Consider the following 113,540-nt stretch of genomic DNA (forward strand, 5'->3'; position numbering starts at 1 on the left):
CAGCGCCGTTACCCGTTGCCCAAGGTCCGTCTGCTCATCCAATCCCTCAAGGACGGCCTCGCCACGCGTCCCGAATATCGCCATTGATGCAACTGAGTCGCGACCGCGCCGCGCGTCCGACTGTGTGGATCAGGCGGAACCCGGCTTAACCCACCACGTCGAAATTCTGAGGCCGGTGCCTCCGGCGCTTTGCTTGAGCGAGCCGGCGATTCAATCAGGAGGACAACATGCAGATTCTGGTGAACAGCAATCACAGCGTCGATGTAACCAGCGCCCTCGAGGAGCACGTAAAGGCCGCGGTCGAGAGTGAGCTGGAGCGTTTCGATGATCAGCTGACCCGAGTCGAAGTTCATCTCAACGACGAGAACAGCGGAAAGAGCGGCCCCCAGGACAAGCGCTGCCAGATGGAAGCGCGGGTCAAGGGGCACGACCCCATCTCGACGAGCCACAAGGCCGACTCGCTGGCCTTAGCCATCGACGGCGCTGCCGAGAAACTCAACCACGCTCTTGCTCATGCGCTGGACAAGAAGCTCAATCACCACTGACAACCGCCCGACGTGACCTGCCACCGCAGGCCGACGCCGTCCATGAGGGACCCATCAACTTCAAATCAACTAGAGAGGCCGTTCATGAACAGATTGCTCGATCGTGAAACCTTGTCCCAGCTACTGGCTAAGCGCGACGCCCCCTGCCTTTCGCTGTACCAACCCACCCACCGCAGCTTCCCAGAGCGCCAGCAAGACCCCATCCGCTTCAAGCATCTTGTCCGACAGCTGGAGGAATCCCTCAAGCAGCAAGGCCGGGCAGACCAAGCCAAAAGTCTGCTAAAACCCTTTCATGACTTAATCGATGATCCTGATTTCTGGAACGCCAACCGCGACGGCCTCGCGGTGTTTGCTGCAAAGGACTATTTCGAGGTATTTCGCCTCCAACGCAGTGTGCCGGAACTTGCGGTAGCCAATGATCGGATGCATCTCAAGCCGCTGTTGCGCATCGCCCAGTCCGCCGATCGTTATCAGATCCTGGCAGTCACACTGGACTCGGTACGACTCTTCGAAGGTAACCGTGACAGCCTCGATGAAGTCTCGCTCGGTGAGGGGGTGCCGAAAAACGTGGAGGAGGCGCTGGGACGTGAACTGACCGAGAAAGGCCAGACCGGCTTTCCACAGGGTTTTGGTCGCGCCAGTGAGCGAGGCGACCCTATGCAAGTCGAGAGTGGCGGCGCTGGGCGCCAGGACGAGATCGACCGGGACCGGGATAGGTTCTTCCGCGAAGTGGATCGCGCCATTCTTGAGCATCACAGCCGCAAATCGAAACTCCCCCTTATTCTGGCGGCACTACCGGAGCACCAGTTTCATTTCCGCAAGCAAAGCCACAACGAGTTTCTGTTCGCTGAAGGCATAGAAAGTGATGTGTCATTGCTGAGCCCCGATGACCTTCGACAGAAGAGCTGGATAGTCATGCAGCCGCGCTACATCAAGCGCCTCGAAGGTTTTATCAACCAGTACGGAGAGTCCCACGGTCAGGGCCTGGCTACCGATCAGCTAGAGCAGATCGGCCAGGCCACTCTGGAAGGCCGTGTCGCAACACTGCTAGTAGAAGCTGAGCGCCAGATTCCCGGTGTAGCCGACAAGCAGCAGGGCAAAGCGATACCTGTGGAAGACGACACGGCCACAACCCCCGACCTGCTTGATGAACTGACCATATGGACGCTGGAACAAGGCGGTGAAGTGATCTCCGTGCCTACCGAGCGCATGCCCACCGAAAGCGGTGCGGCAGCCATCTACCGCTACTAGATCGCTACACTGGACCGGCGATGCAGGGCCGAAGGTTCTGCATCGCCTCTTCGTCGATCAAGACTGCCAGCGCTGCTGCAGCCACGTCAGATCTTCAGGGCGGGTGATTTTCAGATTATCGGCCCGACCCTCGATCAGCCGCGGGTGATGACCCGCCCACTCCAGCGCAGACGCTTCGTCCGTGACAGCCACCCCACTGGTAAGCGCGTCCATCAATGCTGCGCGTAGTGAACCGAGCCGAAACATCTGAGGGGTGAAAGCCTGCCAGATAACGCTCCTATCGACTGTCTCCTGCACTCGCCCATCAGCCCCGGCGCGTTTGAGCGTGTCACGGGCCGGAACCGCGAGCAGTCCGCCAACGGGATCATCCGCCAGGGTGGCCAACAAACGATTCAGGTCATCGAGCGCCAGATTGGGCCGTGCGGCATCGTGCACGAGCACCCAGTCCTCTTCATTGGCACCCAGGCCAGAGAGCACCTGGAGCCCGGCAAGCACCGAGTCGGCACGCTCACTACCTCCAGTGGCACGACAAATACGCGGATCAGCAGCACATTGCAGTTCAGGCCAGTATGGATCTTGCTCCGCCAGGGACACGACCAGACCTTGAAGCTGCGGATGGTCAAGAAAACGATCGAGGGTATGTTCAAGGATGGTTTGGCCGCCAAGCTCAAGGTACTGCTTTGGCCGGTCAGCGCGCATGCGGCTGCCGACACCGGCCGCAGGAATCACCACCCAGAACGGTGGAAGCCGGAGCGCGCTCATTCAGTGAGCTGAAAGAGAGTTTCGCCCTCTTTGACCATTCCCAGCTCGTGGCGCGCTCGCTCCTCCACAGTCTCCATGCCTTGCTTGAGCTCCATCACTTCGGCTTCGAGTATGCGATTTCGCTCGAGCAAACGTCTGTTTTCACCCTGTTGCTCGGCGATCTGTTTGTTCAGCCCACTGACCTGAGCGAGGCTTCCCTCGCCCACCCAGAGACGATACTGAAGACCACCCAGGAGCAGGATCAGGACGATGAACAACCAGTAAGGACTGCGCATGGAAGGCATGGAACGAATTCGGTTGGTTTCAGGTAGCGTAATGTATGCAGCGGTCAGCGACATGGGCTGGCTTTCCTTTGCTGGCGAGCGCATCGCCTTTCTCTGGGTCGACCTTAACAGCGCTGACCGTTATCCACAAAAAAGGGCGACTAACGCCGCCCCTTTTCTAGCATGCCCTGGCTTATCGCGCGATAGCCGGGTCAGCCACGGAACTCGGCACGGCCCTTGTAAGGGGCTTTTCCGCCGAGTTGCTCTTCGATCCGCAGCAACTGATTGTACTTGGATACGCGATCGGAGCGGCACAGCGAGCCAGTCTTGATCTGACCTGCAGCCGTACCAACAGCCAGGTCGGCAATAGTGTGGTCTTCGGTTTCACCGGAGCGATGCGAGATCACGGCGGTGTAGCCTGCGGCCTTGGCCATCTGAATGGCTTCCAGGGTTTCGGTCAGGGAGCCGATCTGGTTGAACTTGATAAGGATCGAGTTACCGATACCTTTCTCGATACCTTCCTTGAGGATCTTGGTGTTGGTCACGAAAAGGTCGTCGCCAACCAGCTGGACCTTGCTACCGATCTTGTCAGTCAGCACCTTCCAGCCATCCCAATCGGACTCGTCCATGCCGTCTTCGATGGAAATGATTGGGTAGCGCTCCGACAGGCCTGCCAGGTAGTCGGCAAAACCTGCAGCATCGAAAACTTTGCCTTCGCCAGCCAGATCGTACTTGCCGTTCTCGAAGAACTCGCTGGACGCGCAATCAAGCGCCAGGGTGACGTCGTCTCCCAGCTTGTAGCCGGCATTGGCAACAGCTTCGGCAATGGCGGCCAGTGCATCTTCGTTAGATGCCAGATTCGGGGCAAAGCCACCCTCGTCGCCGACCGAGGTACTCAGGCCACGGGCCTTCAATACGGCCTTGAGGTGATGGAAGATTTCAGCGCCCATGCGCAGTGCATCTGCGAATGTCTTGGCACCCACCGGCTGAACCATGAATTCCTGAATGTCGACGTTGTTATCGGCATGCTCACCGCCGTTGATGATGTTCATCATCGGCACCGGCATGGAGTACTGGCCAGGCGTGCCATTGAGATTGGCGATATGGGCGTAAAGCGGCAGGTCCTGATCTTGAGCTGCGGCTTTTGCGGCTGCCAAGGACACTGCGAGGATTGCGTTCGCACCGAGCGAAGCCTTGTTCTCGGTACCGTCCAGATCGATCATCGCGCGGTCCAGCGCCTTTTGATCCAGCGGGTCCTTGCCCATCAGCAGATCACGGATAGGGCCGTTGATGTTGCTGACGGCTTTCAGCACACCCTTGCCCATGTAACGGCTCTTGTCGCCATCGCGCAGCTCAAGTGCCTCTCGGGAACCGGTGGACGCACCAGACGGCGCGCAAGCGCTGCCGATGATGCCGTTATCGAGGATAACGTCTGCTTCCACTGTCGGGTTGCCACGGGAGTCGAGAACCTCACGCCCTTTGATGTCGACGATCTTTGCCATTTTTATTAACACTCCGTAGATAGCTTCAAGGCTTCAAGCAGTTTCGATTGGCGAAAAATTCTTGATCAGATCATCCAGCTGCTTGAGCTGGGTGAGGAAAGGTTCCAGCTTGTCCAGACGCAGGGCGCAAGGGCCGTCGCACTTGGCGTTGTCGGGATCGGGATGGGCTTCGAGGAACAGCCCAGCAAGGCCTTGACTGAGGCCAGCCTTGGCCAGATCGGTAACTTGAGCGCGACGTCCGCCTGCCGAATCGGAGCGGCCGCCAGGCATCTGAAGCGCATGGGTGACATCGAAGATCACCGGGTACTGCATACGCTTCATGATGTCGAAGCCGAGCATGTCGACAACGAGATTGTTGTAGCCAAAGGACGAACCACGCTCGCAAAGGATCAGCTGGTCGTTGCCGGCTTCTTCGCACTTGGCGAGGATGTGCTTCATTTCCTGCGGCGCGAGAAACTGCGCCTTTTTGATATTGATCACTGCACCGGTCTTCGCCATCGCAACCACCAGATCGGTCTGGCGGGACAGGAATGCGGGCAGCTGGATGATGTCGCAGACCTCCGCCACCCGCTGAGCCTGATGCGGTTCGTGCACGTCGGTGATTACAGGTACGCCAAAGGCGTTCTTCACGTCCTCGAAGATGCGCATTCCCTCCTCCAGGCCTGGGCCTCGGAAGGAATTGATCGAGGAGCGATTGGCCTTGTCGAAACTGGCCTTGAAGATATAAGGGATGCCGAGCTTCTCGGTCACCTTCACATAGGTTTCGCAGATCTGAAGAGCAAGATCGCGGGATTCGAGGACGTTCATACCACCGAATAGCACGAATGGCTTGTCGTTCCCTATCTCGATTTTACCGACGCGGATAGTCTTCTGGCTCATGCCTTGGTCGCCTTGTGATCGAGCGCGGCCTTGACGAAACCGCTGAACAGCGGATGGCCGTCGCGCGGCGTGGAGGTGAATTCCGGGTGAAACTGGCAAGCCACGAACCATGGATGATCCGGCGCCTCGACCACCTCAACCAATGCACCATCACCGGAGCGCCCGGTAATCTTCAGACCGGCAGCCTGCAATTGCGGCAACAGGTTGTTGTTGACTTCATAACGATGCCGATGACGCTCGACGATGCGCTCCTTGCCATAGCAGGCAAACACATTGGATCCGGCCTCAAGCCCGCATTCCTGTGCGCCAAGGCGCATCGTTCCGCCAAGGTCCGACGCATCGGTGCGGGTTTCCACCGTACCCGTGGCGTCTTCCCATTCTGTGATCAAGCCGACAACAGGATGGGTCGAATCCTTGTCGAATTCGGTGGAGTTGGCGTCAGACCAGCCAAGCACATCACGGGCAAACTCGATCACCGCGACCTGCATGCCGAGGCATATGCCAAGGTAAGGAATCTTGTTTTCGCGCGCATATTTTACGGTGGCAATCTTGCCTTCAACGCCACGCAGACCGAAACCACCCGGGACCAGAATCGCATCCATGCCTTCCAGCAGGCTGGTGCCCTGGTTTTCGATGTCTTCGGAGTCGATATAGCGAAGGTTCACTTTGGTACGGCTCTGGATGCCAGCGTGGCTCATTGCCTCGATCAGAGATTTGTAAGCGTCCAGAAGTTCCATGTACTTGCCGACCATGGCAATGGTGACCTCTTTTTCGGGATTCAGCTTGGCATCGACAACGCGATCCCATTCCGAAAGATCGGCACCGCCACACTCCAGACCAAATCGTTCGACGACGAAGTCATCCAGGCCCTGCGCATGAAGCACACCAGGAATCTTGTAGATGGTATCGACGTCTTCGAGGCTGATGACCGCGCGCTCTTCAACGTTGGTAAACAACGCAATCTTGCGGCGTGAGGAGACATCGATCGGGTGGTCTGAGCGGCATACCAGCACGTCTGGTTGCAGACCGATGGAGCGCAGCTCTTTGACAGAGTGCTGGGTGGGCTTGGTCTTTGTTTCTCCGGCCGTGGCGATGTAAGGCACCAGTGTCAGATGCATGAGCATCGCGCGCTTGGCCCCTACCTCGACGCGCAATTGGCGGATCGCCTCGAGGAACGGCTGCGACTCGATATCGCCAACGGTTCCGCCGACCTCAACCAGTGCCACATCAGCATCGCCGGCACCCTTGATGATGCGGCGCTTGATCTCATCAGTGATATGGGGGATGACCTGGATGGTTGCACCCAGGTAGTCACCACGGCGCTCACGACGTAGCACATCTTCATAGACACGGCCGGTGGTGAAGTTATTGCTCTTGGTCATCGTCGTGCGGATGAACCGCTCGTAATGACCCAGATCCAGATCCGTCTCGGCGCCGTCATGGGTGACGAACACTTCACCGTGCTGGAACGGGCTCATAGTGCCCGGATCAACGTTGATATAAGGGTCCAGCTTGAGCATCGTGACCTTCAGGCCCCGCGCCTCCAGGATGGCCGCCAATGAAGCCGAGGCGATGCCTTTCCCCAATGAAGAAACAACACCACCCGTGACGAAGATGTAGCGCGTCATGAAAAACCCTAGAAGTCTGCGTTAAGCGGCTAGCGCCGCCGGGGAAAAGCGAAGGTGCCACTGCGCCGATGGCGGCAATAGCGAAACTGCCACGGTTTTCGAAGAAAGCCGCAGAAGCTGTATTGGGACGGGAGCGTAGTCTACTCGAAAGACCCCATCAGCTCAAACCTGGCATCTGCAGGCGGCGTCCATATGAGTGACAGGCCCTGGACATCGAACTGGGGGAAATTAGCCAACGCAATGAGTTCATCGTTACGGTAGAGCAATGGCAGACGCGAGCGGACGAAGCCTGGTAGTGTGGTTTCGTTGAGCAGTCTCTTGAGATCCCGGTGCCCGCGCCCGGGCAGCGCTAACGTCTCGCCGCCCTTGCGATAACGCACCTGCAGCCCGGTTTCACCGCTATGGCCTTGAAGTTGCACTCGGCCGTTGGACGGCAACGGCAGATCGTCACCCGGGCGCACCCACGCAACCGCTTCGCCAGGACCGTTGAGCCACGGTCCGGAAAGCCACCAGATCCGTTCATCGCCTCGATGCAACTCGCCGCAAGCCAAGCGCCAGACTGGCGAGGCATCGGATGAGGCGTCACGCAGCGCATTCCAACCAGCCCAATGATCGGTGTCAGGAAGCGACGTGAAGGAGGCGATCCAGTGGCGCAACGCGTTTCGCTGGCGAGCCGGGCTGAGTGCCTTCAATGATCGCAGCGACAAACTTGGCACCGGAAGCCAATCGTAGCGGTCTATACGCCTCGCCTCACGTAAATCAAGCTCGGCCAGCTCGGTCAGCAACTGCTGCGCCTCATCCAGATGGGAGGCGGCCCGAGCCATACTGCGCGAGGCTTCAGGCCAACGCTCTTGCACGATCGGCATGACGCGGTGACGTATAAAGTTGCGCGAGTGATCCGTGCACTGGTTGCTGGGATCGTCTATCCATCGAAGCCCGTGCTCCACGGCGTAGCTGTTGAGCTCATCACGACAGACACTCAGCAGCGGCCGAACCAGCCAACCATCACCGAGCGTACGGACAGTCGGCATGCCAGCGAGTCCGCGCACGCCGGCGCCGCGTAATAATCGGAACAGCAGCGTCTCGGCCCGATCGTCCTGGTGCTGAGCAGTGAGCAATACCTCATCTGGATTGAGCGTTTCGCTGAAGGCTTTATAACGAGCCTCCCGAGCCTTGCTTTCTACGCTCGAACCGGGCCGGACCTCCACATTCAACACTTGAAGCCCTACACCGAGTTCATTGCAGACCACGCGGCAATGCTCTGGCCAAGCGTCCGCCACCGACTGCAAGCCATGATGAATATGTATGGCGCTGACGGGAGGCAGATTGTTGTTAAGTGATCCCAACCTCACCAGTAGATGAAGCAGCACGGTGGAATCAAGCCCGCCGGAAAACGCCACACGCCAACGCGGCGCGGTGCTCCAAGGCTTCAGCACATCAAGAAGGCGGGATTCAAGAGACATCGGATAGCAGCTCAGGTAAGGCTGGCACCAGAATAAACCGGAACGTAACGATCCAAGGCGAGGACATCGCACGACGGCGCATACAAAAAACGGCGGGAAAGCCCGCCGTTCTATTTGAAAGCTCTCACGACATCAGGCGATGCCGTAGCTCATCAGCCGCTCATAGCGACGCGTCAGCAATGCCTCGGTATCCAGGCCTTTGAGCATCTCTAGCTGAGAGGTCAACTCGTCACGCATGGAGGCAGCCGTTACCGCAGGATTGCGGTGGGCGCCGCCGAGCGGCTCGGATATCACCTTGTCGACGATCCCCAGGTCCTTCAAGCGCTCGGCGGTAACGCCCATCGCCTCGGCGGCTTCCGGCGCCTTGTCAGCGGTACGCCAGAGGATCGAGGCGCAGCCTTCCGGAGAAATGACCGCGTAAGTGGAGTACTGAAGCATGTTCAGCTGATCGCAGACGCCAATAGCCAGCGCGCCGCCCGAACCTCCTTCACCAATCACCGTGGCGATGATCGGAGTCTTGAGACGTGCCATGACGCGCAAGTTCCAAGCGATCGCTTCGCTCTGATTGCGCTCTTCGGCGTCGATACCCGGATAAGCGCCTGGAGTGTCGATAAAGGTGAGAATCGGCATCTTGAAGCGTTCGGCCATTTCCATCAGCCGGCAGGCTTTGCGATAGCCCTCCGGGCGCGGCATGCCGAAGTTGCGACGAACCTTTTCGCGGACTTCACGCCCTTTCTGATGACCGATGATCATGACCGGCTCTCCATTCAGGCGAGCCGTGCCACCAACGATCGCAGCGTCATCCGAGAAATGGCGATCGCCATGCAACTCTTCGAACTCTGTGAATAGATGGCTGATGTAGTCAAGCGTATAGGGGCGTTGCGGGTGGCGGGCCAGTCGGGCGATCTGCCAGCTGGTGAGGTTGCCGAAGATGCTCTCGGTGAGCGATTCGCTCTTGTCCTGCAGGCGAGCGATTTCATCACCAATGTTCAACGAGTTGTCGTTACCAACCAGGCGCAATTCTTCGATCTTGGCTTGAAGGTCGGCAATCGGCTGTTCGAAATCGAGAAAATTCGGGTTCATAGGCATCCGTCATGCGTCGACGGCCAGGCGGCCGGGAGGCTGTTCCGTTTTTTGCGCCCTACCTTACGGGACGGACGCATTCAGGTCGAACAAAAAATGTTCGCAATCTTGACCCGATCCAGGATCGGGCCGGGTGTCGGGTGATCGCAAAGCTGCGAGCCACAATGAGCGCACACTTTGCGGCCTCCCTCTATCGGTATTGCAGAAAGACGTTGTCGCGTCCGAACTGGTCACGCAATGCCTGAATCAAGTTATCGGCAGGGTCTATCCGCCAGCTTTCGCCGAATTGAAGAAGCGCTCGCGCATCGCTGCCTGTGTACTCCAGCGTGATCGGACAGGCACCCCGATGGCGCCCGCACACATCGGCAAGCCAGCGCACCGTGTCACCCTTCAACGCATCGCTCGCGACTTTGACCCGCAGGCTTTCTGCCAACCCGGTGCGCGCTTCTTCCAGGCTCATCACTCGTTTGGCACGCAGGCGCAGGCCCCCAGAGAAGTCGTCATTGCTAACCTCCCCTTCGACCACGACCAATGCGTCCGTCTGCAGCAGCGCTTGCGCACTGTTGAAGGCCTCGGCGAATAGCGAAGCCTCTATGCGTCCTGAGCGGTCATCCAGGGTGATGAATCCCATCTTGTCGCCTTTCTTGTTCTTCATCACCCGCAAATTGACGATCAGGCCGGCGATGGTCTGTTCGCCTCGCGCAGGTCGCAAATCGATGATGCGCTGACGAGCGAAGCGGCGTACTTCACCTTCATACTCGTCGATCGGGTGGCCTGTCAGGTATAGCCCAAGCGTGTCCTTCTCACCCTTGAGGCGCTCCTTCAAGGACAACTCGCGAGCCTTGCGATGATTGGCGTATACGTCCGCTTCCGGCTCGGCAAATAGCCCACCAAACAAGTCCATATGGCCACTATCGAGGCTTCGAGCAGTCTGCTCGGCCGCCTGGATGGCTTCTTCCATGGCGGACAGTAGCACCGCACGGTTGCGATCGATATTGGCCTGATAGGTCTTGGGCTCATCGGAAAAATAAGGACCAAGACGATCAAGCGCGCCCCCGCGGATCAACGCCTCCAGGGTGCGCTTGTTGATCCGTTTGAGGTCTACACGGCTGCAGAAGTCGAAGAGATCGGCAAACGGCCCGCCCTCGCTGCGGCATTCACAAATTGCCTCGACAGGGCCTTCGCCAACGCCCTTGATCGCACCAAGACCGTAGATGATGCGACCGTCATCACTCACCGTGAACTTGAATTCGGAATTATTCACGTCCGGCGCATCGATGCGCAGCTTCATACTGCGGCATTCTTCGATGAGCGTGACCACCTTATCGGTGTTGTGCATATCTGCCGACAGCACGGCCGCCATGAAGGGCGATGGGTAATGCGCCTTGAGCCATGCTGTCTGGTACGAAACCAGGCCGTAGGCAGCCGAGTGCGACTTGTTGAAACCGTAACCGGCGAATTTTTCCACAAGGTCGAAGATGTTACCGGCAAGATCGGCGTCGATACCGTTATTGGCACAACCTTCGATGAAACCGCCACGCTGCTTGGCCATTTCCTCAGGTTTCTTCTTACCCATGGCTCGGCGCAGCATGTCCGCCTGTCCTAGGGTATATCCCCCCATGACCTGCGCGATCTGCATCACCTGCTCCTGATACAGGATGATGCCGTAGGTTGGCGCCAGCACAGGCTTCAGGCCGTCGTACTGATAATCCGAGTGCGGGTAGGAGATTTCCGCACGGCCGTGCTTACGGTTGATGAAGTCATCCACCATCCCTGACTGCAGCGGACCAGGACGGAACAGCGCAACCAAGGCGATCAGGTCTTCCAGACAGTCCGGCTTGAGCTTTTTGATCAGCTCCTTCATGCCGCGTGATTCAAGCTGGAACACGGCTGTTGTTTCAGCTTTCTGTAGCAATGAGAACGTGGGTTTGTCGTCCAGTGGGATGAAGTCGATATTAAGCGGATCCAGGCCCTTCTTAGCCTGCTCGCGGTTGATCGTCTCCATGGCCCACTTGATGATTGTCAACGTACGCAGGCCCAGGAAGTCGAACTTCACCAGGCCCGCGGACTCGACGTCGTCCTTGTCGAACTGCGTGACCAGGCTGCCGCCCTCGTCATCGCAGGCGATGGGTGCGAAATCGGTGAGCTTGGTCGGGGCGATTACCACGCCTCCGGCGTGCTTGCCCGTGCCTCGGGTGATGCCCTCGAGTTTGAGCGCCATCTCCCAGATTTCCCGAGCGTCTTCATCGACAGCCAGAAAGTCCCGAAGCGGCTCTTCCATTTCGTACGCTTTTTCAAGCGTCATGCCGACTTCGAATGGGATCATCTTCGACAGCCGATCGGCAAGCCCATAGGATTTGCCTTGGACGCGCGCCACGTCCCGCACCACAGCCTTGGCAGCCATAGTGCCAAAGGTGATGATCTGGCTGACTGCGTTGCGCCCGTACTTCTCCGCTACGTAATCGATGACCCGATCACGGCCGTCCATGCAGAAGTCGACATCAAAGTCGGGCATCGATACCCGTTCCGGGTTCAGAAACCGCTCGAAGAGCAGGTCGTAGGCCAACGGATCGAGGTCGGTGATTTTCTGAACGTAGGCAACCAGTGAACCCGCACCCGATCCCCGCCCAGGCCCTACCGGTACGCCGTTGTTTTTCGCCCACTGGATGAAATCCATGACGATGAGGAAGTAACCGGGAAATCCCATCTGAATGATGATATCGAGCTCGAAATTCAGCCGATCAATATAGACCTGCTTCTTCGCCTCATAATCAGGTGTGTCCTTCGGCAGCAACACTTCTAGACGCTCATCGAGCCCGTCGAACGAGACCTTGCGGAAGTACTCGTCCATCGTCATGCCGTCCGGTACAGGGAAGTCCGGCAGGAAATAGGTGCCGAGCTGCACCTCGATGTTGCAACGTTTCGCGATCTCGACGCTGTTTTCCAGGGCCTCCGGCAGATCGCTGAACAGCTCCCACATCTCCTCCGGGGTCTTCAGGTACTGCTGGTCGGAGTAGTTGCGGGGACGCCGGGAATCATCGAGGGTTCGACTTTCGCCAATGCAGACCCTTGTCTCGTGGGCTTCGAAGTCTTCCTGCCTGAGGAAGCGCACATCATTGGTGGCCACCAGCGGTACGCTGCAACGCTGCGCCAGTGCCACAGCGGCATGGAGGTGCTCCTCATCGTTGACGCGATTGGTGCGCTGCACTTCGAGGTAAAAGCGATCGGGGAAAACTGCCTGCCATTCGGCCAACAAGGCATCAGCAAGCGCCTCCTCGGCGTCGAGCAACGCATGGCCGATCTCGCCTTCCTTGGCCCCGGAGAGTGCGATCAAACCCTCGGCCGCCGCCTTGACCCAATCACGTTCGATGATGATCTGGTCGTTGCGCTGCCCCTCGGTCCAGCCACGCGATACCAGCTCAGTAAGGTTGCGATAGCCTTTCGCGTTCATCGCCAGCAGCGTCAGTCGGCTAAGCGGACCGTCCTCTTCGCCCCCAGCCAGCCAGATATCTGCACCGCAGATCGGCTTGATCCCTGCACCTTGGGCAGCCTTGTAGAACTTCACCAGCGAGCACATGTTGCTTTGGTCAGTGACTGCCACCGCTGGCATTCCTGCCCCTGTAACGGCCTTGACCAGCGGCTTTACGCGCACCAACCCATCGACCAGTGAGTATTCGGTGTGCAGGCGGAGGTGGACGAAGGAAACGGGCATGAATGAACCTTGGACTGGCGAAACGACAAGCGCGGAATTGTACCGTAAAGGCGCCGCGGATTAAGGCCGCAATGGGAAGGATGGATCAGCGGAACAAGAGCGCCTAACGGGCCACTACTCCGGCCGAATCGTGAAAAGCGCGCCGTTCCATGACGTACTGAAAAGAGTCACACCAACAGACTATCGACCACAGCGCTCACCTGAGTACCTTGCACTTGTTCTTCCAGAGCGAATCGCTCGAGCAAGTTGCGCACAGGTGCGAAAGACCGGCGATGAATGATGGTCGGCCCAAGCCGCTGCAGAGCATCCAGGTGAACCGGGGTCGGGTAGCCCTTATGACTGGCAAGACCATACCCGGGATAGCAGAGATCCAGCGCGCACATTTCGCGGTCACGACTGACTTTTGCCAGGATGGACGCCGCCGCGATCGCAGGCACTTGGCCGTCACCCTGTATGACCGGTGCACTTGGCACCGACAGTTGAGGACAGCGGTTGCCATCGATCAGCGCCAGTCGAGGCGTCACGCTCAACCCCTCCACAGCGCGCTTCATCGCCAGCATCGTCGCGTGGAGGATGTTCAACTGATCGATCTCGTTCACCTCGGCACGAGCGATGCACCACGCCAGAGATTTCTCGCAGATCTCATCGAACAGCGCTTCACGCCTTGCTGCGGTCAGCTTTTTTGAATCATTGAGCCCATCGATAGGCCGACGGGGATCAAGGATTACCGCAGCCGTAACCACCGGCCCACAAAGCGGACCTCGGCCGACCTCGTCGACACCTGCCACCAGGTCTTCGACCAGATTGAAATCCAGCCCAATCTGCATCAGCTCGCCTCTACCAATTCAAGCACCGCCTGGGCAGCCTGACTCGACGCGTCACAGCGTAACGTGCGGTGTATGGCGTCGAAGCCCTCGGTCTGGATATCGCCATTATCAAGCAGGGGCGACAGCAGCTGCGCCATCGCCTCTGGTGTTGCGGCATCCTGCAGAAGCTCCGGCACCAGCAGGCGCTGGGCAAGCAGGTTTGGTAAAGCCACATAAGGGCTCTTCACAAGGCGTTTGAGAATACGGAATGTCAGGGGTGCAACGCTGTAGGCAACGACCATTGGCCGCTTGTACAAGAGCGCCTCCAGGGTCGCGGTTCCGGAAGCGATCAGCACTGCGTTGCAAGCGGCGAGCGCTTCGTGGGAATGGCCATCAAGCAGAGTCAGCGGCAAGTCACGGCCTACCAGCAGGTGCTCCAGTTGAGCACGGCGCTCTGGACTGGCACAGGGAACCACGAACCGGATGCCGGGACGCATGGCTCGCAGCCGGTCGGCAGCGCTGAGAAAGAGCTCGCCAAGCCGACCCACCTCGCCGCCCCGACTACCTGGCATGAGCGCCACTATCAACCCATCCTGCGGCAGATTCAGCGCCGCCCTAGCGGCAGACCGATCTGCCTCGAGGGGAATCGTATCGGCCAGCGGATGTCCCACGAAACGCACCGCCACCTGATGCGCGTCGTAGAACTTCGCTTCGAACGGAAACAGAGTCAACATCAGGTCGCAGGCGTCTCGGATCTTCAATACCCGCTTCTGACGCCACGCCCAGACCGAGGGACTGACGTAGTGGACCGTCTTGATCCCGCGGCGACGCAGCTTCAGCGCAAGGTCTAGGTTGAAGTCAGGGGCGTCTATGCCGATGAAGACGTCCGGGCGGGCCTCTAGAAAGGTTTCCAGCAATCGCTTGCGTCGCGCCAGCAGTTCAGGCAGTCGTCCAAGCACTTCGACCAGCCCCATCACCGCGAGGCGTTCGAGCGGAAAATAGGATTTAAGACCCTGAGCCTCCATGCGCGTCCCGCCAACCCCAATAAATCGCACGTCCGGGTGATGCGCTCTCAGCGCCTGCATGAGACCCGCGCCGAGGATGTCGCCGGAGGCTTCTCCGGCCACCAGCGCAACTGTCAGCGGCCTGGACATGTCAGCGGGTTATGCCGCGGTTGGAGGCCTGTATCGAATCCCTGAACAGCGCCACTTCGGGAAACTGCCGAGCATCCTCATCAAGCGCAGCAAGCGCGGCCTCGACCGTCATACCTTTGCGGTAAACGATCTTGTATGCATTACGCAGTGCAAGAATGGCTTCAGGGCTGAAGCCGCGACGTCGCATGCCTTCGAAGTTCATGCTGCGTGCCTCGGCTGGGTTGCCAAAGACGGTAACGAACGCCGGGACGTCTTTGCCGATAGCAGTCCCCATGCCTGAAAAACTGTACGCACCAATATGGCAATACTGATGGACCAAGGTAAAGCCGGAGAGAATTGCCCAGTCCCCAACATGCACATGCCCAGCCAGCGCAGTGTTATTGACCAGGATGCAGTGGTTGGCGATCACACTGTCATGACCAATATGTGCGTAGGCCATGATCAGATTATGGTCACCGATCGTGGTTTCACTTCGATCCTGCACCGTGCCGCGATGAATGGTCACACCCTCACGAATGACGTTGTGATCACCGATTACCAGCCGAGTAGGCTCGCCCTTGTACTTCATGTCGGGCGTATCTTCACCGACTGAGGAAAATTGAAAGATACGATTATGTCGACCTATGCGGGTCGGCCCCTTGATGACCACATGTGATGCGACCACCGTCCCCTCGCCTATCTCGACCTCCGGACCGATTATCGACCAGGGGCCGACCTGCACGTCATCTGCCAGTCGGGCCGCTGGATCGACGATGGCGCGAGGGTCGATCAAACTCATATCTTCTGTTCCGCACAAATAATCTCAGCCGAACATACCGCCTTGCCGTCGACGCTGGCACGACAGTCGAACTTCCAGATCCCGCGTTTAGCACTGATGAACGATGCCTCTAATGCCAGTTGGTCGCCTGGCACGACTGGCTGACGAAAGCGCAACTTGTCCGAGCCGACGAAATAGTAGAGCGTTCCATCAGCAGGCTTAGCGCCCATCATCTTGAAACCCAGCAACCCGGCGGCCTGCGCCATAGCTTCGATGATCAATACGCCAGGCATGATGGGGTGCTGAGGAAAATGACCGTTGAAGAACGGCTCATTGATAGTGACGTTCTTGTAAGCACGAACACGCTTGGCTTCCGTATCCAGCTCCACCACTCGATCAACCAGCAGAAACGGGTATCGGTGGGGAAGGTATTCGCGAATCTCGTTGATATCCATCATGAAGAAAAAGCCCGTAGGAAGTATGGGAGCCAGCTCGGCTATGAAACCGAGCAACCCGATGGCGAAGCCTCTGGGAGAGAACGATCAGACTGCTGGTTCAGCCATCAGAAGATGCATCCCCGCTCGGGGTCACGGAAGCCAGGCGTTTTTCCACTTGTTGCAGGCGACGAGCCATGTCGTCGAGATGCCGAATCCGGGCGGCACTTTTGCGCCATTCAGCAGCCGGCTGCATAGCTGTGCCAGACGAATAGCTGCCCGGCTCGGTAATCGATCGAGTAACCATGGTCATGCCAGTAATGAATACGTTATCGCAAACCTCGATATGGCCAACGAGCCCGACACCGCCAGCAATCATGCAGTTACGCCCGATTTTCGTGCTGCCGGAAACGCCAGCACAACCCGCCATGGCGGTGTTATCACCGATCTGAACGTTGTGCGCGATCATGATCTGGTTATCCAGCTTCACGCCGTTTCCGATCACGGTATCCGATATGGCCCCACGGTCGATTGTCGTGTTGGCACCGATTTCGACATCGTTGCCGATCCGCACCCCACCAAGCTGAGCGATTTTTTCCCAGCTACCACGCTCGTTGGCAAAGCCGAAACCTTCTCCACCAATGACGGCACCAGGCTGGATGACAACCCTCTCGCCAATGGTCACGTCATGACAGAGAGTAACTCGAGCCGCTAGACGCCCACCCGCACCAATGCGCGACCTTGCCCCAACAACCGAGTGGGAACCGATCTCGACGTCTGGACCAATCCAAGCGTTAGCCTCGATCACCACCAGAGCCCCTACGCGAGCACTGGGATCGACGTGCGCACTCGAATCAACGACTGCACTCGGATGCACGCCGACTGCTGCCAGAGGGCGCCGCTCGAACAGGTGCGAAAGACGTGCGTAAGCAAGATAGGGATTGGCCACGATGAGGGCTACGCCCTCATAACCCTCGGCATCCTTCGCCGTAAGCAACACTGCCCCTGCCTGTGTGTCAGCAAGGAACCTTCGATACTGGGCATTGGCCAGAAAGCTCAAATGTTCGGGACCGGCGTCCTGCAACGTCGCCAACCCGGTCACCCGCAGCGTCGGATCGCCGCGCAGCTCCGCATCCAATTGCTCGGCCAAGTCGCCGAGCATATAGACAACACTACTCATCAACGCTGCTGATTCATGCGCTCGATGACTTGGCGGGTGATGTCAAATTGCGGCTTGACATCGACCACCGCACCGCGCTCGAGCACCAGATCGAAGTTGCCCTTCTTGATGACGTCTTCAACCGACTTGTCCAACTTGGGCTTGAGCTGCTTGAGCATGTCGCGGTCGGCAGCTGCCTTGGATTCGTTAAGTTCCTTGGACAGAAACTGGAAGTCACGGGCCTTCTGCTTGAATTCCAACTCCAAACGCTCGCGCTCTGCCTGCTGCATCTTGTCGCCGTCCTTACCCAAGCGATCCTGGATGCGTTTAGCATCGCTTTCCAAGCCCTTTAGCTTCTCGAGCTGGGGTCCGAACTTTTTCTCGGCATCGACTGAGTAGCGCTTGGCTGCATCTGATTCGAGCAACGCCATCTGGTAATTCATAACCGCAATCTTCATTTCAGCGAATGCGGGGGTTGCCGCCAAGGTAACGGCAACAACAAGCAATTGAGTCAACTTACGCACTGTATTTACCACTCTTCATGTAGACACTGGAGCGTCGCTCCAGATGATTAAAAGGTTTGCCCAAGCGAGAACTGGAAGACCTGTGTATCTGCGTCGTCCGGCTTCATGACCGGCATGGCCAGACTGAAGCTTAGCGGGCCCATGGCTGTGATCCACGTCAGGCCGACACCAACGGAACTGGCCATGTCGCCAATATCGATATCGCTGCACTTGGCTGACCCGGACGGACAATTCGTATCGTAGACGTTACCGACGTCCCAGAACACTGACGTGCGCAGCGAGCGCTGATCTTTGACGAACGGCATCGGAAAGAGAACTTCAACGCCACCTTGAATTAATACGTTACCGCCAAATGGGAGCGCATCTCGATCTGGATCGGTGCAAAGTTCTCCTTCGCATTGGCCAGGAGGCAGCGGATTTCCGTTTCTATAGGCAGTGCTAGGAGTGCTGCGCGGGCCAAGACTGCTGTCCTCGAAGCCGCGGACCGAGTTGAAGCCACCCGCGTAGTAATGCTCATAGAACGGCAGGCGAGAGGTCGATCCGTATGCATCGCCATAACCCAACTGTGTATGCAGGCGCATGGTGTAGGTCTTGGTGACCGGCAAGAACAACTGGGCGTTGTAATCGAGTTTGTAGAAGGAGAGGTCGCTACCTGGAATGGTGGTTTCAAAGGAGAGGCTCTGAGAATGGCCACGCGTCGCAAGCACACCACGGTTCAACGTGGACTCGGACCAGCCTACGGATGCCTTGAAGTTGAGGTAGCTGTCACCTTCTTGTTCGATAAAGTCGAAAATCTCGTCGACTGTATAACGGCCACTATCGATGGTGTCCTGCTGTGCGGACAAACCGAACGACAGACGCGACGTTTCACTGATCGGATAACCAATATTGACACCACCGCCAAGACTGTCGACCGAGTAGCTAGAGACGTCGTAGTCCAGCTCATCGTAATCGGTGGTCCGATAGAAAGCGTTGTATCCAAGGCTGACGCCGTCTTCAGTCCAGTAGGGATCCACGAAGCCGAAGTTATAGCGCGACTGGTATTCGCTACGCGTCAATCCCAGACTGACACGATTGCCCGTGCCCAGGAAGTTGTTCTGGCTGATCGAACCGCCGAGAATCAGACCGGCATTCTGAGCGAAGCCTATGCTCGCCATGATCGAACCGGACGGCTGTTCCTCGACGCTGTAGTTCACATCGATCTGGTCGTCGGTGCCAGGAACCTGAGGGGTCTCAACGTTCACTTCCTTGAAGAAACCCAGACGCTCCAGACGAGTTTTGGATTGGTCGATCAGATAGGTCGAGGCCCAGCCGCCTTCCATCTGCCGCATCTCGCGACGTAACACTTCGTCTTCGGTCTTAGTATTGCCTCGGAAGTTGACGCGATTGACGTAGGCTCGCTTGCCCGGATCGACCACGAAGGTGATCGCGACGGTGTTGTCCTCGTCATTCGTTTCAGGCACGCCGTTGACGTTTGCGAACGTGTAGCCCTCGTTACCCAACCGGCGCGTGATCAACTCTGAAGTAGTGGTCATCACCTTACGCGAAAAGACCTGCCCTTCCTTAGCCAGCAGAAGTGACTGGAGCTCTTCCTGAGGCACCTTGAGATCGCCGCTCAACTTGACGTCACTAACCGTATATCGATCGCCTTCGGCAATGTTGACCGTAACGTAGACGTCCTTCTTGTCAGGCGTGATGGATACCTGAGTTGAGGTGATATCCATGTTGATGTAACCGCGATCCAAGTAATAGGAACGCAGACGCTCCAAGTCACCGGAAAGCTTTTCCCGCGCGTATTTGTCATCGTTGCGGAAGAATGAAAGCCAGTTGCTAGTTTTGAGTTCGAAAAGATCGGTAAGGTCTTCGTCAGGAAATACCGAATTTCCGACCACATTTATATGCTTGATCGCAGCGACTGAGCCTTCATTGATATCGATCTTCAACGCAACGCGATTTCGCGGCTGTGGAACGACTTTAGTTTCGATAGTCGCAGAATAACGTCCCTGCGCAACATATTGACGCTGCAGCTCGTTACGAACACCTTCAAGAGTCGCCCGCTGAAAGATCTCGCCCTCAGCCAAGCCTGACTGCTGCAGACCGGAGAGCAAATCCTCGGTCTTGATTGCCTTGTTGCCATCGATCTCAACACCGGAAATCGAAGGACGCTCGACCACGTTGATCACCAGCACGTCACCTTCGCGGCCCAGCTGGATATCTTCGAAGAACCCTGTACGGAATAGTGCGCGGGTGGCGTCTACCAGACGAGTATCGTCTGCCGCCTGACCAACGTTCAGCGGCAAGGCGCCGAATACGCTGCCAGCTGAAACGCGTTGCAGACCGTTGACTCGTATATCGGAGATGGTGAAGGACTCAGCGTGAACTTCGGCAATCATCAGTGCGGAGATAACCGCAGGTAGCAGCAGACGTTTCATGAAGTCCTTTCTTTTCAAACCTGATAATTGAACCTGCGCTTGGCGCAGCGACATCAAGGTATATGGCGATTAAAGGCGGCCAAGGTCGTTGACCAACGCAAGCAGCATCACCCCAACAACCAGGCTGATACCGATCTGTACTCCCCACCCCTGGACCCTGTCCGACAGGGGACGTCCACGGACCCACTCGACCATATAGAAGAGCAGATGCCCACCATCCAGGACCGGGATAGGCAATAGATTGAGTACTCCAAGGCTAATGCTCAGGTAGGCGAGGAAGTTAAGGAAATCGCCCACGCCGGACTGTGCAGAAGCGCCCGCCACTTTAGCAATGGTTATCGGGCCGCTCAAGTTTTTTACCGAGAGCTCGCCGAAGAGCATTTTCTTCAACGAATCGAGCGTCAACACGCTCATTGTCCATGTACGACTCAGCCCCTGACCTATTGCCTCGACAGGTCCGAAGCTGACATTACGAAGCATTTCCTGAGGCCACTCTCCCCCAGCGATGCCCGCCCCAAGATAGCCCCTTCGCTCGTCACCTTCACCACGTTGGGCCAGGTTCATAGGCAGCTCGATCATCAGCCCGCCCCGCTCTACCTGCAGAACAACTGATTTTCCGCCCAGCGGCCTGACGCGATCAATAACCTCCTGCCATTCGCCAAGTGGCTGGCCATCAAGGCTGACAAGCCGATCACCAAGACGCACCCCGGCGGCCTGAGCGGGCCCATCCGGATCTAATTGCGCGACGATAGGAGCGATCACCGGGCGCCATGGGCGAATACCTAGCGAACCTATGGGATCAGGCTCTTCAGCGCCTTTGAGCCAATTATTGAGCTCCAGCTGCAACCGCTGCGTCTGGCCGTCTTCTCCATCCCTGACCAACATCTCTAGCGAGCCGCTTTCACCGAGGCGCCTGATGAGCTGCAGATTCACTTCCGACCAACCAGAAGTTGGCTTACCGTTGATCTCTACAATCTCCTGGCCGGCGGTTAAACCCGCACGGTCAGCCAAACTTCCAATTTCAACCGCGCCGACAACAGGACGTATCTGCTCCGTGCCGAGCATCGCCAGTGCCCAGAAGAACACGAGAGCGAGCAGGAAGTTGGCTATTGGGCCGGCTGACACGATAGCGATACGCTGCCTGACGGTTTTCCGATTGAACGTCTGATCCAACAACGCTGGCGGAACGTCGCCCTCGCGCTCATCAAGCATTTTCACGTAGCCGCCAAGGGGAATCGCTGCAATGACAAACTCAGTGCCTTGTCGATCGTACCAGCGGCACAATGGCCGCCCAAACCCAACGGAGAACCTGAGCACCTTCACGCCACAACGACGCGCAACCCAAAAATGCCCGTATTCGTGAAAGGTGACCAAAACCCCTAGCGCTACCAGGGTTCCGATGATCATGTACAGCGCGCTCATAGTTTCCCCTGCCTCGAAAGGCGATTTAGGCAGCCCTGAACCGAGCCGACTCCATACCAAAGAGCGGCAGCAGATCGGTGCTTCAAAGCATTAGCGATTACGATCGTTCAGCCAGCTCGAAGCCAGAGCACGAGCTCGCGCATCGGCATCAAATATATCTGCCAGACAACGAGCCTCAACGGCCACTTCCCGATCAAGAACGCCCTCGATGATACTCGCGATTTCCGTGAAGCGAATTCGACCATTGAGGAAAGCGTCTACCGCAATTTCATTTGCCGCATTAAGCATTGCAGGGGCAGTCCCTCCCTCTTGAGCAGCTTGTCGTGCGATGCGCAAACACGGAAACCTCTGTTGATCAGGGGCTTCAAAATCGAGGCGACCTGTCTGCAGGAGATCAAGCGCAGAAACGCCCGAGTCGATGCGCTCGGGCCAAGCAAGCGCATGCGCAATTGGAGTGCGCATATCGGGGTTGCCCAGCTGAGCCAGAACCGAGCCATCGATGTAATCGACCATCGAATGAATGACACTTTGCGGATGAATGACCACTTCGATCTGATCTGGACGCGCATCGAATAACCAGCACGCCTCAATGAGTTCGAGCCCCTTGTTCATCATGCTGGCTGAATCCACGGAAATTTTTCGCCCCATGGACCAGTTCGGGTGTGCGCAGGCCTGGTCGACTGTAACTGACGAGAGCTGCTCGATGGGCAACGTGCGGAAGGGTCCGCCGGACGCCGTGAGCAAAATGCGCCTAACTCCTACATTGTGAAGTCCATCTGAGTAGTTGCCAGGCAAGCACTGGTAGATCGCATTGTGCTCGCTATCGATCGGAAGAAGCACTGCATCGCTGTCACGCAATGCCTGCATGAACAGCGCACCGGACATCACCAGTGCTTCCTTGTTTGCTAGCAACACGCGCTTACTGGCTTGAACGGCAGCCAGTGTCGGTCGTAAGCCGGCTGCGCCGACTATCGCCGCCATTACGATGTCGACCTCCGGGTGCGCAGACACTTCACTGAGCCCACCCTCTCCTACCAACACACGGGTCTTGATCCCGTCGCCGTCAAGCTGCGCCTGCAGCTCACGGGCGCGAGCACTATCATCAACGACTGCATAGCGAGGGCGATGCAGATGACAGAGATTGCGCAACTCAGCGATACGGCTGAACGCAGTGAGCGCAAAAGCCTGATAGCGCTCGGGATGCCGCGCTATGACGTCCAGGGTGCTCAACCCGATCGAACCAGTCGCCCCCAGGATGGTGACCTGCAAAGGACTACTCACCAGGGCCCCCAGCCGGCAAGCCACAACAGTACGGTGAATAAGGGTACAGCGGCTGTCAAACTATCGATGCGATCCATTACACCGCCGTGGCCTGGCAACAACTGACTGCTGTCCTTGATACCTGAGCTGCGCTTGAACATGCTCTCGGTCAGGTCACCTACCACTGAAATGACCACTACAAGCGCAGCACCCAGCAGCGCAAGAGTGAGACCTCGCGGCGACCAACCGTGATAAAGACCTACGAGAAGCGTGATCAACAGGCTGGTGATGAGCCCACCAATAAGCCCTTCCCAGCTCTTGCCCGGACTAACCTGGGGCGCCAGCTTGCGACGCCCCAAGGCCTTCCCGGAAAAATAGGCCCCTATGTCGGCGGCCCAGACCAAAACCATCACCGCCACGATGAGCCAATTCCCTTGTGGCCAGTGTTTGAGCAGCACCAGCGCCTGCCAGGCAGGCAGTAGGATCAGCAGGCCGATCAACAGACTGCCAAAGCGTCCGCCCCAGTGGCGTTGACTGTCCGGATAACTGAGCACAAGGGCAGTAGCCACCAACCACCACATCACGCTTAGCGAGAGCAACCAAGGCGCCAGCACGGGGAGCTGATAAAGCAGGACCAGTAACAGTGCCACGACTACGGAATAACCCACCCGAGCAACCTGCCCAGACATCCCCGCCAGCCGCGCCCATTCCCAAGCGCCCAGAACGACAACTACCCCGATGAATAGCGCGAACGCGAGCCCTTCGAGCAGAAAGAAGCCGATCAGCGCGATTGGCAGCAAGATGGCTGCGGTGATGATTCGTTGCTTTAGCATTCGGCACGGACCTCCGTCTCTACCTGATCACCGGTCTTGCCGAAACGCCGCTGTCGCTTGGCGAAATCGGCGAGGGCGGTTCGCATGGCGTCGTGCTTGAAATCCGGCCAGAACAGGTCGGAGAAATACAGCTCGGCATACGCAAGCTGCCAGAGCAGGAAATTACTGATTCGACGCTCGCCGCCGGTACGGATACAAAGATCCGGCAACGGCATGTCACCCGTGGCGAGATATCCCTGGAAGAGTGCGGGAGTCACTTCGTCTGGGTTGAGGCGGCCCTCTTGCGCTTCCCGAGCCAGCCGCTGGGCAGCCTGTACGATGTCCCACTGCCCACCGTAATTGGCCGCTACCTGAAGCACGAAACGACCCGAACCAGCCGTCATTTCCTCAGCCTCGAGCATTGCGATCTGCAGCTCCGGATGGAAGCGAGATCGATCGCCAATGATGCGCAGGCTGATGTCATTATCATTCAGCTTTCGCGCCTCACGCCGCAGCGCAGTCAGGAACAGCTCCATCAAGGCGCCGACTTCCTCTGCAGGCCGCTGCCAGTTTTCGCTGGAAAACGCGAACAGCGTCAGGACCTCGACACCGGCCTCAGCGCACACCTCGATTACGGCTCGTACCGCGTCGACGCCTGCCTTGTGACCGGCCACACCGGGCAGGAGGCGCCGCTTAGCCCAGCGATTGTTGCCATCCATGATGACTGCGACATGACGGGGTACATTCCGCCCGGCAATCTGCCTGACCTTTTCCATGAAACGACTCTACCTGCGCTCAATCACGCTGCGAACAATAGGAGAAATCGCCAGAGGCGATCTCCGGGGATACGGCTGGTTAGCCCCTCGCGCCTCCACCCTTTGGGAGAGGCGCGCTCCGACGTGAGCAGTACGGACGAAGTCCGGTACAGCAACATCAAACGGCCATCAGGTCGTTTTCCTTGCCTTCAAGCGCCTTGTCGATCTCAGCAACATACTTGTCGGTCAGCTTTTGAACGTCGTCCTGGGCGCGACGTTCCTCGTCTTCGCTGATTTCCTTTTCCTTCACCAGGTCTTTGAACTGTGCAATGGCATCGCGACGGATGTTACGCACCGCGACACGAGCGTTTTCGGCTTCTGAGCGAGCCTGCTTGGTATAGCCCTTACGGGTTTCCTCGGTGAGCGCAGGCATCGGCACACGAATGGTTGTGCCAGCAGTCGCAGGATTCAATCCAAGGTCGGAGGTCATGATGGCCTTCTCAACCGCCTGGATCATGCCCCGGTCGAACACGGTCAGGGCCAAGGTACGCGAATCTTCGGCAACTACGTTGGCAATCTGACGCAGCGGAGTATCACTACCGTAGTAGGAGACCATCACGCTATCCAGGATGCTCGGATGCGCGCGGCCGGTGCGGATCTTGGCGAATGCATGGCTAAGCGACTCCAGCGTCTTCTTCATGCGCTCCTGCGCATCTTGCTTGATCTCGTTGATCATTGTTTCTGCTCCTCGATCAGTGTTCCTTCAGCGCCGCCAAGCACGATATTGAGCAAAGCGCCGGGCTTGTTCATGTTGAACACCCGCAGCGGCATGTTGTGGTCGCGGCACAGGCAAATCGCGGTCAAATCCATGACGCCGAGCTTGCGATCAAGCACGTCATCATAGGTCAGTTGCTCGAATTTTTCGGCGTTGGGATCCTTGAAAGGATCAGCCGTATATACGCCGTCCACCTTGGTGGCCTTGAGCACGACATCGGCATGGATTTCAATGGCGCGCAAGCACGCAGCTGAATCAGTCGTGAAGAACGGGTTGCCGGTACCGGCCGAGAAGATCACCACTTCGCCCGTTTTGAGGTGCCGCATCGCCTTGCGACGATCGTAGTGGTCGGTTACGCCAACCATTGAGATCGCCGACATTACCAGCGCCGGGATATTGGACCGCTCGAGAGCGTCACGCATGGCCAGTGAATTCATGACCGTCGCCAGCATACCCATATGGTCGCCCGTGACCCGGTCCATGCCGGCCGCAGACAGCGCTGCACCCCGAAACAGATTACCGCCGCCGATGACCAGGCCAACTTCTACACCTATCCCTACCAGCTGGCCAACTTCCAGGGCCATGCGATCAAGCACTTTGGGATCGATGCCGAAGTCTTCCGACCCCATCAGGGCTTCGCCACTTAATTTGAGCAGAATGCGTTTATAGCGAGGATTGCGTGCACTCATCTGCTGAGCCATTGGCGTTGTCTCTCCTGCGGCGTTGGTATGACTGAGCTGGCTTTTGCTGCCAGAAAAATATCTGCGCTATGACAGCGCTGTCACAAGTTGGTGCCAGGCGATGACTATAGCGTGGCAAAAAACTTTTCCACCCCCCAGTCCGACAAAGAGGCCGCACGCGTGAGCGGGCAGCCTCTTCGAGGACAGCAGAGCAGTCTTACTGCTTGGTAGCAGCGACCTGAGCGGCAACTTCGGCAGCGAAGTCGACCTCAGCGCGCTCGATGCCTTCGCCTACTTCGTAACGAACGAAGGAAACGATCTCGGCACCGGCTTTCTTAGCTAGGTCGCCAACTTTGACATCGGGATCCTTGACGAAGGCCTGCTCGACCAGGCTGGCTTCAGCAAGGAACTTGCTGATGCGACCCGCGACCATTTTCTCGACGATTTCCGCAGGCTTGCCCTTGATCTTGTCTTCGTTCAACGCCAGGAAAATCTCCTTTTCCTTGGCAACTGCTTCTTCAGAAACCTGCGACGGGTCCAGGAACTGAGGGTTGCTTGCAGCAACGTGCATGGCAATTTCCTTGGCCAGCTCGACACTGCCGCCCTTCAATGCAACCAATACACCGATACGGTGACCGTGCAGGTAGGATCCGACCAGATCAGCTTCAACAGTAGTCAAACGACGAATATTGACGTTCTCGCCGCACTTGGCGACCAGCGCTTCGCGATCTGTTTCCTGAGCGGCAATCAGCGGAGCTGCGTCAGTCATCTTCTCGGCGAATGCCTTCTCGACACTGCTGTTGACGAAATTCTTGAAGTCGTCCTGCAGCGCCAGGAAGTCGGTCTGCGAGTTGACTTCGATAATCACGGCGCGCTTGTTGTCGTCAGCCACTTTGACGGCGATCGAGCCTTCAGCAGCGATGTTGCCAGCCTTCTTGGCTGCCTTGATGGCACCCGCAGCACGCATATCGTCAATGGCTTTTTCGATATCGCCACCAGCAGCGGTAAGCGCCTTTTTGCAATCCATCATGCCTTGGCCGGTCCGCTCGCGCAGTTCTTTAACCAGGGCTGCAGTGATCTCTGCCATGTTCGCAAATCCTCTCGATTCGATTTTCGATCATCGCCCATCATTCGGACGATCAATTCGGAAGTGGCAAAAAGGGGGCATAGCCCCCTTTCTGTTCAACGGGTATCAGCTAGGCGACAAATGTGCTCAGCCTTGAGCAGCCTCAGCAGGCGCTTCTTCAACGAACTCGTCAGCACCGCCAGCGTTGTTCTGACGACCACGCAGTACTGCGTCTGCCATGGCACCCAGATAGAGTTGCACGGCGCGGATGGCATCATCATTACCAGGAATGATGTAATCGACGCCTTCCGGGCTGCTGTTGGTATCAACGATGCCGATCACCGGAATGCCCAGCTTGTTGGCTTCGGAGATAGCAATGCGCTCGTGATCGACGTCTACAACGAACATTGCGTCCGGCAGGCCACCCATGTCCTTGATACCACCCAGGCTGCGATCCAGTTTTTCCAGATCACGGGTACGCATCAGGGCTTCTTTCTTGGTCAGCTTCTCGAAAGTACCATCCTGAGCTTGGGTTTCCAGCTCACGCAGACGCTTGATCGAGGCGCGAATGGTTTTATAGTTGGTCAGCATGCCGCCCAACCAGCGATGATCGACATACGGCGAACCGCAACGAGCGGCCTCTTCGCGAACGATCTTGCCAGCGGAACGCTTGGTACCTACGAACAGAATCTTGTTCTTGCCCGCAGCCAGCTTTTCAACGAAACGCAGCGCGTCGTTGAACATCGGCATGGTTTTTTCGAGGTTGATGATGTGAATCTTGTTACGCGCGCCAAAGATGTATTTATCCATCTTCGGGTTCCAGTAACGGGTCTGGTGGCCGAAGTGCACACCGGCCTTCAGCATATCGCGCATGGTGACTTGAGACATGAGACTTCCTCAGATAAGTCGGGTTAGGCCTCCACGCGTCCCGATATCCAACTCTTGCGAGCACCCAGGATACCGTGTCGACACGTGTGTGGGGTCAGGCTCGGCAAGTAGTCCCGCAGAGCGGCGCGTTTTATAGCACAAAGAAGTGGCAGAGGCTAGCGCGGCGGCGCGTCTCCCCACCTATGGCTCAGCAACCGGAACGCCAGCCCTGCCTGCAGTCACTCGGTGCTTTGGTTTATCATTTGCGCCTTTAACATTTCCGCCTGCGCTAGCCGGCGCCAAGAGGGTTGCATGACAGTCTCCATCAAGACGCATGAAGATATCGAAAAGATGCGCGTTGCCGGCCGCCTAGCCGCCGAAGTGCTCGAAATGATCGGCGAGCACATCAAGCCGGGTGTCACCACCGAAGAGCTGGACCGCATCTGTCATGACCACATCGTCAATGTACAGCAGGCCATACCCGCCCCCCTTAATTACAAGGGCTATCCGAAGTCCATTTGCACGTCGATCAATCATGTCGTCTGTCACGGCATTCCGAACGACAAGCCACTGAAGGATGGCGACATCCTCAATATCGACATAACCGTCATCAAGGATGGCTACCACGGTGATACCAGCAAGATGTTCTTGGTTGGCAAGGCGCCTGAATGGGCCGAGCGTCTCTGCAAGGTAACGCAGGAGTGCCTATATAAAGGTATTGAAATGGTTCGCCCCGGCGCCCGCCTTGGCGATATCGGCGAAGTGATCCAGAAGCATGCCGAGAAGAACGGCTTCTCGGTTGTCCGCGAATATTGCGGGCATGGCATCGGCAAGGTCTTCCACGAAGAGCCACAGGTGCTTCATTACGGCAAAGCCGGAACGGGGCTGGAATTGAAAGAAGGCATGACGTTCACCATCGAGCCGATGATCAATCAGGGCCGATCGGAAACACGCCTGCTGGGTGACGGCTGGACAGCGATCACCAAGGATCGCAAGCTGTCTGCTCAGTGGGAACATACGCTTGTGGTCACCGCTGACGGCTACGAAATCTTCACCCTGCGCAGCGATGACACCATACCCCGCACCTCGCCCTAATTTTTTCGATGTTCTGATGGAGGGCCGGCATGCCTCAGCTTGATTCCGAACTGTTCGATCGCAGCCAGTTTCAGGCTGAGCTGGCACTCAAGGCCAGCCCCATTGCCGCCTTCAAGAAGGTCATCCGCAATGCGCGGGAGGTGCTCGACGCACGTTTCCTGGCGGGTGAGGATATACGCAGGCTCATCGAAGGCCGCGCCTGGTTCGTTGACCAGATCCTTCGCGCCGCCTGGGGGCGTTTCGACTGGAATAGCGAAGCCGAGATCGCCCTGGTGGCAGTTGGTGGATATGGCCGAGGCGAGCTCCACCCCTACTCCGATATCGATCTGCTGATCCTGCTCGATAATAATGATCAGGAGATTTTTCGCGACGCCATCGAAGGCTTTCTGACCCTGCTTTGGGACATCGGCCTTGAAGTCGGGCAAAGCGTTCGCTCGGTCCAGGAGTGTGCTGAGGAGGCTCGGGCAGACCTGACCATCATCACGAACATGATGGAGAGCCGGACGATCGCGGGCCCCGAGCGCCTTCGCCAGAACATGCTCAAGGTCACCAGCCCCTCGGAAATGTGGCCAAGCAAGGAGTTCTTCCTGGCCAAGCGTAACGAGCAAGCGGCTCGCCATGCCAAATACAACAACACCGAGTACAACCTGGAGCCCAACGTCAAAGGTTCGCCTGGGGGGCTGCGCGACATCCAGACCATTCTATGGATCGCACGGCGACAATTTGGCAGCCTGAACCTCAGCGCGATCGTCGACCAGGGGTTTCTCACCGAGGGCGAATACTCCTTGTTGGTGGCTGGCCAGGAATTCATCTGGCGCGTCCGTTACGGCCTGCACATGCTGGCGGGCAGAGCCGAGGACCGACTCCTTTTCGATCACCAGCGCAGCCTCGCAGCGCTGCTCGGATATGAAGACAGTGATGCGAAGCTCGCGATCGAGCGCTTCATGCAGAAGTACTATCGGGTTGTCATGAGCATCTCGGAACTCAGCGATCTCGTAGGTCAGCATTTTGCCGAGGTCATTCTCTGGGAAGGCGACAGTGGTGATGCGATACCGCTCAACAGCCGTTTCTTGGTGCGCGATGGCTACCTCGAAGTTCGCGATGACTCGGTTTTCAAACGCCGCCCGTTCGCAATTCTCGAAATCTTCGTTCTGCTTGCCCAGCACCCGGAAATTCAAGGCGTACGGGCCGAGACCATTCGGCTTTTGCGCGACCACCGCCATCTGATCGATGATGATTTCCGCAGTGACATCCGCAACACCAGCCTGTTCATCGAGCTGTTCAAGTGCAAGGAAGGCATACATCGCAACCTGCGACGTATGAACCGCTACGGCATTCTTGGCCGGTATCTGCCTGAATTCGGTCATATTGTCGGCCAGATGCAGCACGACCTGTTCCACATCTACACCGTCGATGCCCATACCCTCAACGTCATCAAGTACCTGAGAAAGCTGAGCAAACCTGGCGTAGCGGAAAAATACCCACTGGCAAGCAAATTGGTGGAGCGTCTGCCCAAGCCGGAACTCATCTACATCGCAGGCCTTTATCACGACATCGCCAAAGGCCGCGGTGGCGACCATTCAGAGCTTGGTGCGGTGGATGCCCAGACGTTCTGCCTGCGCCACAAGCTTCCTGCATGGGACACCCGCTTGGTGGTGTGGCTGGTGGAAAACCACCTTGTGATGTCAACCACGGCGCAGCGCAAGGACCTGTCCGACCCCCAGGTAATCAACGATTTCGCTCAGCTGGTCGGCGATGAAACTCACCTGGACTATCTGTACGTGCTTACAGTTGCGGATATCAATGCAACCAACCCAACTCTTTGGAATTCCTGGCGCGCCAGCTTGCTGCGCCAGCTCTACACCGAAACCAAGCGCGCTCTGAAGCGCGGATTGGAAAACCCTTTAGGTCGTGAAGAACAGATCCGTCAGACGCAGCGCGCCGCATTGGACAATCTGGTACGCAATGGCACGGACCCAGACGATGCTGAACAGCTATGGGCTCAACTGGGTGACGACTACTTCATGCGTCACAGCTCAACGGATGTCGCCTGGCATACAGAAGCTATCATCGAGCACCCCAGTGACGGCGGTCCGCTGGTATTGATCAAGGAGACCACTCAGAGGGAATTCGAGGGCGGTACGCAGATATTCATCTACGCACCGGACCAGCACGATTTCTTTGCGGTGACGGTGGCAGCAATGGATCAGCTGAACCTGAACATTCACGACGCGCGCATCATCACGTCAAGCAGCCAGTTCACCCTTGATACATACATCGTTCTGGACGCGGATGGGACCCCCATCGGCAACGACCCGGTGCGTACGGAGGAAATTCGTCAGGGCCTGATCAACGCGCTACGCAATCCGGATGATTACCTGACGATTATTCAGAAGCGCGTGCCTCGCCAACTCAAGCATTTCGCATTCCCGCCGCAAGTCACCATCCATAACGATATGCAGCGACCACAGACGATCATCGAAGTCATCGCGCCAGACCGACCTGGGCTGCTGGCGCGTATCGGGCAGCTTTTTCTGGACTTCGATCTCTCGGTACAGAACGCGAAGATCGCCACGCTCGGAGAGCGGGTTGAAGACGTGTTCTTCGTGACCAACGCCGACAATGAACCGCTCTCGGATCCTCAGCTGTGCATTCGTTTGCAGCAGGCCATGATCAAACAGTTGTCGCAAGCCAACGAACACCAACCTTCGCCCAGCAGCATCGTAATCTGAGTAGCGGCGGCCGCACGCTGAACGGCCGCGAGCGCCCACTCAATCCCAGGGCTTGCCCCGAGTTCGGGCCGTGCAGGGCAATTTCTGCTGCATGGCTGCCTTGGCCAGGACATGAGCACTGACGGGCGCAGTCAGGAACAGGAACAGGGTGATGAGCACCTCATGCAGGCTGAGGCCATCACCCCGGTGGCTAAAGAAGATTGCAGAGGCGATCACAATGCCCCCCACACCAAGGGTTGTCGCCTTGGTCGGGCCATGAAGCCGCGTAAAAAAATCAGGAAGGCGATACAGCCCTATCGCGCCCACCAACGCAAAAGCGCTTCCGATTATCAGGAATGCGCTTACTACTAGCTCTAACCAGAATGGCATGCTGAATCCTTAGTCGATGATATCGCCATGTAAAAGGTGCTTGGCCACCGCAACGGTACTGACAAAACCCATCACCGCGATAAGCAGAGCGGCCTCGAAGAACAAATCGGATGCCAGCCAGATACCGAACAACACGATCAGGGCCAGCGCGTTGATATAAAGCGTGTCGAGCGCCAAGACCCTGTCCGGCATATCAGGCCCCTGAACGAGCCGCACGACGTTCAGGATGGCGGCAATCCCTATTACCGCCATGCATACCGGTATCACGTACGTGAGCATTCGAAAATCTCCAGCAGCGGGGTTTCATAGCGGCTCTTCACCTCGGCAGCCAATGCATCCATGTCCGGCGCATCCAATGCATGAATCAGCAAGACCTTGTGATCGGCACGCAAGGAAGCCGATACCGTTCCGGGAGTCAACGAAATGATGGTCGTCAGCACGGTAAGAACGAAGGGGTCCTCTATCGCCATTGGCACCTCGATGAAGGCAGGCTGCAGACGATCACGCGGCCCTAGCACGAGCCTCGCCACGCTAACGTTGGCGACCGCTATGTCGTAGCAGACCTTCAGCGAAAATGCGCAGAGCTTCAGAGGGCTGCGGACCCTGGGGATGTCGACCAGAAACCCCCGAACCAATAGCGGAATAACCCAGCCCAGGAAGATGCCGAGCACCAAGTGCCCGAGGTTTAAGGTGTTGTTGAGCAACATCCATAGCGTCGCCAGCAGCACGGTCAGGGCGGGATTAGGCAGCAGGCGCGATCTCATGCGTCACCTCCCCTGATGATCTCCATATAAGGCGTCAGATCAAATAGCTGCGCGGCTGCGGCCTGAACATAAGCTTGAATCGGCGCGGCAGCCAGGACCAGGACCACACTGCCGAACAGTAAACCAAAGGCTGCAGCCACCCGCACGCCGTCAGCTGGCCGCCCAACGCTGACGGCATCACTGGGCCGCCAGAACACCATACTGCCGGCCCGGCTCAGGGCAATAATCATCCCAAGCCCACCCACCAGAACGACCGGCCAAAGAATCGAGGCGTCGACTCCCGGCGGGACGGCTCTTAACAGCATCACCTTGCCTAGAAAGCCGGAAAACGGTGGAAGGCCTGCTATGGAAATTGCTCCGGCGAAGAACAGCGCTCCAAGCATCAGGGGTTGTCTCAGGGCCGGTGCGGAAATCAACTCCGAAGCGGCATCACCGCGCTGGCGGGCAATTAGGTCAGCCAATAGGAACAGTCCGCCTGAAACCAGCGTGCTATGCACCAGATAGTAAAGCGCAGCGCTGAGCCCCGCCTCCGTGCCCAGTGCTATACCGGCTAGCAAGGTCCCGACTGAAACCACCACCAGATACGACAGCAGAATCTGCAGGTTACGCGCAGCCAGTGCACCCAGCACCCCGCCAGCGAGGGTAAGCATCGACAACGGCCACAACCAGTCGAGCACCATGTTGTTCAATACCCCTGCCTCGCTACCGAAGACCAGGGTGAACACCCGAACGATGGCGTAGAGACCGAGCTTGGTCATGATCGCGAACAGCGCTGCAACCGGCGCGGTAGCCGAGGCATAGGCACGGGGCAACCAGAAATACAGAGGAAGAATCGCAGCTTTCAGCGCAAATACCACCAGCAACAGATAACCGGCAGCAGCAAGGAGCGGTGCATCGGCTGGGTCGGCGGCACTGACACGGCCGGCCAGATCAGCCATATTCAGCGTACCGGTCAGGCCGTAGAGCATGCTCACGCCTATGAGAAACAACGACGAACCCAGAAGATTGAGCACAACGTAGTGAATGCCCGCCTGGACTCGCTTTGCACCATGACCATGAAGCAGAAGCGCGTAGGAAGAGATCAGCAGAATCTCGAAAAAGACGAACAGGTTGAAAAGATCTCCCGTCAGGAAGGCGCCATTCAAACCCACCAATTGGAACTGAAAAAGGGCGTGGAAATTCTGGCCGCGCTCGTCGTCGCCTCGCACAGCGTACAGCACCGAAAACGCAGCAAGCACGGCGGTCACCAACAGCATCAGTGCGCTCAAACGGTCAAGCAGGAGCATGATGCCGAACGGCGGCTGCCAGCCACCCAGACGGTATACCGATAGCGTGCCGGAGTCGGCTTGCCAAAGCAGCCACAGGGCCAGCGGCACCAACAGCCAGGTCGCTGTCACCGAGACCAGACGCTTGACCGCTGCCGCCTGACGATGGCCCAGCAAAAGCAGACAGCCAACCAACAACGGCAGCAGGATCGGCATGATCAACGCATGATTCATTCGCGCGGCTCCCGACCGTCAACATGATCGGTACGCAGCTCGCCCAACCCGCGGAGCGCCAGCACCACGACGAAGGCGGTCATGGCGAACCCGATCACGATGGCTGTCAGAACCAGCGCCTGGGGTAGCGGATCTCCGTATTCTGAACTTGCCCCGATGATCGCCGGCACGCCAGTAGAGAGGCGCCCCATTGCGAAGATGAACAGGTTCACCGCGTAGGAAATCAGCGTCAGGCCCATCACCACCGGAAATATTCTGGCACGCAGCACCAGATACACACCGCTGGCCATCATCACGCCAAGCGTGACCGCAAAAACAACTTCCATCAGAGCACCTCCTTGCATGACTCGTCCTGACTGACATGGCCTAGATTGGAAAGAATCAGCAGCGTTGCCCCTACGACGGCGAGATACACGCCGAGGTCGAACAACATTGCTGTAGCCAGTTCGAACTCACCGATCAGTGGAAGATGGAAATGCCCGAAAGCCGACGTCAGGAATGGTCGACCAAATAGCCAGCTTCCGATTCCGGTCAGACCAGCTATGAGCACGCCCAACCCTGCTATGCCGTGATAGCTATAAGGTTGACGCTCCTGCGACCAGACCACGCCGTGGGAAATATATTGAAGTATCAAAGCTATCGCAGTTATCAGTCCGGCAATGAAGCCACCGCCCGGCAGGTTGTGACCGCGCAGAAAGATGAATACAGATATCAGCAACGCCATCGGCAACAGCACTCGCGATAGCGTATCCAGCGCCATAGGATGACGATCGGCGGACCACAGCCGGCCTCCATAGTCGCGTATCGGATGCGGCAAGCGTAGGCCGTGAAGGAGACCATAAATGCCAACGGCGGCAACCGCCAATACGGCAATTTCACCCAAGGTATCGAATCCGCGGAAGTCCACCAGAATCACGTTGACCACATTGGTCCCGCCCCCGCCGGATACACTGTTCTCAAGGAAGAACGAAGCGATACTGTCGTAAGGACGGGTGAGGACCGCGTAGGCCAGCAGCGCTACCATAGTGCCGAATGTAGAAGCAATGATGAGGTCGCGAAAACTGCGCAGGCTGCTCGACTCCACCGGAGTTCGGTCAGGCATGAAGAACAGCGCCAGTATCAGGAGGATGATCGTTACGACTTCCACGGATATCTGCGTGAGCGCAAGATCGGGTGCAGAGAACCGAGCAAAGACCAGTGCAACGAACAGCCCAACTACGCTGAGCACCATCAAGGCCATCAAACGCTGCCGGTGAAATATCACCGTCATGGCGGATGAGAGGGCAAGGATCACCAGCCCGACCACCGTGATTCCATCCAAGGGCGTCAGCGGCGCCGAGCCGCGCAGCGATTGAAGTGGAGTCAGCGCATACACCACGACCAGTAACGAGCTCACCAGCATCAGGGCGAGGTAGCGCTGCAGCGAGCCGTTTTCCATGCGCACCGTTATCCAGCGTGCGGTGGCAGCGATATTGCCGATGACAAGCGAAAAGACATGTAGCGAGTCGACGCGCGGCAGCCCTTCGTACCAGCGGAACGCCCATTTGCGCAGCGAATAGATCAGCAATCCACCCCCTAGCGCGACGAAGCTCATCGCTAGCGGAAGATTGAAGCCGTGCCATATGGCGAGACTGTATTCAGGCACGTCGCCACCAAGGCTACCCGCTACGGCTGCGGCCAACAGCGGCGCCACGGTATAAGCGGGCACCGTGCCTACCAACAGGCAGAGCAGCACGAGAATCTCTACTGGGATCTTCATATAGCGCGCCGGCTCATGCGGCGGATATTTCGGCAGATCGACAGGTTCGCCGTTAAAGAAAACGTCGTGCACGAAGCGTAACGAATACGCAACAGAGAATGCGCTTGCCAGGGTAGCCAAGGCTGGAATGGTCCAATAAAAGCTGCCCAGCAGGTGCTGATCAAGGGTCTCGGCAAAGAACATTTCCTTGCTGAGGAAGCCGTTGAGCAACGGCACTCCAGCCATCGCCAGCGATGCCACCATTGCGAGTGCTGCGGTATGCGGCATGTATTTGAGCATGCCATTCACGCGTCGCATGTCACGCGTGCCGGTTTCGTGATCGATGATTCCGGCAGCCATGAACAGCGACGCCTTGAACGTCGCGTGGTTGATTATATGGAAGATGGCCGCAACCGGTCCGAGACGCGAGTCGAGGCCGAACAGTAGCGTGATCAGACCCAGATGACTGATGGTGGAATAGGCTAGCAGTCCCTTCAGATCGTGTTGAAAGAGCGCCATCACTGCGCCGATCAGCAAGGTGGCCAGGCCGGTCAGGCTGACCATATAGAACCACCACTCCGAATCCGAGAGCGCCGGGTATAAGCGCGCCAGCAGAAATACCCCAGCCTTGACCATGGTGGCCGAGTGCAAAAACGCCGATACCGGGGTTGGGGCAGCCATCGCCTGCGGTAACCAGAAGTGGAACGGGAACTGCGCCGACTTGGTAAACACACCCAGCAGGATGAGGATAAGCGTGACTGGATACAGCGAGCTGCCGCGGATCAGATCACCGGACGCGAGGACTGTAGTCAGCTCGTAACTACCAACGATATGACCAATCAGCAGAATCCCGGCTAGCAATGCCAGTCCCCCACCGCCTGTGACCGTAAGCGCCATTCGCGCGCCTTGACGGGCATCGGAGCGGTGGTTCCAGAAGCCGATCAGCAGAAATGACGAAAGGCTGGTCAGCTCCCAGAACAGCAGCATCAACAGCAGATTTTCGGATAACACCACGCCAAGCATGGCGCCCATGAAGAGGAGAAAGAAGCTGAAAAAGCGCCCCATCGGCTCGCTTTTGGAGAGGTAATAGCGTGCATAGAGTATGACCAGCAGGCCAATTCCCAGGATCAATAGCGCGAAGAGGAATCCGAGGCCATCAAGCCTGAGGCTGAGATTGAGCCCCAGTTCTGGTAACCAGGGCATGGTCACCAATTCCACCTCGCCAGCGAATACAGCGGTGCGCTTGGACATCAAGAGGATCAGAGCCATTAATGGCGCCAGCCCAGCACCAAATGCACAAGCAGACCTGCCGAAACGTTCAAAAAATAGGGGGAGGCAGATTCCTAGAAATGGCAGAGCGATTATCAGCGCAAGCGCCATGAGCAAAAACCCCTTAAGCCGCGTAGTGCGCGGCAGTTATATCCTTGGTCAACCAGATTCAGCCCAATGAGGCGTCGCGGTGTGCGCCGATTATCCATACCGATCACGGCGGCGTCTTGAATTCATGTATTTCGAAAAACAAAAGGCGCTGCCCAACCACCGCATCAGGCAGTAATCAGACAGCGCCCAAGAGCAATTAAAAGCGAGCGTTCAATGTCGACCCGAGCCTATTCCGGCAATCAAGCGGCACGGAGAGCAGACTTGACCTCGTTATCAAGAGGCTGGACAGTCAAGGTGCGATCCGACTGGTTCCATTGACTGTCATGATGCGTACACGCTGACCGACGCGGAACACTTGGTTAGGCTCAACCTCCTGAACATAGGCGCGCATGTTGCCATCGTCTTCCCGCACGGTGATCTCCACGCCCTGAGCACGGGTGATACCCTCCTCCGCCGCCGCGCCGAGCATACCGCCCGCGACTGCGCCAATCACCGCAGCCACAGCGCTGCCGCGCCCGCCGCCCACGCCACTACCGGCTATACCGCCAACTACCGCACCCGCACCTCCGCCGATTGGCGTCTTGGTACCCTCAAGCTTCACGGGACGTAAAGATTCGATAGTGCCGTAACGGACGGTTTGGACCGTCCGCGCCTCGTCACGGGAATAGGAATCCCCAGTTAGATTTGATGTACAGCCACCAACGGCCAAAGCCACCGCTGTAAAGGAAGCAACGAAAATGGAGTTGCGCATGATGTTCTCTCCTGGGAAATAAATGTTCATCCCCGACCGCATTGAGTAGGCTCCCGTGGCGAAAGGTCACTTGGCAACGGCTATGTCCCGACTCAGCATTCGTGCAGTTAGGACCCCACTTTACCCGAGGCGATCCCGAGGCGCATGCCTGCGGTCGGGCTTAGCTGTTTCACGAGACTACTCATGGACTATTTCATCGTCGGAGTTCTGACCCTGGCCGGCCTGGTTTTCCATGCCTGGCTCTTCATTCGTTTCAGGCAATGGGCAGACCGCGACCTGGCTCTATCTTTGGCAGGGAAGGATCACAAGAAGCGGGAATGGGCGTTGCAACAGCTCGCTGCGGCGAAATGCGCCCGCGTAAAAAGGCGCGATCTGCAAGCATGGCTGGAAAAGAAGCTGGAGGGTTACAACGGGAATGACACAGGAGAGCAGCGCGTGGCACGTCGCTCTCCTGACTGACTCAGCGAATCAGGGTGCCAGGCGCTCACGCTGCCAAGTGCTGGCGACGCGGCGATAATTCAAGCGGTCATGCAAGCGACTAGGGCGCCCCTGCCAGAACTCAATACGCTCGGGCAACAGCCGGTACCCGCCCCAATGAGGTGGACAGTGAGGCTGTTGATCCAGAAAGCGCTGCTCTGTTTCAGCAAGCAATCGCTCCAGCTCGGCACGATCTCGAATCACTCGGCTTTGCGGTGACGCCCAGGCACCAAGTCGGCTACCCAGCGGACGCACCTGATAATAAGCGTCTGACTCGGCAGCGCTGACTTTTTCGACACGGCCCTCGATACGAACCTGACGTTCCAGACTTGGCCAGAAGAATGTCATTGCTCCGAACGGGCACGCCTCAAGCTGCTCGGCCTTGGCACTGTCATAGTTGCTGAAAAAAGTGAAACCGCGATCATCCAGCGCCTTGAGCAGCAGTACACGGCAATGTGGTCGCCCTTCAGCGTCTACCGTGGCGAGTGTCATGGCGTTCGGCTCTACCGGCAGCTGCTCGGTTTGAACCGCATCTTCAAACCACTGACGAAAAAGCGCAAAGGGCTGGTCCGGCGCGTTAGCTTCACTGAGACCTTCGCGCGTGTAGTCGCGACGCATATCTGCCAGGGTTTGGGTCATGACGGCGATTCCTGAAAACAGTCGAAGCCAAAGCTTACCGGTTTGCTAACGGGCTCCACTTGATTCAACGCAAAACAAGCCCGGCCGTTGCGGCCGGGCGGTACGAATTTACTTGGCCTTGCTTACCTCTGCTGCGGCCACCTGGGTCGGCGCGGCAGCCGGGCCTTCGCTGTATTGTCCGATAAGGGCCAGCAAGGTAGGTTGCGGCGTCAGGATCATTTCGACCCGACGATTCAAGGCACGCCCTTCCGCAAGCTCATTGGATGCCCGTGGCATATCCGAGCCCAGGCCACGAATACGCAAGCGATCATGCTTCAAGCCGCTTAGCCGGAAAATTGCAGCAACAGCACCCGCACGTTTGCGACTGACATCGCGGTTGATTTCCACCGAACCGGTGCTATCGGCGTGTCCCAATACGACAACTGCCGTCTTGTCGTCATTTTCGACCAGCTTAGCCACACGACTGATTGGCCCAAGGGTCACCGGCAGCAACATGCCAGGGCGGTCGGGGTTGAATGACGCGTCGACAGGCGCGGTCACCACCAATACACCTTCACGCCGCTCAAGCTCGAAACTGCTGTCCTTCAACGCGTCGCGCAGTTGCGGCTCATACTCATCCAACCAGGCATGATTGATGACGGGTTCAGGTGCAACCGCCACTTCGGTCGGTTTTTCGCTCTTGGAGCTACAGCCGGCAAGGACCATGCAAACGATGAGTGAGGTGCTTTTCAGCAGATTCATGAGCCAGATTCCGAGAAAGTTGGTTTTTCGATTACAAGCCGAGCAAGATCAACGCTCAGCTTAAGCAAGGATTTGTCTTAAATTGTGGACGCAGGTCATTGTTATGAAAAGCCCACCCATCACGAACAGACGAGCGGTTCAACCCAAACACGCTTTCACGCTCCGAGCCAATGCTTGCGCCCTGGGGTCCATCAACACGTACGGACCAAGCGTATTGGTGACATACCCGAACGCGATATCCTGCTGCGGATCGGCAAATCCGATGCAACCGCCGGCGCCGGGATGACCAAAGGCGGCCGGCCCCATGCCGAATGTTGCGTTGACCACTTCCGGTTGATCCAGCCAGCAACCCAGCGCAAAACGGGTGCGGGTAAGCAACGTGCGATCCTCACCCTGGCAATGTTCGCGAGTCATCTCGGTGAGTAGCTCGTAATCGAGAAGCTCACCGCGAAGCAATCCGTCATAGAAACCAGCAAGGGAACGCGCGTTCCCATGCCCATTGGCCGCCGGCTGGGACATACGCCGCCACTCCGGCTTATTGGCGCTATTCATGATCGATGGTGGGTTGGTGAATGCACGCGCGGTTAGCGACTGGGGATCCTCCACCAATGCCTTGAACACGCGCTGGGCTGCCGCATCGCCGAAGTTATTCTTCTGGCGGGTCAGATAACCGACGCGATCGAACTCGGCATCGGCCAGTCCGATGTGGAAATCCAGATCAAGTGGGCGGGCCGTGCGCGCAACAATCGCCTCACCGGCTTCACGCCCATCGGCACGACGGATCAATTCGCCAAGTAGCCAGCCATAAGTAATCGCAGCGTAACCATGACCATCGCCAGGATTCCACCACGGGTGCTCTGCGGCGAGCGCGGCAGTCATCGCATCCCAGTCATACAGCGCCTCGGGGGGCAAAGGCTGACGGATTGCAGGCAGACCCGCTTGATGGCTGAGCAACTGCCGCAGCGTAATCCCACCCTTGCCGTTGGCCCCGAACTCAGGCCAGAGCCGGGCAACCGGCTCGTCCAGCTGTAGCCTGCCCTCGCCGACCAGTTGCAGGGCAGCCACGGCAGTGAAAGTCTTTGTGCAGGAGAACAGATTTACCAGCGTGTCACTTTGCCAGGCTTGTTCGCCCGCATTGTCTGCGACCCCAGCCCATAGATCGATGACAGTCTCACCACCCACTTTCACACAGACCGCCGCGCCGCGCTGCTGGGTTTGCTCGAACAGATTGGCAAAGGTCTCTTTGACTGCCTCAAAACGAAGATCGAAATAGCCCTGGATCTGCACGCTCGCACCCCTTGGTTGAAATCATCCACCGCATTGTTCCAGTCATCCTCGAACATGAAAACACGCTCGACGTCGATTGCCGGAGCATCAATTGCCCGAATAGCCTCACATGGCGGGTCGCGCGGCGAATGCGCTCAGCCGATTTCACGCCGGAACGGTGGTAGCGCATTGAGGATGGCTTTGCCGTAACGCTGGGTAACCACCCGTCGGTCGAGCAAAGTGATGGTGCCGCGATCTTCCTCAGTACGAAGCAGCCTCCCGCACGCCTGGACCAATCTTAGCGAAGCATCGGGAACGGCGATTTCCATGAAGGGATTCCCGCCACGGGCCTCGATCCACTCGGCTAATGCTGCCTCGACAGGATCATCGGGCACCGCGAAAGGAATCTTGGCAATCACCACATGCTCGCAATAGGCACCTGGCAGGTCGACTCCTTCGGCAAAACTGGCAAGCCCGAACAACACACTCTTTTCGCCGTCGTCTACGCGGGCCTTGTGCTTGTTGAGCGTTTCCTGCTTGGAGAGATTGCCCTGGATCAGCACCCGTCGCCGCCAATCGCGTTCGAGCCCGTCAAACACGCCCTGCATCTGTTTGCGGGAAGAAAACAGTACAAGCGTGCCGCGCGACTCCTCTACCAAACCGGGCAAATCGCGCACGATCGCTGCCGTGTGCGCCGCAGCATCGCGCGGGTCGGCGTTGAGGTTGGGTACTCGCAGGACGCCGGCATCGGCATGATGGAAGGGACTTGGCACCACAGCGGTGACGGCACAGCGCGGCAGCCCGGCCCGCATGCGATAACGGTCGAAACTGTTGAGCGCGGTAAGCGTAGCGGATGTCACCAGCGCGCCATAGCAGATGTTCCAGAGATTACGCCGTAATGTCTCAGCTGCAAGGATCGGGCTGGCGTTGACCTCTATATCAAACAGCGCACCGCCTTCGGCCAGTGTCAGCCAACGTGCCATGGGAGGGCTGTCTTCAGGGTCATCGACGGTAAATGCCGTCCATAGCTCCCAATTGCCCTGAGCCCGTGTCAGCAGGCTTCCAAACAAGGGGTACCATTCTTCGGCCTGATGGCTGGCGATTCCGACAGCCACTTCGCCATCCATGGCCTGCTTGAGCAGCTCGGTCAGGCGCGTAAAAAGGTCATTGAGCTTGGCGAAGCCTTTTTTCAGCTCGATGCCCAGCTCTATCAGGTGCTCAGGCACCACACCGCCCACAAATCGATGGCGTGGCCGCTCGCGGCCCTCCATATCTTCTCCGGCCCTGAAATCCGCCAACTGTTCGCAAGCGCTGAACATGAATTGCTGCTGGCTGCGCAGATCTCGAGCAATCTCTGGAACGGCCTCGATAAGCCGTCCAAGGTCGCCAGGCAGCGGATGCTGGGCAAGCAACTTGGTCAGGTTCTTTTCGATCTGAGCAAGCCAGTCAGCCGTCGAGCGTAGACGAGTGAAGTGAGCGAAATGGCCGATGGCCTTGTCTGGCAGATGATGACCTTCATCGAAGACATACAAGGTGTCACGAGGGTCCGGCAGCACCGCACCGCCGCCTAGCGCGAGATCCGCCAGCACCATGTCATGGTTGGTGACGATGACATCGACCTTTGTCATACCTTCGCGGGCCTTGTAGAAAGCACACTGCTGGAAGTTGGGGCAATGCCGTCCGGTGCATTGACTGTGGTCGGTAGTCAGCTGGGCCCAGTCCGGATCGGCAAGCTCTTCGGGCCAACTATCTCGATCACCATCCCAGCGATTACCCGCGAGCTTTTCGATCATGTTTCCGAAAAGCTTCTGGCTGCGCTCGTCCACATCGATACGGAAGCCTTCCTCCTCGAACAGTTGAGCCGTTGCGCTCTGCGCCTGCCCTTCCTGCAACAAGACATCGAGCTTGGACAGACAAAGATAGCGACCGCGGCCCTTGGCCAGCGCGAAGGAAAAATTCAGCCCGCTGTTACGCATCAGGTCGGGCAGATCCTTGTGAACGATCTGCTCTTGCAATGCTACGGTGGCTGTCGCTATCACCAGGCGTTTGCCCGCAGCCTTCGCGGTAGGTATGGCCGCCAAGCTGTAGGCGACCGTTTTGCCGGTACCTGTGCCCGCCTCCACTGCAACAACAGCCGGCTCGCCATCTCTACGCCCTTCATCGTCGGCTTTTATCGCGCCGAGGACCTTGGCGATCTCAGCGATCATCAGGCGCTGGCCATAGCGCGGCTTGAGCCCCTTGGCTTCGAGAAATTGAGAATAGGCGCCCTGGATCTGGGACTTGAGTTCAGTGCTAAGCATGGGCGCGCGAGCTGTATATATTTTCAGTACTTCGAATGGGTGGCTATGATAACGCGCGTTTACTCAACCGCCACCGGAGATTTCAATGACTGCGTTCGCCCTGCTCTACTCCCTCCACGTCCTGGCCGCAGTGATCTGGGTCGGAGGCATGTTTTTCGCGTGGATGGTGCTGCGCCCCGCCGCCGTTTCCCAGTTGCAGGCTCCGGAGCGGTTGAAACTATGGGCTGAGGTGTTCCGTCAATTCTTCAGATGGGTATGGGTCACGCTGTTGATCTTGCCGATCAGCGGCATCGGCATGTGGCACATGCGCTTCGATGGCATGGCGGCAGCCCCCCGTTATGTGCACATCATGGCAGGACTTTTTCTGGTGATGCTGGCGCTGTTTCTGCGCATTCAACTGCTCTTGCTGCCTGAGCTCAAACGCAAGATTGCCGAACAGAACTGGCCGGAAGGCGGCGCCTCGCTAGGCAAGATTCGGGGTCTGGTAGGCAGCAACCTGCTCCTTGGTCTTCTGGTGATTGCATTGGCTAGTGCTCGTCCATTGTTCTGATTGTGGCGAAGTAATGAAAAAGCCGGGCAAATGCCCGGCTTCTTTTTTTGCAACACGCGGCTTATGGACGTGCTTCAACCTCGGCTTCTACACGGCGGTTGATAGCGCGACCTTCCTCGGTAGCATTATCCGCAACCGGGCGAGACTCACCGTATCCGACTGCACGTACGCGGTTACCATCCAGACCATGCTGATTGACCAGAACGTCACGCACGGCATTGGCACGGCGCTCGGACAGGCGCTGGTTATAAGCGTCAGTACCCACGGAGTCGGTATGTCCTTCGACCACGGTCGAGGTCTGGCCATACTGCTTCATGAAATCCGCCAGGTCTCGGATGTCAGACATGCTGTCCTGTCTGACCTGAGCGCGGTCGAAGTCGAACTTGACGTCTAGCTCTACGCGAACAGGCTCTGCCATCGGCTCAGGCTCGGCAGCAGGCTGTGCAGCAGGCGCTGGCTCGACCGGCTCAACCATGGCTACCGTTTCCTGCTCGGTGCCGTTGGCCCAGCAGTACGCAGCTGCCATGCCACCACCGATCAAAGCACCGTAGCCGGCATAGGTACTGCTTTCAATCGCACCCAGGGCTGCGCCAGTCACACCGCCAACGGCCGCACAGCTGGGCCAATCCTGCTTCTGCACCCCTGCGCAGCCAGCCAGGAAGGTGGTCATTACAATCACGGGTACTGCTGTCCGTAAGCTACTCATTGGGTAAAACCTCCTAGTTTTGGGATCGGCCAGAGCGCCATGCAGACAGCATAAGTCACTCCAGTTATAACGAGACTAGGACGGCACGCGCCGCCGCGCTAGTCTTTACGCTTCGACAGGTCATATGGAACGCATTCCTGCGGCCAGTAAAATCTGTCTTGAGGATCCCGATTTGGTTGCATCCAGCCCGTCCCAATCGCCACAACAAGCAATCGCCGCATTGCTCGAACTGCATGCCCCGTCACGGTTGTTGCACGTTGGCGGCAGTGACCTGCCTGCAGTACAGGCGTTCGGCGACAGCCACGAAGACTGTCAGATCGATCGCGCAACAACCGCACCATTGCCGGATGAACTTGCCAGCCGCAGGTACGACATGGCGCTCATAGCCGACTGTCTTGAACGGCTGCCCAAGCATGACGGCCTGCAATTGTTAGGTGGCATACGTAATCTGAACGCCAGCCGCGTCGCGGTTTTGATTGATCTGAACGCGTGTGACTGGCATGCCACCGACTTTTATGCGCTGGCTTTGCAAGTCAGCGGACGCTTCGAGCGTGACCAACAGACCTTGACCCTCTTCACCTACGACCTGCTTGATTACAAGCAGGTTCCGGATTGGCTGAATGCGAAGTTCTGGGCCAACCCACAGATGTTCGGCAAATATTGGTGGTGATCGATGACGACCCGCGAGCCAGGTGACACCAGCTGCCCTTGCGGCAGCGGCAATACGCTCAACGAATGTTGCGGTCGCTACCATGCCGGGCTTCCGGCTCCCAGCGCCGAGCAACTCATGCGGTCGCGCTATAGCGCTTACGTATTGAGCGAGATCGACTACCTGCGAGCTACTACGCTGCCGGTCCAACAAACTTCGCTGGATATACAGTCGATGAAAGACTGGAGCACGTCCAGCGTCTGGTTGGGATTGGAGGTCGAAGAAACCCAGCTGCTTGGTGGCAAGCCGGAGCATGCACTCGTCAGCTTCACCGCGCGCTGGCACGACCAGACGGGCGAGCATGCACAGCACGAGCGCTCGGCATTCGTCCAGAACAACGGAAGATGGTATTTCATCGATCCGATCGTTTCGCTGAAAGCGGGTCGCAACGATCCCTGCCCCTGCGGCAGCGGGCAGAAATTCAAGAAGTGCTGTGCGCCCTACTTATAGACACGCCCAATAAAAAGCCGGCAGGGCATTGCCTCCACCGGCTTCATCTATCTGCAGTCGAATCGCTATTTTTCTACGAATGCCCGCTCGATCAGGTAGTGGCCTGGATCACCCATACGCGGTGAAGGCTTGAGACCAAAACTGTCCAGCACATGGCTGGTTTCGGCCAGCATGCTTGGGCTACCGCAGATCATTGCGCGGTCATCGTCAGGATTGATCGGCGGCAGGCCGATATCTGTGAACAGCTTGCCGCTGCGCATGAGGTCGGTCAGGCGACCCTGATTATCGAAAGGCTCGCGAGTTACCGTTGGGTAATAAATGAGCTTTTCCTTGAGCGCCTCGCCGAAGAACTCGTTCTGGGGCAAGTGCTCGGTAATGAACTCGCGATAAGCAACCTCATTTACGTATCGCACACCATGAACCAGTACGACCTTCTCGAAACGCTCGTAGGTTTCGGGATCCTGGATCACGCTCATGAAAGGCGCGAGCCCCGTGCCGGTGCTGAGCAGATAAAGGTGCTTGGCTGGCAGCAGGTCATCCAGTACGAGCGTACCTGTCGGCTTACGGCTGACCATCAGTGAGTCACCTTCCTTGAGGTGCTGCAGGCGCGAGGTCAGCGGACCATCCGGGACCTTGATGCTGAAGAACTCAAGATGTTCTTCGTAATTAGGGCTCGCGATGCTGTAGGCGCGCATCAGAGGACGCCCTTCGACTTCAAGGCCAATCATCACGAACTGGCCATTCTCAAAGCGCAGGCCCGGGTTGCGAGTGGTCTTGAAACTGAACAGCGTGTCGTTCCAGTGATGCACACTGAGGACCCGCTCAACGTTCAGGTTGCTCATGTAAGTGTTCCCCTTTCAGCACGCATGGCGCGTCAATAATTGCGATCAGTTTACCGGGACGGTTAATATCCGTTAAACGAATATTAACGATATATGTTATCGGTTATATAGATATGCACTTTACGCTTCGCCAGCTACAAGTATTCGTGGCCTTTGCACGTTATGAAAGCGTCTCACGCGCAGCTGAAAGCCTCGCGCTATCTCAGTCGGCTACCAGCACTTCGTTAGCTGAGCTTGAGCGTCAATCGGGTTGCCAGCTCTTCGATCGTGCCGGCAAACGGTTATGGCTCAACGCCCTTGGTCACCAGCTCCTTCCGCAGGCCGTGAGCCTTTTGGACCAAGCCAAGGCAATCGAGGACCTTCTCGCCGGCAAGACGGGGTATGGATCGCTCAAAGTGGGCGCAACGCTGACGATCGGAAATTACCTTGCGACCTTGCTCATCGGCAGCTTCATGCAGCATCACCCCGAATGCCGAGTGAAACTGCACGTGCAGAACACCGCGCACATCGTTCAACAGGTGGCGCAGCACGAGCTTGATCTCGGCCTTATCGAAGGTGACTGCCGGCACGCTGATATTGAGGTGCTGCCATGGGTCGAGGACGAACTTGTAGTGTTCTGCGCGCCTCAGCACGCGCTGGCAGGCCAAACGGAAGTGAGTCTGGAACAGCTTTCGCGAGAAGCCTGGATTCTTCGCGAGCAAGGTTCAGGTACGCGCCTGACATTCGAACATGCCATGCGCCATCATCCGGCCAAGCTGAACATTCGGCTCGAACTCGAACATACCGAAGCGATCAAGCGAGCGGTGGAATCCGGTTTGGGAATTGGCTGTATCTCTCGGCTGGCTCTGCGCGATGCGTTCCGCCGTGGCAGCCTGGTTGCCCTGGAGACTCCCGAACTGGATTTGGCTCGGCAGTTCTATTTCATTTGGCACTCGTTGAAGTACCAGACGGCTGCGATGCGCGAATTCGTCGAGCAGTGCCGAGCGCTAACGGCAGGCATTCGGCGAAGTGACGAGATAGTGTTGCCGACCATCGCGTGAAGATCACAACGAACCGCCATGTTACCGATCGACAGGCCTAGCTGCTGGGAATTGAGCCCATTTGCTGCAGCAGAAGCGCGGCCTGAGTGCGGGTGCGAACCCCCAGCTTGCGGAAGATAGCGGTGACATGTGCCTTGATGGTCGCCTCGGAGACACTGAGCTCATAGGCGATCTGCTTGTTCAATAGTCCATCGCAAACCATGGTCAGCACTCGGAACTGTTGAGGCGTAAGACTCGCCAGCCCCTCGCTTGCCGCCTTGGCTTCAGGGCTGACATGCGCGACATCGTCGATGTAGCTAGGCCACCAGACATCCCCGTCCAGCACCATTCGCACCGCTTCCTGGATGGTTTCCAGGGAGCTAGATTTTGGAATGAAGCCGCTGGCACCAAACTCGCGCGAGCGGGCCACGACGGCTGCGTCTTCCTGCGCCGATATCATCACGACCGGCAGCTGCGGGTATTGGCCCCTCAGCAACACGAGACCTGAGAACCCGTATGCACCCGGCATGTTGAGGTCCAGCAGTACCAGATCCCAATCCGTAGTACGGGTCAGCTGGGCCTCGAGTTCGGCGATGCTAGCCGCTTCGGACAACCGAACTCCGTCACCCAGTCCAAGCGTTAGCGCTTGCTGAAGCGCACTACGAAACAGAGGGTGATCATCAGCGATAAGGATTTCGTAAGCAGCCATGGCGGACCTATAGTTTTTATTGGCGCTTTCACCAAACCGAGCCAAATACCGACATCAGGACGGCAACGAACGGCTATATGCTCGGAGGTGGACCGCGGTGATGATATCGCGCCACCACCGGAATTTCGATCATCGCTCCGCATTTAATAAGGCAGCTACCGAGTGAAACGGCAGCGCAGTGGCCAAGCGCAGCGCTTTGATGCAGAGTCCGCGATTTCTCGAAAGAGCCAGAACATGCGCAACCAAGCCCTTCGCGCCGACTTCCTGATGCTGATTACCGCAATGATATGGGGAAGCGGTTTTGTCGCGCAGCGGGTCGGGATGGACCATCTCGGGCCTTTCACGTTTACCGGCCTACGCTTTGCCCTGGGTGCAATCGTTCTATTGCCCTTGTTGCTGCGTCAGGGCCGAGGTGCTGCTCGTTATGAGCCGTTCCTTCAGCGAGGACTGCTGCTGGGTGGGCTCTGCATGGGCCTGGCACTGACTATCGGCATCAACCTTCAGCAGGTCGGCCTGATGTTCACCAGCGTCACCAATTCCGGCTTCATCACAGGCCTATACGTGATTGTCGTGCCGCTTCTTGGGCTGGCAATCGGACAAAAGACCGGCATGGGAACGTGGTTGGGTGCGACGCTCGCCGTGTTTGGAATGGCGCTGCTCAGTATCGATGAGAACTTTGAGGTCGCCTCGGGAGATTGGATACAGCTGGCAGGCGCTTTCGTATGGGGCGTTCACGTGTTGCTGGTGGGTTTTTTCGTCGGCCGCCATGATGCGATTCGCCTGGCATTCATACAGTTCGTCACCTGCGCCCTGGTTAGCCTAGGGCTGGCGGTGATCTTCGAGCAATCCAGCTTTAACAGCATCTTGCTGGCAGCACCGGCACTGATCTATGGAGGAATGTTCGCTGTCGGCGTGGGCTACACGTTGCAGGTCGTTGCACAGAAGCACGCCATCGCCTCCCATGCAGCCATCATCCTTTCGCTCGAAGCAGTTTTTGCCGCGATCGCCGGCGCCTGGCTGCTCGATGAAAGCCTCGATCTGAAAGGTTACGTCGGTTGCACACTCATGTTCATCGGCATGCTCGCTGCTCAACTCTGGCCTCGCAAACAGCTGCTCGTCGTGGCCGCTGATGAGATTCAGCCAACAGCCAGGCATTGATACCGCTCAGCGCTGCCCTAGTGCGCTAAGCGCGCGATGGGTAGCATCATCCAGGTCCGGCATCCGGTGGTGCTTGGCACCCAGGTAGTGATCTGTGAATGCATCGAGCCAGCTGTCCAGTGCGCTGGCTGCCAGATTATCGCCTGCCATTCCCAGGCAAAGCGCGGCAACCTCCGCCGTACAAAGATGTTCACTGCGCGTCGAACGACGCAGCCGATACCGGGACAGCACGTCGGCCTGCAGGCTCAGCACCGGAAGCTGGTTCAGATATGGGCTTTTACGAAACATTTTCCTGGCTTCAGTCCATGTTGCATCTAGCAGGATGAACAGCGGTCGCTTAACCGCCGTCGCATCCACCGTGGAAATTACCCGCTGAGGTTCAGCGTACTCGCCGGGAAAGACGACCATCGGCTGGTACTGGGGGTCGTCCAACAGCGCCAGCAGAGCCGGATCCACGGCGGTCCGCTTCCAGGTGAAGGCATGGGTGTCGGGCACGATATCGGCTATCAACCATCCTGTATTGCTTGGCTTGAGCGGCTCGACATCATGCATGATCAGGCACACGGCGCTGTTAGCCGTAACGCGTGGAAGCAGGCTGCACAGACAATGGCTGATGGCTACGCGACAACGGGCGCAGCGCGGCGTGCGCGAGCCCCGGGCAATAAAGGGTTTGACGCTTTGAGCCAGGCGAGCCTCGCGTAAACGAGCAACGGCATGCGGCATGGGTAATGGTCTGTCTGAGCGGAGCGCCAGTTTACCAGCCCGATCCGAAACCATGGGCAAGCTGAACCGTGAAGAAACACGCGGGTCGAACGACGGCAGTCACCTGGAGATCACTTATGTACCGTCTGACCACCCTATTCACGCTCTGCCTTGCCCTGCCCTTCGCCCATACCGCATCAGCGCAGGATCAGGCACTTGGCCCACTTCTCGACAAGGTTGCCCGTGAGAGCAGTGTAGGCACGCCTCGTGCGATCAATTCCGACCTCCTGGACGAAGGCTATAGCGTTGACGGCAATGAGCTGGTCAATCACCTGAGCGTCCAACCCCGCCATGCCGCACAGATGCGCGACAATCCATCACAGGTCCGCACGCAATTGGGCGCCAGCGTCTGCAGTAATGAGGGTCTGCGCCAGCTGATGAATCAAGGCGCGGTCCTGCGCTTCGAGTTCAAGGAATACGAGAGCAAGACCCCGATCACGACCGAGCGGTACCGCTCAGGCGACTGTTGAGCAACGACGGTCGCGGGCAGCAAGTTGCTACCCCGCGACCACCTAGCTAGCGCAATACTCTCGGATCTCCCTTGCCTGCAACCGCTGCGGCCTCATCAGGCTTGAGCAGGGAGGTTCGCGGCACATCCAGAAGACGAGCGCAGGCTGCCAGTACGTTGGCCCATGAAGCACGATTGGCGAACTGCATACCGGCTTCGTCCAGTGTCCCTCCCCTGTTCCGGTAGCCAAGTACTGAATTACGACGTACGTCAGGCAGAAGTGGCCAAAGGTGACCGCGCGCCACCTCAGGTCGCATATGCGACAACAACACGCGCATTTCCATCTTCTCTGGGAACAACCGCTCGGCAGTTCCATCGGCAGCGAGCGCTTCGATCTCCCAGCGATCCCGCGGCGCCCTGAAACGTCCCGGCTCCTGCAGGTAAATTAACCGGTAAGCGACACCTGCCTCGCTCAGGCGCCCTGCCGCCCGCTGCATTTCGGTGAGCTGGTAACTGCCATTGGCGATCAGCAGGATCGGGTCACTGCCGGACTGCTCATCGACGATGATGGCGCCGTCCTGAGCGAGCTGCTCGGCTTGCTCCTGGTTGAAGACCGCTGGCCGTTCGCGTTTGGGCATCACCAGACAGGCCAGTGCGCCGCGAGCCTGGTAAATCGAGGGAAGCAAGGCGAGCGCGCTGTTATGGTCCGCCGGGAAAAGAACCCTGACCATGTCGCTCATCTCACCCAATAGCGCTTCGCAGAACGTGGTGTCTTGATGCGATTGCTGGTTCTTGCCGTTCTCCCAGGTATGCGAAGTGGCGATGATCGGCCAACCGAGCCAGCCGGCCGGGCGCTCCACTTCCTTTTGTTGCCGCGAGAAGATCAGGCTCTGCCGCACCGCGCCGAGCATCTTTACGCAAAAGGCTTCATAGCTGGCGACCAGATTCAGACCGCCCTGATTGGCCAGGCATGCCGAAACAACGGCCTCTTCGTTTAGCGCGGTGATGATCTTGCCATCCACGGCCTCGAACTCGCTTTCGGGATCGACAACCCGGTGCTTGAGTGCTTTGAGCACGCCCCCCAAACGATTGCTCGCCAGCTCGTCGGGGTTGCCTACTCGAGGGCGCAGCAAGGGGTTGGCCCGGGTCAGTTCTACGAAAAAATCGTCCACCGCGCGCATTGGCGAGCAGGCTTGGTTTCTATAATTCAGGGGTGGCATTACAGGCGCAGCAGGGCGCCTCAGGGCCAAGGCATTGTCACGCTCCGCCGTGCGCCCGTGCCGCGATTGCGCCAACAGGTCCCGAGCCGCGTCGAGCTCCTTCCAAGGTACGAACAGCGGGGCCGCGTGGCTGTTGAACAGCTCACGTGAGCGGTCGTCGACGTGTGGGTTGCCGGGCAGCGGCAGATTGTGCGCCGCGTTGCTTCCAGCTCCATAGAAGCCGAATCCTTTCTCAGTCTCTGCAATACCGTAAGGGATCGGCAATGGGTAACGCAGCAGTCCTCGGGACTTTTCTTCCATACGCCGAGCAAGACGCTGCTCCATTTCCCAAAGGGTGCACACGAATGCAGCAGGATCGCGCCCATCAAAGGTGAGCGGATCGAACCCGCAGCGACTCAGATGCTGGCGGAATCCCTCGAGCCCCTCATGCGTGCCGAGCTGAGTGCGCTGTTCGATGCGCCGACCATTGGCGATCATGATCGGCAATGCCACACCGCAGTCCTCGGCGCGCCACCACCGTGGAATCCAGTCGCTGCCGCGTTGCTCTTCAGCCGCACCATCAGACAGGAACGCCACCAGCGTCTCGCCAGCAAGCGGCAGGTGGGCGTATTGCAGCTCAGCGAAGCCGAGGTAGCCTCCCTCCGCAATGCCGCCGCCGGTATGGGCATTGACATGACTCCCGAGCGGAGCAGACGGGCTGCCATCGGCGCCCTGGGCATAACCGTAAAAATCCTCCAACAGACGATTGATACCGGCCTCGCCGTTGCCATAGACCTGAGCCTGTTCAGGATGAAGATTGTCAGTCAGCAGATTCAACGCTTCGATCGCCGCCACGCAGTGGCCCTGGCCCATCATCCAGGCGCGGGTGCTGCCGGTCAGGGCATTCAGCCCGAGATAACCAGCATAGGCTGGGACCATGTTCAGCGAACCGCCAGTGTGCCCTTCGGGTGATGGTTTGAAATCCTCCGCCGTGAGGGCTGCACCATCGAGCCTGATGCGCCGGGCATAGGTCATGTGCACCACGAGCCAGAGACCAGCCGAGCCTATCCTGTCGATGGCCTGCAACAGTCGATATACGCTGGCGACATCTGGCTGTAGGCCGGCTTGTACCAGCTGATGGGCCAGACGGAACACCGCTGCCTGGGTCTCCAGCGCGTGCTTGAACGGACCATAACCGGCTCGCCAGCATGCGAATTCGGGCTGTGCTTCAGCGTGACGGTCCAACTCGCCTAGGCTGGGGAGTAACTGATTCATAGGGCGCTCCGTTAAGTGGCGGTTGCGACAGTCTAGTCAGCGTTCTCGCCCGCCTCTCTGATATGCATCAAGACGCGTCCTCACAGAGATCTGCACACTCGCCTCAATTTCCAGCGTGGAGACGCCTTATGGCTTTGCTCAGTTTTCTCGGCGCAGTTCAACAAGTGACCGGGTCCAGCTACCTCGTCGAGACCCATGACGGCGCGCGCGTGCTGCTCGACTGCGGCATGCATCAAGGCCGTCGCGAGGAAGAGGAAGGCAATCGGGCCGGCTTCGCCTTCGACCCGACAACCTTGGATGCAGTGGTGCTGTCTCACGCGCACATCGACCATAGCGGCTTGTTACCGAGGCTGGTGGCGTCAGGCTTTAACGGTCCGATTCACGCCACCGATGCAACCTGCAAGCTGGTCGAACTGATGCTGCTCGACTCGGCGAGCATTCAGGAAAAGGATGCCGAATGGGAGAACAAATGGCGGGCCCGCCTCGGCAAACCCCCGATCCAACCGCTTTACACGCGTATTGATGCAGAGCGCATGCTGAAACTGCGAGTTCCGCATGAATACGGTGAAACCTTCGAAGCGGCCCTAGGGATAAATGTGACACTGTTCGACGCGGGACACATTCTTGGCTCGGCCATCGTGCAGGCCGATGTCGAGGACTTTGACGAGAAGCGCCGGCTCGTATTCTCCGGAGATCTCGGCAATTCGTACTCCCCGCTCATGCACCGTCCGACACCGCTTCATGAAGCGGATGTTCTGCTCATGGAGTCGACCTACGGTGATCGCGATCATCGCGATCATGACGAGACCATCGAAGAGCTCGCGGACATTCTTCAGCAGGCGCATCAGGATGGCGGCAACGTCCTGATGCCTTCCTTCGCGGTCGGTCGTACGCAGGACCTGATTTACTACCTGGGCCTGCTCTATCAACAAGGACGGGTGCCTCAGCAGCGGGTCTTTCTGGACAGCCCGATGGCCATCGGCGCAAACAACATCTACTCGCTGTTCCGCGAACAGCTGGCGGTCGATGCCACTTGGCCCGGGGTGCAGATTGAGGGGCACCTTACCCACATCGAGAAATGGCTACCGATACTTCGAGCGACCCCGACACCCGAAGAATCGATGGCGATCAACCGTTTCAAGAGCGGTGCGATAGTGATTGCCGGCAGCGGCATGTGCAGCGGCGGGCGAATACTCCACCACTTCAAACACAATCTCTGGCGAAACGAGTGTCATCTGGTAATTCCAGGCTTCCAGGCGCGTGGCACACTCGGGCGCGCTATCGTCGACGGTGCGAAGACCGTGAAGCTGCTGCATCAGCGCATCGCGGTGAATGCCAGGGTACATACCCTTGGCGGATTTTCGGCACATGCAGGGCAGTCACAACTGATCGAATGGGCAAGTAATTTTCAAAGCAGACCGGAGCTCTACCTCGTCCACGGCGAACGGGAAAAGATGCAAACACTGCAGCAGGCGCTCAGTAACCGCCTGGGCTGGAAGGCAAACATTCCAGAACCTGGCGACCGCATCGCGCTCTGACGTCGCTCTGCCCTGGCTGCAGCTGCCAAACCATAATAGGTATCCATCTGCTGCTGCATGTCTTGAGATGAATGTAGCGCCCGGCTGTTAGTCTTGGGGGGAATCGATACAGAAACGAAGTGCGTAAATGCAGGCTGTCCCGTTACGCTCAGCCATGCGCACTTCACCGAAATACATCGCCTGGCGGCACTGAGCAACACCTCAAGTGCCACTAAATGGGAGACGCTGTATGCCATTCGAACCAGACGACTATCTGTCGCGACACTTCAAGACCAGTGGGCCTGAGCTGACGAAAAAGATCGACGAACTCGCTGCATTGGCCGTTCCGCCCGGCAGCCAGAATCTTCCGTTGTACCGGGAAATGCTGGTGACCGTCATGCGTATGGCACAAGCCGACCGAAGCCGCTGGGACGCCAAGATCCTGCTCCAGACCATGCGCGAAATGGAGCATGCTTTTAGCCGCCTCGATCAGTTCAAGCGTCGGCGTAAGGTTACGGTCTTTGGTTCGGCCCGCACCCCTGTCGAACATCCGCTATATGCCTTGGCGCGTGAGCTTGGAGAAACCCTGGCACGTTACGAGCTGATGGTCATAACGGGCGCTGGCGGCGGCATCATGGCAGCCGCACACGAGGGTGCCGGGACGGATAACAGCCTTGGGCTGAATATCACTTTGCCCTTCGAACAGCATGCCAACCCCACCGTGGATAGCACTGATCACCTTCTGTCCTTCCACTTCTTCTTTGTTCGCAAGCTGTTCTTCATAAAAGAGGCAGACGCCCTGGTTCTCTGTCCCGGCGGGTTTGGCACACTGGACGAGACGCTGGAAGTCCTTACGCTGATCCAGACAGGCAAGAGCCCTCTGGTGCCAATCGTCTTGCTGGATGAGCCGGGCGGCACATTCTGGAAGGACGCGTTGAGCTTTATGCGCCATCAACTGGAGGGCAATCGCTACATCCTGCCGACAGACATGCGTCTAATGCGCTTGGTGAACAATGCTGAAGACGCTGCGGCGGAGATCGACCATTTCTATCGCAACTTTCACTCCAGCCGCTGGCTAAAGGATCGTTTCGTCATGCGCATGAATCACGTGCTGACCGAGCAGGCACTCGCGCATATGAATGAGGCATTCGCCGATTTGTGTCTGAGAGATGGCTTCGAGCAGCAACCCTGCTGCGAGATGGAGCTCGACGAGCCCGAGCTCCAGCCGTTACCGAGGCTTAGCTTCGTATTCAATGGTCGGGATCATGGGCGTCTTCGCGAACTGACCGATTTCATCAACGCGATAGAAAACTGGCGGAGTTAAGCAACGCTATTGAAAGCCAGGAGGTGAGGCTGCTGCGAGAGGTTCTACACCTGGCTTTTAAGGCACATCGTCAAATCAATCGAACGAGCCACCGCGAAGCAAACGGCCAATCATATCTAGGGGATAGCCTCGATAACTCAGAAAACGGCCTTGCCTGGCCCTTTCACGCTGATCGCCGGGCAACTCTCCGAACTTACGTAGCCATACTTCGTAAAGCTGGGCATTCCAGTCAAAGCCGCTATCACGCAGCGTTTGCTCGATTGCTTCACGAGCCAAGCCCCGTTGAGCCAGTTCTTCACGAATGCGCAAGGGGCCGTAACCCGCGTTGGCACGCATGCGTACAAAGCTTTCGAGGTAACGCGCTTCGCTCAACAGCCCCTCATCGGCCAAACGATCCAGTGCCGGATCGATAAGCTCCGAAGGAGCACCGCGCAATCTCAATTTGCGGCTCAGCTCGACGCGGCCATGCTCACGTCGGGCCAGCAGATCCATAGCTGCCCGCCGCACGGCGGCGGGGCTATCGAGCACTACAGGCATAACGATCAGAGATCAGCTTCGGCCAGGTCTTCGGTTACCGGGTTGGCCTTGGTATTCGGCGCAACCACCAACAGCTTGTCACGGATCTGCTGTTCGATCTCGCGACCGATCTCGACGTTCTCTTCCAGGAACTTGGCTGCATTGGCCTTGCCTTGGCCGATCTTGTTGCCCTTGTAGGCGTACCAGGCACCAGACTTCTCGACCAGACCTTGCTGCACGCCGAGGTCGATGACCTCACCATTGCGGTAGATACCCTTGCCGTAGAGGATCTGGAACTCGGCTTGGCGGAACGGCGGCGCCACTTTGTTCTTGACGACCTTGACCCGGGTTTCGCTGCCAACCACTTCGTCGCCTTCTTTCACTGCGCCAGTGCGGCGAATGTCGAGACGGACCGAGGCGTAGAACTTCAGTGCGTTACCACCGGTTGTGGTTTCCGGGCTACCGAACATCACACCGATCTTCATGCGGATCTGGTTAATGAAGATGACCAGGCAGTTGGCGTTCTTGATATTACCGGTGATCTTGCGCAGCGCTTGAGACATCAGGCGTGCCTGCAGGCCGACGTGGGTATCGCCCATCTCGCCTTCGATCTCCGCTTTTGGCACCAGCGCAGCAACGGAGTCGACGATGATTACGTCGACCGCGTTGGAGCGCACCAGCATGTCGGTGATTTCCAACGCTTGCTCGCCGGTATCCGGCTGGGAAACCAGCAGGTCGTCGACATTGACGCCGAGCTTGCCAGCGTAATCGGGATCAAGCGCGTGCTCGGCGTCGACGAAGGCGCAGGTGGCGCCCATCTTCTGTGCTTCCGCAATCACCGACAGGGTCAACGTAGTCTTACCCGAGGACTCCGGGCCGTAGATTTCAACGATTCGTCCCTTAGGCAAGCCACCGATGCCGAGCGCAATGTCCAGGCCCAGCGAGCCAGTGGAAATGGAGGGAATAGCCTGGCGATCATGATCGCCCATACGCATGACCGCGCCTTTACCGAACTGCTTTTCGATCTGGCCCAAGGCAGCAGCCAAGGCGCGCTTCTTGTTCTCGTCCATTACAATCCTCACTTGATCAAGAGGGCCAGAGGCCACGACAACTGTATAAGTAGACAGTATTAGAGCATAGGCAAAAACGACCGCCTAGCCCTCAATTGGATTTTCTCCGGACACCAGCTTGATCAATCCGACAAGCGCCGCTTCTACGCTCTGTTCACGAACCGCCTGTCGGTCTCCGCCGAAATGGAAACACCGGGCAAACTTCTGATCACCACAGGCCCAGGCCAGCCACACCGTTCCAACCGGCTTCTCTGGCGACCCACCTCCTGGCCCAGCCACGCCGCTGACAGCCACGGCATAACGAGCGGCACTGGCCTGTTGCGCGCCGCGCGCCATCGCTTCGACCACTTCGCGACTTACCGCGCCCACATCGACGAAAAGATGCTCTGGCACTTGCAGTTGGCGGGTTTTCTGTGAGTTGGAATAGGTGACGAAGCCGGCTTCGAACCAGGCGGAGCTGCCAGCAATCCGCGTGATTGCCTCGGCTATCCCGCCGCCGGTACAGGACTCGGCTGTGGTCACTTGCGCAGACTGCGAACGCAATGCGGCACCTAGGCGCGCTGCGAGATCGGTGATGGACGACATGTAGCAACTCCAGTACGGCAGGTCAGACGCCAACCATAGCAGGCAATCTCCAGCTTGCTCGATCGAGCGCGTGACCAATTCTGGATTGATCTAGCGCGGCTCCCCACTGTCCCAGTGCCGCTGCATTTCCAGAAACAGAAACGAGGCGGTCCAGGTAATCAGCACAAGTCCGGTCAGGGCCTCGATACCAGTCAGAAACCTGATCGGGCCGACCGGATGAATATCGCCGAAACCAAGGGTGGTAAAGGTAGTGAAGGAAAAATAGACACAATCCATCAGCCCACCATCGACATTGCCGGAGAGTTCGCCCCAGCCAGGCAGCTGGCTCATGAAGAAATAGGCGAAGGCGAAGATCCAGACCTCCACCGCATGCGCCATGAGCGCGCCACAGACGCCAAACACGATCGCCACTCTATGATTGAAGCGCGGCTTGTTTCTGCGGATCGACAGGCGCAGCAGAAACTCGTAGTGAACACCGACGACCGTTGCGACGATCAGCACATTCACCAGGCCCACGATGAGCAGGCTGGGCGCCGCATCCAGTGCTTGGGTCAGCTCTGTCATAAAAGATGCTCACACGGTGGCTGATTGGGCTGATGCAAGGATACTCGGTGAGCCGCGCCCGGCGGCAATGCCGTACGCATGCATGCGGCATCGATAGCACCGCCGCGCGTGCTAACCTTGCCGATTTTATTCAGCCCGCAAAGCGTGGTCTGCCTTAGGGTCGCGCCAGGGCGCCATCGACCCATGCCATGGCAATTACCACCCGCAATCAACTCAAGTTCAAGTATCGAGCCATATGTCGTCACAAGACCTGTCCCATCACACGCCCATGATGCAGCAGTACTGGAAGCTCAAGCGCGAGCATCCGGAACAACTGATGTTCTACCGCATGGGAGATTTCTATGAGCTGTTCTATGACGATGCGAAGAAGGCCGCAAAGCTGCTGGACATCACGCTGACTGCGCGCGGCCAGTCAGGTGGCAACGCGATTCCCATGGCAGGGATACCCTTTCACTCTGCCGAAGGCTACCTCAGCCGACTGGTGAAGCTTGGCGAGTCGGTGGTGATCTGCGAGCAGATCGGTGATCCGGCGACCAGCAAAGGCCCTGTGGAGCGTCAGGTCGTGCGCATCATCACGCCCGGGACGGTGAGTGATGAAGCCTTGCTGGATGAGCACCGCGACAATCTGCTCGCCGCCGTGGTGGGTGATGAAAAGCTGTTCGGTCTGTCGGTGCTGGATATCACCAGTGGCCGATTCAGCGTGCAGGAATTCGGCGGCTGGGAAACACTGCTGGCTGAAGTCGAGCGCCTGAACCCGGCCGAACTGATGATCCCCGATGACTGGCCTGCCGGGCTTCCACTTGAGAAACGCCGCGGCGTGCGCCGGCGTGCGCCCTGGGATTTCGACCGAGACAGCGCGTTCAAAGGGCTTTGCCAGCAGTTCGGCACCCAGGATCTGAAAGGCTTCGGCTGCGAGAAGCTGACCCTGGCCATTGGCGCCGCCGGCTGCCTGCTGACTTATGCCAAGGAGACCCAGCGCACTGCCCTGCATCACCTGCGTAGCCTGCGCCATGAACGTCTCGACGATACGGTGATCCTCGACGGCGCCACCCGGCGCAACCTGGAGCTGGACATCAACCTTGGCGGTGGACGAGAGAACACCTTGCAGTCGGTCGTCGACCGATGCCAGACGGCCATGGGCAGCCGGCTGCTCAGTCGCTGGCTCAACCGCCCATTACGTGACCGCGACATTCTCGAGGCACGGCAGGATTCCATCACCTGCCTGCTCGAGCATTACCGCTTCGAGCAGATCCAGCCGCAGTTAAAGGAAATTGGCGACCTCGAGCGCATATTGGCGCGGATCGGACTGCGCAACGCGCGCCCGCGAGACCTCGCACGACTGCGTGACGCCCTAGCCGCCCTGCCCCAACTACAGGTCGGAATGCAGGAACTGGTAGCGCCTCACCTCATCGCACTGGCCGCCACGATCCGTAGCTATCCCGAGCTGGCCGAACTGCTTGCGAAGGCGATCATCGACAATCCGCCCGCGGTGATCCGCGAAGGCGGCGTGCTGAAAGCCGGCTACGACGCCGAACTGGACGAACTTCAGTCGCTGTCCGAGAACGCTGGCCAGTACCTGATGGATCTGGAGACACGGGAAAAGGCCCGCACCGGCCTCGCCAACCTCAAGGTCGGCTACAACCGTGTCCATGGCTACTTCATCGAGTTGCCAAGCAAGCAGGCCGAGTCCGCTCCCGCTGACTACATCCGCCGGCAGACGCTCAAAGGTGCCGAGCGCTTCATCACCCCGGAGCTGAAAGAATTCGAAGACAAGGCGCTATCGGCCAAGAGTCGCGCCCTGGCACGAGAAAAACAGCTTTACGAGGAGCTGCTAGAGCGCCTGATCGGGCATCTGGCGCCGCTGCAGGACAGCGCAGCGGCCCTGGCCGAGCTGGATGTGCTCAGCAACCTTGCCGAACGCGCGCTGACTCTGGACCTCAACCGGCCCCGCTTCGTCGATCATCCCTGCATGCAAATCGAGCAGGGCCGCCATCCCGTGGTCGAGCAGGTGCTGCAAACGCCTTTCGTGGCTAACGACCTCGATCTCGATGACGACACCCGCATGCTGGTAATCACCGGCCCGAACATGGGCGGTAAGTCGACCTACATGCGACAAACCGCCCTCATCGTATTGCTGGCTCAGATCGGCAGCTTCGTCCCGGCCAAAGCGTGCGAGCTCTCGTTGGTAGACAGGATATTCACGCGCATCGGGTCTTCCGACGACCTTGCAGGAGGCCGCTCCACATTCATGGTAGAGATGAGCGAAACCGCCAACATCCTGCACAACGCCAGTGATCGCAGCCTGGTACTCATGGACGAGGTTGGACGCGGTACCAGCACCTTCGATGGTCTGTCACTGGCCTGGGCTGCTGCAGAGCATCTGGCGAAACTGCGCGCCTTTACCCTCTTCGCCACTCACTACTTCGAGCTGACGATACTGCCGGAAAGCGAGCCAGTGGTGGCCAACGTTCACCTCTCGGCTACCGAGCACAACGAGCGCATCGTCTTTCTGCATCACGTTCTGCCGGGGCCGGCGAGCCAGAGTTACGGGCTGGCTGTGGCGCAGCTTGCAGGCGTGCCCGGAGAAGTAATTCAGCGTGCGCGCGACCATCTGTCGCGGCTGGAAACCACCAGCTTGCCCCATGAAACACCGAAGATGCCCGCCGGGCAGCCCGCACCACCGATGCAAAACGACCTGTTCGCGAGCCTGCCGCACCCTGTCATCGAGGAATTGGGACGGATCAATCCCGATGATATGACGCCGCGACAAGCACTGGACCTGCTATACAACCTGAAAACGCGAGTCTGACTGCCGCTAAAAAGCTGCTAGAATCGCGCGCATTTTTGGATATAGGCGGCATTTGCCTGGTGTCGCCATAGCCCTGCCGAACGGGGGCGTCATTGCAACGCCACCTGAAACGCCCGAGGAGATAGCTAGAATGACCTTCGTCGTCACCGACAACTGCATCAAGTGCAAATACACCGATTGTGTGGAAGTCTGTCCGGTGGACTGCTTCTACGAAGGCCCGAACTTTCTGGTCATTCATCCGGATGAGTGCATCGACTGCGCACTCTGCGAGCCGGAATGCCCTGCCCAGGCAATTTTCTCCGAAGATGAAGTACCAGATGATCAGCAGGAGTTCATCGAGCTTAACGCTGATCTGGCTGAAGTCTGGCCGAATATCACGGAGAAAAAGGATGCACTACCGGATGCCGAAGACTGGGACGGTGTGAAGGACAAGCTTCAACACCTGGAGCGCTGATCGTTCAGCAGCTATAAAAAATGCCCGCATTAGCGGGCATTTTTCATTCGACATATATATGTCAGGCGCGGTCGACGCCTTTTTTGATGGTGTCTTTGGCTTCGCCTTTCACCTGCTGGGCGTCACCTTTGAGTTCCTGACCGCGGCCTTCATTCTTCATCCGCTCATTGTCAGTCGCCTCACCGAGCCCCTGCTTGGCCTTGCCAGCGGCTTCGTTGAGATTGCCTTTCATCTTATCTCCAGTACTGCTCATGGCGTTTACCTCTTGGCTTCATGGGTTACATAAAATTGACCGGGGGGCGGTAGCGTTAGTTTCGTCTTCCCGAGGAACGGTAGGTCAGACGTACCACTCCAGAGCGCTCGTTCAACGTCCTCGCGCCCTGACCAATCGATCGAACAGTGGGCGCCCGGCCAGATGGAGAAACAGTGGCGCGCCCACTATCAGATAGAAGTAGTAGGTCACGAAGCGCCAGATAAGAATCGCTGCGGCCGCGGTGGATTTCCCAACCAACGGCGTCAGCAACGCGGCTGAAGCCAGCTCGGCACTGCCCGCACCGCCCGGCAGCAGGCTCAACTGCCCGGCGGTCAACGCAAGCAGCTGTACGATAAAGGTCCAGGCCCAGGCCAGCTGACTGCCCAATCCCTGGAGCGTCATGTACAGCACGCTGTAGCGCAGCAGCCAGTGCAGGGTGGTGAGCACGAATACACCCAGCAGGACCTTTCGCGGCAGGCGGAAGCAATCCAGCAGCGCATTGCGGAAGCTCAGCACTTTTCTAGCCCATGAGCGCTTACGCGCGCCCTTCACTCCCAGCCGACTCACCAACCAACCGTTGAGGAGAAATACCTGACGGTGGAAACGGCCCAGCAGCGCGAGCACCACCATCAGCCCGATCAGCAACGCAGCACTGAACCCGAGCAGGCTAGCGATATACGCGTTAAGCGAATGGGTGACGGCGTAGATCAGCACGCCCACCAGCGCACAGGCGAAGAACAGCAGGTCGGTCAGTTGCTCGACAGCGTAGGTCGCCGTGCCCTTGGCCGGCGCCACGCCATGCCGGAGCAGCAAAGCCATCATCGTAAGCGGCCCACCAGCTCCCCCCGGTGTCGCGCAGATCGCGAATTCCGTGGCGATGACCACACCCAGTGCACGCCGCTGCCCCAGCCGTCGCCTACCGACCAACAGACGCAGCCGCAGTGCGTTGAGATACCAGCCGAGCACGATCATGCTCAGCATGGTCAGCAGCAGCCAGAACGGAAATCGCAGCAGGCGCTCGAACAGCTCACTGCCACCCAGCACCAGCGGGATTGCCCCGGCCACGACCAGCGCGCCGAGGAGCAGCCACCATCGCCCGCTCATGCTGCGGCACTCGATACCAATACGTTGCGCTTCAACCAATCGATCTTGGTCGAGGCATGCCGCCCATCTTCCAACAGGCGAGTCACCAGACTCAGCCAGTAACGCCGCGAAAAATCGTGGCGCATGTCGACAGGGTGCAAACCGAGACGCAGCACGGGTGCCTGTCGGTGGCGGGCGAGCATCTTTTCACTGACCACGCGTGACATGCCTCGACGCCATGCGCTGCGAGCACTCCAGACCAGACCCGGGGCATCTATCGGCTGATAGTCGGGCAGTAGATAGAAATGACTCGGGTCGCTGGTGTAGGTCAGATTGGTGCCTGCCAGCGCCTGCCGCGCTCCGGGGCCAAGCAACCAGGCCGGTGCCACGAACCCATGCAGCGGCCATTGACTACGCTCGAACAGCTGCATGCCATGCTCCAGCCGCTGCGCTGATTCATCCCGGCCCAGCGGATAGAACTCGCCTTCGTGCGTGAAGACTCGGCGCATGAACCAGTCGCGCGGCGTGCGTGGAGCCGGAGCCTCGTCAGCGTGGTAGCAGCCATGCAGAATCAGTTCATCACCTCGCCCCAGACGCCCGTCGAGCATTCGACGAAATCCCGGATGTGCATCGAGCGGATTACGACGATGGAAATCGGGCACCACCAGCCAGGAAATAGGAACCTGCCCCAGCGCATCGACCTCCTCGACGAACGCCTCGTAGTCCGGCCAGGTTTCGGGCGCCACATCATGCAGCACCAGCATCAAGGTGCGCTCAGCCATGTACGGCAACCGGCAGGTCGGCGGTGCCAAGCACTGCATGGTAGTGCGCCAGCAGGCCCGCGATCACGGCGTCCCAGGCGTGATGCGACTCGACGTGCTGGCGCGCCTGAGCCCCGAGCAAACGCGGATCGTCTTCGAATAGTTCGCGCACGGTTTGCGCCATGGCCTGCGCATCGAGCGGACGGCAGAGGCGGCCGGTATGAAAGGGCACCAGCTCTGGCAGCGCACCTGCACGCGCTGCGATCACCGGAATGCCGCTGGCCATGGCTTCAAGCGCCACGAGGCCGAACGTCTCCTGATTCCCCGCGTGCAGGAGCACATCGCTGCTGGCCATGTAACGGGCGACATCTGCCGCAGGGCAGAAGCGATCGATAACCGAAACGTTTGCTGGTATCCGATGCGGCATGCTCGAGCCAACCAGCAGCAGGTGGTACGGCTTGCCCAATAGCCTGGCGGTTTCAAGAAGCACGTCGATATTCTTCTCCCGCGAGCCTCTACCAGCGAAGATCATCAGTCGCGTGTCATCCGCCAGCCCGAGTTCGCGAAGAATCTGCGGATCACGCCGATCCGGCCGAAACGTTTCAAGGTCGACACCCAGGGGTTGAACGAACACATTGTCGACGCCCAGTAGCTTCAGCTTTTCCGCCATTACACGGCTTGGGGCCAGAACCCGATCAAAGCTGCTATAGAGGCGCGAGACGTAGCCGTTCATGTTGCCGCCCAGCCAGCCACCAATACGGTTGCTGACCAACAATGGCAGGTCCGAGTGATAAAAGCCGATCACGGGAACGTCTAGCCGCCGCCCGGCATCCAGCGCCGCCCAGGCCGTCATGTACGGATCACCTACCTCGATTACATCTGGGCGCAATATGCGCAGCTGATTGCGCCAGGGCGCACGGCGTACGGGGAATCGATAGCCCTTGCCAAAAGGCAGAGCCGGCGCCGGGATCTGGTAGATCCCGCCGCTATGGTTGTAGCTGTCGCCGGGTACCAGGATGCTATGGCGAACCCCCGCATACAGCTGCAAGCGGCGGTGTTTGGCTTCGAGGTAAGTACGCACCCCACCACTGGCGGGTGCATAGAACATGGTCATGTCGGCGATGTGCAAGATGAAGCGTCTCCAATAGGTCTCGATGCAGAGCCTCAGGAAACGATTGTCGGCTAAGGTTTCACCGACCCAAGCCGTGGAAAGCCCGCTCCTGAAAGATTCTGCAATGAAATCAATGGACCATCGCCTTGCACCGTTGTTCGCAACATAGGGTTACGACTACCGCAGCAGTGAATCTCAGCCGTCCAGCTTCTTGTCCCCATCGTCCTTGCCTTCGGCTGAGGCATGTTCTATCACCGCGTTCATTTCAGCGCCGAAGAGCAACACAGCCGCCGATATATAGAAGTACAGCAACAACACGATCACCGCACCAATGCTGCCGTAGGTCGCATCGTAGTTGCCGAAGTTCTGCACGTAGATGCCGAACGCTATCGAGGCAGCGATCCACACAATGACGGCAAGCACCGAACCCGGAGTTATGAAGCGAAACTCCTGCTCGACGTCCGGCGTGACGTAATAAATCAGTGCGACCACCAGCATCATCAGGATCACGATCACCGGCCAGCGCAGCCATGTCCAGAGCGTGACCACAATTTCTTTCAAGCCGATCTGCGAGGCGAGCCACTCCATCACTTGCGGCCCAGTAATCATCAAGCCGGCCGTGGCGAGAAGAATGAGGGCTAAACCGATGGTGTATGCCACCGCCAGCAACATCAACTTCCAGGTAGGCCTGCCTTCCTCTACATCGTATGCCCTGTTCATGGCGTTCATCAGCGATCGGACACCGATGGAAGCGGACCAGAGCGCGACAAGAATACCCACCGATAGCACGCCGCTCTTCTGGTCCTGCATCTGGTCGATTACCGGATTGACCAGATCCAGAGCATCGGGCGGCAATACCAACGAAACCTGTTCGCGCAACCAAGTGAAGAATTCCTGTAGATCCAACATTCCGAGCATGGCTATGAGGAACAGCAGAAAAGGAAACAACGAAAATATTCCGCGATAGGCCAACGCCGAGGCATAGGTCGTCATGTCGTCATTGCTGAACTCCTTCACTGTACGTTTCAACAATTCGAAAGCGCCTACTCCACGCGTCTCCAGCAATGCCATCTTGTTACCCCTGAATAAATCGAACCCGTTCAAGTTGGGACGACCAGCCTCTACAAGAGTTCGACAACTCCGCACCCGACTGTCGCGCACCCGTTAGCACCACTACGCAAGTGCTTACGCCGCCGTGACCGGATCTCGCCCGCCCGGCACCCGATGAGGAACTTTCTGCCTCTGAAGGGCTCTGGATGAAGTCTCTTTTGACGTCGTCGTGGTCAGGAACTCGCGACTTCAATATCTGGAAATCGGAATAGGCCAGCTTCCGAAGGGAGCTATCTCGCCGGCCGACACCGCTGGATACGCCAGACATGGCTTGTGCCGCGCTACTTGCGGCAGCTTGGAGCACTCAATGAAATCGGCATATGCAACGGAAGCCCCACAGTCAGGAATGAAGTCCGACATCCTCAAATATGCCAGGTTGATTCTGACCAAAGGGAGCGGTGCTGGCGCAACGCTCGGCCTGAATATTCTGCTGGCCCGACTGCTGGTGCCAGAACTCGCAGGTACTGTCTTCTTCTGCGTTGCGCTAGGCATCTTCCTTTCGCTAGTGGCACGGTTAGGGTTGGACATAGCCTGTCTGAAAAACATTTCATCGCTGGCCGAAGGTCAGCAGCGTCGCTACTTCCACCGCGCGCTAGGGCTGGCGGCCCTGATGAACATCCCCGCATTCCTGATCGGCCTTGCGGTGGTGTATTTCTCGAAGACCACCCAGGCGTATTTCGAGCACGCCGCAGTACTCTTCGCGGTCACCGCACTCGGGCTATCGCTCCTGAGCATTTCCAGCGAAACCTTGAAGGCGAAGAACAGGACCAGCGAAGGTCTTTTCTGGCAGACCGCCTTTCAACCCGCATTGACGCTCCTGCTCGTAGCACTGACTGGCAGCGATCTGACCAACGTGGTGATCTGCTTTGCGATCAGCTTTGCCCTGGCGATCACCGGCTCGATATGGCGCGCTCACGTCAGCCTCCCCGCTTCGAGCATGGAATTTGCACTGGGTTGGCGAGAGATGTTAATCCTCTGCGTTCCGCTGATGCTCATTGCGGTGATGAACAGCATCATCGAGCTTTCGGACACTTTGCTGCTCGGTGTACTGCGCTCGGCCAGCGAGGTCAGCGTCTATTACGTCGCGGCCAAGATCGCCGCGTTGTCCACTACCCTGCTGTTCATCATCAACGGCACCATCGCGCCAGACATCTCCAGACGTTGGGCGAAGAATGATCGGGCCGGTGCCTTCGCGATCGTGCGTAAGTATTCGCGCTTCATGCTTGCCCTGGCCATGCTGATCCTGCTCGCCATCGGCCTGTTGCGCGAGTACATCCTTGCCGTTTTCGGTCCAGAGTATCGCGAGCAGGGCGTTTACCCGTTACTGGTCCTCGCCATCGGTTACTTCTTCGTCCTGGCCGCCGGACCGCTCGGCATCTTCATGACCATGACCGGCAATCACCGCCGCTACCTGCACAACAACATCGCCGCCTGTGTGATCAACGTCGTGCTCAATCTGATCCTGATTCCGCTCTACGGCGTCAACGGGGCCTGTTTTGCAACGGCCGTAGCGTTAGCGCTGAAGAACACCCTGCTGTACGTACAGTTCAAACATATCGAAAGGAGTCCTACCATATGACTGAACAGGTCAAGGTGATCGCATACGGAGCCTACGATCGGCATAACTATGGCGACCTGCTCTTCGCAATAGTCCTCAAACGTTATCTGGAAGCGAACGGCCGCTTCTCTGTATTGATCGCAGCCACGAAGACGTCCGATCTTTCGCAGTATGGCGCGCTCCCCACCATTCCGCTGAAGCAGGCGCTGGACGAAACAAGTGATCAGCCTAAGACGATGCTCATCGTTGCCGGCGGTGAATGCCTGACCGCGCAGTGGGAAAGCATCATTGGCTACCTTGCACCACAGTCGATCTACTATCCGATCAAGGCAACCCCCTACCTGATCGGCCACAAGGCTTTCATCTACCTGAGCCGGATGCTGACATCCATTCCTTCGGACGTTCCGCTGGTTCTCGGCGAACGTGACCTGCCCGGTTACAAGGTGATGTACAACAGCGTGGGTGGTAACCAGATCAGCAGCAAGGAACCGCTGATCCACGACGCGATTGAACAGAACCTCAAGGACTGCACATATGTCTCTGTGCGAGACCGCGAGACATCGGCTGAGCTTGAAAAGATCGATGTAGAGCACAACCTCGTCCCCGACAGCGCGATTCTGATTTCGGATATCTTCCCGCAGCGGGTCGATCCAGCCGAGCGCGGCCATATCGTCTTTCATATTTCCGATCACCACGCCAAACGACGGATCGAGACGATTGCTCAGCAGTTGACCGAACTCAACGTCAATACCGGTCTCAAAATTGCTTTGCTGACCATCGGCAAGGCTCCTGGCCATTCCGACGACGAGCCTCTGGACAAGCTTCAGAGCCTTCTTGGTGATGAGCGTGCTTATCGCGTTGATAGCGGCCATATCGAAGACATCATCAGTTGCATCGCATCCAGCAAGCTCTACTGCGGCACTAGCCTGCATGGGGCGATAACGGCTCTGGCCTACGCTGTTCCGCAGATCGCGCTGCTCCCACAGAACGTCATCAAGCTGTCGAGCTTTCTCGAGACATGGGTGCCGAAACAGGTATGTGGCTTTGCAGAGGTTCGTCAGATCAGCGAGATCGGTACCAACCTGGTCAACTCATTCGGCGACGCTCAGCGGGCGGAACTTAGAGCTGTGGTCGAGGCGATGAAGGGGCAAGTCAGGGCTAATCTCGATCACATGGTTGCGCTTTACGATGAAGCGCCTGCAAATGACGAAACAGCAGCGGCAAACTCGTCGGATCCAGATCGAATAGCGGTGAACTGACCGCGACACTAGGTGCTTTCGTAGAAATGCCTGCAAGGAATGCAGGCATGTTTGGTACGCAAGGCCTGCCCACTTGCCTCGGCGGAGTACTCACACCGCCCCCTTGCCGCCAATAAAAAGGGCTAGCCGAAAGCTAACCCTTTTTATTGGTGCCGGTGAGAGGAGTCGAACCCCCGACCTTCGCATTACGAATGCGCTGCTCTACCTACTGAGCTACACCGGCGCCGTGGAGCGGATTATGAAATTTCGCCGGTTCTGACTCAAGCCAGAACCGGCGAAACGGGTGCTACTAATTGCTAAGTCAGAGCAACAATCAAGCTCAGACGCCAGCGGAGGTGCCTGTCGAACTGGTGTTCGAGCGATTGCTGTCACCGCTGCTCATGTCCTGCTTGACCTGATGTGCCACCTCTTCACCCTTGGCAGAAACCTTCTGATACCCCTCTTCAGCCTTGTGGCGAAGCTGATCGGTCATACGGTCGCTGGCCTCGCCCAGCATTTCATCCTCACGACGCGAAGGAGGAACAGCCGCGGCAATCAGCGCACCGAGTGCAATGCCGATTGCTCCGAGCGCAAGAGGTTGCTCCTGCAGCAATTGATTGAATCCGCCGCGGGCACGCTCGGCTCCACCTTTGAGTCGAGTAGACGCCTGACGGCTGGAGTCACTGGCGCGACTGCGCGCATTGCCCAGCGAATCGGCAACGTTATGGGTCATCTGGCTGGCTTTCTCTTTCAAACCGGCACCCTGTTGCTTAAGGCCCTCGGTCTTGGCGGAAATCTTCTCGCCCATCGAAGGGCCGGTGGAACCGGCACTGTAGTGGGTCGTGGTCACATTTGAATGGGGCTGGCGATTTTGACCAGCCATCAACCAAATCAAGCCCACAGACGTCAGCAGCGTTGGCACCGGATTGGCCTTGACCGTATTACTCAAGTTGCCGAAAAACTCTCCGCCACCGCCTTTCACATAGCCCAGGGCCGTGTCGATCAACTCGCCTGGAGAAAGCTTGTTCTCCAGAGCATGGACGATGTTGCCAATCTCGGCGCGCTTCTGGTCGATCTCGCGTTCGAGCTCTGCTGGATCCTTTTGCGCTTCGGCATCAATCTGATTACGTGTACTCATGATGTGTGCCCCTTGACTGCTTCTTTATCCTTGTTGACCGAATGAATGGTGCGCTCAGGCTTGAATGAAGAAGCCTCGAACTTCTTCTTGCCGGCAGACACCATGACCAACCCGATAACCACAACCACCGCGCCGACGATCAAGGCCGCGAGCCAGGGCTCAACGACATTGCTCAGGCCGTACACAGCTGACATCAGCAGTACGATGAAGCCACCGAGGAGCACTGCACCACCAGTCGCTACGCTACCCGCGCCAGCCTTGGTGGCACGCAGAGATTCGCTGATCTCGGCCTTTGCCAGAGCCAGTTCCTTAGTGATCAAGGAAGGCACTTCCTGGGTCAGTTGCTTCAGCAACCCGCCAACTGAAGTGTCCGTTTCGGTACGAAGCCCAGGCTCGACCGTTGTGGTCGAGGTAGATGTCGTTGTCTTACGTGCTTCGCTCATGGGAAAAGTCCTCCGTCAGTACCCTTGCCGTCGCGGCTGGGTGTAGAACCCGAGCCGGAACCTGGATTCGAGCCGATGCCCAATCCGTTACTGGTATTAGCGCCTGTGCTGGAGCTACCCGAGCCGGTCATTCCAGAACCAACACCGGTACCCGAACCAGTACCAATACCTGTTCCAACGCCAGTGCTTGCGCCAGTAGTGGGACGGGAACTGCTCGCGCTGGACGGAACGCCCGCGTTGCTAACGCTGCCAACATTGCCTGACTGGCCAGTACTCAGCCGGTCATTGAGTTCATGCTGGCTGGTACCATGAGAACCTGAGGATCCAGCGAAACCACTGGAGGTGTCGTGACGGTCGTAGTCGCCTTGGGATGCTCGCTTGCTGGAAGCACGGGCAAACCGCGTAAGCCCGAATCCAAGGGCGATGCTCCCAGTGATGAACAATGCGGGATTGTTGCGCGCAAGGCGGTTCACATCTTGGAAAAGCTCATCGACACTCTTGCCGCGCAGGCTTTCGGAGAAATGAACCATGTTTTCGGCCATATCCGACACGTAGCCTGACAGGCCCAGTCGGTCATCACCCTCCAGTTGCTCCGCTGCTGCCTTGGCGCTCTGGGCTACTCGCTCAATTTCATCAGCCGCGGTTTCCCGATAGCCTTCCAACTGAGATTTGCCTTGAGTCTTAACCTGATCGGCCGCTTCTTTAGCCTTGGCTTTGACATCTTCGGCTGCATGGCCGGTGGTGCTGGAACCGGTATTAGAACCTTGGTTCACATTGCCGGATTGGTTGATGTTCGAACTTGAATTGGAATAATTCGATCCAGTTGTATTGGATGCCGAATTGGGGCCGGTCTTTGGTTGGCCACCGTAACCAGTAATTTCTTCATCGGGTGTAGTCATTTGATTCACCTTTTATATGGCTTGGCCGGAAGACCACAATCCGTAAATACACAGCAAGAGCGGCGAGCCGCGTGCTGTGTGTTTCGGTGCGCACATATAAGGTGACCGGGGGCAAAATTTTGAGTTCCATTCTTTTGCGGGCTGGCAAAGGCACTCAATTTAGAACCCAGAGGAAAAGATAAGCGCCCTGCTCCACACCGCGGATCATGGCACTTTGGTGAGATCCTTCTCCGAAGCCGCATAGCCAAGGCATTTAAGCGAAGCGGCACAAAACAAGCGAAACGGCAGACTTGGCGCTGCTTGTATGTAAAACCGTTAGCGTGATTTTTTTTCAGCTTTAGCGAGGGCCGGCCTTACCCGACGAGCTGCATCGCTTGTCGCCGCATTAAATCGAAGGCAAAAAAAACGGGCCCCTAGGCCCGTTCTTTTTAGTGGTAGCTGTGATTACAGCGGACCGATGGTGGAGCAAGTCTTCTTGGCTGCCGCGTGCTTTTGCAGTGGCGCCAGTTGTGGACGGTGCTTACCGCTCGCTACGTCCAGTGCCATGATGTTCTCACCCCAGCGAGGACCCGCTGCCCAGTAGCTGCTCGGGATGCAGTTGGCGTTCAGGTAAGCCAGCAGGTTGTCTGTGGCAACTACGGCAGACGGAGAGAAGTCTGGAATGCCGTGCTCGCCAAGGTAACCGCGCAGCTTGTTCGCCTTCAGCCATTCAACCCAAGGCTTGACCCGCTCGACGCCGAGCATCGGAGCATAAGTCTCGTCGCGCCTGGTGTAGGTACCCGAATAATCGAAGTCCAGATACTGGTGAGCTTCATATACAAGATTGTTCTTCGGATCGCGCATCCACGGATCGTTGATCAGTGAGGTGTTGTACTTCTGCCAGTGGAAGGCGCTGGAGTAGCGGTCACCTGCAACCATAATCCACTTGGTCGGATCCACCTTGCGGATGGCCTGACCGGCTGCCTGAGCAGTTTGCGGCCAGAGATTGTTGCCGGTGTTGTACGGCTCGTTCATCAGACCGTAGCCATACATCGCCGGGTGCCTGGAGACCTCTACAGCGATCTTGCGCCAGGTTTCGGCAAACTGCTCACGTGGTACTTCTGGCGAGTTGATGACCTTGCCGTAGTAGCGGTAGTAGTTGTGCATATCAAGGATGACCTTGATGCCGTACTTCTGCGCGTGATCAAGCGACAGCTTGATGCGAGCCAGCTCAGCGGCATCCAGCTCGGTGCCAAGCTTGGGCTGAATACGCTCCCACAGGAAGCCCAGGCGCACCAGTTTGAACCCAAGGCCGGCATGACGCTTGTAATAAGACTCGTCAGCGTAGGTGTAGCCTTTGTTATAGATGCCTGGAACGGTACCCGGATCAAACACACCGGAACCGAAGTTAACGCCAACCAGATCGATACCGCTGCCATCGCTGACAACCGGAACCGAAGGTGCTGGCGCAGGAGTTGGTGCAGGGGTTGGAGCCGGGGTTGGTGCTACTGCAACTGGAGCGCTGGTCGATGTGCCGGAGACAACACTGATGGTTTTCGGGTAGCCAACGCTGGCGGCCGAGAGAACTGAACCGCTGAGCATTACCGACAGATGAGCGCCGACGTCGTAAACAGCTGACACCTTGCGTACCTGGCCGTCAGCCAGCTTCACCGAAGCCCCGACCACGAAGGCAGCTTTGTTTGTGGTGGTTTTCGGAATGGAGAAGCCCGCAGCCTTGCGGTAGATGCCGTTATCCCAATCAGCATTGGTGAAACTGTTCATCGACGCGGTGTAGGTGCTGCTTGGCGCAGCGGGTGCAGTCACTACAGGGGCAGTAACAGCAGGCGCGCTTGGCGCTACAGCCGTCGGTACTACGGTGCTTACAGTGCGCGGCGCGCCGACCTTGTCCCCGTCCAGGAGACCGCCATCTACATAGATGCTTAGATTAGCGCCAACTTTGTAAACGCTGGTGATCTTGCGGACCTGACCATCAGCAAACTTGATCTGGACGCCCGGCTTGAATGCGGCAGTTGAAGCAGAAGTAGCAGGTACGGACAGCGCAGCAGTGCGACGCCATACACCATTAAGGAATTCACTACTTGTGAACTTGTTAATGGGAGATGTAAATGCAGCAGCGGTAGAGGCAGTTACTGTTGTGGAAGCAGCTGCATGACCTGTGAAAGTTACTGCACTGAATACAGCAGCAAGCGCGATGGAGCGAACAAGTGCCTTAGGGGCACCAGTAAATACTTTGATAGACATTCTGTCTCTCCGGAACTTAATACTTCAAAAGGCCGAAGCCTTTAAACAAGTGGCGGGAGTTGTAGTGAGTCGTACAGGCGCTTACTGGGCAGAAAACTGACTTTGCGCAACCGGACGAACCGTGTTGCAAAAGACGCCGGATCACCTTGGGTGGAACCCGGCAATCCGTTGCGTGGTGTCTTTATAATAGGTTTCTAAAAAGACTCAAAATTTATTTGACGGGTTTAGATCGCCAATCCTACGTCACATTTTTGACCGGCCATTAATGCGCTATTAGTTTGTGGCTTTTTGCTATTACTGCCGATAGACGCGCACCCCCCTTAGCTCGCTGGATTACGATATCTCCAGCGTCATTTTTTTGAATTTTTTAATTGAATAAATAGATATCTACCTATCCATTTAGCCGACGAACGGTAGGCGTAGGGAAGCGGTTTTTCCGGTCGGGAGATAGGTGAGGAAGTGTCACTTCCGCATTGATCTGGTTATTTTCTAACCATTTTGGAATGATCAAGAGGGCTGTATGGGTGATGAGCGATTCAAGGTTGGGGACCATGTGCGCTGGAACTCTGAAGCGGGTTATGTGACGGGCCGTGTTCTGGCCATGCACACCAGAGACACCGACTACAAAGGCCACACGCGGCGCGCGAGTCCTGAAGAGCCTCAATATGAAATCAAGAGCGACAAGACCGACCACGTTGCGATGCACAAGGGCAGCGCGCTGAGCAAGATCCGATGAGCGAGCCTCAACCGCAGCAGATATGGACGGTTGGCCACTCGACCCGCACCCGCGAAGCATTCATCGAGCTACTTGAGCACCATTGCATAGAGGCAATAGCGGATGTACGGCGGTTTCCGGGGTCTCGGAGACTGCCGCAGTACATGTCCGACACGCTCCAGGCCGCGCTCCAAGATCACGGTATTTCTTATATATGGATAGAAGAACTGGGAGGCCGACGAAAAGCGCCACCCGGTCCTAGCACGAGCGCGTGGCGGAATACGTCGTTTCGGGGATACGCCGAACACCTGCGCACTGAGGGATTCGCCAGCGGGCTGAGCCATCTTCTGTCGCTGGCGGCTCAGCGGCGCACAGCGATGATGTGTGCCGAGGTGCTTTGGTGGAGATGCCACCGATCCATGATCGCCGATGTGCTGGAGCTCAAAGGCATCGAGGTACTGCACATTCAGGATGAAGATCGCGTGACCCGGCACCCGTATACCTCTCCTGCGCGCCAGCAGGATGGGCTACTGACCTATGACGAAGGAGTCGGTCAACTTTTGAAGGACTCTGGGGAGTGAGCCAGCCGCCTCAGCCATTGGCGGTGGTTAACACGTAAGTCGTGCGTTAAAGCTGTGGAAACGATATTGAACAGGGCTAAACGCAACAATTTGAAACTTTTGTGCCTTAAAAGCTTCACATAGGCGCAACTACATCTTCTTCGGCATCAACCAGCGCTAGAAGACACCTTTATTCTGGTCAATGACCATCCGCATGGACTGCCCCCGCTTTTTCGAGCGGCGCACTCACAGGGAGGGACTCAATTGCCGAGCCTAGACTTATCAGCAAAGCTAACTGCAGCCAGGCAACGCTTATCAGGCGGATCTTCCGCCGGCGTGTTCAAGGGCATGGCGACATTGGCACTCGGCAGTGGGATGGCGAAGATCATCGGCCTGCTATCTATCCAGGTCCTGACCCGGATCTATAGTCCGGAGGATTTCGGCATCCTGTCGGTGTTCACGGCGATGCTCTTGATCCTCACGCCGCTGATGACCCTTCGCTACGAACTGGCGGTACCTCTCCCAGGCAGAGACGGGGCAGCGATGACCCTGATGGCCTTATCAAGCGCTCTCCTCGTCCTGATGACCCTGCTCATAGGTGTGTTTCTATGGCTCGCAGGGCCAAGCTTGCTGACATTAGTATCGATGGAGGCGATCACACCCTACCGCGGCCTGCTCGTGCTTGCCCTGTTTCTAACTGCGCTCTACGAGATACTGCAGATATGGGCGGTGCGCCGACGCGCATACCCGATCATTGCCCGCACCCAACTGCAACAGAGCGTCGTCGGGGCAGTAGCGAAGATAGGTTTAGGGGTGGCGGGGATGATGCCGCTGGGGCTTCTGCTGGGGCACGTGATCGGTGCCGGTGCGGGGATGATGGCGGTGATCCGGGCTTTCCATGGCGACGTAAGACGCTTCTGGCGCCACGTTACGCTTCATCGCGCCAGGACCATGCTGCGGCACTATCGAGGTTTCCCGATCTACCGCTTACCTGCACAACTGCTGCAGATATTCTCAAGCCAGTCTCCTCTCCTGCTGACGGCGGCTATCTATAACTCCGCAACAACCGGTCAGCTCGGCCTGGCACTGATGACCCTGGCCTTGCCAATGAACTTGCTGGGCTACACGACGAGCAAAGCCTATTACGCGGAGATCGCTTCGCTAGGCCGCAAACGCCCCAAGGAAATCCGCGAGGTTACCTACTCGGTAATCAAACGGCTCCTGGCGCTATCGATTGCGCCGGCACTGGTCCTGTTGGCGCTTGGCGAGGATCTGTTTGCTCTGGCGTTCGGCGCCCAGTGGGAGCTGGCTGGCCAACTGGCTTCGATTCTGGCTATTTATCTGCTGTTCCAGTTCATCCATGCGCCAGCATCGCACTTGCTATCACTGTTCGAGCGCCAACGTCTGTTGCTGATGCTGAACGTGCAGCGAACGGCCCTGACCATTGCCTGCTTCACTGCAGCACATGTACTCGATCTGCCTATCGAGTCGGTGGTTCTGCTTTACTCGATCACGCTTTCTGCGCACTACCTGTTCAGCTTGCTGATGTCGCTGAGAGTGATTCCGCGTTGACCCTTCTCAAGCTGATCCGCTAACGGCGCCCGTATATTCGGGCGACCGTTTCATCTATTACTGTTCGCGCTTGAGCGCGCTCCAGCCAGCCACTTGGGGCTTACCCGAAAATGCGTTGCGCAGCAGGTAATAGAAGAAGATCGGGATACCGATCGCGTAGCGTTTGAACAAACGGCGCGGCTCGATCAGCATGCGAAACGCCCACTCCAGCCCGAACTTGCGAAAGATCAGCGGAGCACGAGGGAAGCGCGCAGCCGTGAAATCCAGAATGGCTCCGCCACAGATCAGCAGTGCCTTGGTGTCCATCGCCTGTTGAAGATGCAGAGCCACCTGCTCCTGCTTCGGCATGCCCATTGCCAGAACGATGATAGGGAAACGTCCGGGCACATGGTGCTTACGGTAGAACTTCAAATAGTCTTCGGTTTCCTGAAAGCCATCGATCGCATGAAACTTGCGACTGCCGAATAGATTACGCGCCCCGTCACTCAACCATGGTTCGCGAGTACCCATGGCGAATAGCTCGCAGCAATCTTCCGATTCGCCAACCAGCTCATCGACCAGCTCTGGGATGAAGTCAGAGCCGTTCAAATTGGCTTTCGGATCGATTCCGTTGTAAATGCAAGCAAGCTTGATACCTATCCCATCGCGCAACAGATAGTTGACCTGCATGAAACTTTTGAAAATCAGTTGGTCACGCTGGGCAATGTTGTAACCGTGCTGATTCAAAAAGCCCAGAATCGTAGGACTCTCACGCTTCTTCAGCTCGGACATGAAAGTGCGGGTGTCATCTTCGGTCAGCAACTTCAACTTGTCGATCAGAGGATCCGTTCTTCTGGCGAGCGGGTTTTTCATATGAGCTTCTCGGTCAGTTCTTCGATTCGTCGCCGAATCTGAATATGCATGGAAATCTGGATGGGTAAAGTGCCGGCCGTGCCGCATTCAGAAAAAATGAACATTGGGCGCCAATACCGGACAAACGAAGCAGCTGCAAAAGCGGCTTTTCCGATAGAAAAATGAGGCAGTGAAAATGATAGGGACATGCAGCAAGCCCAAGCGCTCAAAAGGAATACTCCTCGGACTCGCACTTGCGGCTATGAGTGCCACGAGCTATGCAGAAAATATCGATCTGGTCGGTTTGAACATCGGTGGCGCCGCATTTGCCAGCAGTGCCATCCCCGGGAAATTCAACACAAATTATTTCTTCCCCAAACCCGGCTACCTCGAACAGTGGAAGAACAAGGGCATCAAAACCATTCGCTTCCCCATCATGTGGGAACGTCTTCAACCAGAGTTGAACGGTGAGCTTGATGAAGATTACGCGAAGCGAATCGAGGAAACTTTCGAACAAGCCGCCAAATACGATATGCGGGTTATCCTGGATATCCACAACTACGCACGCTATCGCAAACAAATCATAGGCACCGACGCCGTACCAATATCCGCGTACGGTGATTTGCTCGAACGAATTGCCAAACGCTGGAAAGATCAGAAAGGCCTTTACGCCTACGACATCATGAACGAGCCTCATGGCGCCGATAAATACTGGCCTGCAGCTGCCCAAGCCGGAATCGACGCAATCCGAAAGCATGACAAGCAGCGCCCCTTGCTTATAGAAGGAAATTTCTGGTCGAGCAGTTTCCTGTGGCCGAAATTCAATGATCCGCTGCTGCAACTGAAAGACCCCTCCGACAAATTGATATTTTCGGCCCACCTCTACATCGACAAGCACAGCAGCGGGCAATATAAGGAGCCGATCCCGGACGACTTCGACACAATGCTTGGGGTCAAGCGAGTCAAGCCGTTCATTGAATGGCTGATCAAGCATGGCAAACAAGGGCATATCGGCGAGTTCGGCGTCCCGGCCGATGATCCCCGCTGGCTGGAAGCAATGGATAATCTGCTCGCCTACTTGCAGGAACACTGCATTCCCATGACCTACTGGGCGGCAGGCTCTGCCTGGGGCAACTACAAACTGTCAATCGAACCGAAGGACGGGAAAGAGAAACCTCAGTGGGACACTCTTCGCAAGTACGTCGGCAAGGGAGAATGCAGCCGGATAGGACCGAACTCCTGACAATCACCGATTGCAATAGGCTGCGCACCGTGCAGCCTATCTCGATTCAACCATTCGACGGCGGCACCACGGGAGCCAATCTGGCTACCACCGACTTTATCTTCCTCACTACTTTTGCTTTGAAACTGTAAGATTTGCGCAGCGCACTTGCCTTCAAGTTATAAGCCTGACCGGGCACATACATTTCATTGGTTTCAATGCAATACACCGGCTTGCCACTGATTCGCATGATCTCGATAGCCTGCTTGAATTCGCTTTCGATGAACAATCGTGTAAGCGGATGCTTGGCATAGACTTCCGCCTTGAACTTATGATGAATATTCAGTCGTCGGCGCTCTTCTGCAGTTGGAAGATCTAGCATATGCAGCGTTCCATACTGCACGCCATTACGCTGCAGCCAGTCCTCTGTCTCGGCACGATATTTTTCGAGACGACTGGTTACCAGATGCGCGACCTTGACTGAAGGGACGAACAGCGGACGAGCGCAGCTGATGAATTCCTTATAGATAGGACCATCATCGTTCTGCTCCTCGGTAGGGTCCACGCAGAGTACACCGTCGATATCCAGGCACGCATGGACCAAGAGCGGGTGGTGCATGATGTTCCATTCGAATACCCGAGGTTGCTCTACGAGCTCAAGGTACATATCGACGTGATGTCGATTATGCTTCTCAGCGAACACCGCCATCGTCACAACCGTACCTTTGTACGCTGCTTTAACCTGCTCTTCAGCAGCCCGCATCGACTTGGCTGAAGAGATACTGTCGTCAACCAACAGTATCTTCATCGCGTCCTGAGGCTTGCTCAGCTCCGCATGCTTGTACGTGCGGGTATTCCCTTTCTTCAAGTCGTCGTTTCGCAAAAACGAATACAGATCCGTCAACGGCAGGTTCTGCTTGAGTGCAATAACGCTTGCCACGAGCATTCCACTTCTCGGTATGCCCACGACCAGATCGACGTCATTCGGGATCTTGCTGCCGCACTCGGTACTCAGCCGCGATAGATCATTCAAGCTTCGGTAGTTCATCGAACACGCTCCTGCGCCCTGCTCTTATTGGTTCGCTTAATTGGTCGGGAATACGCTTCTACCGGCCCAATGACGCACGCAATTGTTTGGTATGAGTGTGAACGTAGTGCAATACATAAAGCGCTAACGCGTTTGGCTTGGAATATTTAAGAACCCGGGTTCTGATATCCATGTCTTCGCGAATCGCTTCAAAGCGACGTTTGTGCGAAACGCCAGTCGTATCGAAGATACACAATGGAAATGACAACTGAAGGACGTCGGCCTGGAGATCCAGGCCCTGCAGGAATTCCAGCAGCAAGCAGTAATCGGCCGACAGCTTGTAATTGAGTCTGAACTTGAACTGCCTCAGCCGCTCGTTCTCGAAATACATGGTCTGGTGGCTGGCTGGCAGCCCTAAGGGGGCACGCTCGATGGGATGCGCAGCGACGCGCTTCAATGCTCCGGTTTCGTCCTTACGATAGAAGTCTCCGTAAACGAACTTGGGCATTACCGTTGCGCTCGACAACTCTCCGCTGATGCGCTCCAGCACATTCGGGTCAGCAAGTGCATCACCGCTGTTAAGGAACAGGGTGTAGCCGGAAGTCTCGACTGCGCGCCGGCGGCCTTTGTCCATACCGTCATAAATACCCTTGTCCGGCTCAATGGTGATTTCAGCCTGAGCGTCATCCAGGCTTTTCAACCACTCGCCACTGCCATCCTTGGAGGCGCCGTCGATTACGATCCAGCGAAAGTTACGGTAGGTCTGGCTTTGCAGACTACGGTAAGTGTCCTTCAGGCCGTCTAGATTATTCCAGTTTATAGTTACGATACTGAAATTGATCATAATTCACCTGCTCCAAGTTTCTCGTCAAATTTGTATCCGTAGCCTGCAGTTTGGCGTAATAGAGGAATATCGCAGCCGCCATCCCGTAAAGACTGCCATTGAAGGTCAGTCCGTTCGACAACATGAAGTTCATCATGCCAAATACGAACGCTACCTGAACTGCCGATAGTAGGCTTCCTTTGTTCCGACACTGACTCATGATCCAGAGGTAGCCACCGTAATAAATCATCACCGCAGCCAATGCCAGGAAGCCGAATCGATAATAAACGCCAAACACGCCGACATCAGACAAGTAGAAGTGCGAGTTGTATATCCGTGTGAAACCACCGTTCCATTGAAGTGAAAGAGCACCCATGCCGATGTAATTATTGTTGCTGATCGCCTCAACGATCGTCGCCACGGTTACGTCTCGCACGCCGGGTCCAGAGGTGGCCTCGAACAGTAGCGCATGAAACCGCTCGTACTGCTGAACATAGAATTCAGGGACGATGAAGTACGAGATCACCAGCAGGGCGACACCCAATACGCTCATTTTCATCAGAGAGTCGATACGCTTGCGGAAAATCCACAGACCAGCCGCACCCCAAACAAGCATGGTCTGCCTGGTCTGCATGACAAGCCACAAATAGGCTACGAAGTATAGAAGGATGGCCAACCGGGAAATCGTTACTCGATCCCTCATCTTGTACATCAGCATGAATGCTGAAATCGTGACGAAGCCTGAGCCAATCCGGTAGCGATCTGGACGTAACAGATCCTCGAACTGAGTCCAGTCATCTACTGTGTACGACGTAACGGTATTTGTCGGAATGATGCCGAGGTAATACATGAACCCGACCGTGGCACAGATCAGCGCCACGTAAAGAAAGTAGTTCCCAACCTCTTCTTCGGTAGGTTTGGCCATTATCAACAGGAATAGCGTCGGGAAGAACACCAAGTATTCGAAAAAACGGCGTTCTTCCAGTAATCCGTAAGGCAGGGGCTGCCCGAAATTAAGATATGCCAGCGTCGCCGATATCAGTGGCAGCGCTACACCCATGAAGATGATCCAGAGCGAGGTCTTGGACTGATAAACAAACCGCCAAGCAACGAACAGGCAAACGGTCGCTGCGATTACGCATAGCAAAAACAGCTCGCGGAGAAATGGAATTCCGGCTCGCTTGTCATCCGTCAGAAAGAAACAGGATGAGTTGAGCAGAAACAGAATGAACAGCAGATTCTTGTACGCCAGAACTTTCCTTAACAAGCGCTATCTCCAATATCCTAGTTGACGTAGCGAAGAACGAAATGCCGATAGGCCTCGCCCTCTTTAGGCGAATCACGACGCCCCGAGGTTTTCGTGCCATGGATGGACAACAATCAGCCTGAAAAAGTCCCTTCGGCAGAGATCCATCAGACTGATCCATGGTCATTTCACGCATCCGTGCAATCCTGCGCACTGATTGGCGGTGGTGAAGCAAGTTGCAGACCAGTGCAATGCAGCTGGATTACAGCTGCAAATAGCGCCATCGAATCATGAGCGCAGCGACGCGCGGAGGGCACGTCGCTGCGTAGAACCCTAGTGCCGAGCCTTGTCCTGGTTCTCAACGAACCACCGGTAGGCGTCACGCAGACCATCTTCGAGGCTGATGGTGGACTGCCAGCCCAGGGCTTTCAGGCGGGACACGTCCATCAGCTTGCGCGGTGTGCCATCCGGCTTGGTGCTATCGAACTTCAGGTCGCCCTGGTACTCAGTTACACGAGCGATGGTCTCGGCGAGTTCGCGGATGCTGCAGTCGACACCAGTGCCTACGTTGATGTGCGAAAGCATTGGCTGGGTATGCGCCTGGTAGGTCTCGTCATCGAGCTCCATAACGTGAACGCAGGCGGCTGCCATGTCATCGACATGCAGAAATTCGCGCTGTGGCTTGCCGCTGCCCCAGATCACGACTTCGTTGTCGCCACGCTGTGTCGCTTCGTGAAAACGCTTGAGCAGTGCAGGCACAACGTGGCTGTTTTCCGGATGGAAGTTGTCGTTCGGACCATAGAGGTTGGTCGGCATCACGCTGCGATAGTCGCGGCCATACTGGCGGTTGTAGCTCTCGCACAACTTGATACCAGCAATCTTCGCCACGGCATAAGGCTCGTTGGTAGGCTCGAGTACGCCGGTTACCAGCGCCTCTTCCTTCATCGGCTGCTCGGCGAACTTGGGATAGATGCACGAAGAGCCGAGAAACAGCAGCTTGTTGACGTCGTTGCAGTGGGCCGCGTGGATGATGTTCGCTTCGACCATCAGGTTCTGATAGATGAATTCGGCCGGATAGGTGTTATTGGCGTGAATCCCGCCAACCTTGGCGGAGGCCATGTAAACCTGATCGATCTTGTTTTCGGCAAAGAAGGTATTCACCGCCGCCTGATCGACCAGATCCAGATCTTCACGGCCGCGAGTGATGATATTGGTGTAACCCAAACCCTGCAGGCGTCGGACGATTGCCGAGCCCACCATTCCACGATGCCCCGCAACGAAAATACGTGCGTCACGATTCATATTCACTTCTCCACACTCACTGGAATTTCAAAGCCATGCTCTTTGAGCAGGGCGTGGCGCTGGGCGACCTTCAGGTCTTCGCGAACCATCTCGGCGCACATTTCCTGCACGCTGATTTCCGGTGTCCAGCCCAGCTTGTTTTTTGCGTTGCTCGGATCGCCGAGCAGTGTTTCCACTTCTGCAGGACGGAAGTAGCGCGGGTCGATGCGAACGACGACGTCACCCACATTCAGCGCCGGCGCCTTGTCCCCATCAATGCTGGCGACGATGGCGCGTTCATCCACTCCGCTGCCTTCGAAGCGCAGCTGGACGCCGAGTTCAGCTGCCGACCACTTGATGAACTCACGCACCGAATACTGCACGCCGGTGGCAATGACGAAATCTTCAGCAGTTTCCTGCTGCAGCATCATCCACTGCATGCGCACGTAGTCTTTGGCGTGGCCCCAGTCACGCAGCGCGTCGAGATTGCCCATGTGCAGGCACTTCTCAAGACCCTGGGCGATGTTTGCCAGACCACGAGTAATCTTGCGTGTCACGAAAGTCTCGCCGCGGCGTGGTGACTCGTGGTTGAACAGGATGCCGTTGCAGGCATACATGCCATAGGCTTCGCGGTAGTTCACGGTGATCCAGTAGGCGTAAAGCTTGGCCACCGCGTAAGGCGAACGCGGGTAGAACGGAGTCGTTTCCTTCTGCGGTATCTCTTGAACCAAGCCATAGAGTTCAGAGGTGGAGGCCTGGTAGAAACGGGTTTTCTTTTCCAGCCCCAGCAGGCGAATGGCTTCGAGGATGCGCAATGCACCCATGCCGTCGACGTCAGCCGTGTACTCGGGCGACTCGAAGCTCACTGCTACGTGGGATTGCGCGCCCAGGTTGTACACCTCATCGGGCTGCACTTGCTGGATGATGCGGGTCAGGTTGGACGAATCCGTAAGGTCGCCGTAGTGAAGAACGAAGTTCTCATTGTCGACATGGGCGTCCTGATAGATGTGGTCGACCCGCTGCGTGTTGAACGACGAGGCGCGGCGCTTGATGCCATGCACTTCGTAGCCCTTCTCCAGCAGAAACTCAGCCAGATAGGACCCGTCCTGACCGGTAATACCGGTGATCAACGCTTTTTTTCGTTCCATATTGGTTTACCTGTTCAAGGCTGTTGAGAAGAGTGGGTCCAGGTCGAAGGTCAGCTCGACCGAGCGCTCTTGATCATCATCTGGAGGCGCTCGAGGAAGCCGACGCAGATCACCGGCACAGAAGGAAACTTGTAGAAGAAACGGTAGGTGTCGTACTGAGTACGAGCCGCGTTCAGCTCAGCGGCATCAACCTCGGCGGTATCGATCAGAGCGATACCCTCGCCTGCCACGTCATGCAGGACGCTGAGTTCCATCGGCTTCATGGACAAGCTGAAGCTGTGTAGCCCCGGCTTGGTCGTACGGGTCAACTGCAGACCGCTGCGACATTCCTTGCAGCCGAACAGATTGACGGTGAAGTCATAGCTGGCGAGCTTGGGGTTGAGGCGCTTGAGCGTCGCCGGCAACAGTTCGCCGAAGGCGTCATAGATGGCCAGCGAATCCGTGGAGGATGGAAAGTGGTAATCCATCCGCTGCTGCTGAATCGCCACCTGAAAGCGCGAAGATGCGATGTAGAAATGCTCTCCGGGATCCCCGAAGTTCGTGGTCAGCGAGCGATAGGGATACACGAAGTACAGGTCGCGGCTGATGATGTAGGCGTTGTACAGCTTCAGCCACGATGACTCAGGCCAGCTGCGAATATCACCCGGGATGCCTTCGACACGGGAGATGTCCGTGCCGTTCGCGTCGAGCCACTGGCGAAACCCCTGCCAATGCGCACGCGACCAGGCTTGGCCCCAGGACGCGGCCAGTTGCATGAAATAGACATCCGCGTTCCCATCGTCGATGGGCGTGAACGGAAGATTGGCAGTCTGGTTGAATTGCTGGCTATACAGGCTGATGCCGGCGACGCGCGAATCGTTAGCGTAAAAGCTCAACGCCTGTGCGGTGTATTCGTAGAAGAATGGCGAGACGAACAGGTCGTCTTCGAGCACGATGACGTCACCGTATTCCTCGGTGAGGTCGCCACAGGCCAGCACGTGATTGCGAAGTCCCATACGCTTTTCGCGGTGGATCACGCGCTTCTCACCACGCGTCCACGGATAGGCTTCGGCAACTCGGAGCGGTTCCAGCGTGCCTGAGTTGTCCAGACTTATGACCAGGCGAATCTCGCCATCCGGGTAGTGCGCCTTGCTCAGCGAGTCCAGTAGACGTGTGAGGCTTTTCGGCCGGTTGTAGCCGATGACGACAATGGTTGGGAGGGTTGTTGTCATAGGTGAATCCATACCACTCGAACAATTGGGATTACGAGCCGTCTCAAACGAGTCAACTCAAACAACCGCTTGTTGGCGCGCATACCAGCGTCGCGCCGCGATCATGACAATTACCACCAGCGACAGATAAATCACGATGCTGGCTGCTGCGAACGCCTGGACCGTGGCCAGCGCGTCGCCAAGAAAAATGGCGCCGCCGAATAGCGCAAGCAGGCGCAAGCTGGTGCTGAATACTTCGAACAGGAGGAAACGCGCCTGCAACGACAGCGCCGGCACCGCCACTACCGAAGGACGCGAAATGAAAACCGCGAACTCGGCCAGAGCCAACCAACGCGCGTATTCGCCCGCCACTTGCCATTGCTGACCAAACACCGTCGCAAACAGCCATGGGCCGAAGATCGCTACCACTGCAAATGGAACAACCCCCACCAGCCCCAACGCAGAGGTAGCCTTGAACAGCATGGCCGCCACAGGCTCACGGTCGTGAATGGCGCGGCTGATGCGCGGGTAGTAGACGTCAGCGACCGATTTGCCGATGAGGTTGGTCGGCATGGTCAACGCTTGCTTACACAGCGCGAAGAACCCTGCCGCGGCCGGACCGAAGTAGGCTGCAAGCACCAGCGTCGGCAGATGCTGTGAGATCGCGTTGATCAGCATTACCGGGGCGCGGTATTTCGGAAAGTCGTTGTGCTTGCGTGCCATCTCGAGCATGCCAGCGTCGCGCTGCTCTCCTTCATCCGCATGATCTTCCACACGTGGCTTTGAGCGCATGATCGCCAGCCCCAGCATTGCCGCGTGTAACGCCTGTTGCAGCGCAGTGGTGCACACCAATACCAGCGCCGATGACTGCAAGAGGCCGGCAACAGTCCGCATCGAGTTGAACAGCAGCGAATGCCCTACCGCCACGCTTGCCGTGATACTGAAACGCTGCGTACGAAACAGCCATTGCTGGCATATCTCCAACGCTGCGCCGCAAAACATCACGAATGGAACGAGCATCAGGTATGGCTGGATGATCTCGATCTCCAGCGTTGCAGCCAGCTGGTCGCCAAAGAACAGCAACCCAAGGGCCACGACGATGGACAGCGACAGCGCGATGGCCAACCCCAAACGGACCAACCCGCGAGCGTCGCCGTCGCGCTTGGGTAGCACGATGGCGATCGGATAGGTCAGCGCCGCAACAGGTATCAGCATCATAGTGACGCTGAGGAAGGTACCGAGTATCCCGTACGCTTCCGGCCCGTAGATACGCGTGATCACCGGCATGAACGCCAGCGTGAGTGCCTGCGCACCGGCGGTGCCGCTCACTACTGTGACGATGTTGCGCAGCAGCTTGCTGCGTACGCTTCCCCGCAGCAGAGCGGTCAACCGCTCCCGAAACGAGGACGAGCCGCCTGAAACGCTGGGCTGGTCGATGGCGCTCACTCGCAACCCTCTCTTACGCGTGAACCGGCTGGCGGCCGATGCCGTAGTAACTGAAGCCTTCCAGCTTGACCTGCTCGCGGTCGTACTGGTTACGGCCATCGATGATCAGCGGGGTGTTCAGCAGACGCTTGAGCGCGCGGAAATCCGGACGGCGGAATGGCTTCCACTCGGTGACCAGAAACAGGGCATCGGCATCGATGGCCGCTTCATACTGACCTTCGACGATCTGCAGACGACCATCGGCGAACCAGCTCTCGGGGAATTCCCTGCGGGCGGTTTCACGGGCGACTGGGTCGAACGCGCGTACTTTCGCACCGGCGTTGATCAGGCTATTGATCAGCACGACGCTGGGCGCTTCGCGCATGTCGTCGGTGCCGGGCTTGAACGCCAGCCCCCAGACAGCAAAGGTGCGGCCTTTCAGGTCGCCGTTGAAATGGGCGGAGATCTTGTTGAACAGCGAGTGCTTCTGCTGATCGTTGCGGGACTCTACGGCTTGCAGCAGCTTGGGCTCGAAGTCGTTCTGGTGCGCAATGTTGATCAGAGCCTTGACGTCTTTCGGGAAGCACGAGCCACCGTAGCCACAGCCAGCGTAGATGAAGTGGTAACCGATACGCTCGTCCGAGCCGATGCCCAGACGTACGTTCTCGACATCCACATCCAGACGCTCGCAGAGGCTGGCGATCTCGTTCATGAAGGAGATCTTTGTTGCCAGCATGGCGTTGGCAGCGTACTTGGTCATTTCCGCATCACGGATGCCCATGAACATGGTACGCGGACGATTGCGGATGAAGGGTGCGTACAGCGCGCTCATGACTTGGCGAGCGTGCTCGTTGTCCGCCCCGATGACGATACGGTCCGGGTGCATGAAGTCGTCGACCGCAGCACCTTCTTTCAGGAATTCGGGGTTCGAGACCACCGAGAATGCGATGTCAGAACCGCGCGCCTCGAGACGTTCGGTAACCGCTGCACGTACCAGATCGGCAGTACCAACCGGCACGGTGGATTTGTTCACGACGATGGCGGGGCCGGTCATGGTGTCGCCAATCTGGCGAGCGACTTCCAGCACGTAACGCAGGTCGGCCGAACCATCTTCGCCGGGCGGAGTGCCAACAGCGATGAAATAGACTTCACACTGCTCCGCGGCTTCACTGAGCGATGTGGTGAAAAGCAGACGGCCAGAGGAATGGTTTTCGGTGACGATTTCTTCGAGGCCCGGCTCGTAGATTGGCAGAATGCCCTGCTTGAGATTCTCGATCTTGGACTTGTCGACGTCGACGCAGTAGACCGTGTTACCCATTTCCGCAATACAGGCACCGGTAACCAGCCCAACGTAGCCGCTTCCAACGACGGTGATGTTCATAGCAGGATCCTCGATTTATACATTGATACAGGCGTGCCTCGGCGCGGCCCTTTCGGTGGCCGGCGGCACAGAATTCTCTTGCTGGCAGAATCAAATCAGATCAGGTCCGCCCTTGGGCGGAACCTGACCCGATGACCATAAAGCGAGCCGGATCAGACCGTTTGTTGCTCGCTGTATCCGTAATGGTCGTAGTAGCCACGGAACTGACCGTTCTTCTTGGCTTTCTCGATATCGACATGATTGAGCACGACACCTGTTACCGGTGCGTTACTGTTCTGCAGCTGGCTCACGCCCTTCTGCACGTGCGGAATCAAGGTGCTGTCAGATTTGACGACGTAGATCACGGCATCGGCCAGCGTCGAGAGTACGGCAGCGTCGCTGACCGCCTGGCTCGGCGGGGAGTCGATGATGATGCGGTCGTAGCGGCCTTTCACAACCTCGAGCAGCTTGGCGAAGCGTGGCGAAGACAGCAGTTCCAGCGGATTGGACGGCACGGCGCCAGCGGAGATCATGTCGACGTTTCCGACGGTATGGATGCAATCCTCGAGCTTGGCATTGCCACCGATGAGGTTGACCAGCCCTGGCGTGCCCGGCTTGAAGTCAAAGGCCTTGTCCAGCGTGGCGCGGCGCAGGTCGGCATCGATCAACAGTACGCGATGCAACTGCCCCATGGCGAAAGCGAGGTTGGCCGACACCGAGCTCTTGCCTTCACCCGGACCAGTGGAAGTTATGACCAATACTTGCCGAGGTTGACCGGTTTCGCTCAACAGCAGGTTGGTGCGGATGGTACGCACAGCCTCGCAGAAGCGCTTGTCACCGCTACGCTCGAACAAATGGCTGACGTCCTTACGCAGCTTGCGCGAGACCTGCGGAACGATACCCATCACCGGCAGGTTCAGTTTGCTTTCGACTTCTTCCGAGCTCTTGAAGGTGTTGTCCAGGATCTCGCGGATGATCGCCTGGGCGATGCCGAGGATCAGTGCAAGGAACAGCACTACGGCCATGATCAGCGGCACGTTAGGTGCGGCAGGCACAGTCGGCGGTATGGCAGAGTCGACAATGCGTGCATTGGTCGAGCTCAGGTCCGAGGTCGCTGTGGTTTCCTGCAGTCGGGTCATGAAGGTTTCGTAGAGGGCACGGTCACTTTCGACCTGGCGCTGCAGATCACGAACCTTGAACTCCTTGCGGGAGATGTCCTGGATACGGTCTTTGTTTTCATCGAACGAGGCACGCAGCGAGTTCTCATTGGCAACTGCCAACTGATAGTTACGCTCGATGCTCGCCACGACCTGCTCGACTTGCTGACGCAAGCTTGCCGTAGCGGCGTTGAGGTCGGAACGCGCCGACGCCATTGCCGGGTGACGATCACCATAACGACGCGACAGATCTTCTACACGCGACCGGGCATGGGCCTGATCGGCTTTGAACTGTTGGATCAGCGGATGACCAAGAACAGCTGGCACGCTGGCCAGACGCTCCCAACCCTGGCTACGCATGGACTCGACCTGACGGTACTGGCTTTCAGCCTCGGCACGCTGACGACGTGCGTCGATCATCCGATCACCGGTGAGCGAGAGCTCATTGGCGCTGATGGTGCCGACGCCGTTGAGGTCGACCAGTCCTTCTGCGTCCAGATAGGCCTGCAGGCGGTCTTCGGATGCCTGGAGGTTCTCACGCAGGGAAACCAGTCGATCATTCATCCAGCTGGCCGCTGTCATGGACATATCGACCTTGGCTTCCAGCTGCGCCTCGATATAAGCCTGAGCCAGCTGATTGGTGGCTTGCGCAGCCGTCAGGCTATCGGCCATCGAAACCGAGAGATAGACCAGCTGGCTCTTGCCTTCAACCCACACACTGGTGCTGTCCATGAACCGCTGGGTTGCATAGTCCAGAAGCTCAGCCTCGGTCGGCGGCTCGACTTCCTCGCCAGTGAACATCCGCTTGATCGCGCCCGTGTTGATCAATGGCTTGGGCTGCTGGCGCAGATCAAACTCGGGATGCTCGATCAAGGTCAAGTCCCGCACTACACGCTGAGCAACGCCTCGGCTTTGCATGAGGCTGAGCTGAGTCTGGAGGTACTCGCTGATTTCCTTTGGCGCATCCGGCATCTGGAACGAGAGCACGGGGGTGCCCTTGGTTTCGATCAATACGGTGCCGACGGCCTTGTAGATCGGAGTGATACGCGAAACGAAAAACGCAGCCAACACGCCAACTATCGCGACCAGCAGGATGATGCCCCACTTGCGCGACCAGATCGCATGCCAGATTTTTTTCAGGTCTATAAAATCGCTATCCGTTGCCTGCCCTGCGGGGCGCTGCCACGGTCGATCCGGGCGAACTGGGCTATTCATCAAAAGAATCCTTCATCGATGTTGATCGTGTCGCCAGGGCGAACCAGGGTGTCCATGGTGGCTTTCTCGGCGGCTCTGCTGCCTTCGGAACCCCGGACGATGCTCATGCGTTTGGTAGAAGCGCGCTCGGTCAAGCCACCAGCCAGGGCAATCGCCCGATCCAGGGTAAGACCCGGCTGATAGGGATATCCACCAGGGAGCTTTACCTCACCGGCGATGTAGAACTCGCGGTAGTTGACAACCGATACCGAAACACGCGGATCGATCAGATAACCTTCCTTGAGCTTTTCCGTTAGCAGCGAACGCACCTCTCCCGCCGTTTTGCCGTTAGCGTCGACCTCACCAATGAATGGAAAGGTGAAGGTCCCCGCGTCAGTGAGGCGGATCTCATCGAAGGACAGATCCGGCTCTCCGTGGACGCTGATGCGAACCACATCTCCAGAACCGAGCTCATACTGAGCTGCACTGGCAGCGCCGCTTAAAACCAATAAAACCAACAGGGAAAACACTTTGTAGATGTTCGGGATGCGCATGCTTGGCTCCTCCTTATGCACGGTTTTTTACGTCCTTCCTGGCCTAGAGGCTCAGGTCGAAACTCAGCAGGTATACGTTTCTGTCGTAGCTCTCCGAGCTCAGGCTGGAGTCGTTTTCCGTTCTGAGATACGACAGCTTCACGTCGATCCAGCGGTCTGGTGACCAGATCACGCCGGCACCATAAGACGTTCGCTCGTCGTCCCGATTGATGCCTTCGTACTCCCGGTCAGAGAAGCGGTAGTTGAGCTCAGTCGCGATGCGCGAGGTCCAGTCGTGCTCCCAGCTGGCCAGCGTGGTCCAGTCATTGATGGTGCTGGCGCCGTCGTCACCCTCATCGAATGCGCGGCGGGAGGTGAGCTTGAAAGCAGAATAGGAGCGCGGCTTCCAGGTGGCATTCGCCTCCCACATCGGGCTGGTGAAGTCCTTGCGCTGATTGCTGTCGAAGTCCTTGCGCTCAGCACCAACCTTGATGCTTCCCGAGGTTTTCGCAGTAGCGTCCCAGGTCGCACCGCCGAGCAACGCCATGTTGGTGCTGTCGCGCAGGGCACTGGAGAGCTTGTAGTCGTGATCGGTATGGCGAACTTCGACCAGCGAACGGGTCCGGGCGCCAAGACGATGGAACCAGATGGAATTGAACATCAGGCTGTCGCGTTCTTCGGACGCGTTGAGGTTGCCGCTGTTGTGGTAGCGACGGCGTTCGTAATGCGTACCGAACTCGAGCTGGTTGCGTGCAGTCTGCGCACCGAACCTGTAGGCGGCACGTGCGATAGCGCTGCTGTACTTGTCGTTCTCAGTGATGTCTTCGGTATCCGCGGTCTCTTCGACACGGTGGTAGCCCAATCCCCAGCTCAGACGGTTACGGGAGTTGAACTCCATGACGCTTCTGAGATTGAGGTGGTGGTCGGTGTTGCTGGCTTCGGAATCTGAATGAAAGATGTCGCTATTGAAGGAGTACTCAAGCTCGTACTCACTATTTCGGTTGCCGGTTCCCAACAAAAAGGTCGGGTTGATGCCCGTCACCCAGGATGCCTGCTCGTTATCCGACAGCCCGCGATAGTTGTCGTCGTAGCTCTCGCGCACGATCAGCGTAGGGGTGAACTCGAAACCGCCGATGCGAATGTCCTGCGGGTCGTTTACCGCCCAGCTGTTGCCGGACACGACGCACAGTAGCGATACACCTGGAAGTGTGATCTTCCTCATTTGGAATCCCTTCTCGGAGATAAATTATTGTTCATGCCTCAACTCCGGCCGCGACGCTGGCTTATGTGAGGTGGCATAGACACGCAACAGACCGCAAATATCCCGGACAGTTGCAGAATCGATGAATGGTCAGTTTCAAAACCGCTTCAAATCCGCTCACGCCAATAGCTTCAGACACGCTACCGCCCCAGGGAGCCTCCCCTGTAATCAATGATCGGCAGTAAATGCCCACAACCGCTCTCACGCTCGACCAACTGGTCGGCGCTGGCAGATACAGCTAAAGAAGCGGAATCGATGTTTCTTCTTAGAGAGGCGCAACAACACCTTGGGAAACGGGCTGGACGTGCGCCAGGCGCACTTGAACCCGCTGCTGACGATTGAGCACATTCAACAGCAACATCACCCGCTCATCGCCATCCATGGACAGGAATATCGCTTCCATGTCGGCAAACTCACCTACCTGGATTTGCACACGATCACCCGAACTCAATGCGCGATGCGTTTCTGTGTTGGCGCAGCGCTGCCTGAGATGCTCGACGATGGCATCCTGGACCTGACAAGGCTGCCCACAGAATGCGACGACCCGGTTGACCCCGCGCGTGGAGCGCAACGCGAGCCAGCTGTCCTCCATGCCCATGCAAATGAACACATAACCGGGAAACAATGGCTGTTCCTTCACACGCAGCTTTCCAGCACTGATCGTTTGCACCTGGTACACGGGTGCATAACACTCAAACCCCTGCCGCTCCAGGTGCTCCAAGGCACGCGCGTCCTGCCGAGGTTTGCACTGCAGCAGATACCAGTTTCTTGCCGGCAATACCATTTCACTATCCACAGCTTCTCCGAGTAGCCTTCGGCGAAATAACTGAGCCGACTTTCCTTATCCGATATCAAGCGCCCTCTCTGGACCCGAATCGATCGCGCAGAGTTCCCGGCCGTAACACCTGGCAACATTCGAGGGGAGACAAAGGCTCAGTCTGGAGAGGTGCTCTGCACGCCGTGAACGTGAGTAATTCAGCCAGCGTGCGAGTAGCGGTAGTAACGCAGAGGCAAGGTGGAACTGGAGAAAAAAGGCTGCGAGATGGCAACCTGCACAGGCGTGCGGCAGGAGCTTGCCTCCTGCCGGGCCCAATCAGGCGCGTTCGATACGATCCGGGTGAATGACGATGCGGCCCTGCTTATAGAGACCACCAATTGCCTTCTTGAAATTGCCCTTGCTGACGCCGAAAAGACGCGCAATTTCGTCAGCTGCAGTCTTGTCACTCACCGGCAGGCTGCCTCCGTTTTCCTGAAGCTTCTGCAGTATCAGCGCCTGCAGCGCATCACCGGCTTCGCTGCCAACAGGCTGAAGGCTCAGGCTGATCTTGCCGTCCGCACGAACCTCCTTGATGAAGCCTTTCTCGCTCATTCCACCGCGCAGGAACTTGAAGGCTTCGTTCTTGTGGATCAGGCCCCAATGCTTGCCATTGATGATTGCCTTGTAGCCAAGATCGGTCGGCTCGACCACCAGAAGCTCGACGGCTTCGCCCACCTTGTACCGGGCGGGGAGCTTGTCGAGGTAACGATCAAGCCGCGCCGTGGCCGTAATCCGACGTGTGTGTTTATCCAGGTAAACGTGGACGACACAGTAATCGCCTTCGTTCAGCGGGCGCTTTTCCTCTGAATGGGGCAGCAGAAGGTCCTTTGGCAGCCCCCAGTCGAGGAACAGGCCGATGCGATTGATCTCCTTGACTTTCAGACTGGCGAACTCACCTACCTGGACCTTTGGCTTCTCTGTGGTCGCGATGAGCTTGTCTTCACTGTCGAGGTAGATGAACACGTTGAGCCAATCATCCACCTCGGTTGGCGTGTTCTTCGGGACGTAACGATTTGGCAGCAGAATTTCGCCATCCGGACCGCCGTCGAGGTAAAGGCCGAAACCGGTGTGCTTGACGATTTGCAGGCTATTGAAGCGCCCGATTGCAGCCATGTTCACTAATCCTCTAGGTCGAAGGCGGCGATTCTAGCAGGCCGCTCGCTACGAAGCGTGCGGCCCGCAGGGTGCCTGAAACACCGATCGGCTATCGGGGTAGCGCATAGGCGATGATCGAGTCACCTGCCTTGGTACCCAACGACCCATGCCCCCCGGCAACCACGACTACCATCTGCCGGCCCGAACGGCTTTGATAGGTCATGGGCGTGGCCTGCCCACCAGCTGGCAAACGCGATCGCCATAGCTGCTTGCCGGTCGTCACGTCGTAGGCGCGAACATAGTAATCCAGCGTTCCGGAAAGGAACGCGACGCCGCCTGCGGTGACCACCGGACCACCGAGACTCGGTACGCCCATCTCGAATGGCAGCGGAATCGGCGCACGGTCGCGAACCGTACCGTTCTTGCGCAACCAGTGAGTCTTGCCAGTGCGCAGGTCCGCTCCTGCCACGTACCCCCATGGCGGCGCGGTGCACGGCAGGCCGATAGGGGAAACGAAGGGCTTGAGCTCCACAGCGAACGGCGCGCCGAAGTTTTCATTCAGGTAAGGCTCGCTATCGGAAACATAGGTCTCCTCGTCGTTCTCGCGCGGTATCAGCGTAGAGGTAAAAGCCAGATAGGAAGGCGCGCTGAAGACCATCTGCCGGACTGGGTCTACCGCGACGCTGCCCCAGTTGAACACCCCGAAATTGCCTGGATAGATCAGCGAGCCCTGGGTGGATGGCGGCGTGTAGCGCCCGTCGTAGCGGAGCGAATTGAACTGGATGTGACACATCATCTGGTCGATGAAGGTCGCGCCCCACAGGTCAGTGTCACGCAACTTCGGTGGTTCGTAGGAAAGCGCGGATACCGGCTGCGTCGCGGCAACCCAGTCCCCTTCTGCGGCCCCCTGTGGCGCCGGCACTTCACGGACAGGCAGCACCGGCTTGCCGGTACGGCGATCGAGCACATAGATATCGCCTTGCTTCGTTGGCGCCACCAGCGCAGGAACCATTCCGGACGCAGTCTGGATATCGACCAGGCTCGGCTGAGCCGGTACATCCATGTCCCACAGATCGTGGTGCACGGTCTGGAACACCCAGCGCAGCTGCCCAGTTTGCAGATCCAGTGCAACGATCGATGAAGAGAATCGCTCGCTGTTTTCGCTGCGATTGCCGCCCCATTGATCCGGCACCTGGTTGCCCAACGGCACGTAGATCAGCCCCAGCTTTTCGTCAGCACTTGAGATGCTCCAGCTGTTCGGCGTGCTCTCGCTGTAGGTTTCGCCGTCCGCAATAGGCTCTGTCTGCTCAGGATTGCCCGGATCCCAGTTCCACTTGAGCTCACCGGTGACAACGTCATAGGCGCGAATCACGCCCGACGGTTCAGTGGTCGAAACATTGTCGTTGACGGCCCCGCCGATGATCACAAGGTCATTGGCTACAACCGGCGGCGAGGTCGAGTAATAGAAGCCCTCTTTGACGTGCGGCATGTTCTTCCACAGATTCACCGCGCCGTTTTCGCCGAATGCCGGGCAGACCTTGCCGGTTTTGGGATCGAGGGCGATCAGCCGCGCATCGGCAGTGGGCATGAACAGGCGCTGCTGACAGGATTGACCGACGGTTGGCGTCTTGCTGGCGTGGTACGAAAGCCCGCGGCAAGTCAGGTGCTGCCGATTGGACGAATCCGGTACCTGCGGATCGAAGCGCCAGCGCTCCTCGCCCGTTTCGGCGTCCAAGGCGATGACGAAGTTGTGCGGTGTGCAGATATAGAGGCTGTCGTCGATCTTCAGCGGCGTTACTTCATAGGTGGTTTCTTCCGGGTCACCGGGGCGACGCAGATCGCCCGTCTGGTAGTGCCAGACCTTTTCCAAACGATCGACATTGCTGGGCGTTATCTGAGCCAATGGCGAATAACGGGTGCCGTGCTGGGTGCGGCCATAGGCGTGCCAATCGCTGTCTGGCACATCGACCGGGCTGTTCGTTTCAGCAGACGGAGCGGCGGCCAGCGGTGGCGGCAGCATGCCCCTGATGTCGTTGTTATCGGTGGTGATTGCATGAAAGGCGGTCGCACCCCAGAGCACTACGGCGATTAGCAGCGGAATCGCACTGCCTCCCCAGGCTCGCGCGCCGAAATGCTGCCAACCCAACCGCTGACAAATCCACGGAGACAGTAACCATAGGCCCAGAGGCGCGATGATGCTGCCGCGAGGCGCCAGTTGCCACCAGTCGAAGCCCACTTCATGGATGGCCCACCCCAGCGCACCCACCATCACCAACGCATATACCCAAAGCGCAGCGCGGCTACGGACCAGCAGCAATACACCGGTCAGCAGGAATCCCGCTGCGAGCGCCGCAAAATACCAGGTCCCGCCCAAGCTAATGACCTTCCAGCCACCGACCGCAAGTGCAAGCCCGAGAATGATAGATAGAACTGCAGTAATGATGACCGCCACGTTCGGCTCCTTTCTTGTTCTGAGTGGCCGGAGATGACGAACATACCGCTGTTGCAAGCATCCCCTGCCGGAATTCATGCCAGCCGATCCGCTCGATCCGGCCTGACAGTGCAGTGGACCGGTGGTCGGCCCGAATGCTCCCTGGAAAAGCGGAAAAAGCCGGCCGTAGGCCAGCCTGGTGGAGATTCACCCAGCTAACATGTAGAGCCGTGAGAAAATCGAACAAAAATTAGCCAGATCTGTATAATGTCCGGTTCGACTGATCAAAGGAACCAGATGACGATGGCCGCTAAAACCACCACCGCCAAACGTAAACCAGAACCCGCCAGCGAAACCAGCGAATCCCTAGCCAACCAGATGGCTGCATTCCTGAAATCCGGCGGTGAAGTTCAGAAGATCCCCAACGGGGTCAGTGGCCAGACTCAAGGCCCATCTCGCCAGATCACCATCAGCAAGAAGTAACATCCGCGTCACCTAACCTAGCAAGCGAGCCTCCGCTACTCCTGCTTTCTGCAGTGGCTCGCCAGGTTTCCCCTTCCGAAGCACCCGAGCACAACATGACCGACCCGATACGCTTGTCCAAACGCGTTGCCGAGCAAATCGGCTGCTCCCGGCGCGAGGCCGAGCTTTATATCGAAGGTGGCTGGGTCAAGGTCGATGGCGTGATCAACGAGGCACCTTACTTCAAGGTCGGCGACCAGCTTATCGAGCTTTTACCCGGCGCCACCGCCGCAGAATCGCCACCCGTTACGCTGTTGCTGCACAAACCTTCCGGCGATGCCACTGCCCCAGACACGTCCGGCGCACAGTTACAGCTGGCCAAGGCGAGCCACTGGAGCGGGGATGATGCACGACTTACCCCACGTGAGCGCCACTTCGCGCGTCAGACGGCACTGATGCCGCTTGAGCAGGGTGCGTCCGGCCTTGTCGTGTTTAGCCAGCAGCGCGAAATCATCCGTGCGCTGGACGATCCTCGCGGCAAGCTCGAGCAGGAATACGTCGTCGAGGTAGCGGGTGAGCCCGAGGAAAACGGCCTGGCGTTACTGGCCAAAGGGATAGGCCATCGCGGCCGAATCCTGCCAAAGGCAAAAGCAAGCTGGCAGAACGAAACCAAGCTGCGGATCGTGCTCAAGGCCCCGCAACCGGGCGATCTGCAGCAACTCTGCGAAGCGATCGGCCTGAAAGTGCTCGGCTGCAAGCGAATCCGCATCGGCCGTTTATCTATGGCGAAGTTACCTGTCGGCCAATGGCGCTTTCTCGGCGAGCACGAGCGCTTCTAGCCAGCTAACCTCTGTGCATCAGCGCTGATCTTTCTCGCTGTGCCGCCGAACATGCTCGCACTTGGCCAGACAGATGCTGTCCATAGGTCGTACTCGGCGAATCGCGAGCCGGGCGTCAGCCATTCTGTTGCAAGGGTTCATCATGCAGCGACTTGCACTGTTGTTGATGTTTGCTTTGTTGCCCCTAATGTGTGGCGCGCAGCAAAGAGTCGAAGTCTGGACCTATCATCTTGCTCCGCCCTTCATTGTTGATGAAAACCAAGGGCTATCACGCGATTTCGTCAAACTCCTCAACGATGATCCTGGTAACAAGGGCCGCTTCAGATTCGAACTGACCAGGCTTGCCCGCGATCGCGTGGATCTGGAGCTGGAGCGAAAGCGACCCGGGGTGCTCCTCTGGGCTACCCCGAGCTTTTTCTCTGCCGCGCTGGCCAATAATGGCAGGTGGTCACGGCCTCTATTAATGGATCAACAAGTTTTCGTCTCGCTGCCTGACGCGCCGTTCGACTACACCGGACCCGAAGCGCTACACGGTCTAGTCCTTGGAGGCGTGAAAGGTCATAACTACAGGGCGCTCAATTCCGATGTAGAGAGGGGCAGGATCACGCGCCAGGATGTTCAGACCGACGTTGAAAACTTCGCGCAGCTTATGTCCGGTCGTATCGACACACTCCTGATCTCGCGCTCCACTCTGCTCTACTATCTCAAACACGCACAGCACAAGAACTTGTACGTCTCGGATTCACCGCTGTACGAATTCGGTCGACACCTGCTGGTGACCGATGCGCTGGAAGAGGCGGTCAGTTCATTTCTTGCCGAGTTCATCGAGGCTTTGCCAAGCAACCCCGAGTGGCAGATTCTTTTGTTCCGTTACGGACTCAAGCCTATGGCCAGCGGAGGATGAAAGGCTGAACAGATAAGGCCTGCGCCTGTCAGACCAAACGCTGGCAATCAAATAATCAAGAGAACAGGGCAGCAATGAAAAACGCACTGGTGATAGGACTGCTCGCTGTACTGGGCGGCTGCGCTTCCCAGCCATGTGATCAGAATGGCAGCGACGGCAGTTGCCGCGCGGAGCGGATGCTGTATCAGAATGACCTGCTGCAGGCGAAGATACTCATCGCGATTGGCGATGAAGAAGGCTATGAACTTGCCGACGCGCTACTCAAGCGTAGCGCCGCGCTAGATGAGCGCGGCGAGATCGAGTTCTATCAGGCCCTGCTGCTGATTCGCCAAGGCCCTCAACCGGAGCAGGTTGTGAGCCGACTGGAAGAGGCGAGTGCGAAGGGCCATCCACACGCTATGGCCTTGCTGTACAAGATGTATCAGGACCCCTACCTTCTCGACCAGCGTGACGAGGCTAAAGCTCAGGGTTACCGCGAGGCCTACTCCAAGCTGGACGTCGCCCAAAGCGGCTACCCGTCGTTCGACAAGGCGTTGGAGCTGGTTTCCCAGCTCGTCGAGCCGCCGCCTCCGCTCCCCGAGCGATTTGATCCCTGCGAGGACCGTTGCCCCTGACACTCGTCAGGGCGTAGGGGTCTGCGAGATCTTGGGATCCTGATCTCCATCCATCACGGCCTGCGCTTCCTCACGGGTGGCGTAGGGACCTGCGATAGTCTTGCCGTCCACCTCCACTACCCAGCAGGTCACCCAGGTCGGGCGCCAGCCCTGCGGTACCTCATCTCCAGTCAAATGTCGGATCGTTGTCTGCATGATGCTCTCCCCTTCTATGTAGTCGGACGCACAGTTGCGCCTTCTTAATATGAGCTGCCACAGCGATAACGGTTCGTCACAGGAAACAAGCGGTTGCTGTTTTGCTTCGAACTGGCGCACCGCTCAATCGCTCTACTGAATGAGCGAACACGTTTAGCAGACACTCAAGCACGGGGGCACCGATGCAGATCCGTCAGACGCTTCGCTGCAAGGCATGGCTGGTGCTGATAGCTATCACCCTGGTCGTCGCCGGCTGCAGCAGAATGAACCTCGCATACCGCAACCTGCATCTGCTGATTCCGTGGTCGCTCAACGACTATCTGGACATGAATCGCGATCAGCAAAAGGCGTTCCGAGGTCAGCTGCGTGAGCACCTGAGCTGGCACTGCCAGACCCAGCTGCCGAGCTACCTCGATAAAATCGCGCATGTGCAGCAGCAAGTGCGCCAGGGAGAAATTAATAAGGCGGCGTTGCGGACGCATTACCAGTACGCAAAACAGGCGGTTCAGGCCATCGCGCTCGAGATTACGCCGACCACGACGCGCCTGTTGCGCGAGCTCGATGACGGGCAGGTACGCCAGCTCAATGCTGCGCTCGAAGATGAGCGCCGCAAGCGTGAGGAAAAGTACTTGAAGCCGCCGTTGTCCAAGCAGATCAACGACCGTGCCGACCGTATGCGCGAGCGAGTCGATCAATGGCTGGGTAGCACCAATGCAGCGCAACGGCAGCGAATCCTCGAATGGGCAGATTCGCTCGGTCCGCAGAATCGGTTCTGGTTGGATAATCGTGCTCGGTGGCAGCAGTCGCTTGTCGAGGCCCTCCAAAAGCGTCATGAACCTGGATTCGAGGAGCAGATTTCCCGCCTGCTGCAGGACAGGGAGTCATTATGGACGACCGAGTACAAGACCGCCTTCGCCCGTGCCGAACAGGCGAGTATCGATCTCGTTGCGGACCTCTATGACTTGTCTGATACAAAGCAGCGGCGCCACCTCGACAACCAACTCGAAGGCATACGCAAGGATCTGAGCACACTCGACTGCTTGCCCGAACCTCGTAAGCCGTAGCCCAGACCCAGACCACAGCCTCGATCCGAAGATCGGATCGAGGCACTAGTCAATCTCGCTGACTACCGGCCCGGTTAGCGCTTACGGCAGCAGAGCAATAATCCAACCAGGCCTGCCGCCACTCCCCCCGCAACCAGCAAGTTGCGCTGCTTGGAATCAACCTTGCGCCAGTGTCCATAGATTCGCCGCTGACCGAGTGCCGGATGGAAAAGGTTGCCGGACGATGGTGCAACTCGGTCGGCACTGCGTAGTGCAGCACCGGTAAGCAGCCCCGAGAGCTGGTCGAACCCAGGCGTGATGAAGTGGGCCAACCGTAGCAAGGTCGCCGTGATGCCCACCGAGGTGGTATGGCGCGGATGCAATGCCAGGCTCACCATAGCATCGGCAACCCTACGTGGATCGCACAGGGGTGGCGGTGGCTGCAACGAACGCCCGGCGTAGTTACCGCCATCGCGAAAACCGGGCGTATCAACCATTGAGGGGTACACGTCGCACACATGGATGCCGGGCCACTGCGCCAGCTCGCCGCGCAAGGCGTGAGAGAAGCCGCGCAGGCCGAACTTGCTGGCGGAATACGCCACAGCGTAGGGCTGCGGCACCCAACTGCCAACCGACAATGTATTGATCAGGATGCCGCCGTCCTGCTGCTTGAAGTAAGGCAGTACTACATGGGCGCCACGCAGATAACCGATCAGATCTGTCTGCACCACCTGCTCATGGGCGTCCAATGGCGTCTCGTCGAAGGCTCCAACCGCCCCCACTCCGGCATTGTTGATCCAGATATCGATGCGGCCATGCCCGAATTCAGCAGCTGCGCTGGCCAGTTGCTCGACGGAGTCACTCAGCGTCATGTCCGTTGGCACAACCAGCGCTTCGCCCCCTAGCGACCTGCACTCCTCAGCTGCCTCTTGCAATGCCTCTTCGTCTCGCGCGGCAAGCACGACACGGGCGCGTTGACGGGCAAAAGCCTGGGCAGCAGCTCTGCCTATGCCGCTGGAGGCACCGGTGATGACCACCACCGCGCCTTCGAGTCTGGATTCACTCATGTTCGTTCCTCCGTTATGGCTGTCATTCATAGCTGACAGCCACGACGAGGCAAACATTCCCCGCCCGGGGTCATCGATGTCAGACCATCTGCAGCGCCTGCGGCCGATTTGGTGGTGGGAATGCCTCATCAAGCAATTGAAGGTCATCGGCAGTCAACTTCAGCTCCGCAGCCGAGGCATTGGCACGCAGGTGCTCGGGGCTCGATGACTTGGGTATCACCAGCACTCCGGGTTGGCGCAACGCCCATGCCAGCGCGACCTGCGCGGGCTGTACAGCATGATGGAGGGCAACCTTTCTAACAGCTGCGTGGCGCAGCAGATCGCCACCCTGCCCCAGCGGACAATAGGCCATGACCGGCATGCCTTGCGCCTGACACCAGGGCAACAGGTCGTACTCGATCCCTCGTTCGGCCGGGTTGTAGAGCACTTGATTGGTCGCGCATGCGGATGAGTCGAGCTCGTGCATGTCGTCGAGATCGAGGTTCGAGACACCCCAGCGGCGGATCTTGCCCTGCTCCTTGAGGCGCTCGAAAGCTTCGACCGTTTCACCCAACGGATGCTGACCACGCCAATGCAACAGGTATAGATCGATACAGTCCGTGCCCAGCCGGCGGAGGCTGCGCTCGCAAGCCTTCGGCACACCTGTGCGGCTGGCGTTGTGGGGATAGACCTTGCTCACCAGAAATACCCGCTCGCGGCAGTTGCGGATCGCCTCACCCACGACGACCTCTGCACCGCCCTCGGCGTACATCTCCGCGGTATCGACGAGGCTCATCCCAAGCTCGATGCCAACGCGTAGGGCGGCAACCTCGTTCTGGCGCTCAGCGGGGTTCTCGCCCATGTGCCAGGTGCCCTGACCAATCACAGGTACTGCCGCTCCATCAGGTAACTGCAGGGTGCGCATCAATATGCCTCCCGTGGCGCGTTCTGCTCGGCGACCGGCTCGGACCAGGGGTCATAGGTGCCGAAATTCCACAGATGTCCTTCCAGATCGCGGCAGCTGAATCCGCGACCGCCGTAGTCTTCATCCTTCAGTTCGATGACGATTTCAGCGCCCGCAGCCTTCGCCTGGTTGTAGAGACCATCCGCACTGTTGACGATGACATAGGTGCTCTGGGTAGACACACCGCCCACCTCGTCCGGCTGCCTGACCTGACGGCCATACTCGGAATCGACCACCGGACCGAGCATCACCATGCCGCTACCGAAACTGAGCTGCGCATGGATGATGCCGACCTGCTCGTCCTCGATGACGCGCTGCTGCTCGAACCCGAACGCCCGGCACAGCCATTCCAATGCGGCAGGCACATCGCGGTAGCGTAAGCACGGTATCAAGTTGGACGTGGTGTTCTTGCTATACTGGGACATGAATGCTCCTTCCGATTGACGCGGCAGCGCAGTGGAAAAACGCTTCGCATAGCATTCAGACCGAGATCAGCACCGACGTTCCCCAGGTTACGCGCGTTCGGCGAACCCCAGGCGGATCCCGAGACCGATCAGCACAGAGCCGAGGAAGCGATTCAGCCACTGATTCAGCCGCAGATTTCCACGCAGCGCCGAGCTTGCCCGCGCTGCCAGCAATACCATGGCGCATTCGACGATGATCGCCACCAGCACCACGAGCGCACCCAAAAACAACAGCTGGACCGCAACCGCCCCCTGATCCGGACGTATGAACTGGGGCAGGAACGCCATGAAAAAGATCGCCGCCTTGGGGTTGAGGATGTCCACCAGGATGCCTTGCCGATAGGCCCGCCAAGCACTAACACGGGGTGCGGCGCGAAGATCCAGCGCCGCACCCGCCCCTGCCGAGCGCAACGCCTGAATCCCGAGATACAGCAGGTAAGCGGCGCCCACGTACTTGACCACAGCGAAGGCCAGTGCGGACGTCGCGAGAATTGCCGATATGCCCAGGGCGGCAGCTGCCACATGAACCAGCGCGCCGCTACAGACACCACAGGCAGATGCGATGCCGATCCGCCGCCCGCCTGACAACGTGCGCGAAAGGATGAACAGCAGGTCCGGTCCTGGCGAAAGATTCAAGGCCAAGGCAGCAGAGAAGAACACCAACCAGAAAGCCGGATCAGACATGGTCTGCACTCGGGAGACTCGCAAGAGGACATTGAATCTAGGTTAGTCAACGCGCCTTCGCCACCTGCACTCCGCCGTCCAACCAGTGCATTTCGTCGGGAAACTGCCACTGCATCACACTATCGACTTTTTATTGTCACTCGGCTGAACTACTTTCTGTCCAATAATGTCAAAGCGCCAGACCAGGCGAGGTACTGCGTGCAGCTCGGCCTGAGCGCCTACATAAAACAAGTCACTAGCAAAGGATATGCACATGACCGATGAAGCCTCTGTGGCGCTCGTCGCCGCTTCTACGCGTCTTATTCTGCTGTCAAATAGCGAGCCGCTGGACAGCTCTTTGCACCAATTTCTTATGGGACTTCCGCAGCTGCGCCTGATCCGTAGTAACACCCTTCGCACAGGACAGAACGACGCCGACCTTGCGCTGGTCGATGTCGGCAGCTTTGCGGACGCTGAATGCCTGCGGCTGCTACGCCAGTTGCGCAGCATCCCGACAGCCCTGATCAACGTGCAAGTCGACCAGGCACGCCGGATCCTTGAACAGCACCCGTGGATAAAGGGCGTGTTCTACGCAAACACCAACCGGACCAACCTCAGCCGTGGCATTGGCACCCTCCTTGAAGGCGGTGACTGGCTCCCCCGAGCACTGATGGAAAAACTGCTCGGTCGCTATAGACAACTTACCCATGCCTCTCAGGCTATCGATGATTTGTCAGTGCGTGAGAAACAGATTCTCGTGCTGGCCGGCAAAGGGCTCTCCAACGCTGAAATTGCCGAGCGACTGCATCTGAGCACCCACACCATCAAGAGCCATATTCACAACGCGCTGGGGAAACTGGGCGCTTCCAACCGAGCGCAGGGTGCCTCGCTGGTGCTGGGACATGTTGGTGAGGTCGGTATATGAGAGCTGCGGTGCTGATGCTAGTGCTGCTACTAAGCAATCAGGCCCATGCCGATGAGGCCGAGCTTCAGGGCTTCATTACCAACGCAACGGTTTCGCGCTCCGGACAAGAGTTCTATCGCAAGTTCTGCGAACGCATGAATGACACAAGCTCGCTGGACTTCAACCTGGCGGTCAAGGAACGCCCCTCGGCGCGCTGGGGAATTCAGGTCTGGGTCGAGCAGGACAATCAGCCGCTCTACCGTCGCTTTCTCCAGCCTAACGTCAGCGACATGGAACTGACTGCCTACGAGGCGGCGGATTTCGTGTTGCAAGAGATAAACCGTAGGAAAGTCGAAGCACTATTCAAAGACACCATTGACCTTGCGAAGGATGAGTTATGAACCGGCCACAACAAAAAACCACCGGCGTCTTCCTGGCCGGATTGCTGCTCAGCTCCGGTCTCGGTGCGACTGAGCTGGTCTATACACCAGTCAATCCCTCGTTCGGCGGTAGCCCCTTGAATGGCGCGTGGCTGCTAGGTAACGCCCAGGCTCAGAACGATACCAAAGACCCGAACGCCATCGATCGCGCGTCGCTTGGCGGCACCTCGACGCTCGATCGGTTCACCAATCAGCTCGAATCTCGGCTGCTATCCGATCTGCTCGTGGACGCAAGGAATGGCAAGACCGGCTCGGTTACCACAGATGATTTCATCGTCAGGGTTATCAACGACGATCTCGGCAACCTTGTGGTCAACATCACCGACCGGCTGACCGGCGAAATATCCGAAATCATCATCGGTCAGAATTAATCAGGGAGCGTAACGGCCATGAGAAGCCTATTGGTAACCATCGGGATGATGGTCGTTCTACAGGGCTGCGCGGTACGCGAGCCGATGTCGGCAGACCAGGAGACACCCACCCTCACACCGCGCACCTCGACCTACCAGGACCTGCTTGATCTGCCCCGCCCCCGCGGCCCGCTGGTAGCTGCCGTCTACGGTTTCCGCGACCAGACCGGACAATACAAACCAAGCCCGGCCAGCTCCTTTTCCACCGCCGTAACTCAGGGTGCGGCCAGCATGCTGGTCGACGCGATGCAGGCTAGCGGCTGGTTCATCGTGCTCGAGCGTGAAGGCCTGCAGAACGTGCTCACCGAGCGCAAGATTATTCGCGCATCCCAGGCCAAGCCGGACGTAGCGCCGAACATCCAATCCGAGCTGCCTTCGCTGCTGGCCGCCAACATCATCATGGAAGGCGCCATCGTCGCCTACGAAACCAACGTCCGCAGCGGCGGCCAAGGCGCACGGTATCTTGGTATCGGCGTTTCGCAGGAGTATCGGGTCGACCAGGTTACGGTCAACCTGCGCGCCATCGACGTGCGCAGCGGTCAGGTGCTGTCCAACGTGATGACCACCAAGACCATCTATTCCATCGGTCGCAGCGCCAACGTCTACAAGTTCATCGAGTTCAAGGAGCTGCTGGAAGCGGAAGCCGGGTACACCACCAACGAACCGGCCCAGCTCTGCGTGCTGTCGGCAATCGAGGCAGCGGTTGCACACCTGATCGCACAAGGCGTCGACCGTCGGCTCTGGCAGACCGCGGAAAACACCCCTGCCGCCCAGGCCGAACTCGCGAAATACCTCACTACCCGCACCAAGCTATAAAGAACGAACCGGTTCCCATATGCCGGGTGTGCCGAAACGCGGTTGGGTCAGGATGACCCACCGCAGTTCAATGCAGCTTATCTGAAAGCCCTGCCGGAAATGCACGCCGCCGCATCGTCTGGCAGCGGGCTGCCTGTCAGACTCAAGATGCCGTGCTTTATCGGCTAGCTTCAGCGCCCATGGCGCGCGGTGCTGACGTCTACCCGCCAGAGACCTGGCTTTGCCCGCTCAGCCCGCGGACGAGCCTCTACGGAACACCAGCGCTTTCAATCCACTGTCAGGGCTGACGTCAGGAAACTCGGGCGGGTTTTCGAGGCGCTCCTGAAACACCAACTCCGGCGCTGCGGCAAGCATCCCTTCGATAAGAAAGCCAGGGCCGGTGTCCGGGTCATTGATGCAGGCGAGCACAACACCAGTCTCGCTGAGCAGCTCCGGCAGCCGCCTGAGTATTTTCTGATAATCACGGCCAAGCGCGAAGCTGCCCTTTTGAAATGATGGCGGATCGATGATCACCAGATCGTATGGGCCGGTCTTCTTGACCTTGCCCCAGGACTTGAACAGCTCGTGACCGAGAAAGCTCACACGATCCAGATCCTGGTCATTCAACCGGTGATTGTCGCGGCCTCGACTCAACGCAGCGCGAGCCATATCCAGATTCACCACATGTTCCGCACCGCCCGCGATGGCCGCCACTGAAAAGCCGCAGGTATAGGCGAACAGGTTCAGCACCCGCTTGCCTCTGGCGTTCTGCTGAACCCACTGCCTGCCGTAGCGCATGTCCAGAAACAAGCCGTTGTTCTGCTTGATGCCCAGGTCGAGCTTGAAACGCAGGCCGTTTTCGCTGATTACCCACTCTTCGATCGGCTCGCCCAGCAGCTGTTGCATGCGGCTATCGGGCAGGTAGCGATGCTGCAGTAGCAGGCTGTGAGCCCCACTTGCCGTCCAGGCTTGCTCACTGGTCAGCGATGACAGCATCCGGGTCAACCCATCGAGCTCGTCCGCCGCCGGCTCGCGGAACAGCGAAACAAGTACGATGCCCTGCAGCCAGTCCACGGTGACGTGCTCCAGTCCCGCCCAGCAGCGACCACGGCCATGGAACAGGCGGCGGGTTTCATCGGGCACATCCATCAAGGCTTGATTGAGGTGTGAGTGCAGCGTCGCGAGGGCATCCGGTTGCATGGAGTCACGTCATACTGAGAAAGGCCGGCATTCTAAACCTGAACGATCATGCTTGCAGGGAGCCGCTGAGGGGCGGCGGCAGCTCAACCGCAGCGGACACGCGGGACAACTCTAATTTGACCGGATTAGACTGCCCCACTCGGCCGCGTTTAGCACCGTCACGCTAGCTATCAAGGATGGAAATTTTGGAAGCAGCCGAATCCCGCCCGCTCGAGGCACTAAGGTGCGCTGCCCCCGCGGCGCTGGCCATCATTCCCGTGAGCATGTTGTTCGGGGTGCTGGCAGGCCGTTCGGATTGGACACCTGTCGAAGTCGCGCTCATAGGTTTACTGGGGTTTACCGGCAGCGGTCAGTTTGCCGTACTGCCGCTGGCTGATTAGGGTGCAGGATTGCTGACCATGCTGCTGCTCACCGCCTCGATCAATAGCCGTTACCTGCCCATCGCCTACGTTTCCGCTTCGCGACTGCCTCGCCGGCCGGCACCGCGAGCGCTGCTTGCGCATATGCTGGGCGACGAAGCCTACGCCACGGAAACTGACGGGGACACTTGGGAATCGCTGGCGATCATCCGCGGCAGCCTGTTCATCACCTGGGTCGTTGCCGGAGTGGTTGGCGCCCTGCTTGGCGGCATGATTCCAGCCAACTGGCTTGCGGCCGATCTCAATCTGGGCTTTCCGGCAAGTGTGGTGCTGATGTATCTGTCGGTGAGCCAGTTGCGCGCCCGCCTGCCGCGATTCGGCGCAGCACATATGCGATTGTTGCTCACCGCCCTGCTCTGCAGTGTGGTCGCCGTTCTGCTGATCATACTGCTCGGCCCCGTGTATTTCTGGATACCCAGCGTGCTGATCGCAACCTTCATGCTTTCGCGGGCATGGACATGAGTACGCCCGTGCTGCTGGCGATTGCGGCGTTGTGTGCCACGAGTTTCCTGGTGCGCATCCTTCCGGTGTTCGTCACGCTCAATCTGGATGACTCGACCCGACGCATCCTGGAGCGGGTGCTGCCCACCGCCGTATTCATCAACTTCGCGGTGTACATTCTCTACAGTGAAGCCACAAAGGCGCCGCTGGCTGCCACGGTTGCGCTGGTGCTGGTGGCGGGCATCGCCGTCACGACAAGGCTGGGCCTGATCACGACGGCTGTACTGGGTAGCGCTTGCTACTACCTCTTGCAATCCTGGCTCGCCGGCTAGCCACTATCACGCCGAACCGGGTGACTTCGCAGCCCGCCGCCCCTTCGCCGACGCCTTGCGGCCAGCGGACTTTCGCTTCTTCCACGGCGCACCACGGGTTGCAGAGGCGGCAGGCCCGGTGATGGTCAGGCGAACGCCTTTACAGCGTTCCACCTGCTTGCTCATCCAGGCTGATTGCTTGGTGACGAATTCGTCCAGGCTCATCTCGCCGCTTTGCACCATATCCAGCGCCTGCTCCCAGATCGCCGTAGTTCCGGGATCGGCGATGGCGCGAGGCACGGCATCGATCAGGCTGAACGCCGCAGGTGTGGCCGCCAGTGCCTTGCCCTGCTTGGTCAGGTAGCCGCGATCGAGCAGCCCCTGAATGATCCCGGCGCGGGTCGCCTCGGTGCCGATGCCTGTGGTGTCCTTGAGTTTTTGCTTCAACTTCGGGTCTTCTACCAGCTTGGCGACGTTCTTCATTGCCTTGATCAGATCGCCTTCGGTGAAGGGCTTGGGCGGCTGGGTCCAGAGGTCCTTGAGCTGCATATCGAAGATCGGGCACAGCTGCCCCTGACGCAGCGCTGGCAACCTCTGGGGTGGAGCCTGTTCTCGACCACGACTTGCGGCAAGCGCTTCGGGCATGGCGCGTTTCCAACCCGGCTCGCCAACCTGTTTGCCTACCGCTCGTAATGCCTGGCCGGCACAATCGAAATCCGCCTGGGTGCGATCGTATTCATGATTGGGCAGGAATTGCGCCAGATAACGCGCGCGAATCAGCGTGTAGACCGCACGCGGCTTGCCTGTCAGTCGCTCCAACGCATGTGCCGCAGCCGTGGGAATGATGCCGTGGTGAGCACCGACTTTGGCGTCGTTCCAGGCCCGCGACTTGCGACTGGGCTGCAAGTACGCCTTGAGTTCGACCAAGCCGGCATCGGCCCGGGTCAAGGCCGTCAGGATCGCTGGCGCCTCGCTGTGCTGACTCACCGGCAGATAACCGCAATCGCTTCGCGGATAGGTGATCAGTTTGTGTGTCTCGTATAGCGATTGTGCGATGTCAAGGGTTTCCTGAGCGCCAAGCCCGAGCTTCTTCGAGCACACCTCCTGCAGAGTGCCGAGATCGAACGGCAGCGGCGGCGCCTCGCGCACGCGTTCAGTCTTGAGCGTTATCAGATGCGCGCTACCCTCCGCGCGCATGGCATCGGAGGCCTCCAGCGCGAGACATTGATCGAGGCAGCGCCCCTGGTCGTCACAGTGCTCATCAGCCGCCCGCCAATGGGCGGTGAAAGGCACTGGATCGTCGCCGAGCAGCTGCACCTCGATGGTCCAGAACGGCAGTGGCACGAAGTCGGCGATGCTTCGATCACGGTCGACCACCAGCCGCAGTGTCGGGGTCTGCACCCGCCCTACCGGCAGCACACCCTGATAGCCGGACTGGCGCCCGAGCAGCGTGAACAGTCGGCTCATGTTCATGCCGATCAGCCAATCAGCGCGCGAGCGACCCAGCGCCGACTGATAGAGGTTGAAGGTCTCGGTCCCGGAGCGCAGCCCGGCGAGCGCCTTACGAATGGAAGCATCGTCCAACGCCGAAAGCCACAGGCGCTGAATGGGCCCGCGATAACGGCAATGCTCCACCAGCTCCCGAGCGATCATCTCCCCTTCGCGATCTGCGTCGGTGGCGATAACCAGTTCGCTGGCTTCGCCCAGCAGCCGCTTCACGGCCTTGTACTGACTGGCGGTCTTCGGCTTGACCAGCATCTTCCAACGCTCGGGCACGATCGGCAGATCGGCCAGCACCCAGCGCTTGTAGCGCGCGTCATAACTGTCGGGCGGTGCGGTTTCCAGCAGATGGCCGATGCACCAGGTAACGGTGACGCCGGCACCGAGCCAGCAACCATCGCCGCGTCGGGTAGCCCCGAGCACCTGTGCGATATCTTTGGCTTGAGATGGTTTTTCGCAGAGGAACAGCCGCATCACGTTGTCACTGGGTCATTTGCAATGGCCCATAGCATGGGCAGCGGCTGCAGGTCAGGCAAGCTTTATCTGTATGGATATACAGATAAATGACAGCATTGGCATCGTTGCGAATGCACGTGATGCTAGCGAGCCCGTGAAACCACAGAACCTGCAGGAGTTGTCACGTCTGGCGGTAGCTGCTGGGCGTGACCCCGACCTCGCGGCGGAACACCTGCGAGAAATGGCTGGGGCTCGAGTAACCCACCTCCAGCCCGACGTCGATGATGCTGCGGTCAGTCTCCAACAGCAGATGACGGGCGCGGCTCATGCGCAAGCGGATGAAGTAATGCGACGGCGACAGCCCGGTGGCGCGCTTGAACATCCGGCTGAAGTGGTACTCGCTCAGCTGCGCAACCTGCGCAAGATTCGCGAGACTGAAGTCATCGGCCAGGCTTGCGTTCATCGCGTCGATAACGCGGCGTAGCTTGTATGCCTGCAAAGCATTCCTGCGCTGAGCGCTGCAATGCGGGTCGATGTATCGCCGCACCAGATGCACAGCCAGCGCCTGGGCCAGATTGTGAGTGAACAAACGGCTGGGCCGACGTTCGTCGATGAGCTCTTGGCGCAGCTGCTCCAGGATGCCGCTGAGCCGTTCGTCCTGGGCGCCGGAAATATCGAGAAAGGTCACCGGAGCTGCGTGAGCGCCCAATACGTCGCGCGCTGCCTGGTCGATCAGCGGCAGGCCCAGATACAGGTGCATCACATCGAAGGTGTCGCTGCCTTGCGTATGCCAGCGCATCTCGTACGGCTCGGCGGTGTTGGTGAGAAAGAAGTCACCGGCTTTGACGCTGGACGCTTGCCAGTCCCCACCAAGGTCACGCTCTTCCACGCGGGCCTCACCCGACAGCACCCATACGAGAAGCGGCTCAACGACCGCAGGCACCAGAACCGGCTCAACGATGCTGCGATGACTGAATCGCAGCACTACCAGGTCTTGCATCTTCGAGTGCAGCGGCACAGCCAGCGTACCCGGCAGGTAATGCAGCATCGATTCGGCCGTGATGCGCCGAGCATCGCTTGCTGGTTGGTTTTGAGGATCCGCTTGGCGCACAGAATGCTCCATGAACATAGCCCTTTGACGAGCACTGGTGCCTACAGGTTAACGCAGCGTGCAAGGCTTTGAGCAAGACCAGCCGGAGCTGGGTGCGGCTATTCGCACAGCAGCGTGCACTTGCCATATCGGGGTCGCGAACAGCGCCTGCTCATTTTCATCGTTACGGCCGCTCGGTTTGCTCGGGCTTTGCCTGACGTCGACGCCAGCCTCCAACGGATGGCTGCCGTCCCGAAGTACAGGCCCTAAAGAGCGTTCTGCGCCGTACTGACAAACCGACCGCCCCGCTGCCAGATAAATCTCGTGTGCGCTGGCCTTCAAGGCGTGCTGCGCCGATTGGCCGGTGCACTGCACGCCGGCGCAAGATCCCGACAGTCTCGGCAAGCCTGCGAAAGCCGGACTCTGCCCGTTGCGCGACAGTAGACCCGTCGATAACGACAGCGCCTTACGGGCGCAGAGCCGGCGAATGTCTCTTCGGCTCGCAACGCAGGAGAGCACCATGACTGATATCACGCCCAACATTCCCCATGAAGTCGAAGGCAAAGTCGCGCTGGTAACCGGCGCCGCGAGTGGCATCGGCAAGGCGATTGCGCTGTTGCTGCATGCACGTGGCGCCATGGTCGTTGCCGAAGACCTGAACCCCGGCGTGGAAGATCTTGCACGCCCCGGCCTGGTCCCACTGATAGCCGACATCAGCGAAGACGGCGCCGCCGAGCAGGCAGTCAGCCTAGCCGTCGAGCGGTTCGGCCGGCTGGATATTCTGGTCAACAACGCCGGGATCATCATCAACAAGCTGGTCGTCGACATGACCCGCGAAGATTGGGAACGTATCCAGGCGGTCAACGCCACCGCCGCCTTCCTGCATTGCCGCGAGGCGGTCAAAGCAATGATGCCCAACAAGTCCGGGACCATCGTTAATATCGCGTCCTATGCGTCCTACTTCGCCTTTCCGACCATTGCGGCCTACACCGCTTCCAAGGGCGCGCTGGCTCAGCTGACCCGAACACTGGCGCTCGAAGCTATCGAGCACGGCATCCGCGTCAACGCCATCGGTGTCGGCGACGTGGTCACAAACATCCTAGATGACGTGGTCGAGGACGGCCCGGGCTTTCTCGCCAAGCATGGCGAAGCCGCACCCATAGGCCGTGCCGCACAGCCGCAAGAAATTGCCGAGATCGTCGCGTTCCTTGCCTCGGACCGTGCGAGCTTCATGGTGGGATCGGTAGTC

At 58.0% G+C, this 113,540-nt stretch carries 107 protein-coding genes, 1 tRNA gene and 2 pseudogenes (2 of these 110 cut by a window edge); 34 read left to right on the forward strand and 76 right to left on the reverse strand.

The window, feature by feature from the left end; all coding sequences use genetic code 11:
• The 3 genes and pseudogenes from EA797_RS11025 to EA797_RS11035 form a co-directional block, all read left to right on the forward strand.
• On the forward strand, positions 1-87 hold the final stretch of the coding sequence (locus tag EA797_RS11025) for a LysR family transcriptional regulator (RefSeq protein WP_122165240.1). 804 nt of this gene lie to the left of the window's left edge; 87 of the gene's 891 nt are visible here — the last part of the coding sequence; its start codon lies off the left edge, out of view; it ends in the stop codon at positions 85-87.
• A gap of 140 nt (positions 88-227) precedes the next feature.
• Positions 228-527, forward strand: a pseudogene (gene hpf, locus EA797_RS11030) (ribosome hibernation-promoting factor, HPF/YfiA family); the annotation flags it as partial.
• A gap of 102 nt (positions 528-629) precedes the next feature.
• Positions 630-1,796 carry a baeRF3 domain-containing protein gene (locus EA797_RS11035; RefSeq protein ID WP_122165242.1) on the forward strand — a complete coding sequence of 389 codons (1,167 nt, stop codon included), beginning with the start codon at positions 630-632 and terminating at the stop codon, positions 1,794-1,796.
• 57 nt (positions 1,797-1,853) lie between these two features.
• Here EA797_RS11035 and ispD read toward each other — a convergent pair whose 3' ends face one another.
• The 23 genes from ispD to rpsB all read right to left on the reverse strand — a co-directional run bounded on the left by ispD (position 1,854) and on the right by rpsB (position 28,012).
• On the reverse strand, positions 1,854-2,558 hold the full coding sequence (gene ispD / locus EA797_RS11040) for a 2-C-methyl-D-erythritol 4-phosphate cytidylyltransferase (RefSeq protein WP_122165243.1): 705 nt from the start codon (positions 2,556-2,558) through the stop codon (positions 1,854-1,856).
• Entirely contained in the window at positions 2,555-2,833 is a 279-nt protein-coding gene (gene ftsB, locus EA797_RS11045; protein WP_122166256.1) for a cell division protein FtsB, read from the reverse strand. Before ftsB ends, ispD begins: the two co-directional genes overlap by 4 nt.
• A gap of 200 nt (positions 2,834-3,033) precedes the next feature.
• Positions 3,034-4,323 (reverse strand): phosphopyruvate hydratase, encoded by a 1,290-nt coding sequence (eno, locus tag EA797_RS11050; RefSeq protein ID WP_122165244.1) that lies wholly within the window; start codon positions 4,321-4,323, stop codon positions 3,034-3,036.
• A 33-nt stretch (positions 4,324-4,356) separates the two neighbouring features.
• Positions 4,357-5,202, reverse strand: a complete 846-nt coding sequence (gene kdsA / locus EA797_RS11055; RefSeq protein ID WP_122165245.1) for a 3-deoxy-8-phosphooctulonate synthase — start codon at positions 5,200-5,202, stop codon at positions 4,357-4,359.
• Positions 5,199-6,830: a CTP synthase gene (locus EA797_RS11060; RefSeq protein ID WP_122165246.1), complete on the reverse strand. Its 1,632-nt coding sequence runs from the start codon at positions 6,828-6,830 to the stop codon at positions 5,199-5,201. The genes kdsA and EA797_RS11060 overlap by 4 nt, the downstream gene beginning before the upstream one ends.
• Before the next feature lie 140 nt (positions 6,831-6,970).
• Positions 6,971-8,293, reverse strand: coding sequence for a tRNA lysidine(34) synthetase TilS (gene tilS / locus EA797_RS11065; RefSeq protein WP_122165247.1), 1,323 nt, complete (start codon positions 8,291-8,293; stop codon positions 6,971-6,973).
• Between the two features lie 132 nt (positions 8,294-8,425).
• Positions 8,426-9,376, reverse strand: a complete 951-nt coding sequence (locus tag EA797_RS11070) for an acetyl-CoA carboxylase carboxyltransferase subunit alpha (RefSeq protein ID WP_122165248.1) — start codon at positions 9,374-9,376, stop codon at positions 8,426-8,428.
• 190 nt (positions 9,377-9,566) lie between these two features.
• Positions 9,567-13,088, reverse strand: coding sequence for a DNA polymerase III subunit alpha (gene dnaE, locus EA797_RS11075; RefSeq protein ID WP_122165249.1), 3,522 nt, complete (start codon positions 13,086-13,088; stop codon positions 9,567-9,569).
• Positions 13,089-13,255: 167 nt separating this feature from the next.
• Positions 13,256-13,915 (reverse strand): ribonuclease HII, encoded by a 660-nt coding sequence (gene rnhB, locus EA797_RS11080; protein ID WP_122165250.1) that lies wholly within the window; start codon positions 13,913-13,915, stop codon positions 13,256-13,258.
• On the reverse strand, positions 13,915-15,048 hold the full coding sequence (gene lpxB, locus EA797_RS11085; protein ID WP_122165251.1) for a lipid-A-disaccharide synthase: 1,134 nt from the start codon (positions 15,046-15,048) through the stop codon (positions 13,915-13,917). The genes rnhB and lpxB overlap by 1 nt, the downstream gene beginning before the upstream one ends.
• A gap of 1 nt (position 15,049) precedes the next feature.
• The gene (gene lpxA, locus EA797_RS11090) at positions 15,050-15,826 is read right to left on the reverse strand and encodes an acyl-ACP--UDP-N-acetylglucosamine O-acyltransferase (RefSeq protein ID WP_122165252.1); all 777 of its coding nucleotides are present in this window, start codon (positions 15,824-15,826) and stop codon (positions 15,050-15,052) included.
• Positions 15,823-16,263 carry a 3-hydroxyacyl-ACP dehydratase FabZ gene (gene fabZ, locus EA797_RS11095; RefSeq protein WP_122166258.1) on the reverse strand — a complete coding sequence of 147 codons (441 nt, stop codon included), beginning with the start codon at positions 16,261-16,263 and terminating at the stop codon, positions 15,823-15,825. Before fabZ ends, lpxA begins: the two co-directional genes overlap by 4 nt.
• Before the next feature lie 97 nt (positions 16,264-16,360).
• Positions 16,361-17,422, reverse strand: coding sequence for a UDP-3-O-(3-hydroxymyristoyl)glucosamine N-acyltransferase (gene lpxD / locus EA797_RS11100; protein WP_122165253.1), 1,062 nt, complete (start codon positions 17,420-17,422; stop codon positions 16,361-16,363).
• A complete protein-coding gene (locus EA797_RS11105) occupies positions 17,419-17,922 on the reverse strand; it encodes an OmpH/Skp family outer membrane protein (RefSeq protein WP_122165254.1) in 504 nt (167 codons plus the stop codon). Before EA797_RS11105 ends, lpxD begins: the two co-directional genes overlap by 4 nt.
• 47 nt (positions 17,923-17,969) lie before the next feature.
• Positions 17,970-20,354, reverse strand: coding sequence for an outer membrane protein assembly factor BamA (gene bamA / locus EA797_RS11110; protein WP_122165255.1), 2,385 nt, complete (start codon positions 20,352-20,354; stop codon positions 17,970-17,972).
• A 69-nt stretch (positions 20,355-20,423) separates the two neighbouring features.
• Complete coding sequence (rseP, locus tag EA797_RS11115; RefSeq protein WP_122165256.1) at positions 20,424-21,776, reverse strand: RIP metalloprotease RseP; 1,353 nt, start codon at positions 21,774-21,776, stop codon at positions 20,424-20,426.
• A gap of 90 nt (positions 21,777-21,866) precedes the next feature.
• Complete coding sequence (gene ispC / locus EA797_RS11120) at positions 21,867-23,057, reverse strand: 1-deoxy-D-xylulose-5-phosphate reductoisomerase (protein ID WP_208644436.1); 1,191 nt, start codon at positions 23,055-23,057, stop codon at positions 21,867-21,869.
• Complete coding sequence (locus EA797_RS11125) at positions 23,054-23,869, reverse strand: phosphatidate cytidylyltransferase (protein ID WP_122165258.1); 816 nt, start codon at positions 23,867-23,869, stop codon at positions 23,054-23,056. Before EA797_RS11125 ends, ispC begins: the two co-directional genes overlap by 4 nt.
• The gene (uppS, locus tag EA797_RS11130) at positions 23,863-24,624 is read right to left on the reverse strand and encodes a polyprenyl diphosphate synthase (RefSeq protein ID WP_122165259.1); all 762 of its coding nucleotides are present in this window, start codon (positions 24,622-24,624) and stop codon (positions 23,863-23,865) included. Before uppS ends, EA797_RS11125 begins: the two co-directional genes overlap by 7 nt.
• Before the next feature lie 157 nt (positions 24,625-24,781).
• Positions 24,782-25,339 carry a ribosome recycling factor gene (gene frr, locus EA797_RS11135; protein ID WP_122165260.1) on the reverse strand — a complete coding sequence of 186 codons (558 nt, stop codon included), beginning with the start codon at positions 25,337-25,339 and terminating at the stop codon, positions 24,782-24,784.
• Positions 25,336-26,079, reverse strand: coding sequence for a UMP kinase (pyrH, locus tag EA797_RS11140; RefSeq protein WP_122165261.1), 744 nt, complete (start codon positions 26,077-26,079; stop codon positions 25,336-25,338). Before pyrH ends, frr begins: the two co-directional genes overlap by 4 nt.
• Positions 26,080-26,275: 196 nt before the next feature.
• Positions 26,276-27,145, reverse strand: coding sequence for a translation elongation factor Ts (gene tsf / locus EA797_RS11145; protein WP_122165262.1), 870 nt, complete (start codon positions 27,143-27,145; stop codon positions 26,276-26,278).
• Between the two features lie 126 nt (positions 27,146-27,271).
• Positions 27,272-28,012, reverse strand: coding sequence for a 30S ribosomal protein S2 (gene rpsB, locus EA797_RS11150; protein ID WP_122165263.1), 741 nt, complete (start codon positions 28,010-28,012; stop codon positions 27,272-27,274).
• 291 nt (positions 28,013-28,303) lie between these two features.
• On the opposite strand from rpsB, the gene map reads away from it, so the two are divergent.
• Together map and EA797_RS11160 are read left to right on the forward strand one after the other, a co-directional pair.
• Positions 28,304-29,086 (forward strand): type I methionyl aminopeptidase, encoded by a 783-nt coding sequence (gene map / locus EA797_RS11155; RefSeq protein WP_122165264.1) that lies wholly within the window; start codon positions 28,304-28,306, stop codon positions 29,084-29,086.
• Positions 29,087-29,115: 29 nt separating this feature from the next.
• Positions 29,116-31,818, forward strand: coding sequence for a [protein-PII] uridylyltransferase (locus EA797_RS11160; protein ID WP_122165265.1), 2,703 nt, complete (start codon positions 29,116-29,118; stop codon positions 31,816-31,818).
• 39 nt (positions 31,819-31,857) lie between these two features.
• Here the strand turns inward: EA797_RS11160 and EA797_RS11165 are convergent, their stop codons facing one another.
• The 7 genes from EA797_RS11165 to EA797_RS11195 all read right to left on the reverse strand — a co-directional run bounded on the left by EA797_RS11165 (position 31,858) and on the right by EA797_RS11195 (position 38,319).
• On the reverse strand, positions 31,858-32,187 hold the full coding sequence (locus tag EA797_RS11165) for a Na+/H+ antiporter subunit G (RefSeq protein WP_122165266.1): 330 nt from the start codon (positions 32,185-32,187) through the stop codon (positions 31,858-31,860).
• Between the two features lie 9 nt (positions 32,188-32,196).
• A complete protein-coding gene (locus EA797_RS11170) occupies positions 32,197-32,466 on the reverse strand; it encodes a K+/H+ antiporter subunit F (RefSeq protein WP_122165267.1) in 270 nt (89 codons plus the stop codon).
• Positions 32,451-32,951, reverse strand: coding sequence for a Na+/H+ antiporter subunit E (locus EA797_RS11175; RefSeq protein ID WP_122165268.1), 501 nt, complete (start codon positions 32,949-32,951; stop codon positions 32,451-32,453). The genes EA797_RS11170 and EA797_RS11175 overlap by 16 nt, the downstream gene beginning before the upstream one ends.
• Entirely contained in the window at positions 32,948-34,450 is a 1,503-nt protein-coding gene (locus EA797_RS11180; protein ID WP_122165269.1) for a monovalent cation/H+ antiporter subunit D, read from the reverse strand. Before EA797_RS11180 ends, EA797_RS11175 begins: the two co-directional genes overlap by 4 nt.
• Positions 34,447-34,776 (reverse strand): Na+/H+ antiporter subunit C, encoded by a 330-nt coding sequence (locus tag EA797_RS11185; protein ID WP_122165270.1) that lies wholly within the window; start codon positions 34,774-34,776, stop codon positions 34,447-34,449. Before EA797_RS11185 ends, EA797_RS11180 begins: the two co-directional genes overlap by 4 nt.
• Positions 34,776-37,568, reverse strand: coding sequence for a monovalent cation/H+ antiporter subunit A (locus tag EA797_RS11190; protein ID WP_122166260.1), 2,793 nt, complete (start codon positions 37,566-37,568; stop codon positions 34,776-34,778). Before EA797_RS11190 ends, EA797_RS11185 begins: the two co-directional genes overlap by 1 nt.
• A 289-nt stretch (positions 37,569-37,857) precedes the next feature.
• The gene (locus EA797_RS11195) at positions 37,858-38,319 is read right to left on the reverse strand and encodes an outer membrane lipoprotein (RefSeq protein WP_167468804.1); all 462 of its coding nucleotides are present in this window, start codon (positions 38,317-38,319) and stop codon (positions 37,858-37,860) included.
• Positions 38,320-38,502: 183 nt separating this feature from the next.
• Between EA797_RS11195 and EA797_RS11200 the strand changes: the two genes are divergently transcribed.
• A complete protein-coding gene (locus EA797_RS11200; RefSeq protein WP_122165271.1) occupies positions 38,503-38,778 on the forward strand; it encodes a hypothetical protein in 276 nt (91 codons plus the stop codon).
• 9 nt (positions 38,779-38,787) lie between these two features.
• On the opposite strand, the gene pdxH is transcribed toward EA797_RS11200, so the two are convergent.
• From pdxH to dinG, 4 genes are all read right to left on the reverse strand, one after another.
• On the reverse strand, positions 38,788-39,435 hold the full coding sequence (pdxH, locus tag EA797_RS11205) for a pyridoxamine 5'-phosphate oxidase (protein WP_122165272.1): 648 nt from the start codon (positions 39,433-39,435) through the stop codon (positions 38,788-38,790).
• Positions 39,436-39,543: 108 nt separating this feature from the next.
• Complete coding sequence (locus EA797_RS11210) at positions 39,544-40,176, reverse strand: OmpA family protein (RefSeq protein WP_122165273.1); 633 nt, start codon at positions 40,174-40,176, stop codon at positions 39,544-39,546.
• Between the two features lie 138 nt (positions 40,177-40,314).
• On the reverse strand, positions 40,315-41,463 hold the full coding sequence (locus EA797_RS11215) for a serine hydrolase domain-containing protein (RefSeq protein WP_122165274.1): 1,149 nt from the start codon (positions 41,461-41,463) through the stop codon (positions 40,315-40,317).
• Positions 41,464-41,597: 134 nt separating this feature from the next.
• Positions 41,598-43,742, reverse strand: coding sequence for an ATP-dependent DNA helicase DinG (gene dinG / locus EA797_RS11220; RefSeq protein ID WP_122165275.1), 2,145 nt, complete (start codon positions 43,740-43,742; stop codon positions 41,598-41,600).
• A gap of 85 nt (positions 43,743-43,827) precedes the next feature.
• Here dinG and EA797_RS11225 point away from each other — a divergent pair, with 85 nt between their 5' ends.
• The gene (locus tag EA797_RS11225) at positions 43,828-44,292 is read left to right on the forward strand and encodes a CopD family protein (protein ID WP_122165276.1); all 465 of its coding nucleotides are present in this window, start codon (positions 43,828-43,830) and stop codon (positions 44,290-44,292) included.
• Between the two features lie 61 nt (positions 44,293-44,353).
• On the opposite strand, the gene EA797_RS11230 is transcribed toward EA797_RS11225, so the two are convergent.
• Positions 44,354-44,998, reverse strand: a complete 645-nt coding sequence (locus EA797_RS11230; RefSeq protein WP_483027317.1) for an OmpA family protein — start codon at positions 44,996-44,998, stop codon at positions 44,354-44,356.
• A 172-nt stretch (positions 44,999-45,170) separates the two neighbouring features.
• Between EA797_RS11230 and EA797_RS11235 the strand changes: the two genes are divergently transcribed.
• Positions 45,171-45,668: a DUF6231 family protein gene (locus tag EA797_RS11235; protein ID WP_122166263.1), complete on the forward strand. Its 498-nt coding sequence runs from the start codon at positions 45,171-45,173 to the stop codon at positions 45,666-45,668.
• A 3-nt stretch (positions 45,669-45,671) separates the two neighbouring features.
• Entirely contained in the window at positions 45,672-46,157 is a 486-nt protein-coding gene (locus EA797_RS11240; protein WP_122165278.1) for a YchJ family protein, read from the forward strand.
• Between the two features lie 65 nt (positions 46,158-46,222).
• On the opposite strand, the gene fpr is transcribed toward EA797_RS11240, so the two are convergent.
• Complete coding sequence (gene fpr / locus EA797_RS11245) at positions 46,223-46,999, reverse strand: ferredoxin-NADP reductase (RefSeq protein WP_122165279.1); 777 nt, start codon at positions 46,997-46,999, stop codon at positions 46,223-46,225.
• Between the two features lie 113 nt (positions 47,000-47,112).
• On the opposite strand from fpr, the gene EA797_RS11250 reads away from it, so the two are divergent.
• Positions 47,113-48,039, forward strand: a complete 927-nt coding sequence (locus EA797_RS11250) for a LysR family transcriptional regulator (RefSeq protein WP_122165280.1) — start codon at positions 47,113-47,115, stop codon at positions 48,037-48,039.
• 37 nt (positions 48,040-48,076) lie between these two features.
• Here EA797_RS11250 and erdR read toward each other — a convergent pair whose 3' ends face one another.
• Positions 48,077-48,727 carry a response regulator transcription factor ErdR gene (gene erdR / locus EA797_RS11255; RefSeq protein WP_122165281.1) on the reverse strand — a complete coding sequence of 217 codons (651 nt, stop codon included), beginning with the start codon at positions 48,725-48,727 and terminating at the stop codon, positions 48,077-48,079.
• Between the two features lie 234 nt (positions 48,728-48,961).
• Here erdR and EA797_RS11260 point away from each other — a divergent pair, with 234 nt between their 5' ends.
• Positions 48,962-49,885 carry a DMT family transporter gene (locus tag EA797_RS11260; protein WP_122165282.1) on the forward strand — a complete coding sequence of 308 codons (924 nt, stop codon included), beginning with the start codon at positions 48,962-48,964 and terminating at the stop codon, positions 49,883-49,885.
• 6 nt (positions 49,886-49,891) lie between these two features.
• Here EA797_RS11260 and EA797_RS11265 read toward each other — a convergent pair whose 3' ends face one another.
• Positions 49,892-50,608 carry a tRNA-uridine aminocarboxypropyltransferase gene (locus EA797_RS11265; protein WP_122165283.1) on the reverse strand — a complete coding sequence of 239 codons (717 nt, stop codon included), beginning with the start codon at positions 50,606-50,608 and terminating at the stop codon, positions 49,892-49,894.
• A gap of 116 nt (positions 50,609-50,724) precedes the next feature.
• Here EA797_RS11265 and EA797_RS11270 point away from each other — a divergent pair, with 116 nt between their 5' ends.
• Positions 50,725-51,117: a PA3611 family quorum-sensing-regulated virulence factor gene (locus EA797_RS11270; RefSeq protein WP_122165284.1), complete on the forward strand. Its 393-nt coding sequence runs from the start codon at positions 50,725-50,727 to the stop codon at positions 51,115-51,117.
• Between the two features lie 46 nt (positions 51,118-51,163).
• On the opposite strand, the gene EA797_RS11275 is transcribed toward EA797_RS11270, so the two are convergent.
• Entirely contained in the window at positions 51,164-53,569 is a 2,406-nt protein-coding gene (locus tag EA797_RS11275) for a phosphoketolase family protein (RefSeq protein ID WP_122165285.1), read from the reverse strand.
• 128 nt (positions 53,570-53,697) lie between these two features.
• Here EA797_RS11275 and EA797_RS11280 point away from each other — a divergent pair, with 128 nt between their 5' ends.
• Both EA797_RS11280 and EA797_RS11285 read left to right on the forward strand, forming a co-directional pair.
• Positions 53,698-55,107 carry an MBL fold metallo-hydrolase RNA specificity domain-containing protein gene (locus EA797_RS11280; RefSeq protein ID WP_122165286.1) on the forward strand — a complete coding sequence of 470 codons (1,410 nt, stop codon included), beginning with the start codon at positions 53,698-53,700 and terminating at the stop codon, positions 55,105-55,107.
• A gap of 229 nt (positions 55,108-55,336) precedes the next feature.
• Positions 55,337-56,410, forward strand: coding sequence for an LOG family protein (locus EA797_RS11285; RefSeq protein WP_122165287.1), 1,074 nt, complete (start codon positions 55,337-55,339; stop codon positions 56,408-56,410).
• Between the two features lie 75 nt (positions 56,411-56,485).
• Here EA797_RS11285 and recX read toward each other — a convergent pair whose 3' ends face one another.
• The 4 genes from recX to EA797_RS11305 all read right to left on the reverse strand — a co-directional run bounded on the left by recX (position 56,486) and on the right by EA797_RS11305 (position 59,106).
• On the reverse strand, positions 56,486-56,947 hold the full coding sequence (gene recX / locus EA797_RS11290) for a recombination regulator RecX (protein ID WP_122165288.1): 462 nt from the start codon (positions 56,945-56,947) through the stop codon (positions 56,486-56,488).
• Between the two features lie 5 nt (positions 56,948-56,952).
• On the reverse strand, positions 56,953-57,996 hold the full coding sequence (gene recA, locus EA797_RS11295) for a recombinase RecA (RefSeq protein ID WP_122165289.1): 1,044 nt from the start codon (positions 57,994-57,996) through the stop codon (positions 56,953-56,955).
• Positions 57,997-58,080: 84 nt separating this feature from the next.
• The gene (locus EA797_RS11300) at positions 58,081-58,581 is read right to left on the reverse strand and encodes a CinA family protein (protein ID WP_122165290.1); all 501 of its coding nucleotides are present in this window, start codon (positions 58,579-58,581) and stop codon (positions 58,081-58,083) included.
• A 90-nt stretch (positions 58,582-58,671) separates the two neighbouring features.
• Entirely contained in the window at positions 58,672-59,106 is a 435-nt protein-coding gene (locus tag EA797_RS11305; RefSeq protein ID WP_208644451.1) for a potassium channel family protein, read from the reverse strand.
• Positions 59,107-59,380: 274 nt separating this feature from the next.
• Between EA797_RS11305 and mutS the strand changes: the two genes are divergently transcribed.
• Together mutS and fdxA are read left to right on the forward strand one after the other, a co-directional pair.
• Positions 59,381-61,954, forward strand: coding sequence for a DNA mismatch repair protein MutS (gene mutS, locus EA797_RS11310; RefSeq protein ID WP_122165292.1), 2,574 nt, complete (start codon positions 59,381-59,383; stop codon positions 61,952-61,954).
• Positions 61,955-62,084: 130 nt separating this feature from the next.
• The gene (gene fdxA / locus EA797_RS11315; RefSeq protein ID WP_122165293.1) at positions 62,085-62,408 is read left to right on the forward strand and encodes a ferredoxin FdxA; all 324 of its coding nucleotides are present in this window, start codon (positions 62,085-62,087) and stop codon (positions 62,406-62,408) included.
• Between the two features lie 61 nt (positions 62,409-62,469).
• On the opposite strand, the gene EA797_RS11320 is transcribed toward fdxA, so the two are convergent.
• The 5 genes from EA797_RS11320 to EA797_RS11340 all read right to left on the reverse strand — a co-directional run bounded on the left by EA797_RS11320 (position 62,470) and on the right by EA797_RS11340 (position 66,687).
• Positions 62,470-62,661 (reverse strand): CsbD family protein, encoded by a 192-nt coding sequence (locus EA797_RS11320; RefSeq protein ID WP_122165294.1) that lies wholly within the window; start codon positions 62,659-62,661, stop codon positions 62,470-62,472.
• Positions 62,662-62,772: 111 nt separating this feature from the next.
• Positions 62,773-63,765, reverse strand: a complete 993-nt coding sequence (gene gpgF, locus EA797_RS11325; protein ID WP_122165295.1) for a glucosaminyl phosphatidylglycerol flippase — start codon at positions 63,763-63,765, stop codon at positions 62,773-62,775.
• Entirely contained in the window at positions 63,762-64,526 is a 765-nt protein-coding gene (gene gpgD, locus EA797_RS11330) for an N-acetylglucosaminyl phosphatidylglycerol deacetylase (RefSeq protein ID WP_122165296.1), read from the reverse strand. Before gpgD ends, gpgF begins: the two co-directional genes overlap by 4 nt.
• Positions 64,519-65,634, reverse strand: coding sequence for an N-acetylglucosaminyl phosphatidylglycerol synthase (gene gpgS / locus EA797_RS11335; RefSeq protein WP_122165297.1), 1,116 nt, complete (start codon positions 65,632-65,634; stop codon positions 64,519-64,521). The genes gpgD and gpgS overlap by 8 nt, the downstream gene beginning before the upstream one ends.
• Before the next feature lie 177 nt (positions 65,635-65,811).
• On the reverse strand, positions 65,812-66,687 hold the full coding sequence (locus tag EA797_RS11340; RefSeq protein WP_122165298.1) for a YihY/virulence factor BrkB family protein: 876 nt from the start codon (positions 66,685-66,687) through the stop codon (positions 65,812-65,814).
• A gap of 346 nt (positions 66,688-67,033) precedes the next feature.
• On the opposite strand from EA797_RS11340, the gene EA797_RS11345 reads away from it, so the two are divergent.
• Entirely contained in the window at positions 67,034-68,305 is a 1,272-nt protein-coding gene (locus EA797_RS11345) for a lipopolysaccharide biosynthesis protein (RefSeq protein WP_122165299.1), read from the forward strand.
• Complete coding sequence (locus tag EA797_RS11350; protein WP_122165300.1) at positions 68,302-69,543, forward strand: polysaccharide pyruvyl transferase family protein; 1,242 nt, start codon at positions 68,302-68,304, stop codon at positions 69,541-69,543. The genes EA797_RS11345 and EA797_RS11350 overlap by 4 nt, the downstream gene beginning before the upstream one ends.
• 147 nt (positions 69,544-69,690) lie before the next feature.
• Here EA797_RS11350 and EA797_RS11355 read toward each other — a convergent pair.
• The 5 genes from EA797_RS11355 to EA797_RS11375 all read right to left on the reverse strand — a co-directional run bounded on the left by EA797_RS11355 (position 69,691) and on the right by EA797_RS11375 (position 74,243).
• Positions 69,691-69,766, reverse strand: a tRNA-Thr gene (locus tag EA797_RS11355).
• A 96-nt stretch (positions 69,767-69,862) separates the two neighbouring features.
• Positions 69,863-70,660, reverse strand: coding sequence for a DUF3618 domain-containing protein (locus tag EA797_RS11360; protein ID WP_122165301.1), 798 nt, complete (start codon positions 70,658-70,660; stop codon positions 69,863-69,865).
• A complete protein-coding gene (locus EA797_RS11365) occupies positions 70,657-71,103 on the reverse strand; it encodes a phage holin family protein (RefSeq protein ID WP_208644437.1) in 447 nt (148 codons plus the stop codon). Before EA797_RS11365 ends, EA797_RS11360 begins: the two co-directional genes overlap by 4 nt.
• Positions 71,100-72,002 (reverse strand): hypothetical protein, encoded by a 903-nt coding sequence (locus EA797_RS11370; RefSeq protein WP_122165302.1) that lies wholly within the window; start codon positions 72,000-72,002, stop codon positions 71,100-71,102. Before EA797_RS11370 ends, EA797_RS11365 begins: the two co-directional genes overlap by 4 nt.
• A gap of 444 nt (positions 72,003-72,446) precedes the next feature.
• Positions 72,447-74,243 (reverse strand): glycoside hydrolase family 5 protein, encoded by a 1,797-nt coding sequence (locus EA797_RS11375; protein ID WP_122165303.1) that lies wholly within the window; start codon positions 74,241-74,243, stop codon positions 72,447-72,449.
• A 520-nt stretch (positions 74,244-74,763) separates the two neighbouring features.
• Here EA797_RS11375 and EA797_RS11380 point away from each other — a divergent pair.
• From EA797_RS11380 to EA797_RS11390, 3 genes are all read left to right on the forward strand, one after another.
• On the forward strand, positions 74,764-74,979 hold the full coding sequence (locus tag EA797_RS11380; RefSeq protein ID WP_122165304.1) for a hypervirulence associated TUDOR domain-containing protein: 216 nt from the start codon (positions 74,764-74,766) through the stop codon (positions 74,977-74,979).
• A complete protein-coding gene (locus EA797_RS11385) occupies positions 74,976-75,539 on the forward strand; it encodes a DUF488 domain-containing protein (protein WP_122165305.1) in 564 nt (187 codons plus the stop codon). The genes EA797_RS11380 and EA797_RS11385 overlap by 4 nt, the downstream gene beginning before the upstream one ends.
• Before the next feature lie 327 nt (positions 75,540-75,866).
• Positions 75,867-77,090, forward strand: a complete 1,224-nt coding sequence (locus tag EA797_RS11390) for an oligosaccharide flippase family protein (protein WP_147456817.1) — start codon at positions 75,867-75,869, stop codon at positions 77,088-77,090.
• 57 nt (positions 77,091-77,147) lie between these two features.
• Here EA797_RS11390 and EA797_RS11395 read toward each other — a convergent pair whose 3' ends face one another.
• Positions 77,148-77,942 carry a WecB/TagA/CpsF family glycosyltransferase gene (locus EA797_RS11395; RefSeq protein WP_244214098.1) on the reverse strand — a complete coding sequence of 265 codons (795 nt, stop codon included), beginning with the start codon at positions 77,940-77,942 and terminating at the stop codon, positions 77,148-77,150.
• Positions 77,943-78,183: 241 nt separating this feature from the next.
• Between EA797_RS11395 and EA797_RS11400 the strand changes: the two genes are divergently transcribed.
• Complete coding sequence (locus EA797_RS11400; protein ID WP_244214099.1) at positions 78,184-79,164, forward strand: glycoside hydrolase family 5 protein; 981 nt, start codon at positions 78,184-78,186, stop codon at positions 79,162-79,164.
• 46 nt (positions 79,165-79,210) lie between these two features.
• Here the strand turns inward: EA797_RS11400 and EA797_RS11405 are convergent, their stop codons facing one another.
• The 14 genes from EA797_RS11405 to EA797_RS11470 form a co-directional block, all read right to left on the reverse strand.
• A complete protein-coding gene (locus tag EA797_RS11405; RefSeq protein WP_122165308.1) occupies positions 79,211-80,191 on the reverse strand; it encodes a phosphoribosyltransferase family protein in 981 nt (326 codons plus the stop codon).
• A 58-nt stretch (positions 80,192-80,249) separates the two neighbouring features.
• Positions 80,250-81,014: a glycosyltransferase gene (locus EA797_RS11410; RefSeq protein ID WP_122165309.1), complete on the reverse strand. Its 765-nt coding sequence runs from the start codon at positions 81,012-81,014 to the stop codon at positions 80,250-80,252.
• The gene (locus tag EA797_RS11415; protein ID WP_244214100.1) at positions 80,977-82,260 is read right to left on the reverse strand and encodes a hypothetical protein; all 1,284 of its coding nucleotides are present in this window, start codon (positions 82,258-82,260) and stop codon (positions 80,977-80,979) included. The genes EA797_RS11410 and EA797_RS11415 overlap by 38 nt, the downstream gene beginning before the upstream one ends.
• Before the next feature lie 312 nt (positions 82,261-82,572).
• Entirely contained in the window at positions 82,573-83,541 is a 969-nt protein-coding gene (fcl, locus tag EA797_RS11420; RefSeq protein ID WP_122165310.1) for a GDP-L-fucose synthase, read from the reverse strand.
• Positions 83,542-83,543: 2 nt separating this feature from the next.
• The gene (gene gmd / locus EA797_RS11425) at positions 83,544-84,668 is read right to left on the reverse strand and encodes a GDP-mannose 4,6-dehydratase (RefSeq protein WP_122165311.1); all 1,125 of its coding nucleotides are present in this window, start codon (positions 84,666-84,668) and stop codon (positions 83,544-83,546) included.
• Positions 84,669-84,718: 50 nt separating this feature from the next.
• On the reverse strand, positions 84,719-85,879 hold the full coding sequence (locus tag EA797_RS11430) for a glycosyltransferase (protein ID WP_122165312.1): 1,161 nt from the start codon (positions 85,877-85,879) through the stop codon (positions 84,719-84,721).
• Positions 85,880-85,936: 57 nt separating this feature from the next.
• Entirely contained in the window at positions 85,937-87,304 is a 1,368-nt protein-coding gene (locus EA797_RS11435) for a lipopolysaccharide biosynthesis protein (protein ID WP_122165313.1), read from the reverse strand.
• A 13-nt stretch (positions 87,305-87,317) separates the two neighbouring features.
• Positions 87,318-88,664 (reverse strand): UDP-glucose dehydrogenase family protein, encoded by a 1,347-nt coding sequence (locus tag EA797_RS11440; protein WP_122165314.1) that lies wholly within the window; start codon positions 88,662-88,664, stop codon positions 87,318-87,320.
• Positions 88,665-88,816: 152 nt separating this feature from the next.
• Positions 88,817-91,015: a GumC family protein gene (locus EA797_RS11445; protein WP_122165315.1), complete on the reverse strand. Its 2,199-nt coding sequence runs from the start codon at positions 91,013-91,015 to the stop codon at positions 88,817-88,819.
• Positions 91,015-91,548: a polysaccharide biosynthesis/export family protein gene (locus EA797_RS11450; RefSeq protein WP_122165316.1), complete on the reverse strand. Its 534-nt coding sequence runs from the start codon at positions 91,546-91,548 to the stop codon at positions 91,015-91,017. Before EA797_RS11450 ends, EA797_RS11445 begins: the two co-directional genes overlap by 1 nt.
• 43 nt (positions 91,549-91,591) lie before the next feature.
• Complete coding sequence (locus EA797_RS11455; protein WP_122165317.1) at positions 91,592-92,749, reverse strand: outer membrane beta-barrel protein; 1,158 nt, start codon at positions 92,747-92,749, stop codon at positions 91,592-91,594.
• A 304-nt stretch (positions 92,750-93,053) separates the two neighbouring features.
• Complete coding sequence (gene rfaH, locus EA797_RS11460; RefSeq protein ID WP_244214101.1) at positions 93,054-93,584, reverse strand: transcription/translation regulatory transformer protein RfaH; 531 nt, start codon at positions 93,582-93,584, stop codon at positions 93,054-93,056.
• Positions 93,585-93,881: 297 nt separating this feature from the next.
• Positions 93,882-94,718: a CvfB family protein gene (locus EA797_RS11465; RefSeq protein WP_122165318.1), complete on the reverse strand. Its 837-nt coding sequence runs from the start codon at positions 94,716-94,718 to the stop codon at positions 93,882-93,884.
• A gap of 91 nt (positions 94,719-94,809) precedes the next feature.
• Positions 94,810-97,152: a glucose/quinate/shikimate family membrane-bound PQQ-dependent dehydrogenase gene (locus tag EA797_RS11470; RefSeq protein WP_122165319.1), complete on the reverse strand. Its 2,343-nt coding sequence runs from the start codon at positions 97,150-97,152 to the stop codon at positions 94,810-94,812.
• A 282-nt stretch (positions 97,153-97,434) separates the two neighbouring features.
• Here EA797_RS11470 and EA797_RS11475 point away from each other — a divergent pair, with 282 nt between their 5' ends.
• The 4 genes from EA797_RS11475 (at position 97,435) to EA797_RS11490 (ending at position 99,950) form a co-directional block, all read left to right on the forward strand.
• A complete protein-coding gene (locus EA797_RS11475; RefSeq protein WP_122166273.1) occupies positions 97,435-97,614 on the forward strand; it encodes a hypothetical protein in 180 nt (59 codons plus the stop codon).
• Between the two features lie 95 nt (positions 97,615-97,709).
• Positions 97,710-98,432: an RNA pseudouridine synthase gene (locus EA797_RS11480; protein WP_122165320.1), complete on the forward strand. Its 723-nt coding sequence runs from the start codon at positions 97,710-97,712 to the stop codon at positions 98,430-98,432.
• A 142-nt stretch (positions 98,433-98,574) separates the two neighbouring features.
• On the forward strand, positions 98,575-99,336 hold the full coding sequence (locus EA797_RS11485; RefSeq protein WP_122166274.1) for a substrate-binding periplasmic protein: 762 nt from the start codon (positions 98,575-98,577) through the stop codon (positions 99,334-99,336).
• Positions 99,337-99,410: 74 nt separating this feature from the next.
• Positions 99,411-99,950 carry a hypothetical protein gene (locus EA797_RS11490; RefSeq protein ID WP_122165321.1) on the forward strand — a complete coding sequence of 180 codons (540 nt, stop codon included), beginning with the start codon at positions 99,411-99,413 and terminating at the stop codon, positions 99,948-99,950.
• A 6-nt stretch (positions 99,951-99,956) separates the two neighbouring features.
• Here the strand turns inward: EA797_RS11490 and EA797_RS11495 are convergent, their stop codons facing one another.
• Positions 99,957-100,145, reverse strand: coding sequence for a hypothetical protein (locus EA797_RS11495; RefSeq protein ID WP_122165322.1), 189 nt, complete (start codon positions 100,143-100,145; stop codon positions 99,957-99,959).
• 182 nt (positions 100,146-100,327) lie between these two features.
• Between EA797_RS11495 and EA797_RS11500 the strand changes: the two genes are divergently transcribed.
• The gene (locus tag EA797_RS11500; RefSeq protein ID WP_122165323.1) at positions 100,328-101,209 is read left to right on the forward strand and encodes a DUF6279 family lipoprotein; all 882 of its coding nucleotides are present in this window, start codon (positions 100,328-100,330) and stop codon (positions 101,207-101,209) included.
• Between the two features lie 74 nt (positions 101,210-101,283).
• On the opposite strand, the gene EA797_RS11505 is transcribed toward EA797_RS11500, so the two are convergent.
• The 4 genes from EA797_RS11505 to EA797_RS11520 all read right to left on the reverse strand — a co-directional run bounded on the left by EA797_RS11505 (position 101,284) and on the right by EA797_RS11520 (position 104,346).
• A complete protein-coding gene (locus tag EA797_RS11505; RefSeq protein ID WP_122165324.1) occupies positions 101,284-102,255 on the reverse strand; it encodes an SDR family oxidoreductase in 972 nt (323 codons plus the stop codon).
• Between the two features lie 79 nt (positions 102,256-102,334).
• On the reverse strand, positions 102,335-103,159 hold the full coding sequence (locus EA797_RS11510) for an aldo/keto reductase (protein ID WP_122165325.1): 825 nt from the start codon (positions 103,157-103,159) through the stop codon (positions 102,335-102,337).
• Positions 103,159-103,623, reverse strand: a complete 465-nt coding sequence (locus tag EA797_RS11515) for a VOC family protein (protein ID WP_122165326.1) — start codon at positions 103,621-103,623, stop codon at positions 103,159-103,161. Before EA797_RS11515 ends, EA797_RS11510 begins: the two co-directional genes overlap by 1 nt.
• Before the next feature lie 87 nt (positions 103,624-103,710).
• On the reverse strand, positions 103,711-104,346 hold the full coding sequence (locus tag EA797_RS11520) for a LysE family translocator (protein WP_122165327.1): 636 nt from the start codon (positions 104,344-104,346) through the stop codon (positions 103,711-103,713).
• Between the two features lie 253 nt (positions 104,347-104,599).
• Between EA797_RS11520 and EA797_RS11525 the strand changes: the two genes are divergently transcribed.
• From EA797_RS11525 to EA797_RS11540, 4 genes are read left to right on the forward strand one after another with little or no spacing between them, the layout of a single operon-like run.
• Positions 104,600-105,250 (forward strand): helix-turn-helix transcriptional regulator, encoded by a 651-nt coding sequence (locus EA797_RS11525; protein WP_122165328.1) that lies wholly within the window; start codon positions 104,600-104,602, stop codon positions 105,248-105,250.
• Positions 105,247-105,630, forward strand: a complete 384-nt coding sequence (gene csgE, locus EA797_RS11530; protein ID WP_122165329.1) for a curli production assembly/transport protein CsgE — start codon at positions 105,247-105,249, stop codon at positions 105,628-105,630. The genes EA797_RS11525 and csgE overlap by 4 nt, the downstream gene beginning before the upstream one ends.
• Positions 105,627-106,040: a curli assembly protein CsgF gene (locus tag EA797_RS11535; protein ID WP_122165330.1), complete on the forward strand. Its 414-nt coding sequence runs from the start codon at positions 105,627-105,629 to the stop codon at positions 106,038-106,040. Before csgE ends, EA797_RS11535 begins: the two co-directional genes overlap by 4 nt.
• An 18-nt stretch (positions 106,041-106,058) precedes the next feature.
• Positions 106,059-106,895: a CsgG/HfaB family protein gene (locus tag EA797_RS11540; RefSeq protein ID WP_122165331.1), complete on the forward strand. Its 837-nt coding sequence runs from the start codon at positions 106,059-106,061 to the stop codon at positions 106,893-106,895.
• Positions 106,896-107,123: 228 nt separating this feature from the next.
• On the opposite strand, the gene EA797_RS11545 is transcribed toward EA797_RS11540, so the two are convergent.
• Positions 107,124-108,074 carry a class I SAM-dependent methyltransferase gene (locus EA797_RS11545; RefSeq protein ID WP_122165332.1) on the reverse strand — a complete coding sequence of 317 codons (951 nt, stop codon included), beginning with the start codon at positions 108,072-108,074 and terminating at the stop codon, positions 107,124-107,126.
• Between the two features lie 176 nt (positions 108,075-108,250).
• On the opposite strand from EA797_RS11545, the pseudogene EA797_RS11550 reads away from it, so the two are divergent.
• A pseudogene (locus tag EA797_RS11550) lies at positions 108,251-108,955 on the forward strand (AzlC family ABC transporter permease).
• Complete coding sequence (locus EA797_RS11555; RefSeq protein ID WP_167468805.1) at positions 108,952-109,266, forward strand: AzlD domain-containing protein; 315 nt, start codon at positions 108,952-108,954, stop codon at positions 109,264-109,266. The pseudogene EA797_RS11550 and the gene EA797_RS11555 overlap by 4 nt, the downstream one beginning before the upstream one ends.
• A gap of 6 nt (positions 109,267-109,272) precedes the next feature.
• Here the strand turns inward: EA797_RS11555 and EA797_RS11560 are convergent, their stop codons facing one another.
• Positions 109,273-111,219, reverse strand: a complete 1,947-nt coding sequence (locus EA797_RS11560; protein ID WP_122165334.1) for a DNA topoisomerase III — start codon at positions 111,217-111,219, stop codon at positions 109,273-109,275.
• A 163-nt stretch (positions 111,220-111,382) separates the two neighbouring features.
• A complete protein-coding gene (locus tag EA797_RS11565) occupies positions 111,383-112,324 on the reverse strand; it encodes a helix-turn-helix domain-containing protein (protein ID WP_122166276.1) in 942 nt (313 codons plus the stop codon).
• 487 nt (positions 112,325-112,811) lie between these two features.
• On the opposite strand from EA797_RS11565, the gene EA797_RS11570 reads away from it, so the two are divergent.
• Positions 112,812-113,540 carry the 5' portion of an SDR family NAD(P)-dependent oxidoreductase gene (locus EA797_RS11570; RefSeq protein WP_122165335.1) on the forward strand. Its footprint extends 36 nt past the window's final position, so 729 of the gene's 765 nt are visible here — the first part of the coding sequence; its start codon is at positions 112,812-112,814; its stop codon lies beyond the right edge, outside the window.

The organism is Stutzerimonas zhaodongensis (genome assembly GCF_003696365.1).
Lineage (GTDB): Bacteria > Pseudomonadota > Gammaproteobacteria > Pseudomonadales > Pseudomonadaceae > Stutzerimonas > Stutzerimonas zhaodongensis.

What these genes read in the sequence shown, in the direction of transcription:
- EA797_RS11035 (WP_122165242.1), top strand. Translation starts at nt 630, where the DNA reads ATGAACAGATTGCTCGATCGTGAAACCTTGTCCCAGCTACTGGCTAAG.
- ispD (WP_122165243.1), bottom strand. Translation starts at nt 2,558, where the DNA reads ATGAGCGCGCTCCGGCTTCCACCGTTCTGGGTGGTGATTCCTGCGGCC.
- ftsB (WP_122166256.1), bottom strand. Translation starts at nt 2,833, where the DNA reads ATGCGCAGTCCTTACTGGTTGTTCATCGTCCTGATCCTGCTCCTGGGT.
- eno (WP_122165244.1), bottom strand. Translation starts at nt 4,323, where the DNA reads ATGGCAAAGATCGTCGACATCAAAGGGCGTGAGGTTCTCGACTCCCGT.
- kdsA (WP_122165245.1), bottom strand. Translation starts at nt 5,202, where the DNA reads ATGAGCCAGAAGACTATCCGCGTCGGTAAAATCGAGATAGGGAACGAC.
- EA797_RS11060 (WP_122165246.1), bottom strand. Translation starts at nt 6,830, where the DNA reads ATGACGCGCTACATCTTCGTCACGGGTGGTGTTGTTTCTTCATTGGGG.
- tilS (WP_122165247.1), bottom strand. Translation starts at nt 8,293, where the DNA reads ATGTCTCTTGAATCCCGCCTTCTTGATGTGCTGAAGCCTTGGAGCACC.
- EA797_RS11070 (WP_122165248.1), bottom strand. Translation starts at nt 9,376, where the DNA reads ATGAACCCGAATTTTCTCGATTTCGAACAGCCGATTGCCGACCTTCAA.
- dnaE (WP_122165249.1), bottom strand. Translation starts at nt 13,088, where the DNA reads ATGCCCGTTTCCTTCGTCCACCTCCGCCTGCACACCGAATACTCACTG.
- rnhB (WP_122165250.1), bottom strand. Translation starts at nt 13,915, where the DNA reads ATGCAGATTGGGCTGGATTTCAATCTGGTCGAAGACCTGGTGGCAGGT.
- lpxB (WP_122165251.1), bottom strand. Translation starts at nt 15,048, where the DNA reads ATGTCCAGGCCGCTGACAGTTGCGCTGGTGGCCGGAGAAGCCTCCGGC.
- lpxA (WP_122165252.1), bottom strand. Translation starts at nt 15,826, where the DNA reads ATGAGTTTGATCGACCCTCGCGCCATCGTCGATCCAGCGGCCCGACTG.
- fabZ (WP_122166258.1), bottom strand. Translation starts at nt 16,263, where the DNA reads ATGATGGATATCAACGAGATTCGCGAATACCTTCCCCACCGATACCCG.
- bamA (WP_122165255.1), bottom strand. Translation starts at nt 20,354, where the DNA reads ATGAAACGTCTGCTGCTACCTGCGGTTATCTCCGCACTGATGATTGCC.
- rseP (WP_122165256.1), bottom strand. Translation starts at nt 21,776, where the DNA reads ATGAGCGCGCTGTACATGATCATCGGAACCCTGGTAGCGCTAGGGGTT.
- EA797_RS11125 (WP_122165258.1), bottom strand. Translation starts at nt 23,869, where the DNA reads ATGCTAAAGCAACGAATCATCACCGCAGCCATCTTGCTGCCAATCGCG.
- uppS (WP_122165259.1), bottom strand. Translation starts at nt 24,624, where the DNA reads ATGGAAAAGGTCAGGCAGATTGCCGGGCGGAATGTACCCCGTCATGTC.
- frr (WP_122165260.1), bottom strand. Translation starts at nt 25,339, where the DNA reads ATGATCAACGAGATCAAGCAAGATGCGCAGGAGCGCATGAAGAAGACG.
- pyrH (WP_122165261.1), bottom strand. Translation starts at nt 26,079, where the DNA reads ATGGCTCAGCAGATGAGTGCACGCAATCCTCGCTATAAACGCATTCTG.
- tsf (WP_122165262.1), bottom strand. Translation starts at nt 27,145, where the DNA reads ATGGCAGAGATCACTGCAGCCCTGGTTAAAGAACTGCGCGAGCGGACC.
- rpsB (WP_122165263.1), bottom strand. Translation starts at nt 28,012, where the DNA reads ATGTCTCAAGTCACCATGCGCGATATGCTGAAGGCCGGTGTGCACTTC.
- map (WP_122165264.1), top strand. Translation starts at nt 28,304, where the DNA reads ATGACAGTCTCCATCAAGACGCATGAAGATATCGAAAAGATGCGCGTT.
- EA797_RS11160 (WP_122165265.1), top strand. Translation starts at nt 29,116, where the DNA reads ATGCCTCAGCTTGATTCCGAACTGTTCGATCGCAGCCAGTTTCAGGCT.
- EA797_RS11165 (WP_122165266.1), bottom strand. Translation starts at nt 32,187, where the DNA reads ATGCCATTCTGGTTAGAGCTAGTAGTAAGCGCATTCCTGATAATCGGA.
- EA797_RS11170 (WP_122165267.1), bottom strand. Translation starts at nt 32,466, where the DNA reads ATGCTCACGTACGTGATACCGGTATGCATGGCGGTAATAGGGATTGCC.
- EA797_RS11175 (WP_122165268.1), bottom strand. Translation starts at nt 32,951, where the DNA reads ATGAGATCGCGCCTGCTGCCTAATCCCGCCCTGACCGTGCTGCTGGCG.
- EA797_RS11180 (WP_122165269.1), bottom strand. Translation starts at nt 34,450, where the DNA reads ATGAATCATGCGTTGATCATGCCGATCCTGCTGCCGTTGTTGGTTGGC.
- EA797_RS11185 (WP_122165270.1), bottom strand. Translation starts at nt 34,776, where the DNA reads ATGGAAGTTGTTTTTGCGGTCACGCTTGGCGTGATGATGGCCAGCGGT.
- EA797_RS11190 (WP_122166260.1), bottom strand. Translation starts at nt 37,568, where the DNA reads ATGGCGCTTGCGCTGATAATCGCTCTGCCATTTCTAGGAATCTGCCTC.
- EA797_RS11195 (WP_167468804.1), bottom strand. Translation starts at nt 38,319, where the DNA reads ATGCGCAACTCCATTTTCGTTGCTTCCTTTACAGCGGTGGCTTTGGCC.
- EA797_RS11200 (WP_122165271.1), top strand. Translation starts at nt 38,503, where the DNA reads ATGGACTATTTCATCGTCGGAGTTCTGACCCTGGCCGGCCTGGTTTTC.
- pdxH (WP_122165272.1), bottom strand. Translation starts at nt 39,435, where the DNA reads ATGACCCAAACCCTGGCAGATATGCGTCGCGACTACACGCGCGAAGGT.
- EA797_RS11210 (WP_122165273.1), bottom strand. Translation starts at nt 40,176, where the DNA reads ATGAATCTGCTGAAAAGCACCTCACTCATCGTTTGCATGGTCCTTGCC.
- dinG (WP_122165275.1), bottom strand. Translation starts at nt 43,742, where the DNA reads ATGCTTAGCACTGAACTCAAGTCCCAGATCCAGGGCGCCTATTCTCAA.
- EA797_RS11225 (WP_122165276.1), top strand. Translation starts at nt 43,828, where the DNA reads ATGACTGCGTTCGCCCTGCTCTACTCCCTCCACGTCCTGGCCGCAGTG.
- EA797_RS11230 (WP_483027317.1), bottom strand. Translation starts at nt 44,998, where the DNA reads ATGAGTAGCTTACGGACAGCAGTACCCGTGATTGTAATGACCACCTTC.
- EA797_RS11240 (WP_122165278.1), top strand. Translation starts at nt 45,672, where the DNA reads ATGACGACCCGCGAGCCAGGTGACACCAGCTGCCCTTGCGGCAGCGGC.
- fpr (WP_122165279.1), bottom strand. Translation starts at nt 46,999, where the DNA reads ATGAGCAACCTGAACGTTGAGCGGGTCCTCAGTGTGCATCACTGGAAC.
- EA797_RS11250 (WP_122165280.1), top strand. Translation starts at nt 47,113, where the DNA reads ATGCACTTTACGCTTCGCCAGCTACAAGTATTCGTGGCCTTTGCACGT.
- erdR (WP_122165281.1), bottom strand. Translation starts at nt 48,727, where the DNA reads ATGGCTGCTTACGAAATCCTTATCGCTGATGATCACCCTCTGTTTCGT.
- EA797_RS11260 (WP_122165282.1), top strand. Translation starts at nt 48,962, where the DNA reads ATGCGCAACCAAGCCCTTCGCGCCGACTTCCTGATGCTGATTACCGCA.
- EA797_RS11265 (WP_122165283.1), bottom strand. Translation starts at nt 50,608, where the DNA reads ATGCCGCATGCCGTTGCTCGTTTACGCGAGGCTCGCCTGGCTCAAAGC.
- EA797_RS11270 (WP_122165284.1), top strand. Translation starts at nt 50,725, where the DNA reads ATGTACCGTCTGACCACCCTATTCACGCTCTGCCTTGCCCTGCCCTTC.
- EA797_RS11275 (WP_122165285.1), bottom strand. Translation starts at nt 53,569, where the DNA reads ATGAATCAGTTACTCCCCAGCCTAGGCGAGTTGGACCGTCACGCTGAA.
- EA797_RS11280 (WP_122165286.1), top strand. Translation starts at nt 53,698, where the DNA reads ATGGCTTTGCTCAGTTTTCTCGGCGCAGTTCAACAAGTGACCGGGTCC.
- EA797_RS11285 (WP_122165287.1), top strand. Translation starts at nt 55,337, where the DNA reads ATGCCATTCGAACCAGACGACTATCTGTCGCGACACTTCAAGACCAGT.
- recX (WP_122165288.1), bottom strand. Translation starts at nt 56,947, where the DNA reads ATGCCTGTAGTGCTCGATAGCCCCGCCGCCGTGCGGCGGGCAGCTATG.
- recA (WP_122165289.1), bottom strand. Translation starts at nt 57,996, where the DNA reads ATGGACGAGAACAAGAAGCGCGCCTTGGCTGCTGCCTTGGGCCAGATC.
- EA797_RS11300 (WP_122165290.1), bottom strand. Translation starts at nt 58,581, where the DNA reads ATGTCGTCCATCACCGATCTCGCAGCGCGCCTAGGTGCCGCATTGCGT.
- mutS (WP_122165292.1), top strand. Translation starts at nt 59,381, where the DNA reads ATGTCGTCACAAGACCTGTCCCATCACACGCCCATGATGCAGCAGTAC.
- fdxA (WP_122165293.1), top strand. Translation starts at nt 62,085, where the DNA reads ATGACCTTCGTCGTCACCGACAACTGCATCAAGTGCAAATACACCGAT.
- EA797_RS11320 (WP_122165294.1), bottom strand. Translation starts at nt 62,661, where the DNA reads ATGAGCAGTACTGGAGATAAGATGAAAGGCAATCTCAACGAAGCCGCT.
- gpgF (WP_122165295.1), bottom strand. Translation starts at nt 63,765, where the DNA reads ATGAGCGGGCGATGGTGGCTGCTCCTCGGCGCGCTGGTCGTGGCCGGG.
- gpgD (WP_122165296.1), bottom strand. Translation starts at nt 64,526, where the DNA reads ATGGCTGAGCGCACCTTGATGCTGGTGCTGCATGATGTGGCGCCCGAA.
- EA797_RS11340 (WP_122165298.1), bottom strand. Translation starts at nt 66,687, where the DNA reads ATGGCATTGCTGGAGACGCGTGGAGTAGGCGCTTTCGAATTGTTGAAA.
- EA797_RS11345 (WP_122165299.1), top strand. Translation starts at nt 67,034, where the DNA reads ATGAAATCGGCATATGCAACGGAAGCCCCACAGTCAGGAATGAAGTCC.
- EA797_RS11350 (WP_122165300.1), top strand. Translation starts at nt 68,302, where the DNA reads ATGACTGAACAGGTCAAGGTGATCGCATACGGAGCCTACGATCGGCAT.
- EA797_RS11360 (WP_122165301.1), bottom strand. Translation starts at nt 70,660, where the DNA reads ATGAGTACACGTAATCAGATTGATGCCGAAGCGCAAAAGGATCCAGCA.
- EA797_RS11365 (WP_208644437.1), bottom strand. Translation starts at nt 71,103, where the DNA reads ATGAGCGAAGCACGTAAGACAACGACATCTACCTCGACCACAACGGTC.
- EA797_RS11370 (WP_122165302.1), bottom strand. Translation starts at nt 72,002, where the DNA reads ATGACTACACCCGATGAAGAAATTACTGGTTACGGTGGCCAACCAAAG.
- EA797_RS11375 (WP_122165303.1), bottom strand. Translation starts at nt 74,243, where the DNA reads ATGTCTATCAAAGTATTTACTGGTGCCCCTAAGGCACTTGTTCGCTCC.
- EA797_RS11380 (WP_122165304.1), top strand. Translation starts at nt 74,764, where the DNA reads ATGGGTGATGAGCGATTCAAGGTTGGGGACCATGTGCGCTGGAACTCT.
- EA797_RS11385 (WP_122165305.1), top strand. Translation starts at nt 74,976, where the DNA reads ATGAGCGAGCCTCAACCGCAGCAGATATGGACGGTTGGCCACTCGACC.
- EA797_RS11390 (WP_147456817.1), top strand. Translation starts at nt 75,867, where the DNA reads ATGGCGACATTGGCACTCGGCAGTGGGATGGCGAAGATCATCGGCCTG.
- EA797_RS11395 (WP_244214098.1), bottom strand. Translation starts at nt 77,942, where the DNA reads ATGAAAAACCCGCTCGCCAGAAGAACGGATCCTCTGATCGACAAGTTG.
- EA797_RS11400 (WP_244214099.1), top strand. Translation starts at nt 78,184, where the DNA reads ATGAGTGCCACGAGCTATGCAGAAAATATCGATCTGGTCGGTTTGAAC.
- EA797_RS11405 (WP_122165308.1), bottom strand. Translation starts at nt 80,191, where the DNA reads ATGAACTACCGAAGCTTGAATGATCTATCGCGGCTGAGTACCGAGTGC.
- EA797_RS11410 (WP_122165309.1), bottom strand. Translation starts at nt 81,014, where the DNA reads ATGATCAATTTCAGTATCGTAACTATAAACTGGAATAATCTAGACGGC.
- fcl (WP_122165310.1), bottom strand. Translation starts at nt 83,541, where the DNA reads ATGAATCGTGACGCACGTATTTTCGTTGCGGGGCATCGTGGAATGGTG.
- gmd (WP_122165311.1), bottom strand. Translation starts at nt 84,668, where the DNA reads ATGGAACGAAAAAAAGCGTTGATCACCGGTATTACCGGTCAGGACGGG.
- EA797_RS11430 (WP_122165312.1), bottom strand. Translation starts at nt 85,879, where the DNA reads ATGACAACAACCCTCCCAACCATTGTCGTCATCGGCTACAACCGGCCG.
- EA797_RS11440 (WP_122165314.1), bottom strand. Translation starts at nt 88,664, where the DNA reads ATGAACATCACCGTCGTTGGAAGCGGCTACGTTGGGCTGGTTACCGGT.
- EA797_RS11445 (WP_122165315.1), bottom strand. Translation starts at nt 91,015, where the DNA reads ATGAATAGCCCAGTTCGCCCGGATCGACCGTGGCAGCGCCCCGCAGGG.
- EA797_RS11450 (WP_122165316.1), bottom strand. Translation starts at nt 91,548, where the DNA reads ATGCGCATCCCGAACATCTACAAAGTGTTTTCCCTGTTGGTTTTATTG.
- EA797_RS11455 (WP_122165317.1), bottom strand. Translation starts at nt 92,749, where the DNA reads ATGAGGAAGATCACACTTCCAGGTGTATCGCTACTGTGCGTCGTGTCC.
- EA797_RS11465 (WP_122165318.1), bottom strand. Translation starts at nt 94,718, where the DNA reads ATGGCTGCAATCGGGCGCTTCAATAGCCTGCAAATCGTCAAGCACACC.
- EA797_RS11475 (WP_122166273.1), top strand. Translation starts at nt 97,435, where the DNA reads ATGGCCGCTAAAACCACCACCGCCAAACGTAAACCAGAACCCGCCAGC.
- EA797_RS11480 (WP_122165320.1), top strand. Translation starts at nt 97,710, where the DNA reads ATGACCGACCCGATACGCTTGTCCAAACGCGTTGCCGAGCAAATCGGC.
- EA797_RS11485 (WP_122166274.1), top strand. Translation starts at nt 98,575, where the DNA reads ATGCAGCGACTTGCACTGTTGTTGATGTTTGCTTTGTTGCCCCTAATG.
- EA797_RS11490 (WP_122165321.1), top strand. Translation starts at nt 99,411, where the DNA reads ATGAAAAACGCACTGGTGATAGGACTGCTCGCTGTACTGGGCGGCTGC.
- EA797_RS11495 (WP_122165322.1), bottom strand. Translation starts at nt 100,145, where the DNA reads ATGCAGACAACGATCCGACATTTGACTGGAGATGAGGTACCGCAGGGC.
- EA797_RS11500 (WP_122165323.1), top strand. Translation starts at nt 100,328, where the DNA reads ATGCAGATCCGTCAGACGCTTCGCTGCAAGGCATGGCTGGTGCTGATA.
- EA797_RS11505 (WP_122165324.1), bottom strand. Translation starts at nt 102,255, where the DNA reads ATGAGTGAATCCAGACTCGAAGGCGCGGTGGTGGTCATCACCGGTGCC.
- EA797_RS11510 (WP_122165325.1), bottom strand. Translation starts at nt 103,159, where the DNA reads ATGCGCACCCTGCAGTTACCTGATGGAGCGGCAGTACCTGTGATTGGT.
- EA797_RS11515 (WP_122165326.1), bottom strand. Translation starts at nt 103,623, where the DNA reads ATGTCCCAGTATAGCAAGAACACCACGTCCAACTTGATACCGTGCTTA.
- EA797_RS11520 (WP_122165327.1), bottom strand. Translation starts at nt 104,346, where the DNA reads ATGTCTGATCCGGCTTTCTGGTTGGTGTTCTTCTCTGCTGCCTTGGCC.
- EA797_RS11525 (WP_122165328.1), top strand. Translation starts at nt 104,600, where the DNA reads ATGACCGATGAAGCCTCTGTGGCGCTCGTCGCCGCTTCTACGCGTCTT.
- csgE (WP_122165329.1), top strand. Translation starts at nt 105,247, where the DNA reads ATGAGAGCTGCGGTGCTGATGCTAGTGCTGCTACTAAGCAATCAGGCC.
- EA797_RS11535 (WP_122165330.1), top strand. Translation starts at nt 105,627, where the DNA reads ATGAACCGGCCACAACAAAAAACCACCGGCGTCTTCCTGGCCGGATTG.
- EA797_RS11540 (WP_122165331.1), top strand. Translation starts at nt 106,059, where the DNA reads ATGAGAAGCCTATTGGTAACCATCGGGATGATGGTCGTTCTACAGGGC.
- EA797_RS11545 (WP_122165332.1), bottom strand. Translation starts at nt 108,074, where the DNA reads ATGCAACCGGATGCCCTCGCGACGCTGCACTCACACCTCAATCAAGCC.
- EA797_RS11555 (WP_167468805.1), top strand. Translation starts at nt 108,952, where the DNA reads ATGAGTACGCCCGTGCTGCTGGCGATTGCGGCGTTGTGTGCCACGAGT.
- EA797_RS11560 (WP_122165334.1), bottom strand. Translation starts at nt 111,219, where the DNA reads ATGCGGCTGTTCCTCTGCGAAAAACCATCTCAAGCCAAAGATATCGCA.
- EA797_RS11565 (WP_122166276.1), bottom strand. Translation starts at nt 112,324, where the DNA reads ATGGAGCATTCTGTGCGCCAAGCGGATCCTCAAAACCAACCAGCAAGC.